The 115,343-nt window shown below is 44.7% G+C and carries 110 protein-coding genes, 4 tRNA genes and 1 other annotated feature (1 of these 115 running past the window's edge); of the genes, 77 read left to right on the top strand and 37 right to left on the bottom strand.

What is annotated here, in order from left to right; genetic code table 11:
• From dapD to A8708_RS31905, 3 genes are all read right to left on the bottom strand, one after another.
• A protein-coding gene (gene dapD, locus A8708_RS31915) for a 2,3,4,5-tetrahydropyridine-2,6-dicarboxylate N-acetyltransferase (RefSeq protein WP_068670668.1) crosses the window boundary here: on the bottom strand, positions 1–686 show its 5' portion. The gene continues 25 nt to the left of window position 1, outside the view; the window shows 686 of its 711 coding nt (coding positions 1–686); it begins with the start codon at positions 684–686; the stop codon falls past the left edge of the window.
• A gap of 71 nt (positions 687–757) precedes the next feature.
• Positions 758–2,638 (bottom strand): ABC transporter ATP-binding protein, encoded by a 1,881-nt coding sequence (locus A8708_RS31910; protein ID WP_068670666.1) that lies wholly within the window; start codon positions 2,636–2,638, stop codon positions 758–760.
• Entirely contained in the window at positions 2,635–4,359 is a 1,725-nt protein-coding gene (locus A8708_RS31905) for an ABC transporter ATP-binding protein (RefSeq protein WP_068670664.1), read from the bottom strand. The genes A8708_RS31910 and A8708_RS31905 overlap by 4 nt, the downstream gene beginning before the upstream one ends.
• 397 nt (positions 4,360–4,756) lie before the next feature.
• On the opposite strand from A8708_RS31905, the gene pyrR reads away from it, so the two are divergent.
• The 7 genes from pyrR to pyrE all read left to right on the top strand — a co-directional run bounded on the left by pyrR (position 4,757) and on the right by pyrE (position 13,679).
• Positions 4,757–5,305 carry a bifunctional pyr operon transcriptional regulator/uracil phosphoribosyltransferase PyrR gene (gene pyrR, locus A8708_RS31900; protein WP_056612614.1) on the top strand — a complete coding sequence of 183 codons (549 nt, stop codon included), beginning with the start codon at positions 4,757–4,759 and terminating at the stop codon, positions 5,303–5,305.
• Positions 5,302–6,210 (top strand): aspartate carbamoyltransferase catalytic subunit, encoded by a 909-nt coding sequence (locus A8708_RS31895; RefSeq protein WP_068670662.1) that lies wholly within the window; start codon positions 5,302–5,304, stop codon positions 6,208–6,210. The genes pyrR and A8708_RS31895 overlap by 4 nt, the downstream gene beginning before the upstream one ends.
• Positions 6,211–6,422: 212 nt before the next feature.
• Positions 6,423–7,706, top strand: coding sequence for a dihydroorotase (locus A8708_RS31890; RefSeq protein ID WP_068670660.1), 1,284 nt, complete (start codon positions 6,423–6,425; stop codon positions 7,704–7,706).
• Between the two features lie 183 nt (positions 7,707–7,889).
• Positions 7,890–9,062, top strand: coding sequence for a glutamine-hydrolyzing carbamoyl-phosphate synthase small subunit (gene carA, locus A8708_RS31885; protein ID WP_068670658.1), 1,173 nt, complete (start codon positions 7,890–7,892; stop codon positions 9,060–9,062).
• Positions 9,049–12,255 carry a carbamoyl-phosphate synthase large subunit gene (gene carB / locus A8708_RS31880; protein ID WP_068670655.1) on the top strand — a complete coding sequence of 1,069 codons (3,207 nt, stop codon included), beginning with the start codon at positions 9,049–9,051 and terminating at the stop codon, positions 12,253–12,255. Before carA ends, carB begins: the two co-directional genes overlap by 14 nt.
• A 15-nt stretch (positions 12,256–12,270) precedes the next feature.
• Positions 12,271–12,999, top strand: a complete 729-nt coding sequence (gene pyrF / locus A8708_RS31875; RefSeq protein WP_068670654.1) for an orotidine-5'-phosphate decarboxylase — start codon at positions 12,271–12,273, stop codon at positions 12,997–12,999.
• 38 nt (positions 13,000–13,037) lie between these two features.
• Positions 13,038–13,679: an orotate phosphoribosyltransferase gene (gene pyrE / locus A8708_RS31870; RefSeq protein ID WP_068670652.1), complete on the top strand. Its 642-nt coding sequence runs from the start codon at positions 13,038–13,040 to the stop codon at positions 13,677–13,679.
• 195 nt (positions 13,680–13,874) lie between these two features.
• Here pyrE and A8708_RS31865 read toward each other — a convergent pair whose 3' ends face one another.
• Positions 13,875–14,756 carry a LysR family transcriptional regulator gene (locus A8708_RS31865; RefSeq protein ID WP_068670650.1) on the bottom strand — a complete coding sequence of 294 codons (882 nt, stop codon included), beginning with the start codon at positions 14,754–14,756 and terminating at the stop codon, positions 13,875–13,877.
• A gap of 112 nt (positions 14,757–14,868) precedes the next feature.
• Here A8708_RS31865 and dapA point away from each other — a divergent pair, with 112 nt between their 5' ends.
• Both dapA and A8708_RS31855 read left to right on the top strand, forming a co-directional pair.
• Complete coding sequence (dapA, locus tag A8708_RS31860; protein WP_338044253.1) at positions 14,869–15,753, top strand: 4-hydroxy-tetrahydrodipicolinate synthase; 885 nt, start codon at positions 14,869–14,871, stop codon at positions 15,751–15,753.
• Between the two features lie 23 nt (positions 15,754–15,776).
• Positions 15,777–16,169: a RidA family protein gene (locus A8708_RS31855; RefSeq protein WP_068670648.1), complete on the top strand. Its 393-nt coding sequence runs from the start codon at positions 15,777–15,779 to the stop codon at positions 16,167–16,169.
• A gap of 518 nt (positions 16,170–16,687) precedes the next feature.
• On the opposite strand, the gene A8708_RS31850 is transcribed toward A8708_RS31855, so the two are convergent.
• The gene (locus tag A8708_RS31850; RefSeq protein WP_068670646.1) at positions 16,688–17,191 is read right to left on the bottom strand and encodes a GNAT family N-acetyltransferase; all 504 of its coding nucleotides are present in this window, start codon (positions 17,189–17,191) and stop codon (positions 16,688–16,690) included.
• Between the two features lie 37 nt (positions 17,192–17,228).
• Entirely contained in the window at positions 17,229–18,623 is a 1,395-nt protein-coding gene (locus tag A8708_RS31845) for a dipeptidase (RefSeq protein ID WP_068670644.1), read from the bottom strand.
• Positions 18,624–18,850: 227 nt separating this feature from the next.
• Here A8708_RS31845 and A8708_RS35960 point away from each other — a divergent pair, with 227 nt between their 5' ends.
• The 12 genes from A8708_RS35960 to A8708_RS31790 all read left to right on the top strand — a co-directional run bounded on the left by A8708_RS35960 (position 18,851) and on the right by A8708_RS31790 (position 27,078).
• Positions 18,851–19,015: a hypothetical protein gene (locus tag A8708_RS35960; protein ID WP_167355949.1), complete on the top strand. Its 165-nt coding sequence runs from the start codon at positions 18,851–18,853 to the stop codon at positions 19,013–19,015.
• Between the two features lie 89 nt (positions 19,016–19,104).
• Positions 19,105–19,181, top strand: a tRNA-Met gene (locus A8708_RS31840).
• A 77-nt stretch (positions 19,182–19,258) separates the two neighbouring features.
• Positions 19,259–19,335: transfer RNA gene (locus tag A8708_RS31835), tRNA-Met, on the top strand.
• A 10-nt stretch (positions 19,336–19,345) separates the two neighbouring features.
• Positions 19,346–19,419: transfer RNA gene (locus A8708_RS31830), tRNA-Ile, on the top strand.
• 99 nt (positions 19,420–19,518) lie between these two features.
• A complete protein-coding gene (locus A8708_RS31825) occupies positions 19,519–20,670 on the top strand; it encodes a GTP pyrophosphokinase (protein ID WP_068670642.1) in 1,152 nt (383 codons plus the stop codon).
• Between the two features lie 214 nt (positions 20,671–20,884).
• Positions 20,885–22,138 carry a hypothetical protein gene (locus A8708_RS31820; RefSeq protein ID WP_068670640.1) on the top strand — a complete coding sequence of 418 codons (1,254 nt, stop codon included), beginning with the start codon at positions 20,885–20,887 and terminating at the stop codon, positions 22,136–22,138.
• Between the two features lie 60 nt (positions 22,139–22,198).
• On the top strand, positions 22,199–22,924 hold the full coding sequence (locus A8708_RS31815) for an ABC transporter ATP-binding protein (RefSeq protein ID WP_068670638.1): 726 nt from the start codon (positions 22,199–22,201) through the stop codon (positions 22,922–22,924).
• On the top strand, positions 22,911–23,663 hold the full coding sequence (locus A8708_RS31810) for an ABC transporter permease (protein WP_068670636.1): 753 nt from the start codon (positions 22,911–22,913) through the stop codon (positions 23,661–23,663). Before A8708_RS31815 ends, A8708_RS31810 begins: the two co-directional genes overlap by 14 nt.
• Before the next feature lie 12 nt (positions 23,664–23,675).
• Positions 23,676–25,100: a sensor histidine kinase gene (locus tag A8708_RS31805; protein WP_068670634.1), complete on the top strand. Its 1,425-nt coding sequence runs from the start codon at positions 23,676–23,678 to the stop codon at positions 25,098–25,100.
• Between the two features lie 18 nt (positions 25,101–25,118).
• Positions 25,119–25,814 (top strand): response regulator transcription factor, encoded by a 696-nt coding sequence (locus A8708_RS31800; RefSeq protein ID WP_068670632.1) that lies wholly within the window; start codon positions 25,119–25,121, stop codon positions 25,812–25,814.
• A gap of 112 nt (positions 25,815–25,926) precedes the next feature.
• Positions 25,927–26,205 carry a DUF2277 domain-containing protein gene (locus A8708_RS31795; RefSeq protein WP_068670629.1) on the top strand — a complete coding sequence of 93 codons (279 nt, stop codon included), beginning with the start codon at positions 25,927–25,929 and terminating at the stop codon, positions 26,203–26,205.
• A 132-nt stretch (positions 26,206–26,337) separates the two neighbouring features.
• Positions 26,338–27,078: a DUF1906 domain-containing protein gene (locus A8708_RS31790; RefSeq protein WP_068670627.1), complete on the top strand. Its 741-nt coding sequence runs from the start codon at positions 26,338–26,340 to the stop codon at positions 27,076–27,078.
• A 54-nt stretch (positions 27,079–27,132) separates the two neighbouring features.
• Here the strand turns inward: A8708_RS31790 and A8708_RS31785 are convergent, their stop codons facing one another.
• Positions 27,133–28,272 carry a hypothetical protein gene (locus A8708_RS31785; protein ID WP_068670625.1) on the bottom strand — a complete coding sequence of 380 codons (1,140 nt, stop codon included), beginning with the start codon at positions 28,270–28,272 and terminating at the stop codon, positions 27,133–27,135.
• A 174-nt stretch (positions 28,273–28,446) separates the two neighbouring features.
• On the opposite strand from A8708_RS31785, the gene A8708_RS31780 reads away from it, so the two are divergent.
• Both A8708_RS31780 and A8708_RS31775 read left to right on the top strand, forming a co-directional pair.
• Positions 28,447–29,277, top strand: a complete 831-nt coding sequence (locus A8708_RS31780; RefSeq protein WP_068670623.1) for an alpha/beta hydrolase family protein — start codon at positions 28,447–28,449, stop codon at positions 29,275–29,277.
• 176 nt (positions 29,278–29,453) lie between these two features.
• Positions 29,454–31,460, top strand: a complete 2,007-nt coding sequence (locus tag A8708_RS31775) for a methyl-accepting chemotaxis protein (protein WP_068670621.1) — start codon at positions 29,454–29,456, stop codon at positions 31,458–31,460.
• 148 nt (positions 31,461–31,608) lie between these two features.
• Here A8708_RS31775 and A8708_RS31770 read toward each other — a convergent pair.
• Positions 31,609–31,680: transfer RNA gene (locus A8708_RS31770), tRNA-Val, on the bottom strand.
• 175 nt (positions 31,681–31,855) lie between these two features.
• Between A8708_RS31770 and A8708_RS31765 the strand changes: the two genes are divergently transcribed.
• The gene (locus A8708_RS31765) at positions 31,856–32,050 is read left to right on the top strand and encodes a hypothetical protein (RefSeq protein WP_028558119.1); all 195 of its coding nucleotides are present in this window, start codon (positions 31,856–31,858) and stop codon (positions 32,048–32,050) included.
• 46 nt (positions 32,051–32,096) lie between these two features.
• On the opposite strand, the gene A8708_RS31760 is transcribed toward A8708_RS31765, so the two are convergent.
• The 3 genes from A8708_RS31760 to A8708_RS35705 all read right to left on the bottom strand — a co-directional run bounded on the left by A8708_RS31760 (position 32,097) and on the right by A8708_RS35705 (position 33,108).
• On the bottom strand, positions 32,097–32,387 hold the full coding sequence (locus A8708_RS31760; protein ID WP_068670618.1) for a hypothetical protein: 291 nt from the start codon (positions 32,385–32,387) through the stop codon (positions 32,097–32,099).
• Between the two features lie 200 nt (positions 32,388–32,587).
• Positions 32,588–32,797 (bottom strand): alpha/beta-type small acid-soluble spore protein, encoded by a 210-nt coding sequence (locus tag A8708_RS31755; RefSeq protein WP_068670616.1) that lies wholly within the window; start codon positions 32,795–32,797, stop codon positions 32,588–32,590.
• A gap of 149 nt (positions 32,798–32,946) precedes the next feature.
• Positions 32,947–33,108, bottom strand: a complete 162-nt coding sequence (locus A8708_RS35705; protein ID WP_157265145.1) for a hypothetical protein — start codon at positions 33,106–33,108, stop codon at positions 32,947–32,949.
• A gap of 285 nt (positions 33,109–33,393) precedes the next feature.
• Here A8708_RS35705 and A8708_RS31750 point away from each other — a divergent pair, with 285 nt between their 5' ends.
• The 3 genes from A8708_RS31750 (at position 33,394) to A8708_RS35700 (ending at position 35,088) form a co-directional block, all read left to right on the top strand.
• Positions 33,394–33,720 (top strand): hypothetical protein, encoded by a 327-nt coding sequence (locus tag A8708_RS31750; protein WP_068670614.1) that lies wholly within the window; start codon positions 33,394–33,396, stop codon positions 33,718–33,720.
• A 173-nt stretch (positions 33,721–33,893) separates the two neighbouring features.
• Complete coding sequence (locus tag A8708_RS31745) at positions 33,894–34,445, top strand: superoxide dismutase family protein (RefSeq protein WP_068670612.1); 552 nt, start codon at positions 33,894–33,896, stop codon at positions 34,443–34,445.
• Between the two features lie 22 nt (positions 34,446–34,467).
• Positions 34,468–35,088: a hypothetical protein gene (locus A8708_RS35700; protein WP_068670610.1), complete on the top strand. Its 621-nt coding sequence runs from the start codon at positions 34,468–34,470 to the stop codon at positions 35,086–35,088.
• Positions 35,089–35,167: 79 nt separating this feature from the next.
• Here A8708_RS35700 and A8708_RS31735 read toward each other — a convergent pair whose 3' ends face one another.
• Positions 35,168–35,590, bottom strand: coding sequence for a CBS domain-containing protein (locus A8708_RS31735; RefSeq protein WP_068670608.1), 423 nt, complete (start codon positions 35,588–35,590; stop codon positions 35,168–35,170).
• 136 nt (positions 35,591–35,726) lie between these two features.
• Here A8708_RS31735 and A8708_RS31730 point away from each other — a divergent pair, with 136 nt between their 5' ends.
• Together A8708_RS31730 and A8708_RS31725 are read left to right on the top strand one after the other, a co-directional pair.
• Positions 35,727–36,185, top strand: coding sequence for a divergent PAP2 family protein (locus tag A8708_RS31730; RefSeq protein ID WP_068670606.1), 459 nt, complete (start codon positions 35,727–35,729; stop codon positions 36,183–36,185).
• Positions 36,186–36,266: 81 nt separating this feature from the next.
• On the top strand, positions 36,267–36,704 hold the full coding sequence (locus A8708_RS31725; RefSeq protein ID WP_068670604.1) for a GNAT family N-acetyltransferase: 438 nt from the start codon (positions 36,267–36,269) through the stop codon (positions 36,702–36,704).
• On the opposite strand, the gene A8708_RS31720 is transcribed toward A8708_RS31725, so the two are convergent.
• Both A8708_RS31720 and A8708_RS31715 read right to left on the bottom strand, forming a co-directional pair.
• Complete coding sequence (locus A8708_RS31720; protein WP_157265141.1) at positions 36,701–38,314, bottom strand: ATP-binding protein; 1,614 nt, start codon at positions 38,312–38,314, stop codon at positions 36,701–36,703. The genes A8708_RS31725 and A8708_RS31720 overlap by 4 nt on opposite strands.
• Positions 38,315–38,483: 169 nt before the next feature.
• A complete protein-coding gene (locus A8708_RS31715) occupies positions 38,484–39,236 on the bottom strand; it encodes an MBL fold metallo-hydrolase (protein WP_068670595.1) in 753 nt (250 codons plus the stop codon).
• A 136-nt stretch (positions 39,237–39,372) separates the two neighbouring features.
• On the opposite strand from A8708_RS31715, the gene A8708_RS31710 reads away from it, so the two are divergent.
• From A8708_RS31710 to A8708_RS31700, 3 genes are all read left to right on the top strand, one after another.
• The gene (locus A8708_RS31710; RefSeq protein WP_068670593.1) at positions 39,373–40,272 is read left to right on the top strand and encodes an alpha/beta hydrolase; all 900 of its coding nucleotides are present in this window, start codon (positions 39,373–39,375) and stop codon (positions 40,270–40,272) included.
• Positions 40,273–40,352: 80 nt separating this feature from the next.
• The gene (locus A8708_RS31705) at positions 40,353–40,970 is read left to right on the top strand and encodes a stalk domain-containing protein (protein WP_068670591.1); all 618 of its coding nucleotides are present in this window, start codon (positions 40,353–40,355) and stop codon (positions 40,968–40,970) included.
• Positions 40,971–41,060: 90 nt separating this feature from the next.
• A complete protein-coding gene (locus tag A8708_RS31700; RefSeq protein ID WP_056612546.1) occupies positions 41,061–41,375 on the top strand; it encodes a DUF1292 domain-containing protein in 315 nt (104 codons plus the stop codon).
• Positions 41,376–41,436: 61 nt separating this feature from the next.
• Here the strand turns inward: A8708_RS31700 and A8708_RS31695 are convergent, their stop codons facing one another.
• Positions 41,437–41,856, bottom strand: a complete 420-nt coding sequence (locus A8708_RS31695; RefSeq protein WP_068670590.1) for a DUF1885 family protein — start codon at positions 41,854–41,856, stop codon at positions 41,437–41,439.
• Between the two features lie 85 nt (positions 41,857–41,941).
• The gene (locus A8708_RS31690) at positions 41,942–43,411 is read right to left on the bottom strand and encodes an aminotransferase class I/II-fold pyridoxal phosphate-dependent enzyme (RefSeq protein WP_068670588.1); all 1,470 of its coding nucleotides are present in this window, start codon (positions 43,409–43,411) and stop codon (positions 41,942–41,944) included.
• Positions 43,412–43,583: 172 nt separating this feature from the next.
• On the opposite strand from A8708_RS31690, the gene A8708_RS31685 reads away from it, so the two are divergent.
• Positions 43,584–44,840, top strand: coding sequence for an MFS transporter (locus A8708_RS31685; RefSeq protein WP_068670586.1), 1,257 nt, complete (start codon positions 43,584–43,586; stop codon positions 44,838–44,840).
• A gap of 34 nt (positions 44,841–44,874) precedes the next feature.
• Positions 44,875–46,044 carry an MFS transporter gene (locus A8708_RS31680; RefSeq protein ID WP_068670584.1) on the top strand — a complete coding sequence of 390 codons (1,170 nt, stop codon included), beginning with the start codon at positions 44,875–44,877 and terminating at the stop codon, positions 46,042–46,044.
• A 113-nt stretch (positions 46,045–46,157) separates the two neighbouring features.
• Here the strand turns inward: A8708_RS31680 and A8708_RS31675 are convergent, their stop codons facing one another.
• From A8708_RS31675 to A8708_RS31655, 5 genes are all read right to left on the bottom strand, one after another.
• Positions 46,158–46,814, bottom strand: coding sequence for a TetR/AcrR family transcriptional regulator (locus tag A8708_RS31675; protein ID WP_068670582.1), 657 nt, complete (start codon positions 46,812–46,814; stop codon positions 46,158–46,160).
• 38 nt (positions 46,815–46,852) lie between these two features.
• The gene (locus A8708_RS31670; protein WP_068670580.1) at positions 46,853–47,884 is read right to left on the bottom strand and encodes an ABC transporter permease; all 1,032 of its coding nucleotides are present in this window, start codon (positions 47,882–47,884) and stop codon (positions 46,853–46,855) included.
• Entirely contained in the window at positions 47,881–48,609 is a 729-nt protein-coding gene (locus A8708_RS31665) for an ABC transporter ATP-binding protein (protein WP_068670578.1), read from the bottom strand. Before A8708_RS31665 ends, A8708_RS31670 begins: the two co-directional genes overlap by 4 nt.
• Positions 48,610–48,777: 168 nt before the next feature.
• Positions 48,778–49,464, bottom strand: a complete 687-nt coding sequence (locus tag A8708_RS31660) for a hypothetical protein (protein WP_068670576.1) — start codon at positions 49,462–49,464, stop codon at positions 48,778–48,780.
• Between the two features lie 111 nt (positions 49,465–49,575).
• Positions 49,576–50,214 carry a YktB family protein gene (locus A8708_RS31655; RefSeq protein WP_068670570.1) on the bottom strand — a complete coding sequence of 213 codons (639 nt, stop codon included), beginning with the start codon at positions 50,212–50,214 and terminating at the stop codon, positions 49,576–49,578.
• Between the two features lie 205 nt (positions 50,215–50,419).
• Between A8708_RS31655 and A8708_RS31650 the strand changes: the two genes are divergently transcribed.
• The gene (locus A8708_RS31650; RefSeq protein WP_068670568.1) at positions 50,420–51,277 is read left to right on the top strand and encodes a stalk domain-containing protein; all 858 of its coding nucleotides are present in this window, start codon (positions 50,420–50,422) and stop codon (positions 51,275–51,277) included.
• 3 nt (positions 51,278–51,280) lie between these two features.
• On the opposite strand, the gene A8708_RS31645 is transcribed toward A8708_RS31650, so the two are convergent.
• A complete protein-coding gene (locus A8708_RS31645; RefSeq protein ID WP_068670566.1) occupies positions 51,281–51,934 on the bottom strand; it encodes a response regulator transcription factor in 654 nt (217 codons plus the stop codon).
• 16 nt (positions 51,935–51,950) lie between these two features.
• A complete protein-coding gene (locus A8708_RS31640) occupies positions 51,951–53,087 on the bottom strand; it encodes a sensor histidine kinase (protein WP_068670564.1) in 1,137 nt (378 codons plus the stop codon).
• Between the two features lie 190 nt (positions 53,088–53,277).
• Between A8708_RS31640 and A8708_RS31635 the strand changes: the two genes are divergently transcribed.
• Genes A8708_RS31635 through A8708_RS31625 form a run of 3 tightly spaced genes read left to right on the top strand, consistent with a single transcriptional unit; the run spans position 53,278 to position 56,563 of the window.
• A complete protein-coding gene (locus A8708_RS31635) occupies positions 53,278–54,213 on the top strand; it encodes an ABC transporter ATP-binding protein (RefSeq protein WP_068670562.1) in 936 nt (311 codons plus the stop codon).
• A gap of 12 nt (positions 54,214–54,225) precedes the next feature.
• Positions 54,226–55,410 (top strand): ABC transporter permease, encoded by a 1,185-nt coding sequence (locus A8708_RS31630; protein ID WP_068670560.1) that lies wholly within the window; start codon positions 54,226–54,228, stop codon positions 55,408–55,410.
• Positions 55,403–56,563, top strand: coding sequence for an ABC transporter permease (locus A8708_RS31625; RefSeq protein WP_068670559.1), 1,161 nt, complete (start codon positions 55,403–55,405; stop codon positions 56,561–56,563). Before A8708_RS31630 ends, A8708_RS31625 begins: the two co-directional genes overlap by 8 nt.
• 56 nt (positions 56,564–56,619) lie before the next feature.
• Here the strand turns inward: A8708_RS31625 and A8708_RS35085 are convergent, their stop codons facing one another.
• Positions 56,620–56,736: a YjcZ family sporulation protein gene (locus A8708_RS35085; RefSeq protein ID WP_082593678.1), complete on the bottom strand. Its 117-nt coding sequence runs from the start codon at positions 56,734–56,736 to the stop codon at positions 56,620–56,622.
• Between the two features lie 189 nt (positions 56,737–56,925).
• Here A8708_RS35085 and A8708_RS31620 point away from each other — a divergent pair, with 189 nt between their 5' ends.
• The 7 genes from A8708_RS31620 (at position 56,926) to gndA (ending at position 64,244) form a co-directional block, all read left to right on the top strand.
• Positions 56,926–57,156 (top strand): DUF6953 family protein, encoded by a 231-nt coding sequence (locus A8708_RS31620; RefSeq protein WP_068671034.1) that lies wholly within the window; start codon positions 56,926–56,928, stop codon positions 57,154–57,156.
• A gap of 189 nt (positions 57,157–57,345) precedes the next feature.
• Positions 57,346–57,942, top strand: coding sequence for a hypothetical protein (locus A8708_RS31615; RefSeq protein WP_056612513.1), 597 nt, complete (start codon positions 57,346–57,348; stop codon positions 57,940–57,942).
• Between the two features lie 189 nt (positions 57,943–58,131).
• Entirely contained in the window at positions 58,132–59,136 is a 1,005-nt protein-coding gene (locus A8708_RS31610) for a LacI family DNA-binding transcriptional regulator (RefSeq protein ID WP_068670557.1), read from the top strand.
• Positions 59,137–59,154: 18 nt separating this feature from the next.
• A complete protein-coding gene (locus tag A8708_RS31605; RefSeq protein WP_068670555.1) occupies positions 59,155–60,426 on the top strand; it encodes a nickel pincer cofactor-dependent isomerase, group 22 in 1,272 nt (423 codons plus the stop codon).
• The gene (gntK, locus tag A8708_RS31600; RefSeq protein WP_068670553.1) at positions 60,423–61,985 is read left to right on the top strand and encodes a gluconokinase; all 1,563 of its coding nucleotides are present in this window, start codon (positions 60,423–60,425) and stop codon (positions 61,983–61,985) included. The genes A8708_RS31605 and gntK overlap by 4 nt, the downstream gene beginning before the upstream one ends.
• A 42-nt stretch (positions 61,986–62,027) precedes the next feature.
• Positions 62,028–62,795, top strand: a complete 768-nt coding sequence (locus tag A8708_RS31595) for an SDR family oxidoreductase (protein WP_068670551.1) — start codon at positions 62,028–62,030, stop codon at positions 62,793–62,795.
• A gap of 33 nt (positions 62,796–62,828) precedes the next feature.
• Positions 62,829–64,244 (top strand): NADP-dependent phosphogluconate dehydrogenase, encoded by a 1,416-nt coding sequence (gene gndA, locus A8708_RS31590; protein WP_068670547.1) that lies wholly within the window; start codon positions 62,829–62,831, stop codon positions 64,242–64,244.
• Here the strand turns inward: gndA and A8708_RS31585 are convergent, their stop codons facing one another.
• Positions 64,245–64,565, bottom strand: coding sequence for a hypothetical protein (locus A8708_RS31585; protein WP_239696914.1), 321 nt, complete (start codon positions 64,563–64,565; stop codon positions 64,245–64,247). It lies immediately after the preceding gene.
• Positions 64,566–64,704: 139 nt separating this feature from the next.
• Between A8708_RS31585 and A8708_RS31580 the strand changes: the two genes are divergently transcribed.
• Complete coding sequence (locus A8708_RS31580; RefSeq protein ID WP_068670546.1) at positions 64,705–65,244, top strand: shikimate kinase; 540 nt, start codon at positions 64,705–64,707, stop codon at positions 65,242–65,244.
• Positions 65,245–65,265: 21 nt separating this feature from the next.
• Here A8708_RS31580 and A8708_RS31575 read toward each other — a convergent pair whose 3' ends face one another.
• The gene (locus tag A8708_RS31575) at positions 65,266–65,556 is read right to left on the bottom strand and encodes a rhodanese-like domain-containing protein (RefSeq protein ID WP_068670544.1); all 291 of its coding nucleotides are present in this window, start codon (positions 65,554–65,556) and stop codon (positions 65,266–65,268) included.
• A 264-nt stretch (positions 65,557–65,820) separates the two neighbouring features.
• Between A8708_RS31575 and aroA the strand changes: the two genes are divergently transcribed.
• Genes aroA through A8708_RS31560 form a run of 3 tightly spaced genes read left to right on the top strand, consistent with a single transcriptional unit; the run spans position 65,821 to position 68,411 of the window.
• Positions 65,821–67,119, top strand: a complete 1,299-nt coding sequence (gene aroA / locus A8708_RS31570; RefSeq protein WP_068670542.1) for a 3-phosphoshikimate 1-carboxyvinyltransferase — start codon at positions 65,821–65,823, stop codon at positions 67,117–67,119.
• Between the two features lie 31 nt (positions 67,120–67,150).
• Entirely contained in the window at positions 67,151–67,972 is an 822-nt protein-coding gene (locus A8708_RS31565; protein ID WP_068670540.1) for a C39 family peptidase, read from the top strand.
• Positions 67,973–67,985: 13 nt separating this feature from the next.
• Positions 67,986–68,411, top strand: coding sequence for a CoA-binding protein (locus tag A8708_RS31560; RefSeq protein ID WP_068670538.1), 426 nt, complete (start codon positions 67,986–67,988; stop codon positions 68,409–68,411).
• Between the two features lie 92 nt (positions 68,412–68,503).
• On the opposite strand, the gene A8708_RS31555 is transcribed toward A8708_RS31560, so the two are convergent.
• Complete coding sequence (locus tag A8708_RS31555; RefSeq protein ID WP_068670536.1) at positions 68,504–69,070, bottom strand: NAD(P)/FAD-dependent oxidoreductase; 567 nt, start codon at positions 69,068–69,070, stop codon at positions 68,504–68,506.
• A gap of 267 nt (positions 69,071–69,337) precedes the next feature.
• Here A8708_RS31555 and A8708_RS31550 point away from each other — a divergent pair, with 267 nt between their 5' ends.
• The 6 genes from A8708_RS31550 to A8708_RS31525 all read left to right on the top strand — a co-directional run bounded on the left by A8708_RS31550 (position 69,338) and on the right by A8708_RS31525 (position 76,021).
• Positions 69,338–71,227 carry a glucose PTS transporter subunit IIA gene (locus A8708_RS31550; protein ID WP_068670534.1) on the top strand — a complete coding sequence of 630 codons (1,890 nt, stop codon included), beginning with the start codon at positions 69,338–69,340 and terminating at the stop codon, positions 71,225–71,227.
• Positions 71,224–72,963 (top strand): phosphoenolpyruvate--protein phosphotransferase, encoded by a 1,740-nt coding sequence (gene ptsP / locus A8708_RS31545; RefSeq protein ID WP_068670532.1) that lies wholly within the window; start codon positions 71,224–71,226, stop codon positions 72,961–72,963. Before A8708_RS31550 ends, ptsP begins: the two co-directional genes overlap by 4 nt.
• A gap of 1 nt (position 72,964) precedes the next feature.
• Entirely contained in the window at positions 72,965–73,507 is a 543-nt protein-coding gene (locus A8708_RS31540; RefSeq protein ID WP_068670530.1) for a type 1 glutamine amidotransferase domain-containing protein, read from the top strand.
• Between the two features lie 125 nt (positions 73,508–73,632).
• The gene (locus A8708_RS31535; protein WP_068670528.1) at positions 73,633–74,040 is read left to right on the top strand and encodes a hypothetical protein; all 408 of its coding nucleotides are present in this window, start codon (positions 73,633–73,635) and stop codon (positions 74,038–74,040) included.
• 180 nt (positions 74,041–74,220) lie between these two features.
• Positions 74,221–75,228 (top strand): catabolite control protein A, encoded by a 1,008-nt coding sequence (gene ccpA, locus A8708_RS31530; RefSeq protein ID WP_068670526.1) that lies wholly within the window; start codon positions 74,221–74,223, stop codon positions 75,226–75,228.
• 91 nt (positions 75,229–75,319) lie between these two features.
• Entirely contained in the window at positions 75,320–76,021 is a 702-nt protein-coding gene (locus A8708_RS31525; protein ID WP_068670524.1) for a 5'-methylthioadenosine/adenosylhomocysteine nucleosidase, read from the top strand.
• Positions 76,022–76,154: 133 nt separating this feature from the next.
• Here the strand turns inward: A8708_RS31525 and A8708_RS31520 are convergent, their stop codons facing one another.
• Both A8708_RS31520 and A8708_RS31515 read right to left on the bottom strand, forming a co-directional pair.
• Positions 76,155–77,342, bottom strand: a complete 1,188-nt coding sequence (locus A8708_RS31520) for an acetoin utilization protein AcuC (protein ID WP_420848643.1) — start codon at positions 77,340–77,342, stop codon at positions 76,155–76,157.
• Between the two features lie 76 nt (positions 77,343–77,418).
• Positions 77,419–78,057 (bottom strand): GNAT family N-acetyltransferase, encoded by a 639-nt coding sequence (locus A8708_RS31515; protein ID WP_068670522.1) that lies wholly within the window; start codon positions 78,055–78,057, stop codon positions 77,419–77,421.
• Between the two features lie 268 nt (positions 78,058–78,325).
• Between A8708_RS31515 and acsA the strand changes: the two genes are divergently transcribed.
• A complete protein-coding gene (acsA, locus tag A8708_RS31510; protein ID WP_068670520.1) occupies positions 78,326–80,050 on the top strand; it encodes an acetate--CoA ligase in 1,725 nt (574 codons plus the stop codon).
• Positions 80,051–80,160: 110 nt separating this feature from the next.
• Here the strand turns inward: acsA and A8708_RS31505 are convergent, their stop codons facing one another.
• Complete coding sequence (locus A8708_RS31505; protein ID WP_068670518.1) at positions 80,161–83,340, bottom strand: transglycosylase domain-containing protein; 3,180 nt, start codon at positions 83,338–83,340, stop codon at positions 80,161–80,163.
• Between the two features lie 126 nt (positions 83,341–83,466).
• Positions 83,467–83,743 (top strand) — a binding site (T-box leader).
• Between the two features lie 52 nt (positions 83,744–83,795).
• Here A8708_RS31505 and tyrS point away from each other — a divergent pair.
• A complete protein-coding gene (gene tyrS / locus A8708_RS31500; RefSeq protein ID WP_068670516.1) occupies positions 83,796–85,055 on the top strand; it encodes a tyrosine--tRNA ligase in 1,260 nt (419 codons plus the stop codon).
• Positions 85,056–85,108: 53 nt separating this feature from the next.
• Here the strand turns inward: tyrS and rpsD are convergent, their stop codons facing one another.
• Entirely contained in the window at positions 85,109–85,708 is a 600-nt protein-coding gene (rpsD, locus tag A8708_RS31495; protein WP_056612460.1) for a 30S ribosomal protein S4, read from the bottom strand.
• A 353-nt stretch (positions 85,709–86,061) separates the two neighbouring features.
• Here rpsD and A8708_RS31490 point away from each other — a divergent pair, with 353 nt between their 5' ends.
• The 4 genes from A8708_RS31490 to A8708_RS31475 all read left to right on the top strand — a co-directional run bounded on the left by A8708_RS31490 (position 86,062) and on the right by A8708_RS31475 (position 89,711).
• Positions 86,062–88,047: a sensor domain-containing diguanylate cyclase gene (locus A8708_RS31490; protein WP_068670514.1), complete on the top strand. Its 1,986-nt coding sequence runs from the start codon at positions 86,062–86,064 to the stop codon at positions 88,045–88,047.
• 204 nt (positions 88,048–88,251) lie between these two features.
• The gene (locus tag A8708_RS31485) at positions 88,252–88,935 is read left to right on the top strand and encodes a TVP38/TMEM64 family protein (protein WP_082927935.1); all 684 of its coding nucleotides are present in this window, start codon (positions 88,252–88,254) and stop codon (positions 88,933–88,935) included.
• 116 nt (positions 88,936–89,051) lie between these two features.
• Positions 89,052–89,300: an HPr family phosphocarrier protein gene (locus A8708_RS31480; protein ID WP_068670512.1), complete on the top strand. Its 249-nt coding sequence runs from the start codon at positions 89,052–89,054 to the stop codon at positions 89,298–89,300.
• A 123-nt stretch (positions 89,301–89,423) separates the two neighbouring features.
• Entirely contained in the window at positions 89,424–89,711 is a 288-nt protein-coding gene (locus A8708_RS31475) for an Fpa/YlaN family protein (RefSeq protein WP_056612445.1), read from the top strand.
• 37 nt (positions 89,712–89,748) lie between these two features.
• Here the strand turns inward: A8708_RS31475 and cax are convergent, their stop codons facing one another.
• Complete coding sequence (gene cax / locus A8708_RS31470) at positions 89,749–90,795, bottom strand: calcium/proton exchanger (protein WP_068670510.1); 1,047 nt, start codon at positions 90,793–90,795, stop codon at positions 89,749–89,751.
• Positions 90,796–90,955: 160 nt separating this feature from the next.
• On the opposite strand from cax, the gene A8708_RS31465 reads away from it, so the two are divergent.
• Complete coding sequence (locus A8708_RS31465) at positions 90,956–91,333, top strand: Asp23/Gls24 family envelope stress response protein (RefSeq protein ID WP_068670508.1); 378 nt, start codon at positions 90,956–90,958, stop codon at positions 91,331–91,333.
• Positions 91,334–91,365: 32 nt separating this feature from the next.
• On the opposite strand, the gene ftsW is transcribed toward A8708_RS31465, so the two are convergent.
• Positions 91,366–92,544 carry a putative lipid II flippase FtsW gene (gene ftsW / locus A8708_RS31460; protein WP_068670506.1) on the bottom strand — a complete coding sequence of 393 codons (1,179 nt, stop codon included), beginning with the start codon at positions 92,542–92,544 and terminating at the stop codon, positions 91,366–91,368.
• Positions 92,545–92,557: 13 nt separating this feature from the next.
• On the bottom strand, positions 92,558–92,905 hold the full coding sequence (locus A8708_RS31455; protein WP_068670504.1) for a YugN family protein: 348 nt from the start codon (positions 92,903–92,905) through the stop codon (positions 92,558–92,560).
• Between the two features lie 205 nt (positions 92,906–93,110).
• On the opposite strand from A8708_RS31455, the gene A8708_RS31450 reads away from it, so the two are divergent.
• The 5 genes from A8708_RS31450 to A8708_RS31430 all read left to right on the top strand — a co-directional run bounded on the left by A8708_RS31450 (position 93,111) and on the right by A8708_RS31430 (position 99,421).
• Entirely contained in the window at positions 93,111–94,280 is a 1,170-nt protein-coding gene (locus tag A8708_RS31450; RefSeq protein WP_068670501.1) for a M20 family metallopeptidase, read from the top strand.
• Positions 94,281–94,347: 67 nt separating this feature from the next.
• Positions 94,348–94,797, top strand: coding sequence for a CBS domain-containing protein (locus A8708_RS31445; RefSeq protein ID WP_082927934.1), 450 nt, complete (start codon positions 94,348–94,350; stop codon positions 94,795–94,797).
• A gap of 136 nt (positions 94,798–94,933) precedes the next feature.
• Positions 94,934–97,039 (top strand): PAS domain-containing sensor histidine kinase, encoded by a 2,106-nt coding sequence (locus tag A8708_RS31440; protein WP_068670497.1) that lies wholly within the window; start codon positions 94,934–94,936, stop codon positions 97,037–97,039.
• Between the two features lie 136 nt (positions 97,040–97,175).
• Positions 97,176–98,327 (top strand): Gfo/Idh/MocA family protein, encoded by a 1,152-nt coding sequence (locus A8708_RS31435; protein WP_068670495.1) that lies wholly within the window; start codon positions 97,176–97,178, stop codon positions 98,325–98,327.
• 20 nt (positions 98,328–98,347) lie between these two features.
• Complete coding sequence (locus A8708_RS31430) at positions 98,348–99,421, top strand: Gfo/Idh/MocA family protein (protein ID WP_068670493.1); 1,074 nt, start codon at positions 98,348–98,350, stop codon at positions 99,419–99,421.
• Here A8708_RS31430 and A8708_RS31425 read toward each other — a convergent pair.
• A complete protein-coding gene (locus A8708_RS31425; RefSeq protein ID WP_167355948.1) occupies positions 99,366–100,292 on the bottom strand; it encodes a LysR family transcriptional regulator in 927 nt (308 codons plus the stop codon). The two genes, A8708_RS31430 and A8708_RS31425, sit on opposite strands and share 56 nt — an antisense overlap.
• Positions 100,293–100,409: 117 nt before the next feature.
• On the opposite strand from A8708_RS31425, the gene A8708_RS31420 reads away from it, so the two are divergent.
• The 4 genes from A8708_RS31420 (at position 100,410) to A8708_RS31405 (ending at position 104,910) form a co-directional block, all read left to right on the top strand.
• The gene (locus A8708_RS31420; protein WP_068670491.1) at positions 100,410–100,598 is read left to right on the top strand and encodes a hypothetical protein; all 189 of its coding nucleotides are present in this window, start codon (positions 100,410–100,412) and stop codon (positions 100,596–100,598) included.
• 82 nt (positions 100,599–100,680) lie between these two features.
• Positions 100,681–102,348, top strand: coding sequence for a DNA repair helicase XPB (locus tag A8708_RS31415; RefSeq protein WP_068671023.1), 1,668 nt, complete (start codon positions 100,681–100,683; stop codon positions 102,346–102,348).
• Between the two features lie 21 nt (positions 102,349–102,369).
• Positions 102,370–104,409, top strand: a complete 2,040-nt coding sequence (locus tag A8708_RS31410; RefSeq protein WP_068670489.1) for a helicase-associated domain-containing protein — start codon at positions 102,370–102,372, stop codon at positions 104,407–104,409.
• Between the two features lie 51 nt (positions 104,410–104,460).
• On the top strand, positions 104,461–104,910 hold the full coding sequence (locus A8708_RS31405) for a YlbF/YmcA family competence regulator (protein WP_068670487.1): 450 nt from the start codon (positions 104,461–104,463) through the stop codon (positions 104,908–104,910).
• Between the two features lie 172 nt (positions 104,911–105,082).
• Here A8708_RS31405 and A8708_RS31400 read toward each other — a convergent pair whose 3' ends face one another.
• Positions 105,083–106,087 carry an asparaginase gene (locus A8708_RS31400; protein WP_068670485.1) on the bottom strand — a complete coding sequence of 335 codons (1,005 nt, stop codon included), beginning with the start codon at positions 106,085–106,087 and terminating at the stop codon, positions 105,083–105,085.
• A 47-nt stretch (positions 106,088–106,134) separates the two neighbouring features.
• On the opposite strand from A8708_RS31400, the gene A8708_RS31395 reads away from it, so the two are divergent.
• From A8708_RS31395 to galU, 5 genes are all read left to right on the top strand, one after another.
• A complete protein-coding gene (locus A8708_RS31395; protein WP_068670483.1) occupies positions 106,135–106,398 on the top strand; it encodes a YlbG family protein in 264 nt (87 codons plus the stop codon).
• Between the two features lie 269 nt (positions 106,399–106,667).
• Complete coding sequence (locus A8708_RS31390) at positions 106,668–107,105, top strand: hypothetical protein (protein WP_068670481.1); 438 nt, start codon at positions 106,668–106,670, stop codon at positions 107,103–107,105.
• 115 nt (positions 107,106–107,220) lie between these two features.
• Entirely contained in the window at positions 107,221–108,132 is a 912-nt protein-coding gene (locus A8708_RS31385; protein WP_068670479.1) for a selenium metabolism-associated LysR family transcriptional regulator, read from the top strand.
• Positions 108,133–108,265: 133 nt separating this feature from the next.
• Positions 108,266–109,096: a PHP domain-containing protein gene (locus A8708_RS31380; RefSeq protein ID WP_068670477.1), complete on the top strand. Its 831-nt coding sequence runs from the start codon at positions 108,266–108,268 to the stop codon at positions 109,094–109,096.
• Positions 109,097–109,174: 78 nt separating this feature from the next.
• Positions 109,175–110,056 (top strand): UTP--glucose-1-phosphate uridylyltransferase GalU, encoded by an 882-nt coding sequence (gene galU / locus A8708_RS31375; protein WP_068670475.1) that lies wholly within the window; start codon positions 109,175–109,177, stop codon positions 110,054–110,056.
• An 85-nt stretch (positions 110,057–110,141) separates the two neighbouring features.
• Here the strand turns inward: galU and A8708_RS31370 are convergent, their stop codons facing one another.
• Complete coding sequence (locus A8708_RS31370; protein ID WP_068670474.1) at positions 110,142–111,899, bottom strand: Rqc2 family fibronectin-binding protein; 1,758 nt, start codon at positions 111,897–111,899, stop codon at positions 110,142–110,144.
• Positions 111,900–112,169: 270 nt separating this feature from the next.
• Here A8708_RS31370 and A8708_RS31365 point away from each other — a divergent pair, with 270 nt between their 5' ends.
• Positions 112,170–114,983 carry a calcium-translocating P-type ATPase, SERCA-type gene (locus A8708_RS31365; protein ID WP_068670473.1) on the top strand — a complete coding sequence of 938 codons (2,814 nt, stop codon included), beginning with the start codon at positions 112,170–112,172 and terminating at the stop codon, positions 114,981–114,983.
• Positions 114,984–115,343 lie beyond the last annotated feature (360 nt).

Here is a 115,343-nt window from a genome sequence, read left to right as displayed (position 1 = left end):
ATTTCGGTTTTGGATTTCGTTTTATCGTCTACTTTTTTGATGACACGTGCAGGAGCACCTGCAACTACTGTGTACTCTTCAACATCTTGCGTAACGATAGCTCCAGCAGCTACTACGGAACCTTTACCGATGCGCACGCCTTCAAGGATAACCGCGTTAGCGCCAACAAGAACATCATCTTCGATCACACATGGTTGTGCGGAAGGTGGCTCGATAACGCCAGCGACAACGGCGCCAGCGCCGATGTGACACATTTTACCTACTTGTGCACGTCCGCCTAGAACTGCGTTCATGTCGATCATCGTACCATCACCAACGGAAGCGCCGATGTTGATAAGTGCGCCCATCATAATAATCGCGTTATCGCCGATATGTACTTTGTCGCGAATAACAGCGCCTGGCTCGATACGAGCGTTGATGTGTTTCAGATCCAACATAGGAATAGCGGAGTTGCGACGATCGTTTTCAACTACGAAATCTACGACTTTATCCTTGTTAGCTTCTAGGATCGGCTCAAGTACGCTCCACTCACCGAAAACGACACCGCTGCCGCCAGTAATGAACGCTTGGCTGCCTTCACCGAACTCAAGGCCATCAAGGTTACCTTTAACATATACTTTCACTGGAGTTTTCTTTTTGCTTTCTTTAATAAACTGGATAATTTCTAGGGTATTCATTTCAGACATGGTGACATCTCCTTCAAATTTATGATTGACTCTCCTATATTAGCAGAAAGGGAGCGTTTGAGCCAATCTGTTTACACAGCTTTTTGTGCGAATTGACTCTCATAGAGTTCTGCATAGAAGCCTTGTTGCTCGAGCAACTCGCCATGAGTGCCTTGTTCAATGACAGTTCCTTGATTCATCACCAGGATAAGATCAGCTTCTCGGATCGTAGATAATCGGTGAGCAATGACGAAACTCGTGCGATTTGCCATCAAATTGTTCATAGCACGTTGAATAGAAACTTCCGTCCGTGTATCAACACTGCTCGTTGCTTCATCAAGAATCAATATCGCAGGATCAGCAAGGACAGCACGTGCAATGGTGAGCAATTGCTTTTGACCATGGGATAGATTCGACGCTTCCTCATTCAAAATCGTATCATATCCATCCGGCAGGGTTCGTATGAAATGATCTGCATATGCCGCGCGCGCGGCTTCTACGATCTCGTCTTCCGTAGCACCATGACGTCCATAAGCGATATTGTCGCGGATTGTGCCGTTAAATAGCCAAGTATCTTGTAATACCATACCAAATAGTCCGCGAAGATGGCTGCGAGACATATGGCGTGAGTCGACACCATCAATAGAAATCTTGCCATTCTGCAATTCATAGAAGCGCATGAGCAGATTGACTATCGTTGTTTTGCCAGCACCAGTGGGTCCAACGATCGCTACGGTTTGTCCTGGCTTCACATCGATGTTCATGTTGTCGATAAGTGGTGTGTCAGTTTTATATGAGAAAGAAACATTATCGAACTGAACATGCCCCTTGACGTGAGCAACGGAGTCCGTCACTTTATTCTCCAAAACTTCTTCATCTTCATCTAGTAATTCGAAAATGCGCTCAGCTGCTGCGATCGTAGACTGAATGACATTCGCGATATTCGCCACTTGTGTGATTGGCATGCCAAATTGACCAGAATATTGAATGAAGGCGAGAACGTCTCCTATTTTGATAGCGTTATGAGTAACCATGATGCCACCGATGACACTTACGAGTACATAACCAATATTGCCGATAAATGACATCAAAGGGAAGATGAGCCCTGAAATGAACTGTGCTTTCCAGCCAGAATGATACAGCCGATCATTAATTTCGTTGAACGTATCAACGGATTTCTTTTCTCGCCCAAAAGCTTTAACGATCGTATGACCTGTATACATTTCTTCTACGTGACCATTGAGTTCGCCAAGCGTTCGTTGCTGTCCTTTAAAATATTTTTGAGAACGGGTAGCAATCATCTTGGTTCCAAAAATGCTAAGCGGCAGCGTGACAATTGTCGCTAAGGTAAGCAGTGGACTTATGGTCAGCATCATGATAATGATACCGATCAAAGTCACAACGGATGTGATCAACTGCGTTAAGCTTTGCTGCATGGTAGAGCTGATCGTGTCCACATCATTCGTAGCACGACTCATCGTATCGCCATGGCTTCTTGCATCGAAGAAGGAGAGAGGAACACGAGTAAGCTTCTCACTGATATCACGTCGCAGATTGAAGACAATGCGCTGTGTAACACCTACCATAATCCGTTGTTGAATGTACATCAGGACTGAGCTGAATATATAGAGAGCAGCTAGAATAAGAATGATTTGAAGAATTGCATCGAAATCAATTTTGGCTCCTGCAATGCCTTTCATTTTGCCAATAGCCCCTTCAGACAACTTCGTAACCGCGTTCCCCATCAGTTTCGGACTGATGATACCAAACAATGTGCTTAATATGGATGCTAGAAGTACAAAGGATATGGAAACACGAAAAGGCTGCAAATAGGTCATGAGTCTTTTCAAAGTAGCTTTAAAATTCTTCGCTTTCTGGACAGGCATCCCCATGCCAGCCATACCGCCACGGCCCATGAAACCTGGATTCATACCTGCTGCCGGTCGGCCCTGTTCTTTGGGTTTCTCACTCATGCACTTTCCTCCTCTGATAGCTGAGAAGCAACAATTTCTTGATACACTTCGCAGGTTCTCATAAGTTCGTTATGAGTACCGATGCCTGCAATTCTGCCTTCATCTAAAACGATAATTTGATTCGCATCCATGATGGTGCTGACTCGCTGTGCCACGATGATCATGGTTGCTCGTGCTGTTTCCGATTTAAGTGCAGCGCGCAGCTTCGCATCGGTTTTGAAATCAAGGGCAGAGAAGCTGTCGTCGAAAATATAAATATTGGGTTTACGTGCAAGTGCTCGTCCAATAGCTAGTCGCTGCTTCTGGCCGCCTGATAGATTTGTCCCGCCTTGGGCGAGAGTTGAATGAAAGTTATCTTTCATACCTTGAATGAAATCAGCGGCTTGTGCTGTCGAAGCGGCAGCGGCTAGATCGTCATCTGTCGCGTTATCATTGCCGAAGCGGAGGTTATCCGCAACTGTACCTGAGAATAGGACTGCTTTTTGAGGCACATAGCCGATTTGGTTTCGAAGACTCTCTAAGGAAAGTGAAGGCAATGGTTGGCTATTCAACGTAATTGTGCCAGACTCCACATCATAGAATCGAAGTAATAAATTGAGGAGGGTTGTTTTACCAGATCCAGTGCCTCCTATAATCGCTGTAACCTCTCCAGGGTTCGCTCGGAAAGATATATCATGAACAGCCGGCTGCTCAGCACCAGGGTAACTGAAAGTCACATGATTGAATTCAACGACGGTTTGATCAGCTTGAAGTGTTTGTGCATGGTCTGCACTATGTATGTTGGACTGAATAGCAAGGACCTCATTAATTCGTACTGCAGATGCCGAAGCGCGCGGGATCATCATGAATATCATAGTCATCATGAACATGCTGAACATAATTTGCATGGCATATTGGATGAAGGCCATCAAATCGCCAATTTGCATTTGATTGTTATCAATCCGAATGCCGCCATACCACAGGATGACAACGATGCCTAGATTAAACACAAGCATCATGATCGGCATCATCGTAGCCATGATCGTATTGACTTTGACTGCAACTTGCGTGAAATCTTGATTCGCTCGTTCGAATTTCGTTTTCTCATGACCCGAACGGTTAAAAGCACGGATGACGCGAATACCAGTTAAATGTTCTCGCAGAACAAGATTGATGCCGTCGATTTTAATTTGCAAAGTTTTGAATAAGGGAAGACTCGTACGCATAATCACAGCAATCACAATCACAAGTATGGGGATGACCGCATAGAGGACAATTGCGAGATTCGTATCTTTGTATGAAGCCATAATGACGCCGCCAACGAGCATGGTAGGCACACCAATGAACATTCGCATCATAACGACTAATTGTTGTACTTGTGCGATATCGTTCGTTGTTCTTGTAATGAGAGAAGACGTTCCAAGCTTATCGAATTCATGCAAAGAGAAACTCTCGACATGAGAGAAGAGCGCACGACGTAAATCTCTCCCGAATCCGGTCGCTGTCTTAGCGAGCAAATAGCTGGCTACCATTACACAGGCCATGCCGCCCATGGCAACCAGAAGCATATAGGCGCCAAACCGGATAATGTAGTTCACGTCACCTTTGACTACCCCTACATCTACGATGTCTGCTAGTAAAGTTGGCAAGTACAGCTGTGCAAGCGATTGTAAGAGCATAAGGGTAATGATTGCAATCACGGAAACCCGGTAAGGCTTTAAATACCTAAACAATTTGAACATAGTTTCCTCCTTCATTTTGTAAGCGAATCGAAATGGAATTTACTGGGCGGAAAAGCGAGTTTATATGTAAATTATAACACATGGTCTCGGATTTGCTCAAAAAAAGAAGATCGAAAAATATTGACTTATGGTGTCGAAAGTGGCATAATTCTTTTAATTACATATGTGCCTTTAAAAACAGTCCAGAGAGGCTGGCAAGGTAAAACGATAAGAAAAGTCGGGTAATACTGAGTCGAGTATTCAGTAAGCTTAGGGTGTGCGCATCCAATAGCCCCGCTCTATCTCTTTATGCACTCGTAAACTCCTTGCCAAGAATTGGGCAAGGAGTTTTTTGGTTTTACCGCCATTAAACGTATGTGAATGCTGACGAAGATAGTTTTGCCAGGAGGCGAAAACGATGAACGAGACTACCGAACACACCATTATTGATGAAATGGGAATTCGCAGAGCACTTACGCGGATTGCACACGAGATACTGGAAAAGAATAAAGGTGTAGAGAATTGTACCTTGATTGGTATTCGGACCCGAGGCATTTACTTAGCGAAGCGAGTAGCAGAACGGATTCTTGAAATTGAAGGCGTGCCGATTCCTGTAGGAGAGATTGACATCACGTCTTATCGCGATGATCGCGTGAAGGTCAGGTCGGTGGAGAACGTTCAAGAAGGCGGAAAAATGCAAATCCAAGATCGTAAAATCATCCTTTTCGATGATGTGCTGTATACCGGAAGAACGGTAAGGGCCGCGATGGATGCGCTAATTGATTTGGGCAGACCGCAAATGATTCAACTAGCTGTCCTTGTGGATAGAGGGCATCGGGAGCTTCCAATCCGACCTGATTATGTGGGCAAGAATGTTCCAACGTCCAAGAGTGAGAGCATTGAAGTGATGTTAACGGAAATTGATGATAAAGATGAAGTTATTATCCAAAGGGGGAAACAGGAGTGAGTAGCGTGAGTACATATACAACTAGACATTTCTTGGGACTGAAAGGCGTAAGTGCAGAGGAGATCACAAGCATTCTTGATCGTGCAGCCTATTGGGAACAAAGCCCTAACAAAGTCAATAACCAATTCAATGGCAAATTCGTATCGAACTTATTCTTTGAAAATAGTACAAGAACGCGTTTCTCCTTCGAACTAGCGCAAAAGCGCTTAGGTGCTGATGTGCTGAACTTCTCGTCAGCTGAATCTAGTGTGCAAAAAGGGGAGTCCATCTACGACACAGTTCGTACGCTTGAGTCCATGGGAATTGATGCTGGTGTGATTCGACTGAAGCCTAATGGCGTGTTGCAAGAGCTAGCTGAGAAAATCAAAATCCCGCTGATCAACGCGGGGGACGGTAATAATGAGCATCCAACGCAAGCGTTGCTTGATTTCTATACAATGCGCAAGCAATTCGGTGCTATCAAAGGGTTGACGGTCTCCATCATCGGAGATATTCTTCACAGCCGAGTCGCACGTTCAAATCTTTGGGGGTTAATCGCCTTGGGAGCGAAAGTTCAGTTCTGTGCACCTGCGAGCATGCAGGCACCAGAACTAGCGGAATTCGCGCCATATGTTTCTTTCGAGGAAGCATTGAAAGCCGACGTCGTTATGATGCTGCGTGTGCAGCTAGAACGTCACGACACAGGGTTGATCAAATCTGCAGAAGAGTACCGCGAGCAATATGGTATGACCGTAGAACGTGCAAGTCGCATGGCCCCTCATGCGATCATCATGCATCCAGCACCAGTGAACCGCAATGTAGAGCTAGACGATGAACTAGTGGAACATGAGAAGTCCAAAATCTTTACACAAATTGCTCATGGCGTGCCGATTCGGATGGCAGTCATCGAACGAGCCCTATCATAAAAGGAGAGACTTTGATCTCCGATCAAAGATCCCTATAAATCCCCACAAAGTGAAGCCAAGCTCTGAAGTTGATTCCGTCCGCATTGAGCGTTAGCTCAATCGGCGTCTAAACTTACCATTCAAAGCGGTCATACTACGTCGAATTGCTTCGATAAGAGTTTAGACAATACTTTGCGGGGGCCCCAAATGAATACTAGGAGGATAATATCACTATGGGAATTTGGATTCTAAACGGACTTACCGTTGATGCGAATAATGTACAGACGACAAAACATGTTTTGGTTGAAAACGATAAAATTGCACTGGTAGTTGATGCTTTGAGTGGTGACGTACCACAAACAGAAGGACATGAAGTCATCGACGCTGCCGGCAAGCTAGTATCGCCAGGATTCATTGATATGCACGTACATTTAAGAGAGCCTGGATTTGAACATAAAGAAAACATTGCAACGGGTACACGTTCTGCAGCAAGAGGCGGTTTTACAACGATCGCTTGTATGCCGAACACGCGCCCAGTCATTGATACAGTAGACACAGTCAACTACATATTGGATAAAGCGGCTACCGATGGCGTCGTTCGCGTCATTCCTTACGGGACGATTACGAAGAACGAGCTTGGACGTGAGTTAACGGATTTCGCAGCGTTGAAAGAAGCGGGCGTCATCGGATATACAGACGATGGCGTAGGCGTACAAAGCGCGCAAATGATGAAAGATGCGATGGCTCTAGCTGCATCACTTGGCATGCCGATCATCGCACATTGTGAAGATGACACGTTGGTCGTAGGCGCGCCAGTGAACGAAGGAACTTTCGCCACGAAGCATGGCCTGAAAGGGATTCCGAACGAATCCGAAGCGATTCATGTTGGGCGTGACGTATTGCTAGCGGAAGCAACTGGGGTACACTACCACGTATGTCACGTCAGTACAGAACAGTCAGTTCGACTGATCCGCCACGCGAAACAATTCGGTATCAAGGTTACAGCAGAGGTTTGCCCGCATCATCTCCTGCTCTCGGAAGAAGACATTCCAGGGATGGATGCGAACTGGAAGATGAATCCGCCGCTTCGCACACCACGTGATGTACAAGCTGTAATTGAAGCATTGGAAGATGGCACTATCGACATTATCGTGACAGACCATGCGCCGCATACCGAAGAAGAGAAAGCCAAAGGCATGTTGCTGGCACCATTCGGAATCCTTGGTTTCGAAACAGCATTCTCCTTGCTCTATACGAAGTTTGTACTTACAGGCAAATGGACACTTGGTTTCCTAGTGGACCGTATGACGAAGAAGCCTGCTGACGTATTCGGTCTTCCATATGGAACATTAGAAGTAGGCAGCGTGGCAGACATCACAATTGTTGATCTAGATACAACGAAAGCAGTTCTGAAAGAAGAGATTGTATCCCGCAGCAAGAACACACCTTTCATCGGGTGGGAGTTGCGCGGCTGGCCGGTTGTGACGATTGCTTCGGGTAAAGTAGTGTACTCCTAAGTTCAAGAAATAGCCTTATTTATAAAGCCCAAATCATGAGAAGCATCTATACGATGAATGAAAAATCGTGTATATTTATACAAGAAGATTTATGTTTATGCAAGATCGTGACGTGTAATATCGTAAGCATGACATCTGCGGTTTGAGAGAACCGCCTGACAATAGCGAAGGAGTTGAAAGAACATGCAGGCAAGATTGTTGCTGGAAGACGGCACTCTTTTTACAGGAAAATCGTTCGGTAGTGAAGGTGAATCCGTCGGCGAAGTAGTTTTTAACACAGGTATGACTGGTTATCAAGAGGTACTTTCAGACCCTTCCTACTGTGGACAAATCGTAACGATGACGTATCCACTTCAAGGAAACTACGGTGTGATTCGTGATGATTTCGAGTCCGTGCGACCATTCATCCATGGTTTCGTCGTGCGTGAGCATGAAGAAATTCCAAGTAACTGGAGAGCGCAATACACGCTTGGCAGCCTGCTGAAAGAATACGGCATTGTCGGCATCAGTGGTATCGACACACGTATGTTGACTCGCAAAATTCGTCACTATGGCGTAATGAAAAGTATCATTACAACTTCCAATAAATCGGTCGAAGAATTAATGGCTACTCTTAAAAATACACCGCTTATGACGGATCAAGTATCCCGTGTTTCCACGAAAAGCGTTTTCGGTGCACCAGGTCACAAAGAAAGAATCGTACTGGTTGACTTCGGAGCAAAAAGTGGGATTATCCGCGATCTTAGCAAGCGCGATTGCGATGTAGTGGTTGTTCCACAGGATGCAACAGCTGAACAAATTCGTCGCTTAGCACCAGATGGTGTATTGCTTTCCAATGGCCCTGGGGATCCGAAGGATGTTCCACACGCAGTTGAAATGATCAAAGGCTTGCTCGGCGATATTCCACTATTCGGAATCTGCTTGGGTCACCAATTGTTCGCACTAGCTTGCGGCGCAGACACAGATAAATTGAAATTCGGTCACCGCGGCGGTAATCACCCTGTTAAAGATTTGATTTCTGGACGTTGCTACATTACATCGCAAAACCATGGCTACACGGTAAAGGAAGATTCCGTACAAGGAACGAACCTTGAAGTGACGCACATTAACAATAACGATCGCACGATCGAAGGCTTACGCCACAAGCAATACCCAGCATTCTCGGTGCAATATCACCCAGAAGCAGCACCTGGACCATTCGACTCCAGCTACCTGTTCGATGATTTCATCTCGCTGATTCATCAGCACAAACTAGATAACCCACAGCAGCCGCGCCAAGCGCAAATGCTTGCTCAGTGGAATGCTTCCACGGCATCGACATCTGTGAAGGAGGAACTGCAATATGCCAAAAAATAATACACTCAAAAAGATTCTCGTTATCGGTTCCGGACCGATCGTTATTGGTCAAGCGGCAGAGTTTGACTATGCAGGAACACAAGCTTGCCAAGCTTTGAAAGAAGAAGGCATGGAAGTTATTCTGATCAACAGCAACCCAGCTACGATCATGACAGATACGAATATGGCGGACAAAGTATACATCGAGCCCATTACACTCGAATTCGTAACGCAAATCATTCGTCAAGAGCGTCCAGACGGTTTGCTGCCAACACTTGGCGGACAAACGGGTCTGAACATGGCGGTTGAACTTGCACGTGCAGGCGTTCTAGAGAGCGAGAACGTTAAGCTTCTAGGAACACAATTGACTGCTATTGAGAAAGCGGAAGATCGTGACCTTTTCAGAGACTTGATGAGAGAGCTCGAGCAGCCCGTACCGGATAGCGTTATCGTTACAACAGTGGCTCAAGCCGTTGATTTTGCAAATGAAATTGGCTTCCCGATCATCATTCGTCCTGCCTACACACTTGGTGGAACAGGCGGCGGTATCTGTAACACAATGGAAGAGCTCACGGAAATCGTTGCTTCCGGTATTCGTTACAGCCCAATCGGTCAGTGTCTCGTAGAGCGCAGTATCGCGGGTATGAAAGAAGTCGAGTACGAAGTTATGCGTGATGCGAACGATAACTGTATCGTTGTGTGTAACATGGAGAACTTTGATCCAGTTGGCGTACATACAGGCGATAGTATCGTCGTAGCACCAAGCCAAACATTGTCGGATCGTGAGTACCAAATGCTGCGTTCCGCATCCCTGAAAATTATTCGCGCCTTGAACATCGAAGGTGGTTGTAACGTCCAATACGCACTTGATCCACACAGCTTCCAATACTACGTCATCGAAGTTAACCCGCGTGTTAGCCGTTCATCGGCGCTTGCTTCCAAAGCAACGGGCTATCCGATTGCGAAAATGGCAGCGAAAATTGCGATTGGTTACACGCTAGACGAGCTTGTAAACCCAGTTACGGGTCAAACTTACGCTTGTTTCGAGCCTGCACTAGATTACATCGTATCCAAAATCCCACGCTGGCCGTTCGATAAATTCACTGCGGCTAACCGTAAACTAGGTACACAAATGAAAGCGACTGGGGAAGTTATGGCAATTGGCCGTACTTTTGAAGAGTCCATTCAAAAAGCGGTTCGTTCCCTTGAAATCGGCGTTCACCGCCTATTCTTGAAAGAAACGGATTTGCTTGATACAGAAACATTAGAATTGCGTCTACAAAAACCTGATGATGAGCGTCTGTTCTTACTAGCTGAGGCGTTCCGCAGAGGCTATAGCGTGGAACAATTGCAAGATTTAACGAAAATTGACTGGTGGTTCTTGAACAAAGTCGGTGCCTTGATTGCTTATGAAACTGAAATTGCACAAGATCTGACGGCTGAACTCATTTTCGATATCAAGCGCAAAGGCTTCACAGACCGCGCTGTTGCGGAGATTCGTACATTGGCAGGATGCAGTACTTTCACAAAAGAAGCAGATGTAAGAGCATTCCGTTTACAACACAACATCAAGCCTGTATACAAAATGGTAGATACGTGTGCAGCTGAATTCGAAGCTTCCACACCATACTACTACTCCACTTATGAGCAAGAAGATGAAGTGACTGAAACGACGAAACAAAAAGTTGTTGTTCTAGGATCGGGTCCAATTCGTATTGGTCAAGGGATCGAGTTCGATTACTCCACAGTTCACGCAGTGTGGGCGATTCAAGCGGCTGGTTATGAAGCGGTTATCATCAATAATAACCCAGAAACAGTATCTACAGATTTCAATACATCGGATCGCCTATACTTCGAGCCATTATTCTTCGAAGATGTCATGAACGTGATTGAGCGTGAACAGCCAATCGGTGTTATCGTACAATTCGGTGGACAAACTGCGATTAACTTGGCAGCACCGCTGCACAAAGCAGGCATTCGCATCCTAGGATCTGATCTAGAAAGTATTGATACTGCAGAAGATCGCAAGAAATTCGAAGCCTTGCTTAGCAAAATCTCGGTTGCACAACCTCCAGGCGGTACTGTAACGTCCGTTGACCAAGCTGTCGGTACAGCAGCGAAATTCGGCTATCCGGTTATCGTTCGTCCTTCGTATGTCCTTGGTGGACGCGCTATGGAAATCGTCTACTCCGATGAAGAGTTGCTGAGCTACATGGAATATGCGGTTAAAATAAACCCGGAACATCCGGTTCTTATCGACCGCTACATGCTTGGTAAAGAGGTAGAGGTTGACGCGATCTGCGATAGAGAAACGGTTCTTATCCCAGGGATTATGGAACACGTAGAACGCGCAGGGGTTCACTCTGGTGACTCGATCGCGGTTTACCCGCCACAATCGATCTCCGATGAGATCAAACAACAAATTATCGATATCACGACGAAAATCGGTCTTGAGCTGAATGTCGTTGGTCTCGTGAACATCCAGTTCGTTATTCATAACGATCAAGTATATGTGATCGAGGTTAACCCGCGTTCATCCAGAACAGTACCTTTCTTGAGCAAAGTGACGAACATCCCAATGGCGAACGTAGCAACACGCGTTATCATGGGTCAATCCCTTGCAGATATGGGTTATCAAAGTGGTCTATGGCCAGAAGATAAATACGTGTCTGTCAAAGTTCCGGTATTCTCCTTTGCGAAGCTTCGCCGTGTAGATACAACACTCGGGCCTGAAATGAAGTCCACAGGTGAAGTTATGGGCCGTGATGTTAACTTTGCAAAAGCACTCTACAAAGGACTTATCGGTGCAGGTATGAAGATTCCAGCTGCAGGTTCCGTCGTGGTAACCGTAGCGGATAAAGATAAAGAAGAAGCGATTGAAATCTTGAAAGGCTTCTATCGCCTAGGTTACAAAATCATTGCAACAGGTGGAACTGCTGAAGCCATTGCACAAGCAGGTCTTCCAGTAACAACCGTTAACAAGCTTAGTGAAGGTTCGCCAAACATTCTTGACCTCATCCGCAGCGGTGATGCTCAGTTCGTCGTGAATACATTGACTAAGGGCAAAACGCCTGAGCGTGACGGCTTCCGTATTCGTCGTGAAGCAGTTGAGAATGGTGTCGTGTGTATGACATCCTTGGATACTGTTAGAGCGCTAGTGAATATGCTTGAAGCAATTAACTTCTCCTCACGTGCAATGCCAATACATGTCTAAAGGACGGTGCCAAAGATGAGTACGTTAACTCGCAACGATGTTACCGGACGCATTATGGTCGCCTTGGACTACGCGAACGCGGAAAGTGCTGAAGGGCTGCTTAAGCAGCTCGAAGGCATTCCGTGTTATGTAAAGGTAGGAATGCAGCTGTTTTATGCTGCAGGTCCTACCTTTGTCGCGAGTCTGAAGGATCGCGGCTATAAGGTGTTCCTCGACGTGAAGATGCATGACATTCCGAACACGGTCAAGGGCGGCGCGGAGAGCGTGACGCGCCTTGGGGTGGATGTGTTCAATGTGCACGCTGCCGGAGGCAAGTACATGATGGAGGCTGCCTTGGAGGGAGTCGACAAGGGACTAGCCGTTGGGGCAACACGCCCGATCGTCATCGGCGTGACGCAGTTGACCAGCACCTCGCAGCAGGTGCTGAATGACGAGATCGGCCTTGCCGGTACAACCGAGCAGGCCGTCATTCGGTATGCCCGCTTGGCGCATGCCGCGGGGCTTAACGGGGTTGTCGCGTCACCGCTTGAGGTGACGGCGATTAAGGCGGCGTGCGGTGACGGCTTCGTCACCGTAACGCCAGGCATCCGCCCGGCGGGGGCCGACATCGGCGACCAGTCGCGTATTATGACCCCGGCTGAGGCGTTCGCGCAGGGGACGGACTATGTCGTGATCGGGCGACCGATCACGGGCGCAGCTGATCCGAGAGCTGCGATTGAAGCGATTATCGAGTCGATCGTGTAGGCACTTGCATTTAACCTTGAGAGGAACGGTGAACGTGAATGAGTAAACTTGACACAATCGCGCAGCATATTGCAGCGTCCTTATTAGAGATTGAAGCGGTGGCGCTTCGTCCACAGCAACCTTTTACATGGACATCAGGACTGAAATCTCCGATTTATTGTGATAATCGTTTGACGATGTCGCACCCAGCGATCCGTGAGGCGATTGCCGATGGTTTCGCCCAGTTGATCAAGGAAAAATTCCCTGAGACTGAAGTTGTAGCAGGAACAGCTACGGCTGGCATTCCTCATGCGGCTTGGGTAGCTCAGAAACTGGGCCTTCCGATGATCTACATCCGTGACAAAGCAAAAGGTCATGGCAAAGAGAACTTGATTGAAGGTTCCGTGAAACCAGGACAAAAAGTTATCGTGATTGAAGACTTGATTTCCACAGGAGGCAGCTCGCTGAAAGCAGCGGTTGCGGTCAAAGATGCTGGAGCTGAAGCGCTTGGCGTTCTTGCGATTTTCTCCTATCAGTTGGATAAAGCGACGGATGCGTTCGCGGCGGCTGAAATGCCTCTTCATACGCTTTCTAACTACTCAACTTTGCTTGAGGTAGCTTTGGAAAAAGGGAAGATCCAGTCCGAAGATATGGAACTCTTGCGTTCGTGGAGAGTTAATCCATCTGCTTACGGTGTATAATAGATTGCTGCAGTGATGAGAATTTGACGAACGGTGTCCGATTCCTCTATACTAAAGTGGTCTTGCAACAGACGACAAGTTTTTGCGAAACCGTGCAGGCTACCGTTCAATCGGCGCCTCATTGGGGTGCAAATCTTGTAATTGGCTTATTCTTAGAAGAAGCTCTACCTTTATGCAAAGGTGAGCTTCTTTTTTTTATTCTTGGGGTTGATTTGTTACTAATTGAATGAATGTATCCAAGGGTTGGGACATCCATTTTTTGGGATGCAGCACGAGCTGTAAGTCCATTGTTAATTGGTTATGTGTAAAAGGAAGCTGTACAAGCTTGCCGATCGCCAGCTCACTCGCGACTGTAATTCGAGGTAATAAGGCAATGCCTAAGCCGCTCATCACACATTGTTTGATGGCTTCAACGTTGCCTAGCTCGAATCCAATTTGTAAGGCGACGGCGTTGTCTTTCAGCAATCTTTCAAATTTGCCTCGATAGATACATCCTTCTTCGGTGACAATAAATTCTGTATTGCCGAGGTCAGCAAGTTGAATATCCTTTTGTTCCGTTAAAGGGTGATCTAAGGGTGCAACGAAGACGAGTTGTTCCTCACGGACACTTGTACAAGCAAGAGAGGGATCTGCTGGATATTGATCTAAGAGAAGGCCGATATCATAGTCTCCGTCTTTGACCTTGGTGAGAATGGAGGATTCGCTGTCAGGAAAGAGTTGAATACTTAATCCTGGATACAGCTGTTTGAGCTTATGTAAATATGGCGGCAGATAATAGGCGGCTAAAGAGTTGATAGTCCCGATGGTCAATGTTCCACTAACTTGATTGGCGATCATTTCCTTGGATTGGTCATAGAGCTCAAGCAATTGTTGCGCGATCACTAGCAAGCTTTCACCTGGTGGAGTCAAGCGTAGCGTTCGGCCGTACCTTTCAAATAAAGGAGCACCGTATTCACGTTCCAACTTTTGAATTTGCATCGTAATGCTCGATTGGGCATAGCCTAATTCCTCGGCAGCACGTGTGAAGCTTTTCCGACGGGCAACCTCACGAAAGGTGCGGAAATACGTAAGATCCATGTGGAACCTCGCTTTGTTATCAATATTTTTGATGAGTTCTATCATTTATTATAGCTAACTGTGATGAAGAGTTCCATGCTAAAGTAAATGTACAAACAAACGAGGCAGGGAGATGGTTATTTTGCTAAAAGAACAGGACCTACAGGGGTTATTTGTACCCATCGTCACACCTTTTGACCAAGAGTTTGAGGTAGATGCTGCATCTTTTTATAATCAGGCATACAATTTGTTTCAAGATGAAATAGATGGACTAGTTGTGAATGGGACAACAGGCGAATCACCAACGATCACGAAAGACGAGCTTGGGGTGTTGTTTGCGACAGCTCAAGCTGCGCGCGACGCAGCTCATGTAGAAGTGCCTTTAATTGTTGGAGCTGGCACGAATGATACACGTTCAACGGTTGGCAAAGTGGAAGAAGCGGGCAAACTGGGAGCAGAAGCAGTTCTCGTTGTTGTACCTTATTACAATCGGCCTAGCCAGCAGGGGATTATTGAACATTTTCGCCAGGTAGCAGGAGTTGGCGTACCGGTGATTCTATATGATGTACCGCATCGGACAGGGGTAACACTTGAAGTGGATACGGTTCGAACCATCCTTGATCTCAATGGGGTTATCGGGATGAAGGACAGCACGCCTAATATTGGGTTAGTCACAGAATTAAGTAGATTGGGCTCTAAACCAGTTTTGTGTGGGGAGGACACCCTGCTGTATGCTGCCCTACAAGCAGGTGGCAAGGGGGTTATGAGCGCTTCAGCGAATGTGGAGACGGAGCGGTTTGTTTCTTTTATTCGCAGTTTTGTCAGCGGAGCCCATGAGGAAAGTCGACAAGAATTCGAGGAGTTGCTTCCATTAATCCGTCTCCTATTTCAAGAGCCTAATCCCGCTCCGATCAAATGGCTGCTCCACCAGCAAGGTGTCATTGAATCTGGGGCATTACGATTGCCATTATTGCCGGTGACATCAGGATTACAAGATAAACTAGCAGCGTATCTGTAAAAAAAGTAAGGAGCGATTGCGTAATGAATCGAACGAGAGTGTTTACGGGCTCACCCTGGGAGCCTGTGGTCGGGTACTGTCGAGCTATTCGTGTAGGTGACCGAATTGAAGTAGCTGGGACTACAGCGATGAAAGACGGAGAGGTTGTTGGCGTAGGCAATGCTTATGAACAAGCTCGATTCATCCTCCAAACGATTGAACAAGCGCTCCAAGAGCTTGGCGCACAGCGATCTGATGTGGTGCGAACCAGGATGTTCGTGACCGATATATCGTTATGGGAAGCGTTCGGCAAGGCGCATGGGGAGTTTTTCCGTGATGTGCAGCCCGTTGCTACGATGGTTGAAGTGAAGGCGCTGATTGACCCACGATTGCTGATTGAGATTGAGGTAGAAGCGATTGTGGCGATGGATGAGTAGAGCCATGTATGTAATGTGTGAGGGTATTATAGTTGAGTAGAGTAGTCATAGAGTGACGAATGTGAGTAGAGTAGACCATTGTATGGAGTAGTCGACAGGCAGTGCAGACTCGGAGTAGCGAGTGTGTTTAGAGTGGGCATAGTGTGGAGTAGGAAGTTTAAGTAGGGAGTAGTTGAAAAGTGAAGACTTTGAAGAATAGATGGATTTTCTCCATCTAATCTCGCAGATTTCAAGTGTATATAGGATATAGATGGAAAATATACAGGTATTTTCAGCTCGTTCCGTCATAATCATCGTATTCGTCAAGATTAGCTGTAGGAAATCCATTTATTTCTATTTATAAAACGAAATTGACCGATTTAACTGTACTTTTTCCATCTGAATGTGGAGAAGAACCGCGATCGAACGCGGTATAACCCAATCGACTATCACAGAAAAGCGCTACACCTCACCAACATCCCCGATTATTATTTCGGCGAGTAGGGAGGAGTAGCGCTTTTTATTCAAGAGATTGGGAACTAACCAACACGTTTGCCCAAAATAATCAAATCCCGCTCAACGCCATCTAGCTCAGCGACGCCAGGTAAGTGTGCCCAATCGGTGAATCCGAATTTGCGGAAAAGCCGCAGACTCGGCTCATTGTGACCAAAAATAAACCCTAACAGTGACTTGAGCCCCAGTTTAGGACTGGCTTCCAGTGCTTGTTCCATCAAATATCGTCCGATGCCTTGGCCTCGATAAGCTTCATCAACATATATACTGACTTCCGCCGTTGCGTTATAAGCAGGACGTCCATAGAAGGACTGAAAACTCAGCCAGCCACAAATGCCGTTCTCATTTTCAAGCACCCATAGCGGACGGAAATCAGCAGAATGTTCGTGAAACCAGCGCTCACGTGAGGCTGTTGTGATGGGTTCAGTATCGGCAGTAACCATACGTCCTGCAATTGTAGAATTGTAAATACGTACGATTTCTGCTAAATCTTCTAATCGTGCATCTCGCGCGTGCAATTGATTCCCCATTGAAGTTACTCCTTTTATTATAGCCCTATATTATGCATTAGTTAGATTCTTTAGATGTGGCAGCCAATTGAGCTAACTTTAGCCAGTAACGACTAATGGTCTCTGTCCCATTGTCCCAATTCATTAGATGAAAATGCTCGTTCGGAGCATGGAGATTCTCCCCTGGCAGCCCAAAGCCCATTAGCACTACAGGTGCATCTAATACTCGTCCTAACACTTCGACAATCGGAATCGATCCACCACTACGTGTATACACGGGCCACTCGCTGAACGTTTCTTCATAAGCTTCGGCTGCTGCTAGCATGACAGGCTCATCAATCGGGGTGATAAAAGGGTTGCCACGCAATTGACGATCTAACGTGATCGTTACGCCTGGAAGCGTTAGTGCATGAATATGGGCTTCGACTAGATCCATGATTTCCTCAGGGACCTGCGCAGCAACTAGGCGACATGCAATCTTAGCACTAGCCCGATTCGGAATGATGGGTTTAATCCCCTCACCCTGGAAGCCGCCACTAACAGAAGTGATTTCAAGCGTAGGTCGGGATGTTGTCTGTTCGTAAAAGGAGAAGCCTTGCTCCCCATATAGCTCTGTGACGTTCAAATTCGTGCGAACTTTGTTTTCATCTGGTTCTACTTGCTTGAACGATTCGCGCTCTTTATCCGATAGCTCGATCACGCGGTCATAGAATCCATGTACAGCTACACGTCCTTGCTCGTCATGGAACGAGCTAAGAAGCTTGCTAATTGCGTGAATAGGGTTCTGTACCGCACCGCCGAAAAGACCCGAATGCAGATCGCTATTCGCGCCATCGATTGTAATTTCGAATCCAGCTAAGCCGCGAAGTCCATACATAAGTGCGGGTTTACCTGGGCCGTGCATTTGCGTGTCGGAAAGTATGATGGAATCAGCTTGCAATTTGGAAGCATGTTCTTCAACGAAAGAAGGAAGATGCTTACTTGCAATCTCTTCTTCACCCTCAATGCAGAATTTCACGTTAATCGGAAGTGAACCCTGTGTTTGAAGAAAGGCTTCTACAACTTTCACATATAGCAACAGTTGGCCTTTGTCATCTGTACTACCGCGGCCGAACAGCTTATTGTCACGGATTACAGGTTCAAAAGGAGGGGTTTCCCACAGTTCCAAGGGCTCAGCAGGCTGCACATCATAATGACCATAAATCAATACCGTCGGTTTGCCTGGTGCGTGTAACCAATCTGCATACACCACAGGGTGACCTTTGGTAGGCATAATGTCAATGTTTTCGAGTCCGGCCTTTTGTAGGGATTGAGCTGTCCATTCCGCACATTTCAGCATATCCGGTTGGTGCTGGGCAACTGCACTTATGCTTGGAATCCGCAGAAATGCCATGAGTTCCTCTATGTGTTCATCCCTATGCGTATGTAGGTAGCTTTTAATTTTTTCAATCATGGGCGTGTTCTCCTCTTTTCTCACTGCCGAAATAGTCTACATCACTTAACTTCCCCAAAAAGAGAGGAAATCCTGCTATTCTTATAAACCGTCATAATTTATTTGTCATACGGTCAAATAGTTCGACTTTTATTATTTTTCGAACTGTTGTGAAGACAGAGAGTTAATAAGAGAACCTAATTATGGATAAGCTACAAGTAATGAATTGATACAATGGAGTGATGCATATGAACTGGATCTATTGGGCGAAATTATACGATTCGAAGTTTCAAGCAGGCGTTTTGGCAAAACGCATGGAAGAAGATTGGTGGATCTATGGCTATGAGTGCCCGCAGGAAGTGGAGGTTTATAAGTCGAAGAGGGGTCGCTTTGGCGTCAGATACAATACATAAACGAAATGATTATGCATAAAATTAACGCTTGACTAAGCCATCGCCGTTAGTGTATATTTATTTTTGTCGCTGTTGAGCGGCATACATGACGCGGGGTGGAGCAGCCCGGTAGCTCGTCGGGCTCATAACCCGAAGGCCGCAGGTTCAAATCCTGCCCCCGCAACCAAATTTCATTAGGGCCTATAGCTCNGCCATCGCCGTTAGTGTATATTTATTTTTGTCGCTGTTGAGCGGCATACATGACGCGGGGTGGAGCAGCCCGGTAGCTCGTCGGGCTCATAACCCGAAGGCCGCAGGTTCAAATCCTGCCCCCGCAACCAAATTTCATTAGGGCCTATAGCTCAGTTGGTTAGAGCGGTCGGCTCATAACCGATTGGTCGGGGGTTCGAGTCCCTCTGGGCCCATAGCACGGAAACCCTTGATTGATAAGGGTTTTTATTTATTTTAAAGGCATAACAAGCCCCTCGTTCACAACTTCATGTTGGTGGGAAGGAGGGGCTTGTTTGCGTTTGCGTCGTGAAATTTTATTCAGTGAACGTATAATTTGGAATCAAATTTATGAGTGCAGGAATTGTAAGGATTATGTCGAATGTTGTAATTTGGAAAAATCTAGGCTAGGGGGTAAAGTATTGAACAGCAAAGTAAATTTTAATAGTCCTGAAGTTGTTACTCTATTTGAAACAAAACCGGAAGTCATTAGACAGTTCCTCAATATGCAACAACAGTATGAACAACTGTGTAACGAGGTTGCTTATATCTTAGAAAGAAGCATAAACAATGCTGGCATTCATATAGCTGCTATTACATATAGAGCTAAAGCTTTTGATAGTTTTGTTGAAAAGATCACACGAAAACACTATAATGATCCATTTAAAGAAATAACTGATTTTGCAGGTGTGAGGGCTGTTTATTTATATAATCGGGATATTAACGCAATAGATGAGATAATTAATTCAAATTTTAATGTTATAGAAAAGATAAATAAATCTGATTTAAACGGTATCGATAAATTTGGTTATGGTGCTGTTCATTATTTAGTTACGCTTGGGAAAGATACTTCAGGAGCAAGATACGATGATTTGAAAGAATCGATATGCGAAATACAAGTTAGAACGGTTCTACAGGATGCCTGGGCTGTAATTGATCACCATTTAGTTTATAAAAAAGAATCTGATGCTCCTCCTTTCTTAAAAAGAAAACTTAATTCATTAGCAGGATTATTTGAATTAGCTGACGATTATTTTGATCAAATCAGAACAGCAAGAGAAAGTTATATCAGTAGTATAACAAATGTGGAAAATCCCGAAGAGTTACTTGATCAGCAAATAAATGTTGATACGGTTACTGCTTTTTTGAATCAAAAGTATCCAGATAAACAAGTCTCTAATGGAGATAATCACTTGTCTAAGGTTATCGGTAATATTAATAGATTTAATTATTCTAAAATAAGAGATCTTGAAGATTTACTTAGTAGGGCTGACAAAGCCATTGAAAAGTATGAAAATAATCGTGGAGAACTGAAGTTTGGTATAGCTTATATTGCGGTTGCAGCAGCTTTCGAAAACGAAGAGTATCGAGATAGTAGCGGTTGGGATGATGCACAAAGGTCAATATTTATAAAGTATGAAAATTTAGTTGTTAAGGAGGCATCTTAAAAAATTGATTGCATATTTATTTTTGAAACACCCTAAGGGTGTTTTTTTTATGTAATTATGTTAAGAGGATTGATTCTCTAATTTAGTTTCTACATACTCAAGGAAAGAGTTAATACTTTGTTAATAATCCATTTAGATGGATTCAATAAGCTTATACTAAAATAAGTAGTAAGGAAACGTTTCCCGCAAATTGTTAGAAAAAAGGAGAAGAGAAATGAAACTTAGTAAAAAATCTATTACAGTCCTTTCTTTTTCGGTTGGAGCCTGTCTATTTGTATCTACGGCTTTCGCTGATGCGCTGTTAGGATCCGGATATGACCGGTTGAAGGATTCAGTGAAAAATACGGCATCTGTGATGGAAAGTGGCCTTAGCAACTATTCGATCGAGACGATGTATACATTGAAAAATAATGATCAAATTTTACTTCAATCGTCAATTTTCCAAAAGATGGATACAACTAACCAAGTAAAAGAGAACAACGAGGTAACGAAAAACGCCAAAGGTGAAACGTCCACTAGATATACGTATGTTGATAAGAAGCAAACCATTGACAAGAACGAATCGGACAATACATATTATGTATTTGAAAATTCGACTGACATGAACCCAGACCGTAAAGGACCAGCTGATTTCAGGAATCCTTTTAAAGAAAAGGGAGCATCAGAGGTTGAGAAAATTGTTGATGCAGTAGTAGGCTCATTGAAAGATAATGTACAAGTTGAGGAAGGAACGGATGGCGGTAAAGTATATTCGGGAAGTTTGTCCGAGACACAAGTGCCAGCCCTCGTGAACGCAGTCTCCTCTTTCGGAATTAAGCAGATGTTAGATAGTGAAAGAGATTTACCAGAGATAGAGAGCGATATATTCGTGAAAAAGGTAGTAGGAACGGCGAGTGAGAGTAAAGCAGGTTATCTAGAAAATCTGATGGGTGAGGTCACGCTATCAGGTAAGGATAAAAATGGGGTTCAACATGACTTAAACCTGAATGTAATTTTTAAACTGTCTGAGATTGGCAGTACGAAGATTACAAAACCTGATCTAACAACAGCTAAGGTTGAAAAGGTTAGTCGTAATAGTGGATTCAGCCCTAAATATGTAGGAACGTATAAAAACGATATTATTATGGACAAAGACGGTAAGTTTGTGAAAATCGGTGAGAGAACTGTTTCAATTACAAGTGTAGACGGCGACAAAGTAGCTGGAACGTATGCTGAAACCGTAAAAGCTGGTTATGAGAGCGAGTATCCAAACAAGGATGCCTTTAGTTTCGAATACAACATGTCGACAACTCCTATGTTTACTTACACAGATTCGAAGGGTGAAAAGAAGCAAGGCATGATTCATCCGAACATGGCAGGTAAAATTTATGTGGATATGAATCTAGAAGTTAGTGATAAAAATGCGTACAAACAAAGCAACACCATGAAACCTTACTATGATGGCGAATTTATCCGCGTATTTGAATAGAAATGATTCTCAGGAGGCGGCGAATAGCGGCTTCCTGAGATTTTTTAGGGAGATGATGAATTGACGGTCAAGGCGATTGAAATAAAAGACTTAACCAAGTCATATACAAATGGCAGAGGCATCAGCGATCTGAACTTAGATGTCGATCAAGGCGATATTTTCGGATTTCTTGGACCTAATGGAGCAGGGAAAACAACAGCAATGAAGATGATTACAGGACTGATAAAGCCAGATCGAGGCGATGTGAAGATTTTCGGAGCGAGTGTGGCGGAAGATTATGTAGGCGCAATGAAACATGTCGGCTGTATTATTGAAACAGCAGAATCCTATCCTTATTTGACGGCGAATGAGAACTTGAGACTGTTTGCAAGATTTTATCCAGAAATCGATCAGCGTCGAATTGATGAATGTCTAGAAATCACGGGGATGCTGAAATATAAAAATGAGAAATCACAAAAATTTTCGCTCGGAATGAAACAACGATTGGGGATAGCAGCGGCGATTCTATCGAAACCTAGATTGTTAATTTTGGACGAGCCTCTAAACGGACTAGATGTGGAAGGGATGCTGGAGATGAGGAAGTTGATCAAACAGCTATCACAGGAAGGCACAACATTCTTTATATCCAGCCACTTAATTCACGATGTAGAACTAACGTGTTCGAGGATTGGCATTATTTATGGAGGCAAGCTGGTGAATGTTGACTATACCCAAAATATTCTATCTTTTTATTCATCGCTTGAGAATTACTTTGTTAGTGAGGTGGACAGGAATGGTAGGGTTTAAAGCTGCATTTATCAATGAAACAGTGAAGCTGCGTAAAAAGAAAAAAATCATGGCTGCCGCGATATTATCCATTCTTGCCGTAGTGATTGGCCAAATTGCGGTAACAACCATTAAGCATGGCCTAGGATTAAGAGTTGTTGGCAGTGTTGAATTTCCTATCGCAGTATTGACATTCATTGCCTATACCTTGTTACCGTTATTTGCTATCTTCGTAGCCATTGATATGTTTAACGGTGAGTCTTCTTCGAATACGATGAAAATAACGCTGTTGAGACCGGTTTCCAGATTTGGCGTGTTTACGGCCAAGGTGTTGAATTTAGCGTTATTTATTGCGGGTAAACTATTGTTTATCATGATTCTATCCTTGCTTGCTGGTTTTATATTCAACCCTTCATCCGCCAGTCTCATTGGAATCGTAAAGGTGTTTGTGTCGTATGGTTTAACTTTCTTCCCTGTATTTGTATTTGCGCTTATCGTCGTGCTGCTAGCCAATCTCATTCAGGGTGGTCTAGCGGTATTCTTCCTTGCCATTCTTGTATTTATTGGATTTAATTTCTTAGGTATTGTATTTTCATCCTATTCGAGTTTTTTTATCACCTCGATGTTTGACTGGTATACCCTTTGGATATCGGAATCCATCAATTTCTTCAAAATTAGCCGGCAGATTCTAATTATGACTGGTTGTGGTATCATGTTATTTACGATGGGGTATTACTTGTTCGATAGAAAGGACATATAGAAAGGACTCTACATGCACTTAACGAAACGTTTCTTCACGATGAATACGTTGGCTGTGCTGCTTTCCATTGGGTTGACGATCTTGGCGGTCATTATTTTTGTTGCCATGTATACGAAGGTTTTGGGCCGCGAAGCGGGTATCGAGCAGTTTCAACGAGCGGTTGAGGTTCGTGCAGCCATCAGTGAAATGCGAAAAGAAGCGATGGCACTAGGTTTTGAGGGACTCTTGGATACGAAGTATCAACAAGAGCTCGCTGATCGCATGAACGTTTTGAATGCCAGTGCGATCCTTATTGTGGGAAGAGAGGTTAAGTTCGCTACACGCCATTTTAATCCAATCGATATAGAGAAAAGCTTAATGCTGTCTAGTGAGTCTAATCGCAATGAGATTGAGCTTGATGGCCAAACGTATCTATTTAACCGAGCAGATTTCAAACTCCCGTCTGGTGAGATGGGTATTCTGTTGTTGCTTGCACCAATCAAGGTAAATACGAATGTATATTGGATGCTGGGCATCTTTACGATTTGTTTTTTTACTGTCGTTTTTTTGCTGATGAATGGTTGGATCTCCTATAAATTCTCTCGTAGAATTATTATACCGATCTCTCGTTTAACGGATGCTGCGATCAAAATTCGGGAAGGCGATCTAAATGGGGAAATTTCAGAAGACGGCGAAGGGGAGATACGGGAGCTTGGGAAAACCTTGGAGTTAATGCGGATCAAGTTGAAGGAATCTGTTTATTTACAGCAAAAATATGATGATAATCGAAAGTTTCTAGTTTCGAGCATTTCTCATGACTTAAAGACGCCGGTGACTTCCATCAAAGGTTATATTGAAGGCATTATAGATGGGGTTGCGAAGACGCCTGAGAAGATGGAGGAGTATCTGGAGACAGCCCGCTCCAAAGCGATTTTGGTCAATGCGATGATTGATGATCTACTTCTCTATTCCAAACTTGACTTGAATCAGCTTCCTTTCCATTTTGAGAAGACGGATTTGGCTAGTTATTTCGAGGACTGCGTTGCTGATCATAAATATGAATGTGAGAAGGCGAATGTAGACATTGCTTTGATCAATGAGTTAAAAGAGCCTGTCAAAGTATTAATAGACATCGAAAGGTTAAAGAGGGTTGTGCAAAACATTATTGACAATGCCATGACGTATGCCAGAACTGACAATGGCAAGATTGCTATTCTACTTAGGGAAACCAGGACCTCCGCGATTATTGAAATAAAAGACAATGGAAAGGGCATCCCTGAGGACAAGCTTCCCTTCATTTTTGAACGGTTTTATCAAGTAGATCCATCAAGGAAGAACGGAAGCGGACTGGGTTTAGCCATTGCCAAGCAAATTATTGAAGGGCACGACGGGAAAATATGGGCGAAAAGCACGGTAGGTGAGGGAACAGGGATTATGATATCTCTTAAAAAGTTCTAACCATGTTTGGAGGTTATGATGAAAAGAATTTTGATAGTCGAAGATGACCAAAGTATTGCCAATTTGCAAAGGGATTATCTGGAGCTAAGCGGTTACTCCGTTAAGATGGTAAACAACGGCACAGATGGTCTGAGAGCACTCAAAGAAGAAGCATTTGAGTTAGTTATCTTAGATATAATGCTGCCCGATATAGATGGATTTGAAGTGCTCAAAACCATACGTGAGCAAGATGATATTCCTGTACTACTAGTCTCAGCAAGAGCAGAAGAGATTTATAAAGTGAATGGTTTAGGTCTCGGTGCAGATGATTATATTACAAAGCCGTTCAGCTCAGGCGAACTCGTGGCTCGGGTAAGTGCCCATCTGAAAAAGTTCGAGCGGATGAAAGAGCGGTTTGGGAAGGGCACGGAAGGAAGTACGATTCAGATCAGGGGACTTGAGTTGCAGAAGGAAGCCAGACGCGTATTTGTTAACGGAAACGAAGTTATTCTGGCTCAAAAGGAATTTGACCTGCTTCTGTTTCTCGTTCAATATCCGAATCGGGTATTCGGCAAGGAAGAATTGTTCGAGCGGATCTGGGGCATGGATGCGATGAGTGACGCCTCTACGGTAACCGTTCATATTGCCAGAATTAGAGAGAAAATCGAGGAGACACCTTCTAAGCCTCAGTACATAGGTACGGTATGGGGATCTGGGTATAGATTTATTGTATAGATAGGATGTCCAGAGCCAGATGTACACGAGCTTGATAAAACCAAGGGCAACCCTTATATTGAAGACAGTGTATGTAAAAGGGAAACCATGCCCGAAGGAGTGCGAGTGAGACATGTGCCGGAATATTAAACCATTATTCAACTATGAGCCAGTCGTGACAGAAGATGAAGTTCGTGCGGCATCCCTGCAGTTCGTACGTAAAATATCAGGGTTCACTGAACCTTCCAAAGCGAATGAAGCAGCGTTCCAATTGGCTGTACAAGAGGTTGCTTTGGCAGCTCAGAAGCTGATGGATTCTTTGGTCACGCATGCAGAGCCACGGAATCGAGAAGTAGAAGCACAGCGAGCCAAGGAACGAAATGCGATCCGTTTTGGTACGAAAGAAGTTTAATGGAATGGGCTTATCTCACTGGAGATAAGCCTTTTTTCATGACTGACAGCAGGACTTTAGATGCTTGGTAGTGTCGGCTCTCGTTCTTATGGCATATCCTGTGAATACCATATGGAAAGTAGGTGATGGCAAGTGGCGAAAGGGTTTGATTGTTCAACACCGCTTACGGCACAAAAAGCGGCTGCTTTCGTCGGACAGGGTTTTACGTTTGTCGCTAGATATTTGGTGCCAAGTGGAGCAAAGGCACTAACGAAATCAGAGTCTGACGTCATTAGTGCAGCTGGTTTACAGTTAGTTTCCGTGTATGAAACAACGGCTAGTCGTGCTCTTGGCGGTAGAAGTGCGGGTTTAGCAGACGGTGCAACCGCTTTGCAGGTTGCCGCGCAAGTTGGGCAGCCTGAGGGTAGTTGCATCTATTTTGCTGTTGATTTCGACGTATCGTCTGCCCAAATGCCTACGGTTATCGCATATATCAAAGCAGCAAGTGAAGCTACGCCAGCTTACACGACGGGTGTGTATGGTTCATACGCCGTGATGGAGGCAGTTTATGCTGCAGGTGCTTGCTCACGATTCTGGCAAACTTATGCGTGGAGCGCAGGTAAGAAATCGTCATTTATTCATATCTATCAATACCTTAATGATGTCATGTTAAATGGTATTGCGATTGATTATGATGAATCGTATGGGAATGAAGGTTGGTGGAATAAACGGAAACCGGAACCACCCAGCTATCCTCTAACAGTGAAAGATGCTAATGCCATCATACCGTTCCTTTCAGCGGGATACGGAGCGACATCATCCGTACCTGCACAGAATGAGTTTCATCGACTCGCCAATGAATTACGTAAGGCGTCAGGTCAAACCTTGCAATAATAAAAGAAAGCCCAGCTGTCATGGAGAACTCCATCTTGCTGGGCTTTACTTATATTATTGGATCACTGCACTGCGTATGTACCACCGATCTTGTACGGTGGTGCGTTCAAGATGAAAGAGTACGCGGCGACTCGTCACCCCGGATGCTCTAGCCGCTGTCATGGTTACATTGACAGACGTGTCGTACTGCAGGAGCTGGGATGTATCCTGCTCCTGGAACTTGGACAGGCGGCGCATGCTTCGCACATGCATCGCCTGTTCTTGCCCTGTGGTGACCTGCAGCAGCTGCAGGTCGCCTTGGTGTGCGCCGCTGATCCAGACGTCGATCAGCGCCCAGGGCGTGAGCTTGCTGACGTAGTCGTTCAGCAAGCCTGCAGCTCGGTGCACCATGACTTGGTGCGCCGGGTCAACGGAGCGGGAGCCGTGCGTTACGCTCCCCAGGAAGTGAATACAGAAATGACCGTTGAAGTCATTTCCGGGTATACCATCACCGCCATGCGGCATGCCATGCATGGAGGCGGCAAGGGTGCGGCCGTTCAGCTTCACGAGGACCGCGCGGCGGTCCCAGCTCCACGTGCCGCCATAAATGCGCTTGAGCGTCGCGGAGTCGGTTTTGGTTAGCGGCTGCACATCCGCATGGTGGGAGCCCGCGCGACGCTGCCCTTCAAAGCTAAGTCCACTCATCACGTCTACGACAGTGAAGGAACTGAATTTCGGAAGAACAAGACTTGCTTCTTCCCAAGTCAGCATCTCGCCATAATGCTTGGCACGAAGTGCCTGGACTTGCGCTTGCAGCGCTTCCTGAGCGGATGGTGGGAGTTGCATGCGCCTCTTCGAAGTCCAATCAACGACATCTCCGCTTGAGGTGACCCCTAGGAGGATGGTTTGCCCCTTTTTGTCATACTGGAGTGTGGTGTCTGGAGGAATGGCTTCTAACGATGCATCACCTACTGTAGCCTCTTCCAGCGCGCGTTGTAATGAAGTATTGACGAAAGTTAGTTCTGTTTGATAAAGAGCTCCCGGAGATGCTTTCACTTGAAGCTGAATGCTTCCCTTCTCGGCAGCCATCGTTTTCTGTAAGGGTTCCATATGCTGCGCGTGTGAACGACTAGTCATTCCTTGACTCAAAAGTGGTGTTAGAAGGAAGGTTAGAAATAGTACACGCAGCTTGCGACGATTTAGACTTGATAACACGGAGCTTCCTCCTTATTCGTATGGCATTTGTGTCAAAGATGCGAGTTGGCTGCTTGGTTGAAATGAAACATACAGGCTCGTTGGTTAAAGTTGAATTGTCTGAGTTAGATTGTGATAAAATGACAAAAGTATACGATTGATTAATGATTTGGCAACGATAGGAAGGAGAAACAGATGGAGAACGCTCTAGGAATACCTTTTGAATTACATATGTCAGAGCAGCGAATCCTGCGAGGCGATATGTATAAAGCCAAGCAAGACCCGAGTAAGGGCACATTATTACTACTGCATGGTTATAAAGGCTTCAAAAACTGGGGAATGTTCCCCTATGTAGCGAAGGAATTAGCGGATGTTGTTGATGTCGTTGCCCTGAATTTTTCCCATAATGGGGTGGGCGAAGATTTGATGGATTTTACAGAGCTAGAGAAATTCGCAGGTGATACCTATTCTAGAGATCTAGAGGACGTACAAGTTATGATTGGGGATATACATAAGCACGTGGGCAAGGAGAAGCCAATTGTATTATTGGGTCATAGCAGAGGAGCTGGCGTAAGCTTGATCTACGCTTTGGATCATCCTACAGAAATTACTGGTGTCATCAGTTGGAATGGGATTGCACATGTGGATTTGCTTACACCTGAGAATAAAGCGGAGATGAAGGCCACGGGCCGATCCTATACCTTAAATGGACGAACGAAACAGATGATGCCGCTCGATCTGGAAATCCTAGAAGATATGGAACGCAACGAAGAGAGATTTGATATTGTTGGTAGAATTCGTGAAGCGACATTCCCAATTACACTTGTTCAAGGCACGGCAGATGGGGAACGGCTGATTCGTGGGTCTGAGCAGTTGATTGCAAATAATCCAGCTATACAATGGGTGAAGATCCCTAACGGAAACCATACTTTCGGGAGTGTACACCCGTATCAAGGAGAGACGCAGCCACTGAGAATGGCGATTGAGGAAACAAAGCGTGCAATCCGAAGCATGTTGAATGTGTAGCTGTAAAATGGCTCTCTACGCATAGATGATTATGCGCTAGGGAGCTTTTTTTTAGTACTATTTACCCAGGAAATTATAATCTTCCGTCGAATGTTAGATTTTTTTGGAGGAATATGTTGGAAGGTGGCGAAGTAGATTACTTAGAATCTTTGAAACTATAGAAAAGGGAGAACAACATGGCTATTCAATCAATTAAGTACAAAATCATCTGGCCTTTAATGGTCGTATTGTTTGCAGTGTCCGTAGGGACAGCGACACTTACGTATCAGCAGACAGCTGAAAGTCTTCATGAGAAAGGATTTACAACGTTAGAGACAGCTAGAATTGGAATTGAAAACGCTATAATTGCGAGAAAGACGACAGAAAGTGTCATGGAGAAGGAGATGGTGGCACAAGCAACCCTTCTATCCTATATGTTTGATAAAATTCCGATGACCTATAAACAAGCAGTTGAAATAGCTGAACGTTCAGGTATTGATGAGTTCTGGATTACCAACGCACAGGGTCAATTAGTGCTGACGAATGCAGGAGAAAAGATTGATTTTAATTTCGGCGGTGATCCGAAGAATCAAGCTTATGAGTTTATGGATCTCATTTCGGGCAAACAAAAAATAGTCACACAGCCGGCCCAACAACGAAGTGTTGATCCTAAAGTGTATAAATACGTCGGCGTGTCCGGTTGGACTTCTCCTCGCATTGTTCAAACTGGAAGAGATGGCGCTACACTTACGGAACTGGATAGTAAAATAGGCGCAAAGCCAGTGTTGACGCAATTAAAGTCGGAGTTGGGCGGAGATGTGCTTTTCGCGGGAGTGGTTGATCCCACTGGCAAGCTCGTTGCCTCATCCGATGAGAGCATCACGCAGTTAGACGCGAAGCTGTTAGACTCTCTTAGTGTAAGTCTATCTGGGGAGCATAAGGCGTTCGAGACGATGTCGTACAATGGAACCAAAGCCAAGTATTACTTTAGAGCGTTGTCGACGGGCCAAGTGCTTGTACTGACATTGTCGGAGCAAGTATTGACAAACTTCTTCTACACAACATGTATTGCCACAGTAGTAAGCTTATTGATTGCGGGAGCGGTGCTATTCTATATTGTTAATCGTCAGTTCAAAAGGTTGGAGAGACTGCAGTCGGCCATGGTTGCGATTGCTCAGGGAGATGGTGATTTAACACGAAGGCTTCCCGAAAACTCCATGGACGAAATTGGCAGATTATCCACAGCGACCAATCAATTTATAGAGAAAATACATGTGATTGTGAAGGACGTGAAACAATCTGCACATCTGAGCAAAGGCAACGCCGATCATATCAAAGATTCAATGAAGCAAACCAATACGATTTCCCATGAGATTAATACGACGATCCATGAATTGGCAACGGCCGCAGGAAGCCAAGCAGAGGTAGTGGAGGATGGACTGAAAGGTGTCCATGAATTAGCGGAACTGATTGACGATACGAAGGAACACGTTCAAATATTACAAAATAATAGCGCGATTATTCGCGAGAAGGAAGAACGTGGTGCTGAAGCGATGCGAGCGATGATCGAGTTAATTCGCAATAACGTTACCGTGACCAAAGAAGTAGCATCAAGCGTAGGCAAGCTAATGCAGGATATAGACGCAATTAAAGAAATGGTTACCACGATTCATGCCATCTCGAGACAAACGAATTTACTAGCGCTTAATGCATCCATTGAAGCGGCACGTGCCGGTGAAAACGGCCGCGGATTCGCTGTAGTTGCTGCTGAGGTAAGAACACTTTCCGTTCAAGCCGGCGAGGCATCAGAGCACATTCAGACATTAATTGAGAACGTTATGCATTCTGCACAGCTAACATCCGCAGCGATGGAGCAGTCGCTTCACATTGTCGGCTCTCAAGAAGAGAATGCAGGGCAGACATCGGATACCTTTGATTTCATTAACTCTTCATTGAAACAAATCCATGAATCGATAGAAAGCATCTCGGTCGATATGGAGCATGTCGATAATCGCAAAAACATTATTGTTGGCTTCATTGAACTCTCTTCAGCGAGCTCCGAGGAAACGGCAGCGAGTTCCGAGGAAGTTTTGGCCAATGTGGAGACACTGGGACAAATGTTTGAGCGTGTACATAGAGAGTCGATTGACCTGCATGATCAGATGACAGGTTTGCAAGATGTGGTTGATCGATTTAAGGTGTAGGGATATTTGAAGGAGAACCCCGGGAGGGGTTCTTTTTGCATGTTGTTCTATCTAATGAATGTACAATCTATTATTTTCAATGTAATTAACAAACAAATAGATAAAAAAATACCCGCGAAGTAATTCGCGAGTAATTTTTTAATTCATATAGGACGAGTGGGGATCGAACCCACGACCCCTACCCTGTCAAGGTAATGCTCTCCCACTGAGCTACCGTCCTTTATATTGGGACCTTTCTTAGTATACAATGGAAAAAAACTTTTTTCAACTCCTCATTCATTTAAATCAGAAAGTGAAATAATATTCCCTATTTATCCGATGTTTCCTCATATAGCTTTCATCTTAGGTGAATTTATGGTAACTTGAGAACATTAGAGTTTGTGGGAGGATTAGCTATGACGAAACAACAACATCGTTGGAATTTACGATTGAAGAGCAGTAATGTGTATTTAGGAACGGTATACTTGGGAGATCCGCTTCCTGAAGTGGAAGATGTGATCATGATCGGTGAGAAGAAATACACGATTCTTGAGCTCGGAAGCACACGTGACGCAAGTGACGTTTTTGTAGAGGAAGTAAAGAAGAAGTAACGATATAGCAGAAGGAGCGGATCCAAAGATCTGCTCCTTCTTTTTCTTATGTAATGTTGTACAAGGATGCAAGGCAATCAACGAACATTTTATTATACTCTTCACGTGACAGGTCTTTACTGCAAACGATGTCTCTTCCTAGGAATTGAAACCAAGTAATTTCTGTAAGATTTTTCTTGTACACAAACTTGTCATGCTGAATAAGGAAGGTATCATTCTCGAAAAAGGGTACTTTATCAAATTGCAAGGCGGGTTCGTTTTGCTTTTCACTTACTAAAGTGGCGAGAAGAATTAGCATGCGGAAGGGATCACGGAAGATTTCATATTGCGTAGACATGGTTTCAACACTCCTTATTCGGGTATCCGAGCAAGGTAATCATACTAAAGCCAGAGGATTAATTATAGGTGTTTGGTAAAACTGGTGAGGAAATTCAAGGGAAATCAGAGGAATTTGAAGGAAATAGAAAAAAGACTGAAACCACTCTAAGGAGGATCGAGTGATTCAGTCTTTTTTGAGCTTGCTCCTACATCAAAGGATTAGCGTTTGTAGCCGCCTAAAGATTGTTCAGCCATTTGCACTAATCTTTTTGTGATGGTGCCACCGATTGAGCCAGCATCACGGGATAACAAATTACCGTTGTAACCAGAAGGGGAGAGAGGAACACCAATTTCCTGAGCGACTTCATACTTCATTTGATCTAGTGCTGCCTTTGCTTGTTGGACGACTAACGTGTTAGATCTAGCCATTCATAATCATCTCCTTTTTTATGGTACACCAGTATTATTTGAATGTTCAGAATATTTATTCGCCGAAATCAAAAAAAAGTTTATAAAATCAATAAACCCCCAACTGTGAAGTTGAGGGGGATATATGTTCATGTATGATAACGGTTACATTATTCTTCGGATTGTTCGGCTTCTTCCTCTGCAGCAGCTGCTTCTTCAATCGCTTCAGCGATTACTTCTTCAGCCTCTTGACTCACCACTTCTTCTTCAGTGGATTCAGCAGAGATTTCTTCTTGCTCATTGGATTGTACTACTTCTTCTTCTTGGCTCATATTTGTCACCTCCTCTGATACGTATAGTAACATTGTAGCACTTCTAATAGGTTATACAAGCAGGTCAGAGCGAATCTATCAGATTTAATGTAGACTTAATGGTTTTGTCATTCTATAGCGGAATTGTCGTGCGTGATAAGTCGAATGTAGGTAGAAAACCCACTGTTTTCGCGGTTTTTGGCTTGTGTGCATGTTTTGTTTTTCTATGAATATATATGAGGCTAAGCAACAATATTTCATGTATTACTATGCTGAGTTGTGTGAAAACTCATAGGAGGAATCCGAATGAATCGGTCGGATGTTATTTTGGAGCTACAACTTGTACCGGAATTGTTGAAACAAGCGGAAGCGATCTACGTGGATGCCGTCTCTGAGTTGAATTGGGCAAAACATATGCTTCTAACGAAGGAGTATGAAGTTATTGGTGAAGGCCATGTGACAGGCAAGAATGAGCTTCAGCGGCAGGCGGAATTATGGCCATACACGAAGGATTTGCAAAAACAGGTTCTACAGATGGAAGATGCGGTTGAACATACGAAGGTGGAATTTCACTTTTACAAACGAAAGTTAGAAAACCTACAAATTATCGCAAAGCTCATGACAATTTTATAATCTCAGTAGACTTATATGGAAGAGGTTGCCTGTAATCGAAAGATTACAGGTTTTTTGCTTTGTAAAGGATGTTTTAGAAATTTATTAGGCGTCATGTGGTTATCGTGAAGGGCAGTTGTGCATCCTAAGGGTAGAATATACCAATGTGTGGTTTTACAGGAGGATTGTACAAGATGAAAATAGCTAAAATAATGATGACCACTAGCATGGGTCTTATGTTGTTGACAGGCTGCCAAACAGTTAGCAGGACCTCAGCAACAGAGGCCACCATATCGCCGGAAACGATACGTGTAGATCTCATAGGCTCGAATAACCAGACTGTAGGTTCTGCGCAATTAACTGCGGTTAGAGAAGGTGTACAGATGGATGTGCAAGTTAGTGGGCTTTCTCCTGGTGTTCATGGCTTACATATTCATGAGAGAGCTGTTTGTGAAGCACCAGCGTTTGATTCGGCAGGCGGGCATTTCAATCCGCATATGAAAGAGCATGGCTTCCTAAATCCCAAAGGGGCACATGCAGGCGATCTGCCCAATTTGATTGTGGATGGTCAAGGTAATGGGAGATTTAGCAGCGTTACAAAGGCAGTCGTCTTAGAAAAGGATAAGCCGAATTCGCTGTTCAAACCAGGCGGATCTAGCTTAGTTATCCATGAGAAAGCAGATGATTTGAAAACAGATCCATCTGGCAATTCGGGTAAGCGGATTGCTTGCGGTGCTGTGAAATAAGGGAAGGAAGGGTTTCAACAACATGATCAAAACACAGGATCTCAAGCTGCAAATGGATGAATTAACCAAGCAAAATGATATGGTACTCATTGAATTAGAGCAGGTCAAAAAAATGTTGATTTCAAGTGCGCAAGGCTCACAAGACAGCCAAGGGCAGCAACAAGCGTCGTCATCTAGCAATGGATCTGCCGCGTCAAATGAGTCGGCCAATGATACGTCCCAAAGCCAAGGTCAAGATCAAGGGCAAGGGCAAGGTCAATTGCAAGGGCATAATCAGAATCAAGGTCAAAATCAAAACCAAAACCAAAATCAAAACCAAAACCAAAACCAAAATCAAAATCAAAATCAAAATCAAAATCAAAACCAAAGCCAGAATCAAGGTCAAAATATGAAATCAGACCAAGGCAACTCAAATAACTCAAATAATCAGCAAGTTACGGATTTGGCGAATGAACTTTTGAAAATTAAAGATCTTGTCGTGAAATTGGAACAGAAAACGTCGCAGTATGTCAGTAGTCAGTCGAATGGTTCATTGACGGAAAAGGATGCGGTGAATCTCATTTTGACCTTAATGAATGGAATGGTTGACTGGGCAAGCGAGTTTGTCTCGTCTAAAGCACCTTCTAACGGTCAAGTACAATAGCAGTATCCGCTGTGAACAAAGAAAAAAGGCTGAGCGTCCTCAGCCTTTTTTCTATCCCTATAAGGTAATTATTTAATAATTAGGACTGAACAGCTCTGGCCTGTAAATTCATTTGTTTGGCGCAATACTCAATAATTTCACTACGTCTGACAATCCCGATGAATTTGTCGGAATCGTCGACGACAGGTACGAAGTTTTGTGATTTTGCCAAGTCAATCAAGTCTACCATGTCCGCATGGATATGAACGGGTTTATTTTTGACGCGTAGCGGAACCTCTTCAAGTACATGGCGATGAGCGTTATCAAAGCCGATATGCGAGTTTTTGAGATACCAAAGTAAGTCACCTTCCGTAACGGTTCCTACATAATGACCATCATCAGAAAGAATCGGGACAGCGGTATAGCGATGATACTCCATGCGTTCCAATATTTGACGAAGGGTCGCTTGTGGAGTCGCGGTAATGACTTCCGATTTAGGTAACAGAAAAAAAGCGATATTCATCAGTCACACTCCTAAAAGTTTTCGAAGAAAACTAGCTTCGTAAGTATAAGCTCATAAGAATCAATGTGTCTAGTATAACAAATTTTACGCATAGAATCTAAACCTGTGATGGATGCTAACAGTGAGGTGAACAGACATGAATCGAGCATTAACTACGGCTATGATCGGTATAGGTGCCGCTCAAGCCATCAAATTACCTTTAACGTTTATAACTAGTAAGAAATGGGATTGGTCACAATTAGTTCAAACTGGTGGCATGCCGAGTTCGCATTCTTCCGGAGTCACTGCACTTGCTACCTATATTGGCATGAAAAGAGGCTTCACAGCCATTGATTTCGCGGTGAGCTCCGTATTCGGGGCTGTCGTCATGTACGATGCGATGGGCATTCGCAGGTCTGCTGGCGAAATCGCAGTCGAAGTGAATGATTTAGACGAACAGGTTGAACGGATTGCCCAGCAGCACCCAGGGATCTATCATGCCAGAAGAAGAAAAGCGCTTAAGGAACGACTAGGGCATTTACCAAGAGAAGTTGCAGCTGGTGCCGTATTAGGCTTAGCGATTGGTGCTTGCAGTTACTTATTGGAACGAAAGTAAAGGTGTGAACACGACACAAGTGGACAACATTTCCGGAATGGGATAAGATCAAGAAACGATCTTAGAGAGGAAGAAGCCCACATGGAAACAATTCGTGTTACAACAATGGAACAACTGAAAGCTTGTTTTGCAGTGCGATTTAACGTATTTGTTGATGAACAGCAAGTACCTGCACATCTGGAAATGGATGAGAAGGATGAGTCCCCTGAAGCCTGCCAACATCTGCTCATCATGGATGGTGAAACGCCGATTGCGACTTCAAGATGGTATGAGTACCAAGAATCAACAGCCAAATTGCAACGAGTTGCTGTCTTGAAATCATACCGAGGTCAATCGCTTGGCAAACAACTCATACGAGCAATGGAACAACAGGCTCTCGAGCTTGGTTGCAAGTATGCGATACTAGATGCGCAATGTCAAGCAGAAGGTTTCTATAGTCAGTTAGGGTATACGGTAATCTCGGATGAGCCATTCCATGATGCCGGAATCCTTCATGTACGAATGAAGAAAACACTTTAACATACAGCTGAATTGTCATTCCCGGAAGTCATATTTATGACAAGTGGGAAAGTCAAAATAAATCGTGTCCCAATACCGAGCTCGCTTTCAACTTCTAATGTACCTTGATGATCCTGTACGATTTTATAACAAATCGATAGTCCCAAACCCGTACCGGTTTCTTTGGTCGTAAAGAAGGGATGGAAAATCTTTTCGAGTTGATCACTCGGTATACCGGGACCATTATCTGCAATAACCAAAGTCGCGTTCTTGGGATCGCGGCTTAATTTGATATGAATGGAACCGTTTGCTTCCATGGCTTCGCACGCATTCTTCATCATGTTTAGCAAGAGTTGTAACATTTTATCTTGATCCATTAGCATATGTACAGCATAGGTTGACTCATGAAAATGTATTTCATGACCGGAGCTGGTCGCTTCGGATTCAATGAGGGCGATAACTTTGAGAACGCATTCATTTAATGAATGGGTTTGGAAGACTGTTTGATGCGGCTTGGAGAATTGAAGGAATTCACCGGTCAAATCGCTCATCCGATCAATCTCATCCATGATGAGATCATACCAATTTTCAATATTGTAATCGCTTGCTTTTGATAATTGTAGAAAACCTTTGACTGTTGTTAAGGGATTTCGTATCTCATGAGCCATGCCAGAAGCAAGTTCACCGACAACACGGAGTTTTTCAGAGCGTTGCATTTGTTCTTCTCGTTTTAACCAAGATTCACGTTTCTTCATAAATAGATTATGCTCTGCGTGCAAAATAAGATCATCTTTCGTCAGCGAGTCTTGTGGAAATATGGCAATACCATATGTATTTTGAATGCCAGTAAGTTTAGGAAGTTCAGAATCGAGCTTCTGTTGATAAGAGGCTGTTGTTAAAAAATCTTTATGTAGTGGCATGACCACTGCGAATTCATCACCACCATATCGCGAGATAAATAGCGCTTCTTTAAATAGGATTTGAAGGAGATCAGCCATTTGCTTTAGAACGAAATTACCTGCTTGAAAACCACCTGATGTATTCATTGCTTTCAGATCGGTGCAGTCGATAAGAAATAGGACCAATGGTTGATGAAGTTTAATTTGCTGCTCGAGCCTTCGGTGACATTCTTCATAATTGTATAAACCAGTAAGGGAGTCTTTTTGCGATAATAAATGACGTTCTGTGCGGATGCGTTCCATTTTACCGCTTCGGAGATGGATGGTTCGTGTTAGCCAAGTGGTGGCAGCAAAGTCGAGGATACTCATGAACCCAAACATGGACGCTTTAGATGCGGAATGCGTTATGAAATTAACCGTGGATAAATAAATAATCATAGCGATCGCGCAAAGTACCCATGCTCTGAATTTAATCTCTTCTTTGTAGGAATATTGTGAAAGTGTGAGTAAATATAGAGGGTAACAAAGGGCAGATTGTCCAAGTGCGTGAAGAGTACCAATGAGGAGTAGTTGGAGCCAAGGCATAGCAGGGTGTGAAGAGTGGAAGCGCACCGTTAAGATAAAAAGACCAATAGCTAGAAGAAACAAAGGGACATTCAAGACTGCATGCAGATACATCGTATATAGGCCATATAAGATTACATACACATAATAAACTACATTGATAATCACCGTAATCAACTCCCGATTGCAAATTTCCGCCGTTCACATGCTCTTGTGACAAATTCTATACTTGTCATAAAATTCCTGCTGTTTTCCAAAAAAAATGAAAATGTAGGGAGAAATTATCGAAAAAAGCCCTGAGAAATTTAATTTCTCGGGGCTTCGGCGAGATGTAAGTTCAATCGGTGATTTCGATGATTTCATGTTTGTGGATAAAGGTCATGTGACCTGTTTGACCAATGAATGCTGGCATTCGATCGCCATAATGCATGAGATAGATGAGTTTCTGAATATCCTCCGGAAGTGTAAGTAGTTCAGCTAACGTTGTATGTACGTATCCAGGTCCATCTAATTGACAATCATGGAAAATGGTGTGACAATTTCTTGCACGAATAACTTCGTCGATGAGCAGATCATGATTAAATTGCAAATCTGCACTATAGAATGTCAAGTGATTAATAAAGAACGAATAATTAAGCTTTTGTGCAACATGCAAGGTTGGGATAATTTCAATGGTAAGATCTGTTGCGATTTGATAAGGTACTCTTTCTTGTAAATAAACAAGCTCGAAATAATCTTGTAGCTGGTGGAAACCTTCCTCCGGATTATAAAGTCCGCCTTTTAAACTGTTCTCCCAAAGCACTTCAGCTAAAGCCTCGGTAACATAAAGCTTCACACGTTTACGGTTACATTGATAGAATAAACGAAAGGCTAGCTCTTCAAGGCCGCCCACATGGTCAGCGTGAATGTGTGAAATGAGGATTCCATCAATTTGATCGAGCTCGATCTCAATCTCGCTAAGGGATTTGGGCACTGTTGGCCCGCAATCAATTAGAATTGTGGCATCAGTCGTTCGAACTAATGCGCTTGTATTGTAGTACAATTTGGAAAAGGCACTGCCGGTTCCCAACATTTGAATTTGCAAACTCATTCAGCGTCCTCCATGTTTCGACAAAATCCATCTTTTTCTAATGTAACATGGGAGGTTACCGACTTTCAACCTCTAATATGAGAGAAATAAAGAAACAGTAAAGGTAAAGTAAACAAATAGAGGTGTTGATTTCATTATGATTGGATTACTTGTCAGTATCATTCTTGTGCTCATCGTGCTTGGCATTGTGGGACTTTCTACCTACGTGGGGTGGCAGTTAACACATCCACAACGAAAGATCGTAGATGATGCCCCGGAGAATTACAACTTGCACCGAAAGGATGTTACATTTCCAAGTCGTACAGATGGCGTACTCTTGGATGGTTGGTACTTGGAGTCGCCTAATGCACCTTCCTTAGCCAAAACTACGACCGTCATCATGTCACATGGGTATGCAGGTACACGACTTGAAAAAGGGCTCCCAGCCTTGTTATTGGCTCAAGCACTTGTCAATGCGGGATATCATGTCCTCATGTTTGATTTTCGTAACTCTGGACGATCAGAAGGAGATACAACAACAATTGGATTCTTGGAAAAAGAAGACATCCTTGGCGCTATCGATTGGGTTCAGAGCTATACAAACTTGTCATCTGAAATCATCTTACTCGGATTCTCCATGGGAGGCACTTCGTCCTTATTGGCTGCTGCAGAGTCAGAAGCTGTGTCAGGCGTAATTACGGACAGTGCTTTCAGCCAATTGCTTCCTTATCTCAAAGAGAACTTGCCGGTGTGGTCAAAGCTACCACGCTACCCGTTTACGCCATTGATTCTATTTATTTTGCCAAAATTAATAGGTGTGAATCCACATGCTGTGGATGCCTTAGCTGCCGTTGACAAGATTGTACCTAGGCCAGTTCTGTTCATTCATAGTAAGGATGATTTGGCTATTCCATATACCAATAGTACCCAGATGTTCGAGCGTCACCCAGCTGTTTTTGAGCTATGGATTACAGAAGGAGCAGGGCATGTCGGCTCTTTTCAACTTCAATCAGAAGCGTATATAAAACGTGTGCTGAATTTTATTGCAAAATGTTAAATTCATCGCAACTCTTCCTACTCATCGGCGTATAAAGATGCAGACATATAGACGACTAACGAGGTTGGAGGTTAAAAAAGATGAAAGTGCAGCGCATTTTTACGTTGATGGTTGTGTTCTTTGTTTTAAGTACGGCTGCGGCGGTAGCCTCATCGATATGGGGGGATTATAAAGGGTATAGCATTGCTAGATTAGTGGTAAACAATCAAACGAAGGAATTCGCAGATTCCGATGTGCCGCCGCTTATTGTGGATGGTAAGACGGTACTTCCGTTACGTGCAATGAGTGACGCTTTACAGTCCTTGCTCAGATGGGATGATGCGAGTAAAACAGCTTATTTGTTCAAGCCCAATGTACACATGTTCTTTACAACGGAAGTTCGGAAAGATTCTGCAATCGTTCCTTTCGGCGTTGTTGAGCGCGGCAAGCAAGCAGACTTTATCGTGTTTGCACAAGTAGACAACTTGAAAACGGGTATCAACTCTGTCCGTGTATCGATTGTTTCTCCGAGCGGCAAAAGTGTAATCACACCTGTTGAGAAATCGATCTCCGATTCCAAAGAATCGTTCTGGTTGAAGGTTCCTGTCTATGGCGTAGCATTCGATGAAGCGGGTACGTACGTTGTTAAATTTGCTATGCAGCAAAGCGGAAGCAGTGATTATTCCGTCGTTTCAGAAAAACAAATTCAATCGGAATAAGGCATGCAGGGATTATCTGGTTTGACCTCTTAATATGAAAATGTTAGGATATTTAAGTAACTTATTACTTAATGAAATGAGGTTCTGCCTGTGAGCGATGAGAAGCATGATCATGTGCACGGCCCGGACTGTGACCACGATCACGACGAGCAAGGGGAAGACGTTTTTATCGTTACGGACGAGAACGGTGTAGAACATGAAATGGTCATGGTATATACCTTCCAATCTCAGGAGCAAGCGTATGCTGTTTTACTAGATCGTAATGATCCAGAAGCAGATGGTGTGATTTTCCGTGTTGAAGAAGAGGACGAAGATGCGTTCCTTGTTAACATTGAAGATGAGGAAGAGTGGGAACGTGTAGTAACGATTTACAATGAAATCGTGGCTCAAGAAGGCGAAGAATAAGAGCTATACATAAGAACCCCCTAGCAGAGTGATCTGTTAGGGGGTTTCTGTTTGTGTTCATTCATTTTCTAGGATTGAAATACATGACTCTACCGTTAAATAGATGAAGTTCAGCTTTCAGAAGTTTGCCCAAATATTTGCAGAATTCATTGCCCTTGCTCTTGTCGCCATGTGTGGCATTGTCAGGTAATACGAATTGCACGAAGTGTCGCTCTTGCTCCTGGTTTTGATCAGAACCGACCCCAACAACGATGGTATGATATAATGCGTTGGTGCCTTTCAGATAAAACCATTTGCCCTCGCCCTCGGGCTTCGTCTCAATCGTATAAGGGAATCCGGCTTCGTCATACTCCCAACCAAGTTGCTTGGCTGTTTGGCTAAGTTGATCGCGATAATGCAGCAGCTTGTCCTTAATCTCATCGAGGGTAAGTGCAGCAACAGCGGATCCTGTTACGAATTTAATATAAGCGCTTTGAGCCATTCCTTGATCACCTCATTCGCAAAACATCACCCATATCATAGCATCATGTAAACGGTTTTACAATATATCCCTCAGGGTAGTACGCTTAGAAAATGGCTTGCGTCTCTACGATTACTTTGACCTGTTGGACACTGCGATCTTCAGGCCCTTTGACAGGCAATCCGACTTCTACGTGCTCGATAATATAATCGATTAGCTCTTGGGTAATAACTTCACCTGGAAGCAAAATCGGAATACCTGGCGGGTAAACGTAGATGAATTCAGCAATGATACGATCCGCCGAGTCTTTGAATGGCAGAACTTCCGTTTCTCCGTAGAATGCATCACGTGGCGTCAACGTCAGTTGTGGAATTGCAGGAACCTTGATCACAACTTCTTTGACTTCTACAACATCATCGTTGATGTGAGACAATTCACGCAGGGCTGTAAGTAGAATCTCTACATTCTCTGGTGTATCACCTGGTGTGAAGAGACAGAGGATATTGTACATGTCACTCATCTCGACTTCGATATTGTAGTGTTCACGTAGCCAGTTCTCTACTTCAAAGCCCGTGACACCTAGCTTACGGACGTGTACGCAGATTTTGGTAGGATCATAGGCGTAAGTGGCCTCATCCCCAAGAATCTCTTCTCCGAAGCAATAGAGGTTCGGAATCTCGTTGATTTGTTTGCGTGCATAATGAGCAAGCTCGATGGTGCGTTCCGCCATTTCACGTCCATTCAGAGCGAGGTGTCGGCGGGATGTATCTAAGGAACCTAGTAAAATATATGAAGTCGACGTCGTCGTCAGCATTGAAATGATCGTCTGAATACGTTTCGGATTCACACGATTTCCTTTGACATTGAGGACAGAGCTTTGTGTCATGGAACCACCAAGCTTATGTACACTCGTAGCTGCCATATCAGCTCCAGCTTCCATGGCAGACATCGGCAGCTTCTCATGGAAATGAATAAGTACGCCGTGCGCTTCATCAACAAGAACAGGCATATTGTAGCTGTGAACGAGATCTACGATTTCCTTGAGGTTCGTACATACACCATAATAAGTAGGATTTATGACAAGCACGGCTTTCGCATCCGGATGCTTTTCAAGTGCACGGCGAACTGAACGAGTCGGAATGCCGTGATCAATCCCCAGATTTTTATCGCGAGCAGGTTGGATGAATACAGGTTTAGCTCCTACGAAAATTATAGCGGCTAATACGGATTTATGGACATTCCGCGGCACGATAATTTTATCGCCTTCGGAACAGACGGTCATAATCATAGTCATAATCGCTCCGCTCGTACCTTGCACGGAGAAGAACGTATGATCCGCGCCAAACGCGTGTGCTGCCAGCTTCTGAGCTTCTTCAATAACGCCCATTGGCTGATGAAGATCATCTAGCGGTGCTATATTGATGAGGTCGATGGAAAGGGCATTATCGCCTATGAAAGCGCGAAACTCCGGGTCCATGCCGACTCCTTTTTTATGGCCAGGAATGTGAAACTGAATTGGATTTCTTTCCGCATGCGCAAGCAATGCAGAGAACAGGGGTGTACGGGTATGATCCACCTGATTATCGCTTCCCTTCTATCGTGGATTGTTTGTCCAAAAGTTGCAACAAACAAAATGAGTATATCAAACTAGGGCAATGATGCAAGTTAATTTTTTCAAAATAGTTTGCACAAAATGAGGTCAAACTAACACAAAGATGTATAAACTGCTCGAAAAAAGGAGAAAACCGATGATTTGGATGCAAAAATGGCGGGAGAATCGCTTATTCTCACCATTTGTGATGGAATTGTTAATTATAATGTTTGTCGTAGAATTTGTAAAAGGAGCCCTGCTCATAACCGTTTTGCCGGTTTACATGACGACTTCGCTCGGAGCATCAGCTTTTGTTATCGGTTGGTCATTAGCTGCTCAGTATATTGGCGATAATGTATTACGTACTCCTGTGGGATGGATTATTGATCGTCTTGGCTATCGTGTAACCATGTTAACAGGGGTGTTGTTGACCTTCCTCTCCGTTATTATCATGGCGATCTCAACCGAATACGTGTGGATGATTGTTGGTTGTTCGCTGCTCGGATTTGGGACGGCTCCATTATGGCCTTGTGTGATCACGGGAACGACTGAAGTAGCAGGGGATGAGGGCAAAGCGACGATTATGAGCGTTGTATATATGGCCTGGTTGTCCGGAGTAGGGCTTGGACCTGTGGTGATTAACTTCTTCGTTGGCGAAAATAACTATGCGTTTGCATTTAAGCTGCTTATTGGATGCATGACGTTAGTCGTGTTAGTCGCGCTCATGCTTCCTCGCAAACAGAAAGTAAATGTGAAGCCAGAAGAGCACAAGGTTGTTCACAAGTCGCAGGAAGTACATAAGACATCTAGGATGCAGCGTGTGTTTGCCTATTTAAGCGAGGTTAGGAGATCGATGTCGATAAGTCCATTGATGTTTCCGGCTATGTTTGCTCAGACATTTGCGCTAGGGATTTTAACGCCCATTCTCACGCTCTATGCCAAAGAAATATTGAGGCTATCTTCTTTTCAATACAGCCTTTTTTTGGTCGCTGGTGGAGCGGTTACGGTAATTTTTCTAGTTCCAATGGGCAAAATGGTAGACCGCTTAGGGATTCGCCCGTTTCTGCTTATCGGGTTTTCACTTAGTGCAGCAGCCTTACTGCTCTTCACCTACGTGAAATCCATGAGTATCCTGTACATTTTAGTGGCGCTGCTTGGTGTGGGTTATGCGTTTATTATTCCCTCGTGGAATGCGTTGATTGCTTCTGCCATTCCGCCGGAGAAGAGAGGAGCAGTTTGGGGGTTCTTCCTCACGATTGAAGGATGTGGAATGATTGTTGGTCCTATCGTGTCAGGTAAGCTTTGGGATGTGTATGGGTATCATGCACCGTTTCTGACGAGTGGATTTGTACTGATTGGGTTGCTTGTTCTTCAAATGTTCATTTCCATCCCCAAAAAAGGTATGGTACGATAAGGAAAAAAGAATTGATTTGGAGGCTTAATGCATCATGAATAAACAGATTGGAATCATCATGTTGTTGCTGATGACGATCTTTATTGGTTTCGGAATTATCATTCCCGTGTTGCCGGAAGTCGTGACTGGCGCAGGAGCGAAGTTTCATAATGCCGTCCTCTTGTCGGTGTACTCTGCAGCTTCCTTCTTGATGTCTCCCATCTGGGGAGGCTTATCAGATCGTATTGGTCGTAGACCGATTATTCTAGTCGGACTTCTTGGCTTTAGTGTGAGCTTTTTGATCTTCGGTTTTGCTAATGATCAACTTTGGATCATGTATGTATCCCGTATTTTAGGCGGTTTATTCTCAGGGGCGGCGACAGCGTGTGCTGTAGCTTATGTGGCGGATATTACCACAGCCGAGAATCGGACTAAGGGCATGGGCATGGTTGGCATGTCAATCGGGCTAGGTTTCATCTTTGGACCAGCACTTGGCGGGATCGTTAGCAAATGGGGAACTTACACGCCGTTCTTCGTAGCTGCTGCACTTTCATTCGCTTCGTTCCTCTTCGCGGCTGCGATTCTTAAAGAGTCTTTAACGTCGGACAAGCGCAGATCATCCAAAGAAAAAGCACCTTCGCGCTGGACTGCTTTCGATGGGGCTTCGAAGTATTTGTACGTACTGTCCTTCTTCGTATCGTTCACGTTGGCAGGACTTGAAGCAACGCTTCAGTATTATCAAATGGACAAAATCGGCGCCACGCCGTTTGATATCGGCATGATGTTTCTCGCGAGCGGCATCGTCGGTGCCCTGATCCAGGGCGGTGTTGTACGCCGCCTAGTGAAACAAGGTGCCGAACAGTTCGTGATCGGCATCGGGTTACTGCTCTCAGCAGCCGGCTTCTTCTTGCTGCTGTACTCCAGCAGCGTCGTAACCGCTGCGATATATTTATCGGTCTTCGGCGCAGGTAACGCGCTGATCAGACCGTGTGTGACGTCGCTGATTACGCAGCGCACGAAGGTTGGCCAAGGCGTCGCGACAGGCCTCAGCTCCTCCATGGACAGCCTGGGCCGCATTGCGGGCCCGCTCCTTGGCGGAGCGGTGTTCGCGATCGCTCACTCGCTGCCGTTCATCATCGGCGGCGTGCTTTGCCTAGCTGCGATCTTGCTGCTGCAGCGCTTTATTATGGTTGATCGTCAAGCCAGCGCGCAACGCGCAGTTTAACGTAGAAAAGCTGCCCATCCCTTTCTCCAGTAGGAGAGGGATGGGCAGCTTTTTGGTTTGCGCTGACAATCGCTCCCGCAAGTCGATAAAATCGACTTACGGCGTCCCGCCCTTTAGCGCGGGGAGAGGCCGTACAAAATGAACTTAATCGTATAGTCGATTTCTTTCTCTTCATCCCACTCCGAATCAGGTACTAGAAGAAAGCGAGTAATGAGAAACCCCATTATTGTGGAGACGATCAACCGCATCGCAGTGGGTTCAGGCAGCTCAATGAGCTGACCTTGCTTCTGAAAGTGGCGAATTGCTTTATAAGCTTTTTCTAGAACCAATACGGCTACCGTTTCTTTAAATTGTTCACGAAGCTCGTTATGGAACGGGATTTCGTGCATGAAGATTTTGATGATTGGAAAATGCTTGCGAGCAAATTCTAAGCGATTCACGGTAATGGCGCGTAGGAATTGCTCCACAGTGGGATAGTCAGCTTCCAAAACTTTCGTGAAATCTTTAACCGCGAATGGCGCAATGAGCTTGGTCATCATCGGGGTTACGATCGAGAGAAGCAGCTCTTTTTTTGTTTTGTAATGGCGAAAAATTGTGCCTTCTGCAACGCCAGCTTTCTGAGCGATCTCGCTTGTAGAGGAGCCTGCAAAACCTTTCTCAGAGAAAATCTCCACAGCCGCTTGAACAATCTTAATCTGTTTATCGGTCATTTTCTCTTCTTCGTCGTTCAGACGCAGTAGTTCAGTTAACCATGGCTCGATATCGGACATTGCATTCACCTCGTTATTTCTTCATAAACATCCATTCATTATATCTTACGATGCTTCTTTAATGCCACAATATTCAAGATCATGAAGACGAGCGTAAAAGAGGCAAGAACAAGCACATCTAGCCAGATGCGATCCCATCCTGCACCGCGAATCATAATATTCCGCAGAGCGTCAGCGCCGTAATAGAGCGGCATCGCATGACCAATCCAACGTAGGTAAACAGACATCGTGTCTAAACTGAACAAGCCGGAGAAGAAAACTTGTGGCACAATGATGAGCGGAATAAACTGAATCATTTGAAATTCGTTGTTCGCAAATGCAGAAATCAGTGTGCCTAAGGAGAGCGCAGAGAGAGCCAATAGTAGCGTGATCAAGAGTACATACCAGAACGAACCTACCAGCATTAGGCCGAGGACGCTCGTTGCAAACCAAGCAATTAGTGTAGCTTGCAAGGTAGTGAAGATCCCAAACCCGAGGATGTACCCGACAACAATCTCCCATCGACGTAATGGTGTAGCGAGCAGTCGTTCCAAGGTACCCCCTGTTCGCTCTCTCAAGAAGGATACGCCGGATAAAAGGAAAACGAAAAAGAAGACGAAAAATCCAATTAATACGGGTCCGAAATTATCAAAAGCGGCCATATCAGCCCCACCGTGTAGGTACGTGATCGTCGGTGCGAGTGCTGCTGAAGTGCCGCTCGGGGCTGCGCTCTGCAACGCCTTTTGCAACAGAAAGAGTACAGCTCTGTTCTTGCTAGGATCGCTCCCTTCCAGGGTTAACTGTGGCGTTGTGCCATTCATGACGAGAACAGCATCCAAGTGAACATTGCTCAGTTCTGTCTGCGCTTCTTCCGCTGTGTATACGGTAACTTCCGCGTTCAAATCCTGCAGTTTCTGTATAAGAGGGGCAGGGACATTCACGGCGCCAAGCTTAGGCACGTAGGTGTTGCCATTGAATACTAATGACATCATGAATAAGATGAGCATTGGTGCTACAAGCATCATCATGAGCGTTCTTTTATCATGGAAGAATTGGCGAAGAATGCGGATGACAATAGCTTGAATTCTCATGCGTGAGCACCTCCATAAACTAAGAATGCTTCTTCAATCGTGGAGGCAGAGGTAGCCTGTTTCAATTCCTCAGGTGTGCCTATAGCGGTGAGACTGCCGTCTCGAATCATGCCAAGTTGATGACATTTGTCGGCTTCATCCATGACATGTGTGGTTAGCAAAATCGTCGTTCCGTTCAGACTCAGATTCGTAAGCTCCTGCCAAATCGATTTACGCAGAACAGGGTCAATCCCTACAGTAGGTTCATCAAGTATGAGGATACTTGGTTCATGAAGCAGGGAAATAGCAAGGGATAGGCGTCGTTTCATGCCTCCTGAGTAGTTGCTGACTTGCTTCTTGATATGATCGCTCAAATTTACGAGCTCCATGACAGCCTGAATGCGCTGCTTGCATTTGGCTCCCTTGAGGCCGTATAAGGCTGCGAAGAATGCAAGGTTTTCCAGCGCTGTCAACTCCGTATATAAGGCATCTGATTGCGCCATGTAGCCGATTTGGGAGAGCATGGCTAGCTGTGGCATCTTCTGGCCAAGAACTGTCACCTGACCGGATGTGGGGGCATCAATGCCTGCGATCATGCGGACAAGTGTCGTTTTACCCGAACCTGAAGGGCCGAGCAGTCCAAAAATTTGCGCACGCGGAACGGCGAGTGTGATGTTCTTCAGAACCGTTTTCTCACCAAATTGTTTACTGACTCCTTGCACTTGTATAGATGTGGGGGACGTCATGTTCTGCACCTCTTTCAGTAAAATAAGAGTGAGTAATCACTCATTTTCGAATATAAACTCATCATACGATAAATTTATGCCATTGAAAAGTGAGTAATCACTCATTTATTGAAATAAACCGCATAGCAAAGAGGCATTCCACAGAATGCCTCCATTTGACACAAATAGTTACTTCTTCGCCTTTGGTTCCATTTTGTGATCAACCCACTTCTCAATGGAAGGTGTTAATTGATCTTTAATTGATACCACTAGCTTCTCTTTGGAGATACCCTTTGCTTGGGCGATTTCGGTCAATGACTTCCCTGCATGCAACTGCGTACGAAGTTCTTCTTTACTCATGCCAAGCGATTTTGCTAGCTTGTCGGTGTCCGGCTTTAAGCCGAATTTATGCTTGCCATGACCCGGATGGTGAGCCAGCAAGTTTTTCTCATTGAGAATGAACTTTAGATGCTCGCCAAGCTTTTGCTTCATATGATCGCCTTGATCGGCAGTCAGCTTGCCATCTTTCACAGCGGTTTCAATCTTCGTCGTCCGTAATTGCTGCAGCTTTGCAGTTAGATCAGCTTCGGAGATGCCTTTTTCAGCGGCGACCTCTACAATGCTTTTCCCGCTCTTCAGGGATTTGAAGAGAACTTCTTTATCGACACCGATAATCGTAGCGGATTCTTCAATAATCGGCCATTTACGTTTATGGTGTCCGCTTTGTCCTGCTTCATCGGCCTGTTGCCATGTAACTGTTGGCTGATCTTCAGCATCAGGCGTTTGCGCAACTGCGACAGCGGCTAGGCTCCCTCCTAAGATACAGGTGAGGGCGATAGAGCTGATGAGCAGTTTCCGTATGTTTGTTGTTTCCAAGGGTTTCGAGGCCTCCTTTCCTGTGTATTGGGAATTACAGGATTTAGTCTGCGCAGGAAAGCCTAGTTTTAGTTGAAAATAACCTTAATTTATCATAAATTTTTGATGAAATTAGAGCGATGGTGTATCGACTGCGAGTTTGTACAACGGAAGCAGCTTCTCGAAAGTTTGTGCGATTAATTGCTCCAATTGAGCGGGATTTGCTAACACAGGGTCATCGAAACGGAGGTTTCTACCGATGAGCAGTTCTGCTTTTTTGACATCGCGGAAGCGAGATAGAGCTTCGTTCCAGCCTGTAGTGTCAAGCTGAGACACGGGAATTGTATCTTTTTTCATATGATCAAAGGAAATTTGGAAGTCGGTTGGGATTTCGGCTTGAATCTGCTTCAAGTGGCTCAAATAGGTGGTTGCGATGTTGCTTTTGTTCGGCAGTTCATAAATGAGGGCAAGCCAGATGAAAACACGATCATCGAATAGACCAACCTGGAAATGAGGCACTTGCTTGTAGCCGCGTTTGTTTGGACAGATAGCCATCCAAGTATCGACGGGCGGGTTGATTTTACGACGTAAATGTTGAGCGATATGTAGAAACATTTCGGTTCCAGACTTCACAGATAATTCGGTTGTTAACACATCGCCAAGCGCTTTAAATTTCGGCTGAATTCGCTCGCGAATGGCGGCCATACGTCCATCTAATCCTTCTATCGTGAAGGTATCGAAATCATGTTGTGTAAATCCAGTAAAACTCATGGTATAAGGTCCTCATTTCAATCCTATTTTTCAACTATTCTAAAGTAATTTTCAATATCTCGCAATGAAACGCATTTTCTTCGACGATACCGTATAGGCTTAAAGTTCGATTTTGTCGAAACAAGGAGGTAAATTAAGGTAGCTGTCGAATGAGTTGTCGAATGAGTTAAAGTAACAAGCGAGGAAAGGTACAGGAGGAATTGAAATGAAGAAGATGCCGAAATGGTCCAAAGTTACAATCGTCGGAACGCTGATGGGTACTTGCTTTGGTGCAGGTGTTTATGCACAAGATGTACTTCAACGTGTTGATGCGTATCTCAGAAGTGATTATAAGGTTGTCGTAAATGGTCAAGCTGTTCAACTAGCGAATCCGCCTTTAATTTATAATAATTCAAGTTATTTGCCTGTTAAGGAGTTGGCTGGTCATCTAGGCGCAGTCGTGAATTGGGAGGAAAGTACCAAAACGATCTATGTCGTTCCACGCGTAAATTCCAATCAACCGACAGAAGGGAACGAAGCGAATTATACAGAGATTATCCTGCAGTATCCCTTTGCACAATATATGGATTACCAGGGAGCAACCTACTCTGTCTTAATGAATAACACAGATCAAACGTATTATCGGCTAAGTGATATCGAACGAATGGGAATTCGGACGGATGGTTTACGCAAGGCCAAAGAAAAATTTACGGGCCAAATATATGTAAGTGAAGCCGAACTAAAAAATGTATGGGGGAACGTGCCCCCACAAATATCCTATTCAAGGTTTGAGAACCTAGTTGTGTCAGGTGAGACGGATCCACTGAAATTAAAGGCGCTGAAAAGCTATGTTGAATCATACCGTTATTTCGTCGTAGATAAAGTTAGTTACTCTTGGAATCCGGTCATTATTGATAAGTTATCTGAAGAAAACACCTATGTCTACTTGTTGAATAATAATGGCCATTTCTTCAAAACGACGATTAAGTTAACGCCTTTTACGAACTATAGCAATGAAATTTCGGATTATTTAGTCGCAAGTACATCGGTTGAAGACATAGAGGCAGGTAAAGTCGTCAAATAAGCTTTAATTTTGGGTCCTTTTTAGGTAGAAAATAGCTATTTGCGTGCGGTCACGGAGATTCAATTTACTCAAAATTTCAGTTACATAGTTCTTCACCGTACCTTCGCTCAGGAATAGCTCCTGGGCGATTTCTTTATTTGAAAGGCCATCTGAGATTAGTGTAATAATCGTCTGCTCACTCGCAGTCAAACCATAACCATCTAGTGATGTGCTTGACGCATCTGACTTGGACGGGCTTGCTTGAATGAAACTCGTTAATTTCTTGGCGATATCGGGATGAATAAGCAAATTTCCTTGCTTCACCGTCTTAATGCCTTGAATGATATGATCGGGGGAAATATTTTTTAACAAATAGCCGCTGGCACCATTGCGTAACGCTTGAATGATATAAGCATCATCATCGAAGGTAGTCAGAATGAGGATCGCGATATGCGGGTACGCTTCCTTGATGAGTTTAGTGCCCTGCACACCATCACAGATAGGCATTCGGATATCCATTAGAACGACATCTGCTTCTGTCCCATTTTGGATCGTTGTGAGAGCTTCATTTCCATTCGTGCAAGTGCCAACAACCGTGATTTCAGGATCGAGCCCAATTATTAATTGTAAGCTTTCGCGAATAAATGGATCGTCGTCAGCTATGAGTACGTGAATCATTAACAGAACCCCCCCTTTACTTCGTTTCAGTGTTCCGAAAAGCTGGCAATACCGTCGTTACGGTGAACTTCTCTTCATTCGAAATAAACAGCTGCCCGCCAATCACTTTCAGTCGTTCTTCCATGCCAGATAATCCTACCCCTTTGACCGTAGGATTAAATTGCGTTGTGCCATTATTGGAGACTCCCATAGTCACTTGATTGGCATCGTACTGCAACGTGATCCCAACGTAAGTTGCAGCGCCATGACGAATCGCATTAGAGATCGCTTCTTGCGCATTTCGGTAAAGAATGAATTCAAGGCTAGGATACAACTCATAGGGCATTCCCTGAATATCAAGCGTAATGTCAATGGCATTCTCTCGCGTTAGTCCGGCAATTAATGTACCCAAGGAATAACTTTGCAGCGAGTGCTCATTCGGCTTCAACCGGCGGACAGTAGAACGAAGAAGTTCCATGCTTTCTCCGAGTTGATCGCGAACAGAACGAAGCATTTCGGTACCTTTGCTTGGTTGAGAGGGAAGGATGGTAAGTGCGGCTTCCATCATCATCTTGAGTCGGATTAACTTATGGCCTAAATCGTCGTGCAGATCATGTGAAATGCGATTGCGTTCTTCCGTTTGGGCAATATTTTCGACTTTGCGGGCATAATCCATCAATTGCAGGCGATCCTCATCTAATGCATAGTGCTGCTTTCGGAGATGATCATAGAGCAGCTCGACTTCATCTTTATTTTTTTTCATATGCTGAAGATGGAAAGAAAGGATAGCTAAAGTGGTAAACATGACATTGGCGATGGTGATATACAGGGCTGGTTGATGGTGTAAGGCGAAATTAAGGGCGATAAGTTGGAACAGAAGTGCACCCCATTGCTGTTGCCGATTCAGCCGCGGTACATAAGTCAGTAAGGTAGAGAAGAATGAAATAAACCAAACGCCCTCGTAGTGGTAGCTCATCCAGCCTGTACTGCCTATTTCAAGAAAGAGCATCCAACTCGTGTTCGGAAAACGTGTTCGCCTGATTTCGATCAGTCCAATGAACAGGAGTACGAAGAGGGCATAGGTGTCATTGGAAAGATAGGTTTCCAAATACATGGAAGCGATCGCAGGTACGAGTATGAGAAGATAGCGTGTGAGTATAAGTTGGTTTTTCAAATGGAATCCGCATCCTTTACCTTAGTAAAGAAAGTATATCATACGCCTTTTCGTTGGATAACCATTTTCTTAACAAAAAGAACGTGACTTTCGTCACCTTGCCACATGACTTCTTCTACCTGTCGGTTTGCCCGCAATAACGTACAATTACAGTAATCAAATCAGTGCAGGGAAGAAAGGGAGAGAATAGATGAGCTTTGTTCAATTGAAGCAAGTAGTTAAGAAATATGATGATCGTATTTCAGTTGACCATCTGAATTTGACGATTCGGGAGGGTGAAGTTTTTGGCTTGTTAGGACCTAATGGAGCAGGTAAGAGTACCACGATTAACATGCTGAGCGGTCTGCTGAAAATTGATCAAGGCGATATCCAGGTAGGTGGCAAATCGGTTATTAAATTCCCAATGGAAATTAAACGAAATTTGGGGCTTGTTCCTCAAGATTTAGCGATATACGAGAACTTAACAGCTCGGGAGAACGTTACTTTCTTCGCTAAACTTTACGGGCTGAGAGGAAAGTTACTTAAGGAGCGAGTAGAGGAATCTTTAGCATTCGTGGGTCTCCTAGACCGTGCGAGTGATAAACCTAGTTCATTTTCTGGCGGCATGAAGCGAAGGCTTAATATTGCTTGTGCGATTATGCATCATCCGAAGCTCATTATTATGGATGAACCCACAGTTGGGATCGATCCTCAATCACGTAATCATATTCTGGAATCCGTCAGAGAATTAAATCGCATGGGCTCAACGATTATTTATACCTCCCATTATATGGAAGAGGTTTCGGCGATTTCAACAAGAGTTGGCATCATGGATCATGGTCGACTCATCGCTTGTGGTACACAAGAAGAACTGCGTGATCAAGTCTCGCAAGATAATAAAATTGTGCTTCAAACTACAAACCTGACGGATCAAGCCGTGAACGAGTTGAGAGAACATCCGTTGACTAAACAGCTAAATGTAAATGAACAATCGCTCGAGCTGATCGTAAAAGCGTCACAAAGTTATTTGCAAGACATTCTTTTTATCCTGTCTAAACATCAGGTTAAGATTCAATCGCTCACCCAGGTGGAGCCTGATCTAGAGGCCTTGTTCCTGTCCTTGACCGGAAGAACCTTGCGAGATTAGGGGGAAATTCACATGCCAATATGGACCATTGCTAAGTATGAAATCATCAGAAAGCTGCGGACTCGCCACGTGCTGTTGATTCAATTTTTAATGCCATTGCTGCTTATTTTTATTCTAGGGTCAGCACTTTCAGGTGTATTTAAGGTCGAAGATAAAGTTCTACATGCCGTGAAGGTTGATGTTGTCCAATCAGATACTGGCGGCCTGCGTGAAGGTTTTCAGCGTTTCCTGGAATCGGCAGAGACGCAACGGCACGTACTTATACATGCAGTTGCCTCGCGTGAAGAAGCTATAAAACGGTTGAACGACAGAGAGTCTGAATTTGCAGTCATAATCCCGAGTGAATTCAGTCAGCTGGTGCAGGAAGGGAAGGCAGCCCAGTGGGAGATGATTCAAGGTTATGATTCTTTGCAAAATCTAACAGCGCAAATGGTGTTTCGCACATACTTCGACAAAGTGAATCAGATTCAGGCCATGCAAATGACGGCACGTACAACTGCTTTGGAGCCTATAAAACAAGTCGGAGACCTAACTGCACCAACTGCATCTGGAACACCTTCATTGGTGCATGTAGGCCATTTAACAACTGCAAATAAAACCTACACCGCCATGCAATACTATTCGGCATCGATTCTCGTCATGTTTTTATTATATTCGGGAATGATTACTGCTTTCAGTCTACAGAGTGAAAAGGAGAATCACACATTATCACGCTTAAATAGCATGCCTGTTCATGATTATCAAGTGTTACTGGGCAAAATTAGCGGGAATATGTTCCTAGCCATCGGTCAAGTCATCGTTATCATTGGAGCCACAAACCTTATCTATGGTGTCGATTGGGGTTCTCAGCTATTCACATTGTTTCTCATATGTTTATGTATCATTATAGCTTCTATGAGCTTGGCTACCGTGATCATGCTTCTGTCCAAGTCTGATAAAACAATCGCTACAACATTCCAGATGGTTATTCTCGTCATGACGTTCTTAAGTGGGGGCTTTACACAACTTCCAGACGGGTTTCTGAAGCAACTCGGTTTATTCACACTAAACTATTGGGGGATGCAAAGCATGTTTCAACTCATGCTCGGGAGCGAAGCTGCGATAGTAGGTCATCACCTATGGATTACTGGTTGTATGGCAATCGGCTTTGCGCTGCTTGCATTTCTTGTGTACCGGAAAGGGGGATATCATGAGTAATAGCATTGTGATCGCGCTCAATATGCTTCGTCGGTCTCTCTTTCAAAGAAAAGGATTGCTTCTCTACTTGATTATTCCAACTGCCGCAGTTTCACTAATTATTGCAGTTCTTGGTAAACAAAGCGAGAATCGAGCAGATATCGCCTATCTTAATTTAGATCAAGGTACTTTAGGCACGCAGATCGTACAAGAATTGGGTGCATTCCCTGACTACCGGCTGGTATCGGCTGCTTCTGAAGCTGAGTTGAAAAGCGATGTTATTAAACAGAAGGTCACCGGCGCCTTCATCATTCCAGCTGATTTAAGCCAAAAGTTATTCGCTGGAGGAACTCCGCCGCAGCTTGAGATGTATCAACTGAATGCGAATGAATCAACGGTTACGCTTCAAATAAGCCTAGATGGGATCTTAGCTAGGTATCAAGACACGATCTCCACATATAGTGAGCAGGGACTGACAGGGACTGCTTTGCAAGAGCTCGCTTTGCAAACTCTAGCTTTCATGCAAAAGCATCAAATAAGTCCTAACATAACGGATTTGCATATGTATACCAATCCCAACATGCATATAGTCATTGGTTTTATGCTGATCTTTATGATGAGTTTAATCAATAGTACGGTGTCCCTCGTTATGGAAGATCGAAGATTTCGTACCATGGCAAGAACGTACACAGCGCCAGTACGGGCTATTGAAATTGTAGCAGGGAATTTCTTGGGCAGCTTTGCTGTAGGCACACTTCAAGTGCTTGTTATTCTCTTCATTACGAGATACGTAGCTGGTTATGAGTATGGCCTCCCATTCCTACCTCAGTTTATTATCTTAGAATTCTTCTTGCTAGCGAGCATGGGAATAGCTAGTACTGTAGCTAGCATGGTTAAAAATGCAACCAATATGAACGTGATTAACTCACTCGTTGTCACACCAACCTGCATGCTTGGTGGATGCTTCTGGCCGATTAGTCTCATGCCGGATTGGATGCAAAAGCTCGCAAACTTTGTTCCGCAAAAGTGGGCACTCGATGCTATTGAACGAATGTCAGCAGGTCAACCGTTATCTCACATGTGGATGCATATGGGGGTATTGGCATTATTCGGGCTTATCCTGATGAGTATTGGCTCAGCTATCCTCAAGCCGATGGAGTCCGAAGCAGGTTAATGAACTCAAAGGGCAGCTCCTGACGTGCAGGGCTGCCCTTTGATATCTGTGAAGTATTAGATTACAAAAGCGCTAGAGATAATAACCAACAAGATGAAAAGTACCAAAATTGCTGCTGCTGACGAACCACCGCCACAGCCAACGCCACCTACACCTGCTACGCCATAACCCATTTCATTCACCCTCTCTGTTATAAGACCTGTTCATTGACTTTCGACATAGCATATGGAGTAATGGGGGAGATGGCATGGGCTAAGCGCGACTTTTGCGATGATTGTGCTCGTGTCCTTAGTCAAGTGCGGATTTTGCATGGAAGTATGGTATACTGGTCGAATGGACAAGGAAGGGAGAATGGTTGGCGAATGACTGCGAATGACGTTGCAGAGTGGATGTTGAATGAGTTGAAATCGGCAGGGATTTTGTATCAAAAGGAGGCCGTCGACTATATTCTTAAGAATTTTGGGGAATCCTTTATTTATGTGAATGACAATGGAAATCAAGCCATTTCCAAAGAGGTTAAGAAAATCTTCAAGAAATTGCATGGCGGCAGGGCAGCATGGGAACGCGATGGATTTTTCTGGGGCTGGCATTAATCATTAGTTAGCGTGACATGGGCTGTAGCTGATGGCAAACAGGCATCGGCTTTTTTGTGCGCTTTCTTTTAAAAAAATATCCATAATCCAAGTTGCTAAAACATAGAATTCATAATAAGATAACTGTAAGAACACAAGTTGTCTGAATATTTAAATAAATGGTTTGCGCCAATTATGGAGGGGATTGCCGTGAGTAAGAGTCATGAAGTGGAATATTGCAACCTAGAGTTACGATTTGATCGCCGGCTAATCCGGAACTTCATTAAAGCACTCATCCAAGAAGGCTACTCGCTATACTGGAATGAAAGTGAACTTCAGTTTATCATTTCTATTCGTACTGGACGCAAGTTAATTAAACTGAAATTCGAACGGATCGGCGAGAAGTATAAGATTGTTGGCAATTATTCATTCAAAGATGAGAAGCTTGCTGAAATGATGGAGAAGCTGATTGGCGATACGCGAGGTCATGCCGTAGTTAAAAGATTTAAGGATCGGCAAATTCTCATTGAGAATATTATGTTCGGGGAAATCATCCGCATGGTGGAGATTAGCGGAATTGAACATAAGGTGCTGTATCAGAAGGAGCCTGCTGTGACCGTAGAAGAAGTCATGCAAGCACTAAGATCGAAGAGGACAGATGAACGCATCCCTATTTTGCGCATGGAGCTTGATTATGAATTAGCTACGTTGCAAGATGCACTGTCTTCAGGGGACACCAAAGCCGCCATGGAAAGTAAAGTGAAATTGATCGAGTTGAGACAAGAAATGCTTCTATTGGAGATGTGAGAATGAATAGTGTGCTGGGATGAAAGAGAGCCTGTATGAACGTATACGGGACTCTCTTTTGTGTGTTTATAAGAGGAATTATAAATATCATAGGTGATACACTCCCTGAAAGGGGAGTTTTTTTGTCTAGCGAAAAGACTATTGTTAACGTGTGCATGGATGTGATATGCTTCTACTTGAGGTGAATGTATGAGCGCAACTATTAAGGATATTGCGAAGCTCGCGGGGGTTTCTCACACGACAGTTTCCAGAGCGTTGAATAACAGTCCGCTCATCCAGGAAGAGACCAAGGAGCGCATTCGCATCATCGCTGAACAGCTGGATTACACGCCGAATTATAATGCGAAAAGTTTAGTGTTGGATCGTTCGTATAACTTAGGGCTATTCTTTACCACACTAAGCAATGGAACTTCTGCTGGTTTCTTCTACGAGGCCATTCGAGGGGTTAACTCCGTAATTCGAGATCGGTACCAATTGATTGTCAAGGGTATTGATGATTACACGAGCTTTCATTCCATCACCAAGAAGAGCTTTGACGGCATAATTATTGTTAGCCAAAGTGATGATGATGGGCCGATTATTGAGCATATTGCCAACAAAGGAATTCCGCTCGTCGTACTGAATCGGCCTGTGGACACCCCTGGTGTTCTGAATGTCCTCTCGGATGAGGAGCAAGGTGCTTTTCATGCAGGAGCTTTCCTTGTCAACCAAGGGCATAAGAAAATTGCTCTAATCGAGGGACGTAAGGGATTTAAATCGGCACAGAATCGCAAGGATGGCTTTGAACGTGCAATGGAGCATTATGGGATTACCGTTCCAGATTCGTTCCGTATGCCAGGACTTTACGATTTGGAAAGCGGTCATAAGGCGATGGGGCAATTTCTAAGCCTCGAAGAGAGACCGACTGCGGTTTTTTGCTGCAATGATGAGATGGCATTGGGAGCTATTAAAGCCGTATTTGAAGCAGGTTTGCAAGTTCCGAAAGACATATCTGTCGTCGGTTTTGACGATACGGTTTTCGCAGCATACGTGACCCCAGCCTTAACGACTGTACGCAGGCCGATAGAACAAATTAGCGAAGAAGGCGCATTGCGTCTTCTAGGTAATATAGAGAACAAATTGAATGAAACAGAGCAAGTGCTCTTGCGAACAGAGTTAATTGTTCGGGAATCCGTGCAACCATTACATGCATAAGGAAAGTGGGAGAAATCGATGAGTGTTTTACGAGAGCTGTTAAATGATATTCCGATTCCACAAATGGTCAAAATTCGCCAGAAGTTCGATCGTACGATCTTGGACAATCCTCTGCAAGAGCTTGCTGATAAGTTGGAAAGCAGCGGGGTTATGCCCAGCATCCTTCCTGGACAGCAGGTTGCTGTTGCCGTAGGAAGTAGAGGGATTGCGAATATCGCGGGCTTCACGAAGACAACCTTGGATGCGATCAAGGCGAGAGGGGCACATCCGTTTATCGTTCCTTGTATGGGAAGCCATGGCGGGGCGACGGCAGAGGGTCAGACTGAGGTGCTTCAGCACTTCGGTATTACCGAAGAAACGATGGGTGCACCTATTCGTTCTTCTATGGAAGTTGTTCAAATTGATCAGCTGCCAAACGGTTTGCCTGTTTATGTGGATCGCATTGCATCAGAAGCAGACGCCATTGTCGTCATTAATCGTGTTAAACCGCATACAGCATTCCGCGGACGCATTGAGAGCGGCATCATGAAGATGATCGCGATTGGTCTTGGTAAACAAAAAGGCGCGGAAGCTTGCCATCAGCTCGGATTTAAATACATGGCTGAGAATGTCCCCGCTATGGCGAATTTGATGATTGAGAAGCTGCCCATCGTTTTCGGAGTAGCGCTTGTTGAGAATGCTTACGACGAGACTTGTCAGGTTGAAGTACTTCCTGCGGCTGAGATTGAGGCACGTGAGGAGCTTCTGCTTGTAGAAGCGAAATCTCGTTTACCCAAAATTTTATTCGATGAAATCGATGTTCTTGTAATTGACTACATCGGTAAAAACATTAGCGGCGATGGCATGGATCCCAACGTGACGGGGCGCTATCCTACCCCGTATGCACATGGCGGACCCGAAGTGTCGAAGATGGTTGTTCTTGATTTGACACATGAAACCAAAGGCAATGCTAATGGTGTGGGTACGGCTGATTTTACGACACAACGTTTGGTAGATAAAACAAATCTAGAATTCACCTATGCCAACGGATTAACATCGACCGTGTGCGCACCAACGAAAATCGCGACGACGTTAGAAAATGATTTCTATGCAATCAAAGCAGCCGTGAAAACGTGTAATATCTTGGATTATACGACCTGTAAGCTTGTTCGTATCCAAGATACACTCCACTTAGGTGAGATTGAAATTTCAGTGAACCTCCTTGATGCTGCTCGTCAGCATCCGGATATCGAAATTTTATCAGAGCCTTATGATTTATTATTTAATGCAGAGGGGAATCTTCGCACATGACGGAAAGTCAGAAGCCCTATATCATTGCGGCTGATATCGGTACCACGAGCACCAAAACACTGGTCATCAATCGGGATGGCCAGGTACTTGCCTCCCATTCCATCGAATATCCATTATTCACACCTGCCGCAGATCGTGCTGAACAGGATCCGGATCAAATCTTTGATGCGGTGGTTCATGGAATTGGCGCCGTTGTTCGTAAGCAAGACATCTCGCCTGAACAAGTGCTTTGCGTATCTTTCAGCTCGGCGATGCATAGTCTAATCGCGGTAGATGAGGCTAATAAGCCATTAACCCAATGTATTACATGGGCAGACAATCGTGCCGCGAAATATGCGGAGGATTTGAAGCAGAATGGACTTGGTCAACAGATTTATGCGAGAACGGGCACACCGATTCACCCGATGTCACCACTTTTGAAATTGAAGTGGTTCGGCGAACATGAACCGGCGCTTGTTCAAAAGACTCATAAATTTATAGGGATTAAAGAGTATGTGTTTGCCAAGCTGTTTGGTCAGTATGTAATTGACCATTCGCTAGCCAGTGCCACTGGCTTATTCAATCTCGAGCAATTGGATTGGGATGAGGGGGCACTTGACTATGCAGGCGTAACGCCGAAACAGCTCTCTACGCTTGTGCCTACCACACATCGTGTACAAGGTATGAGCGCGGCGTATGCTGCTTTGATGGGCTTGTCCGCGGAAACGCCGTTTATTGTTGGCGCTTCTGATGGTGTACTTGCCAACCTTGGCGTAGGTGCCTTCGAGCCTGGTGTTGTCGCGGTTACGATCGGCACGAGCGGTGCAGTTCGCAGTGTCGTCAACAAGCCGCAAACGGATCCAGAAGGTAAGTTATTCTGTTACGCGTTAACGGAGAACTTCTGGGTCGTTGGCGGGCCGATTAACAATGGAGGGATCGTCTTCCGTTGGGTGAGAGATCAGATCGCGACAGCAGAAGCCGAGGAAGCTCGCCGCATGGGCATGGATCCCTACGATCACTTGACCGCACTTGCTGCTGAAGTGGGTGCAGGTTCTGATGGTTTGCTCTTCTTGCCTTTGCTGTCGGGCGAACGCGCTCCTTATTGGAATGCGAATGCACGTGGCGTTTATTTCGGTCTATCGCTTAGTCATCAGAAGAAGCATATGATTCGTGCTGCATTGGAAGGCGTTATGTTCTCCATTCAAGCCGTTGCCACATCATTGGAACGAATGATGGGACCTGCAACTGTTATTCGGGCATCAGGCGGCTTCGCTCGTTCGGAGTTCTGGCGTCAGATGATGACCGATATGCTTGGTACAGCCGTAACCGTTCCAGACTCTATAGAGGGCTCAGGAATTGGTGCAGCTTTGCTTGGTTTGCTCGCGATGGGAGAGATCGACGACTTATCACATGCCCACAAATGGATCGGGGTAGGAAAGGCTCACGAGGTGAATGAAAACGATTATCGCGTATATCAACAATTGACATCTATTTATACGAGCGTATATCATCAGTTAAAAGATCAATTCGACGCGATTACCGCTTTTCAAAGTCAGCACCTACGGAGTCCTCAATCATAAAGTATGAGAGACAAAACACTAGTATTCGAGAGGATGACGACAATGAACTTATTCGATCTTTCTGGGAAAACAGCAGTAATTATTGGCGGTAATAGCACACTTGGTGGCTCCATGGCTTTAGCCCTGGCTGGACATGGTGCAAAAGTAGCTATCGTTGGGCGCAATCAAGAGAAAAGCGAGCAGGTTCGTGAGGGTATTGCGGCGATTGGCGGCGAAGCTAAGACTTTCCAAGCAGATGCAACGAAACGTGAAGATTTGGAGGGAGTCCTTCAAGATGTAATCGCTTGGTCTGGCAGTGCGGATATCCTCATGAATTGTCCAGGTAAAAATAGTGCGACACCTTTCTTTGACATTTCCATGGAAGAATGGGATTCTATTATGGAGGTAAATTTGAAAAGCGTCGTGCTAGCTTGCCAAGTATTCGGGAAATACATGGTTGAACGAGGAGAAGGCGGAAGCATTATTAATATTTCATCCGTTTCTTCGGATCCACCACTTTCTCGTGTTTTCACTTACTCCGCTTCCAAAGCAGCTGTGAATAATATCACACAAAACTTAGCTCGTGAGTTCGCTCCGAGCCGCGTGCGTGTCAATGCGATTATTCCAGGCTTTTTCCCAGCAGAGCAGAATCGTAAGATTTTGTCACCTGAGCGGATCGAATCCATTATGCGTCATACGCCAATGAATCGATTTGGTGAGGCTGCAGAGCTTCAAGGTGCTGCGGTGTACCTGGCTTCAGAGAAAGCATCGAGCTTTGTAACAGGAACAGTTTTGAGAGTAGACGGCGGTTTTGGCGCGATGACGATTTAAACTATTTATATATCGGAAGGGTGTATGAGAGACATGTCTAAGCAACAAATAGGTGTTGTAGGTTTAGCGGTAATGGGGAAAAACTTAGCATTAAACATTGAAAGCAGAGGCTTTACGGTATCCGTATTCAACCGTTCTGCTGAGAAAACGAAGGAGCTTCTAAGTGAAGCACCAGGTAAGCAACTTGTAGGTACATACACGATTGAAGAGTTTGTTCAGTCCCTTGAAGTTCCGCGCAAAATTTTGATCATGGTCAAAGCAGGCGGACCTACGGATGACACAATTAACCAATTGCTTCCGCATTTGGATAAGGGCGATATTTTGATCGACGGCGGGAATGCATTTTTCCCAGATACACAACGCCGCAACAAAGAGCTTGAAGCTCACGGTATTCGTTTCGTTGGAACAGGTGTTTCCGGCGGTGAAGAAGGCGCGCTTAAAGGACCTTCAATCATGCCAGGTGGCCAAGAAGACGCTTATAAATTGGTTGAGCCAATCCTTACTGCAATCTCTGCCAAAGTTGGCGAAGACGCTTGCTGTACGTATATCGGGCCAGACGGCGCGGGCCACTATGTCAAAATGGTGCACAACGGCATTGAGTATGGAGATATGCAATTGATTTGTGAAGCCTACCAGTTGCTGAAAGATGTGCTTAACGTTAGTACAGAAGAGCTTCATGAGATCTTCACAGAGTGGAACAATGGGGAGCTAGATAGCTACTTAATTGAAATCACACGTGACATCTTCACGAAATATGATGCTGAGACAGGCAAACCAATGGTTGATGTGATTCTGGATTCCGCTGGACAAAAGGGAACAGGAAAATGGACCAGTCAAAGTGCTCTGGACCTTGGTGTGCCGCTTTCTATTATCACAGAATCCGTATTCTCCCGTTTCATCTCTGCGATGAAGGAAGAACGCGTAGCAGCAAGCAAAGTACTCAAAGGACCTGATGCTCCAGCATTCACAGGGGATCGCAAAGCGTTTATCGAGGCTGTTCGTCAAGCTCTTTACGCAAGCAAAATTTGTTCGTATGCACAAGGTTTCGCTCAAATGAGAGCAGCTTCCGAAGAATATAACTGGGATTTGAAATACGGCAGCATCGCGATGATTTTCCGCGGCGGTTGCATTATCCGTGCTCGTTTCCTTCAAAATATCAAGGATGCGTATGATCGCAATCCGGAATTGAAAAACCTATTGCTTGATTCTTACTTCACAGACGTTGTTCATAACTACCAAGGTTCATGGAGACAAGTAGTTGCAGAAGCGGTTGCTCGCGGTATCGCAGTTCCTTCTTTCGCATCCGCACTTGCTTACTATGACAGCTACCGTACAGAAAGATTGCCAGCTAACTTGTTACAAGCACAACGTGATTACTTCGGGGCTCATACGTTCCAACGTGTAGACAAAGAAGGATCCTTCCATTTCAACTGGATGGGTAACGAGTAATTATTGCTTATCTTGTAAGCCGTAAGCCGCTTCTCGCAGCCACATCTTCAGACGATCAGCTTCTTGATCGAAGCCATTGCGTTTGTGGATGAGCATGAGCGAAATCTCGGCAAAATAACGGAAATTTCTTAATAATCGTGGTTGAGTTAGACCTTGCAACATCGGGTCTTCTTCAGCCACTTTTTTCTTAATAAATTCTAGAATCCAGACGACATCCTCTTTGCATAGCGTATAGCTCGGGTGCAATATTTGCTCCAATTTGCGTTGTGTGCGGTTCGTAAAGGCAGTAGTTTGGTTGGGCTGCAGCACAGTTGGGTTCAAAGCTCCATCTCTCCTTACCTTGGTGGTCTCTCTTCCAATCTTAACTGTTTGTGCTAGAATTTATTCACACTACTATATGATTTTTTGTTGGATTGTATTCATGCTGTAAGGGCTATGGTATGATGTTGGGAAAGTTTGTATGACTAGCGTATGGGAAAAGGGGATTTGTGTGACAGTCAGAAATATTGTACTTGTTGGATTCATGGGAACAGGGAAATCAACTGTAGGCAAGAAACTTGCAGAGCGTTTAGGATGGAGTTTTTGCGATTCTGATGTTGTGTTAGAAGAAGTGCAACAGACGAGTATATCGGAAATATTCCGCAATCATGGCGAAGCACATTTTCGCGCCCTGGAAACCGAGACGTTGGCACGTATATTAGACAGTGAGGGACAAGTTGTTGCGACGGGTGGTGGTGCAGTACTTGCAGATTCTAATCGAAAATGCATGTTACAGCATGGCTTTGTTGTCGCATTGAATGCGGATGCAGAAACGATTATCCAAAGAGTAAGCAGCGATACGAATCGACCTTTGCTGCAGGGGGATTTGGAAGAACGTGTTCATTCGTTAATGGAGCAAAGAAAGCATGCGTATGATTTCGCTCATACGTCCATTGATACGACAAATTTGAATGAGGATGAAATCGCGGATCGCATCATTCAGCAAGCGGCGCGCCACTAAGGAGAAGATAAGCTTTTCAGCTTAATCTTCCCACTCGAGCATGCCGCCAGTCATATTCTTAAGTCCTTTATAACCATTGGCTTCTAGATAGCCTAGTGCGCGTCCACTTCGATTTCCACTACGGCATACCAAAATAACTTCGTCGACTTGTGGGATCTCGCTAAGCCGCTCGGGTAATTGGCCTAATGGGATATGTAGTGCGCCTTGAATCATTCCTTCCGCTACTTCCTCATCTTCGCGAACGTCGATAAGTGTTAGCTGCTCTCCTTGTGCGAGTCTTGCTTTGATCTCGGATGGTAGAATCGTGTCCATGATATGCCTCCATGTTTGTATTTTCAGAAGAAAGCTTCTTATCTTAATATGATAGAAATATAACACGGTGATGTCAAACGAAGTGTTTCATTGACCTAACCTCTCCATGACGTTTCTGCTAGGAGAGATGGTTCCCAAGTTACAATTCGTATGGTACACTGTCAATAAATCTTAGGATCTATCTTCCGCTAATGTTTGGCTTCTTGGCATTCATTGTGCTGGATATATACATATAAACTACTCGAGAAGGAGTTAATAAACGACATGAAAGCCATCGTAAAGCCAACTTCCCATCTTCAAGGGGAAATTAATGCGTTATCCTCCAAAAACTACACAACTCGCTACTTGCTAATCGGTGCACTAGCTAATGGGACAAGTACAATCTATTACCCTGCTCATAGTGAAGATAGCGACGCAATGAGACGATGTGTGCGTGATCTTGGCGCTATTATTGAAGAAGATGATGAGAAAATCGTCATCACAGGCTTCGGTAAGAACCCTAAGCATGTGTCCGAGTTGAACGTTGGGAATGCGGGTGCTGTACTTCGCTTTTTGATGTCTACGGCTGCTTTCTGTCCAGAAGTAACATTCGTTAATACATATCCAGAATCATTGGGGAAACGTCCTCACGATGATTTAATCGATACTTTGCAACAAATGGGTGTAGAAGTACAACATAATAACGGTCGTTTGCCGATAACAATTAAAGGGGGACAACCTCGCGGTGGTAAAATTACCGTTTCTGGTAATGTGAGTTCGCAGTTCTTGAGTTCTTTGTTGTTCATGACGCCACTATTGGAAGAAGACAGTGAAATTGAAGTTCTGCATGATTTGAAGTCCAAAATTATTGTAGGACAAACGCTTGAAGTATTAGCTCAGGCTGGCATCGTCGTTCACGCAAGTGAGGATTTGATGCACTACCGTATCCCAGGTGGACAATCCTATGAAGCCAAGGAATATGTGATCCAAGGCGATTATCCGGGTTCAGCAGCCATTCTAGCTGCCGCTGCGGTTACGAATTCCGATGTTCGCGTGCTTCGACTAGAAGAGAACAGCAAGCAAGGCGAGAAGGCTTGTGTGGATGTTCTGAAGGCAATGGGTGTTGACTTAACGCATGACAATGGTGTTGTACATGTACGTGGGAATCAGCGCTTAGTTGCGGGAGAATTCGACGGTGATCATTTCACAGATGCGGTTCTTGCTATGGTTGCTGCGGCTGTGTTTGCAGAAGGTACTTCACGATTCTACAATGTTGAGAACCTGCGGTATAAAGAGTGTGATCGTATCACAGATTATTTGAATGAGCTTCGCAAGGCTGGAGCCCATGTAGAAGAGCGTCAGAGTGAAATTATTGTTCATGGTAAACCACAAGGGGTGGAAGGTGGCGTCGAAATTAATGCGCATTTCGATCATCGTGTTATCATGGCTTTAACTGTAGTTGGTTTGCGCTCTGAGAAGGGTTTAACGATTCGGGATGCCCACCATGTGGCGAAATCGTATCCACAATACTTCGACCACTTGCGTTCGATTGGTGCACAGGTTGAGCTAGTGAGCGAGTCCTAGAATCTCAATTACATTGAATGGGTGAGTCAGCATGAGGATTATTTGGCAAGGCTTGAAAGTGACGTTTGGATTGTTTCTCGTAGCGGGTCTTACATTTGCGAGCAGCGTGTTTGCTGTATTGCTTTATGCGAAGGCTACAGGGAAAGAACCAGCTTTATTCGCTTCTGGTCCAGTAGTCTTAGCAGTTGATAAGCCCACCCCTGCGGCGAAGGAAACCGTGAAGCCGACACCGTCGCCTTCGGCTGCACAGGTCCAATCAGCCATGTTGGATGTCCCCAGCATACAGCAATTACCTGAACTGCCCGCGGGCTGTGAGATCACGAGTCTCACGATGCTGTTGCAGTACTATGGCGTTAACAAATCGAAGATGGATTTGGTCTCTGAAATGCCTACAGATATGACGCCAGCAACACTGGATGGGAACGGTAACATCACTTACTGGGGCAATCCGAACTCAGGCTTCGTTGGAGACGTAACTCGTAAGAAGCGAGGTTTTGGTATTTATGCTGCAGGATTGTTTCCACTGTTGAAAAACAATATTCCTCAAGCGATTAATGTTACAGGTGAATCATTTGAATTATACGAGGGGCAAGTGGCCCATGGGATACCAGTTATCGTCTGGACGACGATTGATTATAATCTTCCGTACAAATGGGTAACCTGGGATACGCCAATCGGTCCAATAAAGACAACATATTCCGAGCATGCTGTTGTCCTTGTTGGATTTGACGAAACGAATGTTTACTTAAATGACCCTTTGAGTGGAAAGAAGCAAGTAAAAGTGAACAAAGCGCAGTTTATTGAAACTTGGACAGCAATGGGGAAACAAGGTCTAACCTACTTGAATAAATAGGAGAGCGATTCACATGACATTTGAGAATCCGTCTAGGGAACATATCAAAGAACTGCTTGCCAATGCAGGGAATATCGCAGTAGTAGGCTTATCCGATAAACCGGATCGCACATCTTATATGGTTTCAGCCGCGATGCAAAATCGAGGATACCGAATTATTCCCGTTAATCCCAATGCCGAGCAGATTCTAGGTGAGAAATGCTATCCATCATTATCAGACATACCTGAGCCTGTGGATATCGTCAATGTATTTCGTCGTGCAGATCAAGTTGTTCCAATAGCTGAAGAGTCAGTTAAAATTGGGGCGAAAGTGTTCTGGCTGCAATTGGATATCGTGAATGAAGAAGCAGGACGTATTGCAAGCAGCGCTGGTTTAGAAGTCATTATGGATCGCTGCATTAAAGTGGAAGATGCAATTCTGAACCCACGTAACAATTAATGCATGTGTGAAGCAATGAGTGCTAATCAAATAAAACCGCTAGTCGATCACCTGTGAAGGGTGCCGATTAGCGGTTTTCGCATACATAGGAACTAAGCTTTTAACACATCGTGATCTACATAACGCGTGCCATTAAGTTCACTAATAATATTGATAGCGACCTTGGCTCCATCACCAGCGGTGATAATCGTGTGCATGCTAACGCCAGCTGTCGTACCTGCTGCCCATACACCTTTGAGACTAGTCTTGCCTTGCGCGTCGCAATCAACGATGGATTTGATACGCGGTTCTGTTCCTTCTTTTGTTGCGATACCGGCTGCTTCAGCAAGCTCAACGGATAGACCAGTTGCCAGAATAACGTGCTTCCCTGTATATGTACCATTTTCTGTCGTAACATCAAAGCTATCTTCGCTTTTTACTAGCTGTGTTGCTTTGCCTTGCACGAATTCAGTTCCAAATTTAGCAGCTTGTTTTTTACCGATTTCTACTAGGTCGGGACCGCCAATTGCTTCTACACCGTAGTGATTCTCGATCCATGCACGCTTCGTAACACTTTGTTCATTATCGATAACGAGTGTTTTCTTGCCTGCTTTTGAAGTGAATAGTGCAGCGCTTGCGCCGGTAGGACCCCCACCGATAATAATTACATCATAAGACATAAGGGTGTTTCCTCCTCGAATTTTGAATTTGGGTACAGGTAAAGTATGACAGCTTTTAGGTGACTTAGTCAACTTTTACGTTTACTATGTAGACTAACTCTTTATAAATAAGCGATCTGCTTATTTTTTTTGACAAAAGGACGAACAAGCTTTACGATTTGATAAAGAGAATCTTAGGATAATGGGGAAGAATCTCTACGTAATTGCTAAGGTAGATGCTTACGAAGTCGGTTTTCTGACGAAAAGTTTAAGGAGGTTAGCATTCGTTTGAACTGGATGGGGAACTTACAACAGCTTGGCCGCTCCTTAATGCTGCCTACCATTGCGCTTCCTATTGCTGCTGTGCTGCTTTGTCTAGGGGATCTACCTTGGGATGTCATTCATGCTTCAAGCTTTGGGGACATGCTGTCTTTGGCTGGAAATACAATCTTTGATTATATTCCAATCATATTCGCTGTTGGTGTGGCATTGGGACTGACAGAAAGTGCTGGAATAGCTGGTTTATCGGCCATGCTTGGATATTTCATGTTTACCCGCCTCATCGAGCATGGGTTGGGTACGCAATTTCAATTGGGCGTTTCTGGCGGTATCTTGATTGGCCTCCTGGCTGCAATCATCTATCATCGCTGCAAGGAGATTAAGCTTCCGGAGTACATACAATTTTTCGGTGGACCCCGGATGGTACCGCTCGTCATGGGCCTTGCAACGCTCATTGCCTCTTATATTATGATCGGGATTGGTCCCTTTCTAGAGACACTCATGGGCAAAATTTCAAGCGGCTTACTAGGATTAGGCGGCTTCGGTGCATTCGTTTATGGAATTGCACATCGCTTGCTCGTACCTTCAGGCTTACATCATATTTTGAATAACTTTTTCTGGTTTCAAGTGGGGGCTTACGAAACACCATCTGGACAATATGCGTATGGGGATTTGCCGAGATTTTTTGCTGGCGATCCATCGGCAGGCATGTATATGGCTGGTTTGTACCCCATCATGATGTTTGCCTTGCCAGCGATTGCTTTTGCGATTATCGGAGAAGCGAGGGAAGACTTGAAGCCGAAGATCAAAGCTACATTCTTAACGGCTGCATTAGCTTCTTTTTTAACTGGCGTGACAGAGCCGATTGAATTTGCTTTTCTTTTTGTAGCACCTTATTTGTTTTTCATCCATGCCATCCTGTCGGGTGTAGCTATGTGGATCGCCTATGAGTTAAATATCCACCATGGTTTCTCTTATTCGGCTGGAGCGATTGACTATATCATTAATCTGCACTTATCACACAATGGCTTGTTATTGATTCCGATAGGGCTGGTCTACGGTTTACTCTATTATTTCCTATTCCGATGGGCAATTCAGAAGTTCCGAATTCCTACGCCGGGTAGGGAAGAAGGTTCATCGCTTGAAGAGTGGGCTGGAGATATTCCGTATCGTTCGCCATTAATTTTGCAGGCACTGGGTGGGAAAGACAATATTAAGAAGATTGAAGCCTGTATTACTCGATTGCGACTTACACTTGTCAATGATCGTCTGATGGACATCACGGCATTACGACACTTAGGAGCAGCAGGCGTCATCCGTCTTGGAGGAGGCAACGTTCAAGTCGTGTTTGGAACATTTTCAGAGCTTATACGTGAAGAAATCATGAAGGTATTGCGCAAAGATATTCATGTCGTTTTATTTACTTCTCCTATGCAGGGACGCATGATCCCGATTGAAGAAGTGCCAGATCGCATTTTTGCCTCCCGACTCGTCGGGAATGGTGTTGCTTTTATTCCGGAAAAAGGTGAATTGGTTTCCCCAGTAGCAGGTACGATTATGCATATTTACCCAACGATGCATGCGCTAGGGATTCTAACAGACGAAGGGCTTGAAGTTCTGCTGCATATCGGAATTGACACGTCCAGTTTACCAGGAAAGTGCTTTAATGCAGTGGTAAAGGAAGGCGATCGCGTGGAAGCAGGTCAACTGCTAGTGAAATTCAACTATAATAAAGTTAAGAAATTCGCGTCTTCCTTAGCGACACCGATGATAATTACGAACCCAGATATCGTGAAATCATGGAGTTTCGCTCCGTTTAAGCCAGTTAAGAAAGGCCAAGGCTCTGTTATGTCCGTAGTCCTTAAGCCAACTAAATCCGAGGGGGGGACGAACGGATGATTAGAGGTGTAGGTGCTTCTTCGGGAATTGCAATGGGTCAAGCGTTTGTTATTCCTACTTGGGAATGGGATTTTCCAGAGAAAATGATTGATGTGACGGATTTAGCGTATGAATTCGAGCGATTGTATGATGGCATTCGTCATTCCAAGGATGAACTGGAGCTAATCAAACAAGAGATCAAAGAAGTTGTTGGGCAAGAACAGGCCTATATTTTTGATGCACATTTGGCCATATTGGAAGATCCTATTTTCATGAATGAGATTCAAGGTATTATAGAGCTGCAATATAAAGCCGCAGAAGTCGCGGTGAAAGAAGTCATTGATAAATTTGTAGGCATGTTTAATTTAATTGATGATGAATACATGAAAGAACGTGCCTTGGATATCAAAGATGTTGGGAACCGTCTCTTGAAACATTTATTAGGGGATACAAGCGCGGCGGTGCCGCCGATTGACCATCCCTATATTCTAGTTGCGAAAGAGTTGACCCCATCACAGCTGGCTCACTTGGATCCAACGAACGTGCTAGGACTTTTAACCATTCTAGGAGGCACGCACTCGCATGTGTCGATCATGGCCAGAGCGATGTCTGTTCCTTATGTACTTGGATTGGAAGGCAAGCTGCTGCGTCCTATTCAAAACGGTGATTTCTTAATTATTGATGGTCAAGAAGGTACCTTGTATATTAACCCGGACAAGATCACGATAGAACGCTATCAAGCACGTAAGAAGAACTGGCTGGAGTTCAAAGAAAGCTTGCAAGGAATTGCCGATGTGGCTCCATTAACGTTAGATAGAAGCTTGGTTAATTTGCATGCGAATATTAATTCTGTCATGGAAATTGACCAAGTTTTGCGAAATGGTGCATCAGGTGTAGGACTGTTTCGAACGGAATACTTGTATATGGATCGGGATTCATTGCCTAGTGAAGAGGAGCAGTTCGAGGTCTATCGCCACGCGGCGATACAGCTCAAAGGACGTCCAATTGTGATCCGTACTTTGGATATTGGCGGCGATAAGAAGTTGGATTACATGCCGCTTGCCAAAGAAGATAATCCATTCCTCGGTTACCGAGCTATTCGTATTTCACTGGATAGAACGGATCTCTTTATGACACAGTTGAGAGCGATTCTAAGGGCTAGTCATTATGGAAATGTGAAAATCATGTACCCAATGGTAACCTCGGTAGATGAAGTGCGGCAGGCGAAAGCGCACTTGGAAAGAGCGAAACTTGAGCTAAGTAGTCTTGGTGTGCCTTTTAATGCAAACATTGAGGTCGGACTTACAATTGAAGTACCAGCTGCTGCGATTATTGCTGATGTTCTTGCCAGCGAAGTGAATTTCATGAGTATCGGTACGAATGATCTAGTTCAATATGTGTTGGCTGTTGATCGAATGAACGAGAATATCGCGCACTTATATAATCCTTATCACCCGGCCGTTATTCGATTGCTCAAACTCGTGATCGATGCAGGCAAGCGCGTTGGCATTCCTGTAGGTGTGTGCGGGGAAATGGCTGGAGATATTCGGGCTCTGCCGATTTGGCTGGGATTGGGCATTGAGGAGCTTAGTATCTCGGTTCAGACACTGTTGCAAGTTAAGCACAGACTGCTTAGCAGTGATGCCGCGACGTGCAAGGCATTAGTAGATCGCATTTTGATGTGCAGAACAAGTGACGAAATCTTGGAGCTTCTAGCTCAAACTGAACAAACGGAATCCATTGTAGGAGGTAGTTAGTATGGAATTAGCTGGCTTAAAGGTGCTTGCCTTTGTTGATGAAGAATTTGAAGATTTGGAAATGTGGTATCCTGTCTATCGATTACGCGAAGCAGGTGCGATTGTAGACATCGTTGGACCTAAAGCGAAAACAGTCTATCATGGCAAATATGGTGTACCCATCACGACGGATTACGCGTTTGATGAAGTGAAATCTTCGGATTACGTAGGTCTTTATGTACCTGGTGGATGGGCTCCTGACAAACTTCGTCGTTATGCGGACGTGCTTAGACTCACACAGGAGTTTCATGCTGATGTGAAGCCTATTGCACAAATTTGTCATGCTGGCTGGGTTTTAATTTCTGCCAAAATTGTTCAAGGCTACACGATGACCTCCACGCCAGGCATTCGTGATGATATCGAAAACGCTGGTGCCATTTGGCTGGATGAAGAAGTGGTCGTGGATCGCAATCTTATTTCAGGGCGTAGACCACCAGATCTTCCGGCATTTTCCAAGCGATTTGTGGATGAATTGATCTCTTATAGCAAACAACAGGTAAAGTAACACTTCGCTTCCAAAGGTGGCAAAAACTACTATGTATAGATCAGAAGGAAATCTGATGACATCGTAGAATAACTTAGTACAAGCAACTATTGTACATGCCGCCAGGAAGTAGAAGGAGTGTTAGAATGCAAAAGTATTGTAAGTGCGGACGCACGATGAACCTTCGTCTGCGCACGGTTATTTATCAAAGTAAAGTAGATATTGAGAATGTACCTATTTATTCCTGTGAGGCCTGTGGACGAAGTGAGGTCGTACCTCATGTAAAGCCTGAACTTACCGGTCTGATCGGTAAACTAGGCAGCAAGCCAGAGAAGCAGCAATTATTCTTCCATGAAGTTTCGGAAGTTGCCTTCCTGCTATTAAAAGTAACAGAAAAAGAGCGTATGAATGATTCTATGGAGCAAATTGTTGAGGAACGAATCAATGAGCTGTTGGACATCTTATTGCTAGCGCAATCGCTGGGAGATGAGCCATGGGCGGAGGAAGTCCGTAAACGATTATCCCAAATCACACAAAGCGCAATTTCAACCTAAAAATGGGCTGCCAATCTCGATTAGAGGTTGGCTTTTATTCTATTTGTGACCCTTTTGAAAATAAAATGAAAATTATTTTCAAAGCATTTTCATTTTGCATTGCAAGATGGATTAATTTGTCGTATCATAACGATAATATACTAGGTTCGCAGAATACTTGTGAAAATGGAGAGAGCAACCGTGACCGTAACCATTTATGATGTAGCGAGAGAAGCAGGCGTTTCCATGGCAACCGTATCTCGGGTCGTTAATAATAACCCGAACGTAAAGCCGCAAACACGTAAGAAAGTTTTTGAAGCCATTGAACGATTGGGTTACCGTCCAAATGCAGTAGCAAGAGGATTAGCAAGTAAAAAGACGACAACGGTTGGCGTTGTTATTCCCGATATATCCAATTCTATTTTTGCTGAAGTAGCGCGTGGAATTGAGGATATTGCGAATATGTACCATTACAATATTATTTTGTGTAATGCGGACAAGAAGAAAGAGAAAGAAATTCGTGTAATCAACACATTGCTTGAGAAACAAGTAGACGGGTTGCTCTTCATGGGTGGTGTTGTAACGGAAGAACACATTCAGGCTTTCCGTACATCATCCGTTCCTGTTGTCCTATGTGGGACGAAGGATGAGAACCAAGCGATGGCATCTGTTGATATTGATCATGAAGCCGCTGCATTCGATGCAGTGAACGTACTTATTGCAGCAGGGCATCGCGATATTGCTATGATTTCTGGAACCCTGCAGGATCCTGCCAATGGATTTGCTAGATATCAAGGATACAAACGTGCGCTTGAAACGGCTGGTATTCCAGTACGAGATGAGTATGTACGGATTGGTAACTACCGTTATGAGTCAAGTGTAGATGCAGTTAACTACTTCTTGGAACTTTCTCCTAGACCGTCCGCCATTTTCTCGGCAACGGATGAAATGGCAATTGGTGCCATTCATACGATTCAAGACAATGGGCTTCGTGTTCCTGAAGATATTGCCGTCATCTCTGTGGATAACATTCGCATGGCTTCTATGGTGAGACCGACATTAACGACTGTGGCCCAACCGATGTATGATATCGGAGCCGTGTCGATGCGTCTTCTAACGAAGTTGATGAATAAAGAATCAACAGAAAACATGCAAGTTATTTTGCCGCATGAAATCATTAACCGTCAGTCGGTCAAAGCTCAAGCTTAAATGAAAAATAAACCTCTAATCGTTTCCTTCACTCGTGGAAGAGATGCGATAGAGGTTTTCTCATGTAGGAAGAAGAGAGAGGGATACTACGATGTCTTGGAATAAAATCGCATTAATTGGCGCTATGAATGAAGAAATTGAGCTGCTCGTGTCTCACATGACAGATATCAATGAAACGGTAAAAGCAGGTATCACATTCCGAGAGGGTACATATTTCGGTAAAGATGTAGTTGTATGTCGTACGGGCGTGGGTAAAGTGAACGCTGCAGTTACTACGCAAATTCTGATTGATCAGTTCGGTGTAGAAGCTGTGATCTTCACGGGTGTAGCAGGGGCATTAGATCCTGAGTTGCAAATTGGTGATTTAGTTATCTCAACGGAATGTGTACAGCATGATATGGACGTAACGGCACTTGGATTTCCGCGCGGCGTAATTCCTTATGCCGACAATTCTGTATATACGGCTAATCCCAAGCTGGTAGCATTAGCTGTAGCTTCTGGAGAGAAATTGTTTGCAGGGAAAGTGAAGCAGGGGAGAGTACTATCCGGTGACCAATTCATTGCAAGTCGTGAAGTGGTTGCAAGTCTGTATCATGAGTTGAACGGTGTCTGCGTGGAGATGGAAGGATCTTCTGTTGCACAAGTATGTGCGATGAACGGTGTACCTTACGTAGTCTTGCGCTCCATGTCCGATAAAGCAGATGGGTCTGCGCATGTGAATTTCGCGGAATTCACAGTCATTGCTTCGGAGAATTCCTATAAAATGGTTGAAGACATGGTGAAGTCACTGTAACGATTAGCCGTCGAATACTGGTAAAGTGAATAATAAATCCAAGCTTAACGATTCATGAATAAAGCTCAGAGCATCGCCGATTTGGCATGACCTGAGCTTTTTGTTCAACTATCAAATAAGCACAATCGCAGCGCTATTTCAAATACATCATCGCCAGTTCCTTGGTCTGGCGATTCTTCTCTGTGATCACCTGGCGCCTCGGAATCGGCGCCCAAGCTTCGACCGGGTCGAGCCACGTCTCCACAAGTGGGACGGGGCTCTTGCCCTGCCAGGCGTCCAGCCACGCCTGGGGCAGCCTCAGCTGGGGCTCCGCCTCCAGCTGGCTCAGGGTCGCCTGCTCGCTCATCACGAGCCAGAGCAGGCTCCAAGCCCGCGGTACGACACGCCAGATGTCGTACCCGCCGCCCCCGAGCGCGACCCACCGACCTTCGCACCACTGGTGCGCAAGTCGATGGATGAGCTCGGGCATGGCTTTGTACACGCGCATGGAGCAATGCACATGCGCGAGCGGGTCGAACGCATGGGCGTCGCACCCATGCTGCGAGATAATGATGTCCGGCTGGAAGCGGGCGATCAGCTCGGTTAACACCTCGCTGAAACACTCCAGCCACGAATCATCCTCGGTGTAGGGCTCCACCGGGATGTTCACATTCGTTCCGAACGCGTCGCCTTCTCCGCGTTCGTTCACAGCCCCAGTGCCGGGGAATAAATATTTCCCCGTCTCATGAATGGACAACGTGCCGACCTGCGGGTCGGCGTAGAAACTCCACTGCACGCCATCGCCGTGGTGCACGTCCGTGTCGATGTAGAGCACCTTAGCGCCATACTTCTCTTTGGCGTAGGCGATTGCCGCAGATGCGTCATTGTAGACACAGAAACCCGCACCCTTGCTCTGCAGGGCGTGGTGAAGGCCGCCGCCTAAATGCAAGGCATGAGGCGCTTGTCCGGACATCACGAGGTCAACGGCATGGATAGAGCCGCCTACGACCTTGGCAGTGATGTCATGCATCTCTGGGAAGTAAGGCGTATCGTCTGTGTCGAGTCCAAAGCGGGTAGCTTCACGGACCCAATGCTCGTCAGGATCAGTTGCGCTTAGTGCTTTCACTGCCTCGATGTATGGAGCTGAATGCACCCGCAAAAGTTCTGCATCAGTCGCTGATCGAGATGTAACGATCTTACTGTCTGGGAGTGCCCCAGTTTTGCGAAGTAGATCAACTGTCATTACAAGTCGATCCTGATTGAAGGGATGTGTCTCATTAAATTTATAATGAATTTCTTGATCGTCATAGATAAATACAGGCTGCTTATACGTCATGTTCATTTCCAAATTCCCCCGAATTGGCTAACAATATCGTTTGAAAATCTGCTACTAACTGCATCTCATGCATCTTATAGAGCTAATACATAAAGCGCTGCTGAAAACGCACGCGATCAAACTGCTCGACTGATGAGAGGGGGACTTGTTTCCCAATCCTCACCATCAGACAGTTGGCGGGATGTGAGCAAATCTCTGGATCATCAGTTGCAAACCAGATCATGTCGACGCTCTTCATGAGCTTCTCCATCATTTGGCGGTATTCCCAAACGGTTAATTTGCTCGTTTCCAAATCCCAATGCCAATAATATTCCGTTGTGAAGCAAATGACATTTTCCATTTGATCTTTTTCAAATGCCAGCTGTATCATCTTTTTGCCTAAACCCATCGATCTGTAATCATCAGCAACCTCGATGGCGCCGAGTTCGATTAAATCCTTCATATTTCCTTGTGACCATCGTTCGATTTCATCAGCATAATGGAAAGTGACGTAACCAACAATCGTGGATCCATCCCTTGCAAGAATGATTCTTCCTTCAGGTAATCCAGCAATTTCGATGAGCGCTTCGAGTTGCTCTTGGGGTCTGCGGAAGGCATCGAGTCTCGCATGCATCGTGAGTTGCTGCAAGTTGTCTGGTGAAACGGGGCCCTCAATTATAATTTCTGGGAGATCGGGAGCCCTGCGCAAGCTTTGTGAGTGATAGATTTTGATATGCTGCATAACCTTGGCTCTCCTTCTAAAGAACAACATGATGGGCATTTCCTTTGCGAAAAATATAAGAATGGATAGGTTTCTTCTAAATCAGTCGGTTATTTTTAGTTTCATAGTAATTTTATACCAAACTTTAGCCCGAAACCATAGCGAAACTTAAACGTAGGCGAAATATTCTGAGTGTGTTATAATAGAACATGTCAAAAATCGATCACATTTTGCTCGAATTCATCAGTAAAGTGAAAGCGGTTTATCTCGTGAGGAGGGTTTTACGTTTATGGATCAATTCAATAATGAACTCATTAAATCAGTATCCCTTAATCCTAACATGGCAAATTACGAAGAAACACATGCGTCATTTGATTGGAAAGACATCGAGAAAAACTTTTCTTGGTACGAAACAGGCAAAGTGAATATGGCTTATGAAGCCATTGACCGCCATGGAGAAGGCGCGAAGAAGGACAAAATCGCTCTATACTACAGTGACAGCACGCGTGATGAAGCGATTACATTTGGACAAATGAAAGAAAGATCCAATCAATTCGGTAATGTGCTTAGAAATTTAGGCATTGGCAAAGGTGAGAGAGTTTTCATTTTCATGCCGCGGACGCCTGAATTGTATTATTCTTTACTTGGATCGCTCAAAGTAGGCGCGGTTGTCGGACCGCTTTTTGAAGCGTTCATGGAAACGGCAGTTCGAGATCGTTTGGCAGATAGTGAAGCGGTTGCAATTATCACAACGCCTAGCCAATTATCACGAGTGCCGTACAGCGAACTTCCGCACTTGAAGCATGTGATTCTTGTTGGGGAGAACATCGAGCTTGGTGAAGGACAAGTTGATTATCATAAAGAAATGGCGAACGCATCTACAGAACTTGAGATTGAATGGTTGGACCGTGAAGATGGATTGATTATTCATTATACATCCGGGTCAACAGGGAAACCGAAAGGTGTATTCCACGTTCAAAATGCGATGTTGCAGCATTATTATACGGGACAAATTGTCCTTGACTTAAAAGAAGATGACATCTACTGGTGTACGGCCGATCCAGGTTGGGTAACGGGGACTTCCTACGGGATCTTCGCTCCATGGTTGAATGGTGCGACGAATGTGATTCGCGGAGGACGGTTTAGTCCACAGGATTGGTATAATACCCTTGAGAAATATAAAGTTACGGTTTGGTACAGTGCTCCTACCGCATTCCGTATGTTAATGGGAGCAGGGGATGATGTATCTGCAAGCTATGATTTGTCAGCTCTTCGTCATGTACTGAGTGTTGGTGAGCCATTGAATCCAGAAGTTGTCAGATGGGGAATGAAGGTCTACAATCAACGTATTCACGATACATGGTGGATGACAGAAACAGGCGGTCAGTTGATCTGTAATTATCCTTCCATGACGATTAAACCAGGTTCCATGGGACGTCCAATTCCGGGTGTCGATGCTGCTATTATTGATGATGCAGGTAACGTTCTACCTCCGAATCGGATGGGTAACCTTGCGATCAAAACGCCTTGGCCATCCATGATGCGTAAAATTTGGAACAATCCATCTAAGTATGAAGAGTACTTCCGTTTGACAGGTTGGTATGTTTCCGGAGATTCTGCTTATCAAGATGAAGATGGTTATTTCTGGTTCCAAGGTCGCGTGGATGATGTGATTAACACAGCAGGAGAGCGCGTTGGTCCATTTGAAGTAGAAAGTAAGCTTGTTGAGCATCCAGCTGTTGCTGAAGCTGGGGTTATTGGTAAACCAGACCCTATGCGGGGAGAAATCATCAAAGCGTTTATCGCGTTACGTGAGGGCTTTGTAGCTTCAGATGAACTGAAAGCTGAAATTTCCAAGTTCGTCAAAGAAGGTCTTTCTGCGCATGCGGCACCACGCGAGATTGAATTCAAGGACAAGCTGCCCAAAACGCGCAGTGGCAAGATCATGCGCCGCGTGCTTAAAGCATGGGAGCTTAACCTTCCGACTGGTGATTTATCGACAATTGAAGATTAATATAGGTTCATCCCAAGCTTTCCTCGTACCCTCAGTGGTGCAGAGAAAGCTTTTTTGTTACGTAAATAAAAGAAGAACCTGACAACCGCCAGGTTCCTCTTCTAGTACTTTTATTTATTATAAGCGATGGTAGCAGAGAATTTAGACTCTCCAGCATCATTGATGGCTGTTACTTTATAAAAGCCATTAAATGCGGCCGCATAGTAATGGAATTCAGTTCCATTTTCTACGGTGCCTAGCTTCGTATATGTGCCTTTCTCTTTATCACTAAAGTAGACGACATACTGTTTGACTTTGTCTTTGGCATCATTCGCTTTCCATGTTAGGACAAGTGAAGCTTCTTCAGCCTTTGCTTTGATTCCAGTAGGGGCAGATGGAGCATCTTTGGAAACTGGTTTGCCTGTTGGAGCACCAGTACTAGTACTGGCTCCAGCCCCAGTTCCAGTACCAGTACTTGTGCCGCTATTCGTTGTTCCTGGCGATGGACTGGTAAGATCTTTCAAGGGATTGCCATTGCTATCGACACCAGGGAGTATTAACGCATCTAGGGAGCTTCCATCCGTATAGGAGGACCTACTTGGTGTGGATTCTTTGCCAGTTACATCAACAGCTGTGACATAGTAGCCTGTAATTGCAGCGGTTTGTAATTGATCAACAAACTTTGCTTCGGCGCCTGCCATCACGACTTTTCCTCCCATGAGCTGGAACTTGCCTTGATTATCCGAACGGTAAATGCGATAACCTACGATATCTGCATCCGTGTTCGGTTGGAAAGTAATTGTCGCCGTATCACCTGATTTGACTGTTACGACGTTCAGTGGTGCTGGAGGTGCTTTCCCATCATCAACCCTTGGGTCGACTTCGGAAGGAGCATCTACGTCATAATCAGTTGGTTTATAGAAATCGATAGGTTTTCTGCTTTTCTCTGGAAGCTTTTGCATTGCATCTTGGATTTCTTTGAGCAATTGCGTGATTGATTTTTGACGTTTAATCACTACTTTTTCAGTTACGAAATCAGCAGGTGTTGTCTCTTGAGCTACATAATTGAGCCCATTTAACGAGCTGATTTTCATTTTTACCATGACATTATCGGTTGCTGTAGGTAAAAACTTTTTGTTGAAAATATCGGTCACCAGATGTTCCGAGCTTGTCGTTAGTTCGCTTGGAAGCATGCCGGATAAGCTGGAGACGGTGGATGAAACAATACCTTCTGGCTTAGCGAATGTTTTGTTCGGGAACAGATTTGGTTTTTGCTCAATGGTTTTATTCAAGATGAGCGCCCAGATATCTTTGGCATGATTGGTTTGCCCTGTTTTGGAAGACAGTTTATTAATTGGTTGATCATAACCGATCCACACACCAACTGTAACATCAGGGGTAAAGCCCATGAACCAAGCATCTGCATCGTCCTGTGTCGAACCTGTTTTTCCAGAGATCTCAATTTTGCCATAGGATTTGAATTTTTTCATAAGATCAGTAGCGGTCCCTTGGCTAGCATTGCTAATGACGGTTTTCATCATATCCGTAATGAGGTAAGCCGTTTGCGGTGAGTACACCGTAGTGGGTTTCTGTTCATGCGCATAGATGATTTTGCCATTGGAATCTTTAATTTCACGAATTAAGTACGGTGCATTGAACACGCCTTTATTCGGAATAGATGCATAAGCACCTGCTAATTCTTTCACCGACGTTCCGCGACTCAAACCACCTATAACACCAGTTTGGGCGACATTGTCTTCTTTGGTAAGAGACGTAATCCCTAGTTTCTTAGCGAAATCCCATGCTTGCGTAATGCCCACTTTATTGAGGAATATATCGATAGCTGGGATATTATAGGATTGATTTAATGCTCTTCGCGCCGTCATGAGTCCATGGAACTTATGATCCCAGTTCTCTGGCAGATGGAAGCCTTTAACGCCATCTTTGAGAATGATTGGGATATCATCTACGATGGTCGCTGGCTGCAAGACCCCTTTTTCGAGTGCAGGGATGTAAGCAGCAATTGGCTTCATTGTAGATCCAGGCTGTCTGAAAGCTTGTGTAGCATGATTCAGCTGCTCATCGAAGAAGTCGCGGCCTTCAATCATACCTTGGATCGCGCCCGTTTTGGAATCAATCATGATGGCGCCAACTTGCTCAATGCCACCTTTTTTCTCATCCGTAGGTGCGAAATTCTTTTCATTGCTAGAAATCTCGTGCATGGAATCATAAATGGTTTTATCAATTGTGGTGTAAATTTGATAACCGCCGCGTAATAGTTGTGTATGTATGTTCTTGAGTGCTTCATTGTAAGCCGCTTGATTGGTTTTGGGATCAAGCTCGGGATGTTGAATCTTCAATAAAATCTCAGATGCTTCCTGCTCGGTCTCAATCATGAGATAAGGGTAAGTTGTATACGCCTTTTGGGCAGCTGCTGGCATGGAAGCTTTGAGATCGAATTTCAAGGCATCTTGATATTGATCATTGGTAATTTTGTTTTCTTCCATCATCCGCTTTAATACCAACTGCTGGCGCGTTACCGCTTTTTTGAATCCATCCTCATCGAAAGTTGGCTTACTTGTAAAAGCCGAATATTGTGAGGGGGATTGAGGTAATCCGGCTAAATACGCAGCTTGTGCTATATTCAATTTGGCTAAATCATCAATATTGAATAGACCTTTGGCAGCGGCTTTAATGCCGTATAAATTATAACCAGTTGCCCCATTGCCGTATGGGATTTTATTAAGGTAAGCAAGTAAAATTTCATCCTTCGACATAATGCGTTCCATCCGAAGTGCAAGCAGCAATTCTCTTGCTTTACGTCCGTCATCGCGATCTAATGTGAGGAAGACACGTCTAGCTAGCTGTTGCGTAATGGTACTTCCACCGGTTTGCACATCTTCATTCAGAAGCTTCTGTGTGACTGCACGGTAGAGGCCACGGAAATCAATGCCGCGATGGTTGTAGAAATCCTTGTCCTCAATGGCGAGAACCGCGTCTAACAAGTTCTGTGGGATATCTTCAAGTAGGGCAAGTCGTCGATCTTCTTCGGTCCGTAATTGTCCAATCACAGCATCGTCATTGAAGTAAGCGAATCCTGTGATGGCATTCTCTTGCATTTGTTGTCGAATCGCATCTTCGCTGCGGATAGGATCTTTCTTGACAAGAGCACTTACATATCCGAAAGCGGCGGATCCACCTAGCAGTCCAGCCAAAAACACACAAATAATGGCCCATTTTAATGAAATTCCAATTACTTTAAATGTCGTTCTAACCCAGGGACGATTCCATTTTGCAAAAAAATTGCGCATAAGTTCCAATATCCTCCTTACATGACCCCTAATAGTATACCATAATTGCACCTTTTGCGGTAATGCTGATGGAGAAAGGATCCGTTCTAGGTTTGACAACCATCAGAAGCCTGTGTTATAACAAATACACATGCGTTGATGGATCAGCAGTAGGTAGCTTGTGGATGCTTTCAGAGAGCCGGTGGATGGTGCGAACCGGTACCTGCAGGTTAGTGAATTACGGTCTTGAGCAGTAAATGGGAACCTGCAGGAATGTGCCTGCACAAGTAGTATTTACCGATTAAACCTCGTTATCGGTTCTTGAGTGAAAATAGCATGCCGTGCCTATAGCTTTTCTTATAGATGTACGTAACAGCTGTTTTAATTAGGGTGGTACCGCGAGTCAAGTCTTCTCGTCCCTTTGGGATAAGAAGGCTTTTTTGTTTTTTCATTTCATAATAAAAGGATGGTTGCACATGAGTATTCTGAAGGATTTGGAGTTTCGCGGTTTGCTGCATCAAATTACGGATAGAGAAGGTTTAGACAAGAAGCTGAGTGAAGAGCGCGTTGTCCTGTACTGCGGCTTTGATCCGACAGCGGATAGCTTGCATATCGGTAGTTTGCTTCCTATTTTAACCTTGAGAAGATTCCAACTTGCTGGACATATCCCTTTGGCTTTGGTAGGCGGTGGAACGGGGCTTATTGGAGATCCGAGTGGTAAGGCTAATGAACGTACTCTGAACGGGCCAGAGGTTGTTGAAGCGTGGTCGCAAAGCATAAAAAACCAGCTCTCTCGTTTTCTTGATTTCTCGACTGACATTGAGAATAGTGCTGAGTTAGTGAACAATTATGATTGGTTAGGCTCCTTAAATGTGATTGAATTTCTGCGCGATGTAGGTAAAAACTTTACTGTGAATTACATGTTGGCTAAGGATTCTGTTGATTCACGTATTACCAAAGGGATTTCATTTACCGAGTTCAGCTACATGATTCTTCAATCCTATGATTTTTTGAAATTAAATGAAACGAAGAACTGCTCCGTTCAAATTGGTGGAAGTGATCAATGGGGGAATATTACGGCTGGGCTTGAGCTTATTGGTAAATCAACGGATAGCCGCGCTTTCGGAGTGACGTTGCCGCTTGTTACGAAGAGCGATGGACAGAAGTTTGGGAAAACAGAAGGCGGAGCCATCTGGTTGGATGCGAACAAGACATCACCGTACCAGTTCTATCAATTCTGGTTGGGAACAGCGGATAATGATGTCATCCGATTCTTGAAATATTTCACATTCGAATCCCAAGAAGAAATTGAACGACTGGAAGCTGAAGTGGCAGCGCAACCTGGGAAGAGAGAAGCTCAAAAAGTATTGGCTCGCGAAGTTACGAAGCTTGTTCATGGGGGAGAGGCACTGGAGAGTGCGCTTAATATCACTTCTGCCTTGTTCAGTGGGGATATTCAGTCTCTATCACGTGTTGAAATCGAAGAAGCGTTCAAAGATGTACCTTCAACAACACTAGAGCAAGATGACGTCGCGTTGATTGACCTGCTCATTTCTGTAGGTGCTTCACCATCTAAGCGTCAGTCTCGACAAGACATTGAAAGTGGAGCAGTCACGGTTAATGGTGTGAAGGTGACGGATCTCGAAGCGACGACGAAACAATTGGGTCGATTAGGTGATTCCTACCTCATTATTCGCCGCGGTAAGAAAAACTATTTCCTCGTAAAGTTTGAATAAAGCTGCGCAACCAAATAACCCCCTTAGGGAAATCCCTAAGGGGGTTGCTTTTATTAACGGCTGTAGAACTCGACGATTTGTTTCTCGTCAATTTCTTGTGGAAGCTCGGAACGTTCTGGTAAACGGATGTATTTACCTTCTACGCTTGCGTCGTTAAACTCAAGGTAAGTTGGAAGGTAGTTGCGGTTAGCAAGAGCTTCTTTCACAGTGGAAAGGCCTTTGCTTCTTTCGCGAAGTGAAATCACATCACCAGTGGAAACGATGTAAGAAGCGATATCAACTTTTTTGCCGTTCACAGTTACGTGACCGTGAGCAACGAGTTGACGAGCACCTGCACGGGAGTTGGAAAGACCAAGACGGTAAACCAAGTTGTCTAGGCGGCTTTCAAGCAATACCATGAAGTTTTCACCGGCAATACCTTTAAGCTTGGAAGCTTTGTCGAACAAGTTGCGGAATTGTTTTTCGTTCAAACCGTACATGTGACGAAGTTTTTGCTTCTCGTTCAATTGTACACCGTAACCGCTCATTTTTTTGCGTTGTCCTGGGCCATGTTGACCTGGAGGGAATGGGCGCTTCAAGTCTTTACCGTTACCACTTAGGGAAATACCAACACGGCGGCTTAATTTAAATTTAGGTCCTGTATAACGTGACATTTAGGGAAAACTCCTTCTCATGACAATTAGTTTAGTAAATAGCATCTAGATGTCAGGGTGAAGACAAGTGCCCGATTTTGCTAACGAATCATCATATGTGATTCCCTGTCAAGAGTAGTCAGCCGCTGTCTTGGCAGGAGCAAAAGCAGTGAGGGTGATCACAAATGGCATTCACCGAAATCATGGTGTTACTCGACTTCTAATTTTATTAAAAACCGGGGCATGTGTCAAGTCTCTCATCTGCAGAATACGAGGAAAATATCGTGCAATAGAAGTGAAAAAATAGTATGATAAGAGAAAGTGATTTTTAAATTGGTACTTGAGGACTATTGTTAGAGAGTGAAGGAGAGCCTATGAGTGAACTTCGCAGTATACAAAAGCATAGTCGCGCAGAGCACTTTGACGTGTTTCTTCGGCAAGGTTTTATACTTTCTGGCAACTTTTCTTATGATGGTTTGCAGTCAAACCCGAACCTATATCAAGTTTTTGAAAATTGGAATCAGCAGTTCGGTCCGTACATGCTGCCCTCGCAAACTGCACTGTTATGTGTCAATGAGCACCTGTGTGTAATTGACTCTTGTTCAAATGACGCGCCTTCAATAGGCCATTATCTGCAACCTGGGATCTCTTGGAAAATTGCGGATCAAGGAGATAATCCGTTTGTTCGCTGTGAAAGTGCAGCTCAGTTACAATTGATGACTGGTGAAGACTGGCATGTGCGAGAACTGCAAACGTATTTAAGTGCTGTTACTCCTGTTTTGGATAACCACGGCAAAGTGCATTTTTATTTGGGTCTTTTTACCCAATCTCGCATAAATATGGAAAATCTAGCGCAATTGCTGTATAGTCTTGCGCTTACTTTTCAGAGCTCCATTCATAATGTGGAAGAACGTCGGAAGTACGATCGCTTAAATAACCTTCATCATTTGAAGGAAATGGAGTCTAAGAAGCATGTCATTCTATTTGAAGCATCCAAGAAACTCCTTGCTAAGATTGATGTTCATTCCGTTTTAACAGAAGTTATTGATTGTTTGGGGCGTGTATACCCGAATACTCGTGTTGATTTACTTCTTTCACAAGATAATGATTCTACGAATTTGTCTGTTAAGCCTTTGAATTTCCAACGAACAGAGTCAGATATTCGTACCCGCGCTTTTATGGAAGGTCAGGTTATTTTTGAACCAACCATAAAGGGGAGTGCTTCAAGTACAGGCAACATCGCGGCGCCATTATCAGGGAAACAAGGTGTATACGGTGTACTGTACATGGAGTTTACCGATGAACGGATTGATGCGTCGGATTTACAATTCATTTCGCTGCTGGCGGACTCAGCGGGTACAGCTTTTGAGAATGCGAAACTATATGAGCAATCGAATCTAATGATTAACGAATTGCGTCTCATTAATGAAATTACCAAACAGCTTAATCAAAGTTTACGTCTCCATGAAATTTTCAATTCGGCTTCGAGTGAATTTTTGAGTATTTTTGGTGCGGATTATAGCTGTATTCTTCAAAACTCCAAAGATAGTAATCAACTTATTGTTCAAGCTACGAATTTACCTGCCATGTTTCAAGAGACCTTTACGCTGGATCAAGGTTTCTCTGGTCTGATTTATTCGTCCAAAGAACCGATTATTATTTCTGATTATTGGAGTAATGATAAAGTCAATTCTAGCCTCATGCAGCGAACGAACTCTCGTTCACTGATTGGTTCGCCTATCCTTGTAAACGGTAACGTAGAAGGGGTAATTCTCATCGTTCATCGTTTGCCTAACTACTTCTCATATGACAACTATAAGCTCTTGCAAGTGCTCTCAAGTCATATTGGACTAGCCATGACGAACGCATCTTTGCACGCAGAAGTGAAGAGAATGGTAATTACGGATAATTTAACTGGTCTTTATGCTCGACATTATTTAGATGAACAAGTGAATTTGATGCAAAAGAAAGACTTCTGCGGATCTCTTATTGTCGTTGATATTGATAACTTCAAAAAGGTGAATGACACCTATGGTCATCAAATTGGTGATAAAATTCTCATTCATGTCAGTCAGATCATCAAGTCCAGTATTAGGGAGTTGGATATCGCGGCTAGATGGGGTGGGGAAGAACTTGCAGTCTATTTGCCTCAAGTTTCTAAAGATCAGGCGATTCGGATTGCTGAGCGCATACGTAGGCGTGTAATGGAAGAGACACAGCCTCAAGTTACTGTCTCTTGCGGTGTATCGGACTGGAATTGGGAAGAGGATAAGATTAGTGTAGAGTCGCTCTTCTATCGAGCAGATATGGCTCTATATCAGGCCAAAAATAACGGTCGTAATCAAATCCAAATTGGTTAACGTATGGTGGTGCTTGTCTTCGGACAGGCACTATTTCTTTTGTTGATTCAAGTAGGTGCAGTGGCGGGTACATTTGTATATAACCAATGAAAAGTCGTTCTCATTACAGTGAACATTGCAGGAGGATGACGATCATTTGTTTGCTCTTCCTGAACCTGTTGTAACATGTTACAATGATTTGGTCTAAGGGAGGATGGTCGAATTTTGTCGGCATTTAAACGTAAACGTACAGGACTGCTTATTTGTATTTTTATTGTGCTTATTGGTTTGGTGTATTTCTTCTTCTTTAATCCTGTAGGCATTAAGCTTGCACATAGTAATATGCGGCAATTGTCTGGACATTTAAGAGACATTGGCTGGCCTGGTAAAATAATTGGAATGAGTTTGATTTTCTTCCAAACATTCTTTCCATTTATTCCGTTCGTACTTGTAGCGGGTACTAACGTTGCGATTTTCGGAATCAAAATGGGGTTTCTCGTGAACTATGTGATGTCGTGCTTAGGAGCTGTTGCTTCCTTTTACTTTGCACGATATTATGGACATGCTTGGGTAGAAAAGAAGCTGGAGCGGTTTCCGATTGTTATACAGTTCAGTAAGCGAATGGAAAGGCATGGCTTTTTGTATGTGTTAATCGGACGTTTGATTCCGATACTGCCTTCTTCTGCCGTTAACTTTTCCGCAGGCTTAACTCGTATGAGATTTCGGCATTTCTTGTGGGGGACATTACTCGGGAAACTTCCTATTGTATTCATGGAGTCAATGATCGCGCACGATTTATTTCATTTTCAGAGGTATAAGGGAAGATTGCTCTTATTGCTGGGAATATTAGTATTGTTAGTATTCGTAGGAAATAGCGTGAAGAGGGCACTAACCCCGAAGACGAAATAAAGGGCTTACATGGAGAAAGCAGGAAATTTTGTAGTTGCTTTCCCTTCCTATTCCAAGTTATCATAGAGGAAGCAAGACGACCAACTCATTACGCGACTATAATGGAGGAATGAAATATGCCAAGTGCCAATAATGCAGCAATTGTTGAGATTTCCCAAACAGCTAATAAATTCAGATCTTCTATCGTTCTTCAATATGACAATAAGTATATCGATGTAAAAAGTATTCTTGGCTTGTTTACGACTCTGCTTAGCTCCAGCAACTATGATTTGCACGTTCATGGTCCGGATGCTGATGAAGCGAAAACGGCTATGGCTGAAGTATTTGCGAAGCATAATCTAGGCGTTAACGTCGTTCAAGACTAGTTTTGAATAGAGAGAAGGTATTCTCAGAATCTCTGAGGGTACCTTCTCTTGTATATTACGGCAATTTCGCTTAATATAGATCATATAAGGACGGATGACTTTGCGTATAGGGGGAAGTTGGGAATGTCTTCATCTGATTTATTGCTGGATATGAATCAAAAGGCGCTTAATCTTCTTCAAGAAGATGCAGATAAAATCGAAAAGCTGATCGAAGTTCAGATGGAAAACTTGACGACACGTCAATGTCCACTTTACGAAGAGGTATTAGATACGCAAATGTACGGACTTTCGAGAGAAATTGATTTTGCCATTCGAGCGGGACTCATCTCCGAATTACCTGGTAAACAAATTCTCAATAAGCTTGAACGTAATCTTGCGCAGCTGTATGAAGCGTTGAACAATAAAAAGTAACCCCGAGGGGTTACTTTTTTTGTTGGCATGTGGGCTCTTAAACTAAGTAGAATACGACTCCGAGGATGATATAGACGAACAAGAGAAGCAAGCCTTCGTACCAGTTCGTGGATCCATCTTGGGTAATGGATTTGGTAATGAAGACCGCGACGCCGATGGCTGCAATCTCATAGGTGGTGAAGACAATGTTCATTGGTGTACCACTGATGAAGAAGCTGAGAAGGATTAGCACTGGCGCGACGAATAGGGCGATCTGTAAGGAGCTTCCGACCGCAATTTCCACGGCTGCGCCCATTTTATTTTTCATGGCCATCATGACCGCGGCACTATGTTCTGCAGCATTTCCGATAATAGCAATGAGGAATGCACCGACAAATAGATCAGATAAGCCAAATTTGCTTTTAACTTCCTCAATAGTTCCTACTAACCATTCACTTGTAAAGGCCACCATGGCAGTCGCAACGATGAGGAATATAATTGAGGTGCCTTTGGACCATGCGGCCTCACCATGTTCAATGGCTTCATCCGAGAGCACACTTTTGTGAGTAACCATCGAGAAGAACAGCCAGAGCAGGTAAGCTACGATGAGAACAATCGCTACAATCATACTCATGGATGATGTTTCGTCAGTCGTTAATCCGCCGGAAAATATTGCAGGAATGAAGAGTGCAACAACACCCAGAATCATCAGTGAAGAATTATGGGACGCCAACTTCACGTTAAAGGATTGTTCTTTGAACTTTAATCCGCCTGCGAATAGGCTGAGTCCAAGTACGAGTAACAAGTTTCCGATGATGGCACCAGTTAGACTCGCTTTGACGACTTCGAACAACCCATCTTTTACTAAGAAGAACGCAATAATGAGCTCAGCCGCATTACCAAAGGTTGCATTGAGAAAACCACCCATACGGTCTCCTGCATAATGTGCAACGCTTTCTGTTGCTTTTCCTAAGAAACCAGCCACGAAAACGATGGCAATACAAGCGATTACGAATTGCAATGTTGTATTCTGGTGCGTATAGTGTGCGATGCCGGCTGCTATGAATGAGACTAACAAGCCTATGTAGAACAATTTTCCTTTCAATGGGAACCCTCCGAATCTAATATAATGGAAATTTTTACTTCTTTTAATATACCTACTTTGCGTAGCAATGTAAATTAAAATGGATACATGCAGGCAGTTCTTGCTTTAAGCTTTTGTTCTTATTACAATAGATTTATACCAAGTTTAGGGAGTGATCCGTATGTCCGAAGACAATCAAACTGGCTTAATTCGAATTTCTGATGACGTAGTATCGACAATTGCAGGGCTTGCAGCCTTGGAAACGGCAGGCATCGCGGGCATGTCAGGTGGTATCTCAGAAGGCTTAGCTAAGCGTCTAAGTGGTAAGAATGTGCAACGTGGCGTTTCTGTTGAGGTGGGACAAGTTGAAGCTGCGATCGACTTACGAGTGATCGTTAAATATGGCTCCAGAATTCAGGATGTTTGCAGAGATCTCCAAGAGAATGTTCGGGAAGCCGTTGAAAATATGACTGGGTTAACTGTGGTGGAAGTCAATGTGAAGGTAGAAGGCGTCGCATTTACCGAAGAAGAGATAGAAGATCAGCTTCGAGTTAAATAATACTCACCAAAAAAGACCCTATCGACGTTATATTATGTCGATAAGGGTCTCTTTTTATGGTTTTTTTGCGTTTTATGCGATGCTGGTAATTCTTTGAAGGATTGTTCACGAGAAATCCCGAGAATAACCCCCATACTGATGAGAGAAACCATCATAGAAGAGCCGCCTGCTGAAATGAAGGGAAGTGTTACACCTGTAAGGGGAATGGTATTGGTAACGCCGCCGATATTAATAAAGGCTTGTATGGCGAACATGACCATGATACCGACCCCGGATAACATCCCAAACATGTCAGGGCAACGAACTGCAATGAGAATCCCTCGCCAAATGAAGATCAAATACATGAGAAGGAAGAGAGAGCTGCCAATAAACCCGAGCTCCTCGCCTATTATTGCAAAGATGAAATCGTTATGTGCTTCCGGTAGATAGTGAAGTTTCTGAATACCTTGTCCGAATCCAGCGCCAGTCAGTCCGCCATGTCCGAATGCATACAGGGATTGCACAACCTGTAAACCTGAACCTTGCGGATCGGCAAATGGATCCATAAAGGAAGTTATGCGATTGAGCCTAAAGTTAGAGTCAGTGTCGCCTAATAACAAATACAAGAGAATGGCAATACCAAGAAAAATCGTAAGAATAGTTCCAAGATAAAAAATATGCTTAAGGTTAGAACCACCAACCATGATGACAACGGCAGAGCACGCTAAGAGAATCATACAGGAACCGAAGTCAGGCTGCAGGAGGATCAAACCGCACACGAAGCCTACAATCAAGATAGCAGGGAGTAATCCCTTACGAAAACTTCTGAATTTCTCTTCTTTATTGCTAATCAGCGAGGCTAAGTATAGAACAACAATTAATTTGGCAAACTCCGTTGGTTGTATCCCATATCTGCCAAGCGAGTACCAACTGCTCGCCCCATTCGCTTTACTCGTAAAGACGACGAAGATTAAGCCGAGTACAACGAAGAAGAAAGCAGGGATAACGAGCTTCTTTAACTTCGTGTAATGGATATTCATGCAAAATAACATGCCAATTGTACCGATCCCGACAGCAACGATCTGCTTTCTCGTAAAGAACCACGGGTCGTCCCAGCGATAGGCACTTGTCATTGAGCTTGCGCTGAACACCATAACTAAACCAAAACAGACCAACACAAAGGTTAATAAGAGCAGCAGAAAATCCGGCGTTCCTCTTCGAGGGGGATTCATGCTGATTCCTCGCCTAGTCTGCTAATAATTGTTGCAGTTGGTCTAATTTTTGTTTGGAAATTTTCAATACGTTCTCTGGGATTGGAGAATTGTAGTCCAAGCCATGCGGGAACGTTTCTTTGCCTATGTAAGCTTCCTCTAAAAACAATACGGCATAGGGAGATTCCAGCTTGCCTGTTTCTACTCGTGCATTTACACGCAAGAAGTAAACAGCTTTGCTTGCTTTATCTTCCATTTTAAAATCGTAAGTAGCACGGGTATATTCCCACTGCCAACGAACGAAACCAAGTTTAGTTGTTACTTCGTCCAAGTGAGCCAAATCGCTTTTTAGGCCTTTTAAGCCTGTTGCTTCAATAATCAATTTTAACGCCTCCATATTGTACGTATGCATTCTTTTCTCATGATAGTATGTTTCTAAAGGTTCTGCAAGTCGATTGCCATCAGTAAATTCTAATATTTGATGGCACTTTAAAGATGAAACCGTGATTGATATTTGATAGAATAGGTTTCAAGAGATCATTTTAGATATATAGTTGGTGATCACGCCTTAGGAGGTGGATGTACTTATGAATCATTTTCATGAAGATCTCCAAGCCATTTACGAAGAAATGGTAGGTTGGAGACGTTATTTACATCAGCATCCTGAGCTATCCTACCATGAATATCAGACCGCAGAATTTGTAGCGAAGCACCTGCTGAGCTGGGATATTGAAGTGCGTACTGGCGTAGGCGGTAATGGTGTTGTTGGTCTGCTTCGCGGGGCGGGCGAGGGCCCGACGGTTGCTCTGCGTGCAGACATGGATGCTCTACCCATTCAGGATGAGAAGAACTGTGACTATACATCTACGAAGTCAGGGATTATGCATGCCTGTGGACATGATGCACACACATCAACACTGCTCGGGATTGCCAAGGTTGCAAGCATGCATCGGACAGAACTTAGAGGGAATTTGGTCTTTCTATTCCAGCATGCTGAAGAAATTTCACCAGGCGGCGCGGACTCGATGATCCAAGACGGCGCGCTGGATGGCGTTGATGCTGTATTCGGTGTTCACTTATGGACTCCGTTCCCAGTTGGCCATGTTTACACACGATCTGGGGCTTTCATGGCCGCGCCAGATGAATTTACTATTCGTGTCCAAGGAAAAGGTGGACACGGCGGTTTGCCTCACCAAACGATTGATAGTGTGTACGTTGCCTCTCAATTGGTTGTTAACTTACAATCGATTGTGAGCCGTCAAGTTGATCCGGTCGAGCCGTGTGTGGTTAGTGTAGGCTCTTTCCATGGTGGTACTAGTTTCAATGTAATTGCTGAAACGAGTGTACTTAACGGTACGGTACGTACCTTCAATCCAGAATTAAGACAAGAAGTGCAAACACGCATGGAGAGGATCGTACAGGCTACCTGTGATATGTCACAAGCGACTTACGAACTGGAGTATAAGCTGGGCTATCCGACCGTAATTAATGATGAGAATGAAGCAACTCGTTTCTTCCGAGTAGCCGCGTCGCTGTTTGGTGAAGAGGCTGTACATGAATCCCCTCTTATTATGGCCGGAGAAGACTTTTCCTATTATTTGCAAAAGAAGCCAGGATGCTTTATGTTCGTAGGTGCTGGTAATGTTGAATCGGGCATCGTTTATCCACATCATCATCCGAAATTCGATATAGATGAAAGATCGATGCTGAACGCAGCGAATTTGCTCCTGTCTATGGCCTTGGATTATATGGCATGAATGCCCTCCGTGATTTGGTGAATGCTAATGTAGCAATTATTTGTTGCCTAACATGACACCAAGGAGGATGATGAAGTTGTCAGATAAACTAGTGAAGGATATCATGAGCAAAGACTGCGTGACGGTTACCTTACTGGATAATGTGTACGAGATTGCTTTGAAAATGAAGCAACACGATATTGGATTTGTCGGGGTTCTGGACGGTGATACCTTCATAGGAGGTGTGACGGATCGGGACCTCGTTATTCGAGGCTATGCAGAGAAGCATTCGGGGTCAACGGCTGTAGAAACCGTCATGACGAAGGGGATGACTACCGTGAATCCTACTACGACTGTGGATGAAGCTGCTAAGATTATGGCACAGCACCAGATTAGGCGCTTGCCTGTCACAGATAACGGCAAACTTGTTGGTATTGTAGCAATCGGCGATTTGGCTGTTAGAGGGAGTTACGAAGATGAGGCTGGCGAAGCCTTAAGTCAAATTTCGAAAGAACGAACACTTGTTGGAAGTCATTAATTAACGCCGTTCCAATGTAAAAAGCAACTTTTCCCACATGTGAGGGGAGGTTGCTTTTTTTGTTTCTTCTCTTTACGAGTGCATCCGAGTGAGCGATAATAGTAACGAAATAGTGAAGGGGGTCCGTATAAAAAAGATGAACACGTTTGAAGAAGACGCTTCCATGGGATTTATCATTCTAGATTCAAACTGGCATTTTATATACGTAAACGACTACGGTGCAAGAATTTTAAATAGATCACCTGAAGAGCTTATTGGTTTAATGGCGTGGGCTGAGTTTCCCACAGCTATTCGGCAGGCTTCCTATAGTCATTTTCATCAAGCTCGGCAAAGTGGCCATGAAACATCATTCAAAGAGTATGTAAAGCCATCCCATCAGTGGATACATGTTAATGCCTTTCCGGTCGGTGAGAACTTACATATTATACTTCGTAAAACAGAGATGCTTGAGAATCATTTGGACATGGAAAAGAATCTCTATCAGAATTATACCAATTATGTTCAAGATCTCATTACGTTAACATCCAAGGATGGCATTCTGCTTTTTGTTTCAGCATCAATAAAAAACCTTCTTGGGTATGAACTGGAGGATATGTACGGTTCTAGTGTATTGGCTTTTTGTCACCCAGAAGATATCGATGGACTGAAGAAAATTTTCATCCATGACAAAGAGTATGCTGAGAGTGATCAAGGCACAGTCAGCTGTCGTTTCCTTCACAAGAACGGTTGGTATGTATGGTTGGAAAATAACTTCAAGTGGCTGTCGGATGAACACGGTAAACGTACCCAGAGTTTGGGGATTTGGCGGGATATTTCCGAACGCAAGGTCGTTGAAGAACGATTCGTTCAGGCACAACGTTTAGGTCAATTCGGCAGTTTTGAACGATATTTGGATGAGGATTCAATTGCTTGGTCGGTCGAGATGTTTCGGATATACGGGCTTGAACCTGCTTTAAGAATTGATTTGTGTAAAGCCGTTGAACCTATCTTAGAAGATGACCGAGAGAAGGTATCTCTCGCGATTCAGCAGGCAATGCGGGATGGAATGTCAGATATAGAATACAAAATTATACGGCAAGATGGCGATATCCGCCATTTACGTTCTCAGATCGAGCGAGTGGTTCTACATGGGGGACGAATGGCTGTACGTGGATTGGTTCATGATATTACCATTCACAAACGAATTGAACATGAATTAATCCAAAGTAAAGCTACATTGGAAATTGCGCAAGAAATCGCAGGATTAGGCCATTATGAGTGGGATACCATTCTTAACATGGTGTACATCTCCGATGAATTGAACGCATTGTTTGGTTGTAAAAATGATGTGAAGCAGATGCCTATCGAGGACCTTCTTGAGAGTATTCACCCCGATGACCAGTCGAAATCGAAAGCGGCTATCAAAAATGCGCTTCAACATGGCTCATTAGATCTCGTCTATCGAACTGTAATAAGAGGCGAAACAAGATTCTTGCATACCCTAGCAAGAACCACGTATGACGAGTGGGGAAGAGCACTATGTTTATTCGGGACGGTTCAAGACATTACGATTCAAAAGCAGACAGAGGAGCTGCTACGGAAAACGGAGAAATTACATGTTGCTGGCCAATTGGCAGCTGGTATTGCACATGAAATTCGCAATCCGCTGACAGCGCTGAAGGGCTTTGTGAAACTCATGTGCCATGCGAACGAAGTGAGTAAGCTCCGCTATTATCACATCATGCAAGAAGAGTTTAATCGGATTGAGCTGATTCTAGGCGAGCTTCTAATTCTAGCGAAGCCACAAGCTATTGCTTACATGCCGCACGATCCATTAACAATACTTGATGAAGTCATTCAATTATTAAATACAGAAGCCATCATGAATAACGTAGAGATTATACGGATTGCCAATACGATTCTTCCGTCGGTCAATTGCGAGCGAAATCAAGTAAAGCAAGTTTTTGTCAATGTGATCAAAAATGCGATTGAAGCGATGCCAACTGGAGGCATACTGACTATAACTGCTCAAAACCAAGCTAACGGCATCAACTTGCAGTTTGTGGATCAAGGCCAAGGTATTTCAGAGGATAGACTGCCTCGGATCGGTGAACCCTTTTACACGACGAAGGAAAAAGGGACTGGGCTTGGTATGATGGTGAGTTTTACGATTATTGAAGAGCACCACGGTATGATCCATTATCAAAGTAAGCTTGGCGTGGGAACGACGGTAACTATTCAATTACCTGCAACTGCACAGTAAACTTGCTCTCAATCGTGTGTAACTGTCAAAGTTCGCAATAAGGTAGTCAATCTGCGACAAGATGCTCTCCCTTAAATATGCTAAAGTGAAAACGTGCTCAATAATTGTGAATCTGACAAGAAAAAGGTGACGTACAGTGGAGAAAGTAAGGATTGGTATCGTTGGTCTAGGTAACATGGGAACTGGACATGCCAAATATTTAGTGAAAAATGAAGTCAAGGGCGGCGTTCTTACCGCTATTTGTGAACCGCGAGCAGATCGTCTAGAGTGGGCTAAGGAAAATCTTGGTGAAGGTGTCAAGTTATTTGACAATCTGGATGATTTTCTGGCTTCTGGCTTAATTGATGGGGTTTTGATTGCAACGCCTCACTATGATCACCCTGAAACAGCTGTACGCGCTTTCCAAGCAGGCTTGCATGTTATTTGTGAAAAGCCAGCTGGCGTGTATACCAAACAAGTGCGTCAAATGAATGAAGCGGCAGAAGCTTCCGGTAAAGTATTCAGCATGATGTACAATCAACGTACAAATCCTCTTTATAAAAAATTGAAGGATCTGGTTTCTTCTGGTGAACTAGGTGAGATTCGCAGAACGAACTGGATTATTACCAATTGGTATAGATCACAAAGCTATTACGATTCGGGCGGCTGGCGTGCAACTTGGGCAGGAGAAGGCGGCGGTGTACTTATTAACCAAGATCCGCATCAACTGGACCTATGGCAGTGGACGATTGACATGATGCCGAAGCGCGTTCGTGCGTTCTGTTACTTCGGGAAGCACCGCAATATCGAAGTTGAAGATGATGTTACGGCATTCGTCGAGTATGAAAACGGCGCAACAGGATTGTTCGTAACGACAACAGGTGAAGCACCAGGGACGAATCGTTTCGAGTTGTCTGGCGACCGCGGTAAAATTGTCGTTGAAGATGGCAAATTGACGTTCTGGCGTTTGCGCGTTTCCGAGAGAGAATTCAATGAAACGTACAAAGGTGGCTTTGGTCAACCGGAATGTTGGAAATGTGAAATCCCAGTTGAAGGTACAGAAACGGGCCATATGGGAATCACACAGAACTTCGTTGATGCGATTCTTCATGGAACACCATTGATTGCTCCAGGAGCAGAAGGCATCAAAGGCTTAATGATTTCCAATGCGATCATGCTCTCGACTTTCACAGACAACTGGGTTGATCTGCCGATTGACGAAGATCTTTTCGAACAGCATTTGCAGGAGAAAATCAAAAATTCCAAATCAAGTAAAGAAGCAGGCGCTTTTAAAACACTTGATGTCTAAGATCATGGGGGATATTCGATATGCAAAAAAATGATGGCATGAATTATGCGCCAAAAGGGAAACCGAACCTTGTTGTTCAAAAAGGGGAATTTACCTTTGCAGCAATCGCGTTGGATCATGGTCATATTTATGGCATGAGTAACGGGCTTCTAGAAGCTGGTGCGGAACTCAAATGGGTGTATGATCAAGATCCTGCGAAAGTAGCGGCATTTGTCGCGAAGTTTCCGCAGGCACAGGTTGCTGCATCTGAAGAGGAGATTCTACTTGATCCTGAAGTGAAGCTAGTTGCTTCCGCTGCGGTACCTTCAGAACGTGGTCCTCTCGGGATTCGTGTGATGGAGCATGGCAAGGATTACTTTACGGATAAAACACCATTTACTTCTCTGGACCAGCTAGCTGCAGCTAAGGCTGTAGCGGAAGCGACAGGACGTAAATATGCTGTGTACTACAGTGAGAGACTTCACGTGGAGAGTGCTGTTTTCGCGGGTCAGTTGATTGAAGAAGGCGCGATTGGTCGCGTGGTTCAAGTTATTGGCTTAGGCCCTCATCGTTTGAATGCCCCAAGTCGTCCAGAGTGGTTTTTCGAGAAGGATAAATACGGCGGTATTCTATGTGATATCGGCAGCCATCAAATTGAGCAGTTCCTCTTCTACTCGGGCTGTAAAGATGCGACGGTTGTAAGCAGTAAAGTAGCCAATTATCATGCGAAGGATTATCCGGAGTTAGAGGATTTCGGTGATGCGACACTGATTGGGGACAATGGGGCGACGAATTATTTCCGTGTAGACTGGCTGACACCTAGTGGCTTAGGGACATGGGGAGACGGGCGTACGTTAATTCTTGGCACAGAAGGCTATATCGAGATGCGGAAGTATATTGATATTGCTCGCGATCCGCAGGGTGATCAGTTGTATCTCGTCAACCAACAAGGAGAAAAGCACTACAGTCTACATGGACAAGTAGGCTTTCCTTTCTTCGGGCAGTTGATTCTGGATTGCATCCATCGTACGGAAAATGCGATGACACAAGCGCATACGTTCAAAGCGGCTGAATTGTGTTTGATTGCTCAAGAGAAAGCCGTTCGTGTGGAGTAGTTTCGCACATCAGCCCAATGAAATTTTTCATGGGTACAGATAATTGTCGTTTGGCATGATAGCATAATTGCACATTCAATCTAAAGTTCGGGTAGTTTAGCGGTAATATCGCTAACTGCCCGTTTTGTGTTTCCGTCGATACAGTCGTTCTTGGTAGTAAGCAAAGGCCAAGCCCGTGCATGGCGCATTTTTTGATCGTTTCATAGTTATTGATTTCATAGGTGAGTGTATATTGCACGTTATGCTTACGCAGCATCGTTTCAAACAATTTGCGGCAACGTCCTCCTGAAATTGACATGAGAATTTCAGCGCCATTGAGGTCCTCGGGTACAATAGCAGATTTCGCGGCTAAGGGGTGATCGGGTGCTGCCACAATGACAAATTCCTCTTCTTGAATCGTCTTGAAGATCAAATCGGGATCGCTCAGCTCCTTGTCGACGATGAACCCTAAATCGCATTCGCCTGCCTTTAGCGCACGGGATGTATCATTTTCCAATAATTCATGGATGGTAATCGTAATGTTGGGAAAGCACTTTTTGAAAGCACCGAGGAATGGCGGCAGCATATAGGAAAAGAGTGTTGTCTCGTGCGTGCCAATCATGAAGCTCCCCGTCGTTTGACCAGCCACATTGATTTTGGATTCCTCATATAATTTCAGTATTTTCGCTGCATATCGCAGTAAAATGTCCCCTGCAGGCGTTGGCCTCATCTTCTTATCAATGCGTTCAAAGATCTCAACCCCGTATTCGATCTCTAGCTTTTGAATTTGGGAGGTCACACTAGACTGTGCATAGCCCAGTTTCTCGGAAGCCTTCGTAAAGTTCTGCCACTTCGCTACTTCGAGCAGTGTTTTGTATAAGGTAAGATCCATCTGTATGCACTCCTCAACCATCACTATTTTCGATCGAAACGATCATTTATTGTAGATAACTCTGGTACTTCTTGCCATGTTAAAATCAATTCCAACCAAAGGATGGGGGGAATTACCATGTGGAACTTATACGAGATAGAGAAAAAATTCGAGGATCATGTGAAAGATATTGAAGCGCGCGCGCGTAAAGCACATTGGTACACGAAAGAGAAGAATGTTGGCGTGCGTCCTGGTGTCCTTGCAAGTTGGGTGTCCCTATTTGCCCTCGTCATTGTCGGGATTATAGCCGTGTATAAAGTCTTTTGAGATACGTTAGCATGGAGTCCATGTTTAAATCAAGTACTTTCCCTTCATACTAAAGGAAAAAGGAGGGAATACGCGATTGACTATGGATCCTTCAAAGCCTCTGATCGTTCAGAGCGATTTATCTGTCCTCCTTGAAACGAATCATCCAGAATTTGATAAGCTCCAAGGTAAGCTGGCTCGCTTTGCGGATCTCGTGAAAAGTCCGGAACATCTTCACACGTATCGGATTACTCCATTGTCTTTATGGAATGCAGCTGCAGCAGGTATGGCGTTGGAAGAGATGACATCTTGCTTGCAGCAGTATGCCAAATTCGGCGTTCCGTCATCTGTTCTTAGCACGATTCGCAAATATACGAAGCGTTATGGACTTCTCCGCATGCTGCATGTGGGCAAGGAGCTCTTCTTGGTAAGCGAGGATACTGTCGTTTTCAAAGAAATTTGCGCCTATGAATCCCTGCAAAAATATCTTAAGGATGCCCGTGGTGAACGGGCTATTGCCATATCACCAAGCTATCGTGGGATTTTGAAGCAAGAGCTAATGAAACTTGGCTATCCCGTAGAGGATCTTGCTTCCTACCGCAGCGGCGAATTTCTAGAGATTCCTTGGCGTGAGGAAGGTGGGATGGATGAGCCATTCCAACTACGTGATTATCAAAAGCAAGCTGTAGACGCTTTTCAGCAGGTTGGCCATGGGGGCAGCGGTGTTCTGGTTCTTCCATGTGGAGCGGGTAAGACGGTAGTGGGAATCGCTGCAATGGCGGATGCTAGCTGTGCAACACTGATTCTCACATCGAATGTAACATCTGTGAAGCAGTGGAAGCGGGAAATATTAAGTAAGACGGGCCTAACTAGCGAACAGGTTGGTGAGTATAATGGCTCGACAAAGGAGATCAGACCCGTCACGATCGCAACCTATCAAATTCTTACGTACCGCGGTAGCAAAGAAGCTGAATTCTCGCATTTGCGGCTATTTAGTGAAAGGGAATGGGGCCTCATCATTTATGATGAGGTTCACCTGCTGCCAGCTCCCGTTTTTCGTGCGACTGCGGAGATACAGGCCACGCGCAGGCTCGGTCTAACTGCTACGCTAATTAGAGAAGATGGGTTAGAGGGGGATGTGTTCTCCTTGGTTGGCCCCAAGAAATACGATATGGCGTGGAAGCAGCTCGAGACGATGGGGTGGCTCGCTAAGGTGACCTGCCAAGAAGTGCGCGTACCGCTATCGATTACGGACCGCGATCGTTACCACGCCTCAGAAGCTAGGCATCAGTTCCGAATTGCGGGGGAGAATACAGCGAAGCTCGAGGTTATCGATCATCTACTGAAGCTTCATCCCGATGAACCGACGTTAATTATCGGTCAATATATTGATCAACTTGAAGAAATTGCTGCGCATACGGGTGCTCCCATGATCTGTGGCAGTATCCCACATGAACGTCGAGAAGAGCTTTACGAGCGATTCAAAAAAGGGCAACTCCCACTTCTTATCGTTTCCAAAGTGGCCAATTTCGCTGTCGACCTCCCAGATGCAGCAATTGCGATTCAGGTATCGGGAAGTTATGGTTCGAGGCAGGAGGAGGCACAACGGCTGGGGCGTATTCTTCGGCCGAAGCAACACGGTGAGAATAAGGCTGTCTTCTACTCACTTGTTAGTGCAGACACGAAAGAACAGGATTTCGCCATGAAGAGGCAGCTCTTTCTTGTAGAGCAAGGCTATCAATATGAGATTTCAAGCTGGAACAAAGCATAGGATGAGGAGGTAGCATGGCTAATGAAGTACGAACAGATGGAAAGGAAGATGCCAGTTTCATTAAAGGAGTCCATTGTGAGACAACCGTGGTGCGCTGCGCTTCATTCGTCAGGGAAGACATTAGAAGAGATTCTTACGCTGCCTGTTCATTTAGCGGAACTGTATCGTGAGCTTTCGTCTGATGAGAGACGTACGTTGCGTCTGGTAATGTCAACGTTCGGTTGTCTGCCTTTTACGAGGGAGAGGCTGGAGAAGGAAGCGGTGCTCCAAATGGCTGGTGCTCAAGTCAGTTTGGGGTTATGGGGACTTCGTCGATATGGTGTTATAGTTGCTTTCCGTAAAACATGGGGCGAACAGTTGTATACGCTGCCTGAGGATGCCTTTGCTGGGTGGCAGAACTTAATCTTTCCCGTCGCAGAGCTCCTCAAGCCGTGTGCTTTAGAGGAGTTAAGTGATCTCAGTGATCGTGTGATCGAGATGGCTGAAGATGGGAGTACTCCATCGAATCCACGTGGGCTTGCCCAGCAATTGTTTCATTGCATGGTTAGCTGCTCGCGGCAGCCAGAGCTTTCCCTTACGAATAAAGGAACCTTACATAAGAAGCAGTTGCTGAAGGTGACTGAACACGTGAGTTTACCTGCAAGAATTCTTACATCCTCAGGACTAACTTACGCCTTCACTGACGTGTATGAAGAGCCTGCTGCCTTAATGCTTGAATTAGGCATGCGCATGGGCTTTCTCTATAAAAATGAAGTGGGCAACCGATTCTTAGTTCATCATCAACATTTCGAGAACTGGCTTCAATATTCCTATGAACACCAGCAAGCTCAGTTGTATCGTATTTGGCGGCAAGCTTTGATTCCCGCACCTGTGTGGCTGGAGCATGGAATTGCATCTATGGAGAGGGCGACTGTCTTACAGTGGTACAGCTTATCGGAGTTGGTGCAAACCATCCGCACTTGCTGTTCAATTGGGCCTAAATCAATGGATGAAGAGGCTCTTGGTCAGGAGTTGATGGCGGTCTGGATTAGACCTTTGACTATATTTCGGTTTATTGAATTGGCGGAAGATCATGAAGGCGGTTTCTGGTTCAGATGGCTGATTGCACCTAATCTGACTTCGGATATGTGTTCGGATGATCGATCACTTCAAGCCGTTCCCTCTCTCTATGTTCAGCCCGATTTCGATGTGCTTTTACCCCCTGATGCTTCTCTACGCTTAGAATGGGCAGTTGCCGCATTTGCTGACCTTCAGAACATCGATCTCGTACGTACCTATCATTTGACCAAAGAAAGCTTTGGGCGCGCGTTAGATCATGGTCTCAGGAGTTCAGAAGTGATTCGAATTCTGCGAGAGCATGCTTATTATGACGTTCCGGAAGGGGTGATCATCACCTTACAACAGTGGGAAGAGCAGAAGGAAAAGCTCATTTTAACGGATGTGACGCTGCTTCGCTGTCAATCAAGTGAGGTTGCGGAAGCTTTGCTCCGGAATGAGAAGTGTCGCAATGTGCTCGGAGAGCGATTGGGAGAAAACAATTTTATTGTTCCGCGGGCACAAGTGAAACATTTGACGAAATGCCTGGAAGCGATGGGTTTCCATCCCAATCCAAGATTAGCTCCCAATGCTTCGAACGAAGGAGAGCAAGAGATGCCTTCATGGAATGGGCCTGCACTAAGCCTATGCTACTCGAAAGACACGATTCAATTGTATGAAATTGATCCGTATTTGCCTAAACGGGAAGACTTGTACCCAGATATGCAGCAAATTCCTGCAAGTTGGATCAAAGAGTTGCGGGACTATCATACTTCCACACGGAAGGATATGATCCGTAAAGCGATTGAATGGAAGAGTGTGCTTCAGTTGAGAAAAGAAGGGCGTGACTGTTTCATTATCCCCCGTATGCTCCGCGAAGATCGAACAGGGTGGATTCTGGAGGGGTGGGAAGAATATGAGGAGATTGCTTGGACCAGCGACGATTGGAAAGAAATGAAGCTCATATTACCAGGAATCAACGATGGGTCAGTACGAGAAAAGGAAGAAACTCTTCGCGAACTGTGATATGATAGAAGTGTTATAAACTTTTTCGCGAGGAAGGATGAGGTTGTCATAATGTTACAAACATTGGAAACAGAAACACTGGATATGTCGGCTATCCTTATGCAGGCCTACGATATGGGTGATATGATTAATTCTTCTGCGGAAGTTGCAGATTATTTATATTGGAAGACCGAGGTTGAGAACAGCAGAGAAGTGAAAGATTTACAAATTGTCTTTGCTAGGAAGAAAGATGCCTTTGAGGAATGCGAGCGCTTTGGGCATTACCATCCGAGCTATCACGATGCCTTAGCAGCCGTGAATGACGTGCAAGAGAAACTCCTCGCTGTTGAGGCGGTTCGTAAGTATAAAGAAGCGGAAGATCGTTTGGATGACTTGCTATTCACTGTTTCAACGACGATTGCTCACGCGGTGTCCGATTCGATCAAAGTGCCAAGCAATAACCCTTTGCCAACCGGCAAAGGCTGCAGCTCCGGTGGAAGCTGCAGCGGGAATTGCGGTTAGTAAGGATTACTTCGTGATCAAAAGATCCGGTTTTCAGCACCGAGAAGATTGAAAGAAGCTAGGAAATGAGGAGCGGAGCGTAGTGTGAGCTACGTGAGCACCGGAATTTCCGGCTGAATTCAATATTCGATGTCGAATATGCTTCTTGGACAACTTCGTGATCAAAAGCGGCCTACAGGCGGAAATCGGGGCGGATGCGTCCGACCTCGGTTCCTTGCCAGTTGTGAACGGCAGGTGTATGGAAATCCTTGAGATCACTGACTTCGGTTTCTGAGAGATAGCCTAACTGCTTTAATGCCTCTGTGACTGCGGGATACAAGGCACGAATGTTGCCATCTTCTACTTTTAAGACGAAGCCAATGGCTAAATCGGGTATGGAGAGGGCGAAGATGCCTTCAGCGCCCATTTTGCCTATGACTCGGCCCTTTGTTACCTCGATTAATCGCGTATCGAAGCGATCGCTTCCCGCGAGGAATTGAGGATATTTTCGCACAGCATTGACAATTCTATGGCAAGCGTTTGCACGCTGGGCAGGCAGCCCTTCAGGGTTGCCCAATCGGGCAAAAGCGAGCGCGAGCTGGTTGATCGGCATCCCGAACACAGGGACACCGCACCCGTCGATTCCGAGCTCTATCTGCTCCTTAGGCACGTCTGACATGGCACTCACGACTTCTAGCATGGAGACTTGAACCGGATGCTCGGGGCTCATGTAGGTATCTGGCGACGCCCCAAGATAACTGCTTAGGGATAACATCCCCGAATGTTTGCCCGAACAATTGTTGTGTAAAGTCGACGGGGATTCTCCCCGTTCACGCATCGCCTGTGAGGTTGGCGCATGGTAAGGTTCATGCGCACCACATTGCAGATGCTTGGCATGATACCCTAGCTTGCCTAGGATGCCGCGGGCCGTGCTTACATGCTCGTCTTCCCCATTGTGGGAAGCGCAGCATAAGGCAATTTCGGCCTCTGTCAGGCCGAAATGATCAGCCGCGCCGGACTCAATGACCGGCAAGGCTTGAATCAGCTTCGCCGTCGAACGGGCGAAGGTAAGCAGATGCGGATCGCCTGCACGATGCAGGAGCGTTCCTTGGTTATCAACGACAGCAAGGTGGATGCGATGTATACTTTCTGTTATACGTCCGCGAGACACGCGGACAATAGTGTCTGATGGCTTCATGTTGTGAGATCACTCCATACTAGGATTATTGAAAAGAGGTTGCAATCATGATGATTGAGCGAAGCGGATTAATCATTTGGGTTAACGATATCAAAGCCGCCAGAAACTTGGAGCGGTTCGGTTCCCTTCATTACATATCCAAAAAAATGAATTATGCCGTTCTTTATATACATGCCAGCAAGTTGGAAGAGACGACGCGCAGTCTACTTAAGTTGCCTTACGTCAAAAAAGTAGAGAAGTCATATCGCAATGAAATTCCAACAGAGTATAATAGTGACGTTCCTGACAAAACTAGATTTTACACGCTTTGAGGCTGCAGTGCAAAATGAAAGCTTCGTGAGAAGCTTTTTTCTTTTTTTCTCACCATAAGGACCCTTAATTGTTCTTGTTTTGAATGACTTTGTTAGAAGTTTTCTCAATTTTCCGAAAATTAGGCATAGTTTGTTGCCTTCATAAATAATTATTAATAATTTTATATATTCTTCCATGGGAAAAAAAGTTATAATACAGTAAAATATAACTTACAGAACTTCTGGGAGTAGGTATTCGGTCCCATTTAAATAGGAAAGGGGATGTGATCATGAAAGATAAGGTTATGGGGAGATGGAGTACTTACGAACCATTCTTCGTACAGCTAGGTGATAAGAAAGTGGCGGATATCGTGATCACGAATCATGCTAAGCTAAGATGGAGCGATCGTATTTCTAGCGAAAACAATTCACTTGAGGAAATCTGTGCGTTTCTTTGGGAGAAGCTGAAAAATGATAACATGGTCCCTTATTATCGGAACGAAGAAGATGTGTATTTAATTGATGATGATTTGGTGGTAGTTGCCGAATTTTCACACTTGGAGCATGAGACGGATCTTGTAGGCAATCCTCTGCACAAAATGATTATTGTAACCTTTCTTGGCAAAATGTCAGAGACTATGGAGCTCCGCGATTTGAAATCGTACTATTCCTGGTTGAGACACTCTCGTCGTATGACGCTTATCAAGAATAGTCGCAAGCGGCGCTAAACTTGTCATTGAACAGGAGTATGTCTGGCGTTAAGGCAGATGTACTCTTTTTTGTCGTCTTGATGGACTGTACGGGTTCGATTTCATATAATGGAGCAAAGAGAGGCGGTATATCATGGCACTTAATTTTCATCAGTTACACATTTTCTATACCGTAGCGGAAAAGGGCAGTTTCTCCCATGCAGCCGGTGCGTTACATATGACACAGCCTGCCGTGACGATGCAGGTGCAGTCACTTGAGGATTATTTTGGCGTAAAGCTCTTTCATCGCAGCACGAAGAAGATCGAACTTTCCGAGGCGGGACGAGCCCTGTTACCCTTTGCCAAGAATAGCATTGAGCTTATTCGTGACACGGATGTCGCCATGTCGAAATTTACAATGATGATCGAAGGGCGGCTTCAGCTTGGCGCTAGCTTAACGATGGGAGAATACATTTTACCACGGCTTCTTGGCCCATTCAGCAAGGATTATCCCAATATTTCCGTTTCTATGAAAGTCATGAACACGGCACAAATCTTGGATGAGGTGCTTAGTCATCAACTCAATTTCGGTCTTGTTGAGGCACCGATTCATCATCCAGACGTGCATACGGAACCCATTCTTAGTGATGAGCTGAGACTCATTGTGCCTTCGGACCATCCCCTGGCAGATGTTCCGGTCGTTACCTTAGAAGAGTTGTTGAAGTATCCGTTTGTTTTACGTGAACAAGGTTCAGGTACTAGGAGGGTCATGGAGGAAGAATTCGCGCGTTGCAATATGGATTGTTCTTCCATGAAGATCGTAATGGAGTTAGGCAGCACTGGCGCCATCAAATCAGCTGTTGAAGCGGGATTAGGTATTTCGATCCTCTCCCAATCATCGGTGAAGCATGAGGTAACGCTAGGCCTTTTTAAAGTGAAGAAAATCGAGAATATTGTGTTTGAGCGCAGCTTTTATGCGATTTATTTAAATTCGACTTTGCTGCCGATTTCGGCCGTAAGCTTCATGACATTCTTGAGACAAGAAGATTTAAGTCGTTTTCTATGAGAAAACCTTTATCGAGGCTATTTTCAGAGATGAGCGACCGCGTTTAGATGTGGATTTTATCGCCAATAAGAAAGCTGTTTTTGATAGTCGAAAACTTATACTTTCTTATGTGGTGAGAAGGACGGGGGATCGAATGGCAGCAGATTTACATTCACATACAACAGCTTCGGACGGTACACAGTCGCCAAGAGCGAATGTCTTAATGGCTGTAGAAGCAGGATTAGGTGCAATTGCGATTACCGATCATGATACCATTTCAGGGGTGGCAGAGGCCCTCGCGGCAGGCTTGGAAATGGGCATTGTCGTTGTTCCTGGGGTAGAAATTTCTACAGTGGCTAACGGTCAGGACATTCATATTCTAGGGTACTACATGAACATTGCCGATGAACTATTTCTACAACGCTTGTCGTCTTTACGTGACACGAGGGATACCCGCAATGAGATGATCATTGCACGACTACAGGAGCTCGGCATTGACATTACGATGGAGGAAGTTCTTAAAGAAGTTGCCAATGTAAAGCGCAAAGGCGATACGGTTGGACGGCCGCATATTGCTGCTGTGCTTATGAATAAGGGCTATGTGAGCACGATAACGGAAGCTTTCGATCGCTATTTGGCTACGGGTGCAGCTGCCTATGCTAATCCGCCTCGTATCGAGCCGGCTACGGCGATTTCGTGGATCCATGAAGCTGGGGGCAGAGCGGTGCTCGCACACCCAGGTATTTATCACGATGATGCGCTCGTAGAGGCCATTACGTCTCAAGGATTAGATGGCATTGAAGTGTATCATGCTGATCATACGCCAGAAGATGAGGAAAGATATCGACTTCTTGCAGAGCGTAAGGGACTTCTGATCACAGCAGGTTCTGATTTTCATGGTGTTCGTGAGGGTACGGCTTTCCATGGGGCAATCGGCTCGAAACGTATCGGTATGGACGTCGTGGAACGATTACGTCAAGGGTAGGCTTTCGAAGCGAGTTTAAGGTTGTAATTACACGCTTCGGTTGCAGGGCTCACTCAATTCATTTAGGAGGATCGTTTAATGAAAAAAATTCGGAAAGCCATTATACCCGCGGCGGGACTTGGTACTCGTTTTTTGCCCGCAACCAAGGCGCAGCCCAAGGAAATGCTGCCCATCGTCGATAAACCAGCGATTCAGTACATTGTAGAAGAAGCGATTGAGTCTGGCATTGAGGATATTATCATCGTAACGGGGCGTAACAAACGGGCGATCGAAGATCATTTTGATAAATCCGTCGAACTTGAGATGATGCTAGAAGAAAAAGGGAACACCCAGCTCCTGGAGATTGTGCAGTCGGTGTCTAATCTAGCGGACGTTCATTACATTCGTCAGAAGCAGCCGCTTGGCTTAGGTCATGCAATTCTCTGTGCACGCAAATTTATTGGTGATGAGCCGTTCGCGGTTTTGCTTGGGGATGATATTCTCCAATCTTCTCCACCGGGGCTTAAACAGATGATGGATATTTATGAGCAGACGGGAACTTCCGTAATTGCGGTTCAAGAAGTACCTTGGGCTGATGTTAGCAAATATGGGATCGTTTCTCCTGCATCGAGCTACGCAAACTATCAATTGATTGAGGATCTCGTAGAGAAGCCTGATCGTGATCAAGCGCCTTCGAATTTAGCAGTCATTGGCCGATACATTATTATGCCGGAAATTTTCCGCATTTTGGAGCGTCAAGAGCCTGGCCGCGGCGGTGAGATTCAATTGACGGATGCACTGCGCGTGCTGAATAAGGAACAGCAGATGGCGGCTTATCTGATGCAAGCGAATCGCTATGATGTTGGGGACAAGATGGGGTATATTGAAGCCACCATCGAACTTGCCTTACAGCGGCCGGATTTGCAAGAGCAAGTCAAGGCGTATATTCTTTCATTAACGAAGCAATGGGACAAGCAGTAGTCTATACATAAGGAGAAAACCTATCGAGATTCTCGATAGGTTTTTTGGTTCTCATTACATTGTATTATAATCCGATATTCCGAACTCACTTGATTGTTACTTTCAATTGTTTGATTTCTTCTTCTTCCGGGGTGACATAGAGCGTCTTCTGATTCACATATATGACGAAGCCGGGCTTCGAGCCGTTCGGTTTATGGACATGCTTGATTGTTGTGTAATCCACAGGAACTTGACTCGAGTTTTTGGCTTGACTAAAGTAAGCAGCTAGCTGCGCGGCTTCAAGTAGAGTGGTATCGCTGAACTCACCGCGAATGACGACATGGGAGCCAGGGATGTCTTTTGTGTGCAGCCACGTATCCATGGAAGAAGCAAGACGATTCGTCAGATATTCGTTTTGCGTATTATTTTTCCCAACATAGATTGGAACGCCCTCGCTAGACTCGTAGCAGGCTAGAGCAGGTTTATCTTTTTTCTTTTTCTTCCGCAGCTTTTTGTTGCGGTCGCGCACATAGCCTTGCTCCATAAGCTCATCGCGAATCTCTTCAATATCCGGCAAAGAGGCAACGCTCAACTGCTGCAGTAGCGTCGTGAGGTAGGTAATCTCCTGGTGCGTTTGGGCAATTTGTTCCTCGACGATCACCGTGCTGTTCTTCAATTTACTATATTTCTTAAAATATCGCTGTGCGTTCTCCGCTGGGCCAAGAAGCGGGTCCAACGTGATGGTGATCATCGCTTGATCTTCATCGTAGTAATTAATGGCTTGGACTTCTTTATCGCCTTTCTTAATCGTATGAAGCGAGGCGGTCAACAGTTCTCCGAGAATGCGGTACTTATCAGCATCCTTGGAATCTTCGATCGTATCCTGGAGTTTTTCCAGTTTTTTAACATTTTTATTGACTTCATTTTGTAAAAATTTCAACAGATCAGATACACGTTGCTTAACCGTATCTCTTTCCGCTTTATCGCCATAGAACTGCTCCAAACACAAGCTAGGCGTTGCATATGATTTCGACGTGCCCTTGATATGCGTAAGTGGTGTCATCGCGAAGAACAGCTTGCCTGTCGGGTCTTGCTCTACAATGACCGGTTCATAGCGATTCTCGCGCATAGCGGTCATGACTTCGCTGAACGCCTGCCAAAGCGATTGAGGATCGCTTTCCGTTCCACCTTGCAGGCTCCGATATACAATTTCCTTAGCGATTAGTGGACTGAGTCCGCTGAATGCAGCTACTAATTGCTGCTCAGGTTTAATCGGAGAGGTGGAGTCCTCATCGGACGAAGCTTTGCGCTCCAATGCTTGGTGGAACGCTGCGCTATCAACCTCAAGTGGATTTAGCTTATCTTGTTCAGGCGGTGTGACATAGGCACTTCCCGGCATGACGACCCGATACGAACTGATCGCTGGCGTCACATGATGGATGCCATCTAGAATTGTTCCCGTTACGGGATCGAGCAAGATGATATTGCTATGTCGTCCCATAATTTCCACAATAATATGCTTAAGAGAGATATCTCCTAATTCATCACGATGACGAATCTGCAAACGAATGACACGTTCCATGCCAATTTGTTCCACGACCTCAATGACGCCACCTTCACAATATTTGCGAAGTAGCATACAGAACATAGGCGCATCCATTGGATTTATCGTAACTTGTTCCGTCGTTTGGACGCGCGGATACGTAGGGTTGGCGGAAAGAAGCAGCTTCACATTCTGCCTTTGGGTGCGAATTTGCAGCACGACATCATTTTCGCTAGGTTGATGAATTTTATTAATGCGGCCTCCTACATACATTTGAAGCTCGTGAACAATTGCATGAAGGACGAGTCCGTCTAAAGCCATGATGTATACAACTCCATTCTTTGAGGCTAGTTGCCATTCGACATTTGCGGGTGCCTCTATATTTCGTGGCAGACAACTTTGCTTCTCTCTATGATGCCATACTTTTCACCAAAACTTAAGGGGCTCTGAACAGGAAAGATGATTTCAGGGATATTTTCCTGCTTGTCTGAATACAAATACGTATAAGCTAATGCTTCCGAAGCGAGTTTTTCTTCGAAAAACTTTAAAGTGTGAGACAAGATCAAGTGGATGTAGGAGGGAGAAGGGCGGATGAGTCAGAATAAGTGGTACCAGTTGAACTCGGAGGATGTCTTGCAGTTACAGCAGGTGAATATGCAGCAAGGATTGCCCTGGGAGGAAGCTTGGAAACGACAGGCTGAGGTTGGGCGAAACGAGCTCTCAGAGGGGCAGCGTGTATCGCCAATTACGTTGCTATTGAATCAATTTAAAGATTTCATGGTGCTGGTGCTGTTAGGGGCGACTCTAATATCCGGCTTGCTAGGTGAATATTTAGATGCGATTACCATCGTCGTCATTATTGTGATGAATGGGATTTTGGGTTTTACACAAGAGTTCCGAGCGGAGCGCTCTCTGCGTGCATTGAAAGAACTGTCTGCACCGAATGCAAATGTATGGAGAGAAGGAGCCGTTCATCAAATTCCTGCCCGCGATCTAGTGCCTGGTGACATTGTACTCTTGGAGAGTGGTGACAGAGTTCCAGCGGATGTTCGGTTTCTAGAGACGAATGGCGTCTATATCGAAGAGTCCGCCTTAACTGGTGAGTCCATTGCCGTCAGTAAAACGATTGCGCCTATTCCTCATGACGAAGTGCCGCTGGGTGATCAGCGCAATCTAGGCTTCATGGGTACGATGGTTTCTCGGGGGACTGCAAAAGCCGTTGTTGTTCGAATCGGGATGAGCACGGAAATGGGGAAAATTGCTGATCTGATTCAAAATACAGAATCCATGGAAACTCCGTTGCAGCACCGTTTGGAGCAGTTAGGTAAAATCCTAATTATCGTCGCTATTGCATTGACCGTTCTCGTTGTTGTGGCTGGTATCATGCATGGACAACCTCCTTATGCGATGTTCTTAGCAGGGGTAAGTTTAGCTGTTGCAGCGATCCCAGAGGGACTTCCAGCGATTGTAACGATTGCACTAGCGCTTGGCGTTCAGCGAATGATTAAGCGGAAAGCGATCGTCCGAAAGCTGCCTTCGGTGGAGACGTTAGGCTGCGCCTCCGTCATTTGCTCAGACAAAACGGGCACGTTGACGCAGAACAAAATGACCGTGACCCATTTGTGGGTCGGTGGTGATGTGCTCGAGGTAACGGGAGATGGTTATGCACCTGTCGGTCAAATTCTTCTGAGTGGTCAACATACAGATGCGAACAAGCATCCTTCGCTTTCAAAGTTACTCCACGTGTCAGCTCTGTGTAACAACGCAACGTTGTTTGAAGAAAAACAAGAAGCGAAGAGAAAGAAAGGCAAAGACGGTTCTGAGGGGACTGCCTCGATTTGGAATATCAAAGGGGATCCAACCGAAGGTGCTTTAGTGGTTCTAAGTGCCAAGAGCGGGATAACGCAAAGTACGCTGAATGAAAAATATAAACGGATCGCCGAGTTCCCTTTCGACTCGGAACGCAAACGGATGTCCGTTTTGGTGTCCTCCGAGAGCGGTCGTATGGCTTGTACCAAAGGTGCGCCAGATGTTTTGCTGCAACATTGCAGTTACATTTTGTGGGAGGGGAAAGTCATTCCTTTCACATCTACATTGAAACAAAAAGTCATCTCTGCCAACGAAGGCATGGCTAAATCTGCGCTGCGGGTACTAGGGATTGCCTACAAAGAGCTTAAAGCAAGTGATCGCTACGATGATCATGAGGATGTTGAGAATGGCTTGGTCTTCGTAGGGCTAACGGGTATGATCGACCCTCCGCGCAAAGAAGTACGTGAGGCGATCTCCAAATGCCGCAAGGCGGGCATCAAAACCGTTATGATCACCGGGGATCACCAAACGACAGCAGAAGCGATTGCGAAGCAGCTAGGGATGATTCCAGCCAATGGTGTCTCCATGAGCGGTCAGCAAATTGGTCAGCTATCGGATGAGGAGCTCGACGCCAAAGTCAATGATACCTACGTCTATGCGAGGGTGTCCCCTGAGCATAAACTGCGTATTGTGAAATCACTGCAACGCAATGGACACGTTGTTGCCATGACGGGTGATGGCGTCAACGACGCACCAGCGATTAAAGCAGCTGATATCGGTATTGCCATGGGGATTACGGGAACCGATGTATCCAAAGAGGCATCTTCTTTAATTCTTAGCGATGATAATTTTTCGACGATTGTTGCAGCGATTGAAGAGGGGCGCAATATCTATGAAAATATTCGAAAATTCATTCGTTATTTGCTTGCCTCTAACGTAGGCGAGATTATGACGATGTTCATCGCTATGATGGCGGGGTTGCCGCTGCCGCTTGTGCCGATTCAAATTTTATGGGTGAATTTAGTAACAGATGGACTGCCAGCAATGGCGCTTGGTGTGGATCAGGCAGAGAAAGACCTTATGCAGCATAAGCCTCGCTCTGCGAAGGAAAGCATTTTCGCAAGACGCTTAGGCTGGAAAATTATTTCCCGTGGTATCCTCATCGGTGTATGCACCTTGGGAGCTTTCTGGCTCATCCTACGCGTGAATCCAACAGATGCAGGCACCTTGTTGAAAGCGCAAAGTGTCGCGTTTGCAACCTTGGTTATGGCACAGCTCATCCACGTGTTCGATTGTCGCAGTTCACGTTCCATATTCCACCGCAATCCTATGCAAAATAAGTACCTAGTTCTCGCTGTGCTATCCTCACTCATTCTCATGCTCGGTGTTATGTACATCGAAGCGCTCCAACCGATCTTCAAAACCGTACCGCTAGGCTGGAAAGATTGGATTCTCGTATTAATTGCAGCAGGTATTCCTACCTTCTTCATGGGGCTCGGCAGCGTGCTGTCGCCTAAACGCAACAAAGGTTCCAGAGGATCGAGAGGTTCAAGCGCCTCTGTGTACAATAAATCGTCGAAACCGAGTTTCCGTTAAGGGATGCGTGAGGTGGGAAGGTGAGGAGATGAAGATGGAGATGGAGATGTGGAAGGTGAAAACTTGAAGAAATAAACAGATGAACAGATGAACAGATGAAATATAGTAACTGTTGAAGAGTTGAAGAGATGGAAGTATTGAAAGAGCTGCCGCGAGGCAGCTTTTTCCTGTTAAAGTGAAGGGGCTCGCTTTGTGTTTGTTGCGGATGCGCCGAATAGATGGATTTTGTACAGTTATTTTGTTGGAATTTTCCTTTATACTTTGAATAAATGGATTTCCTGGTTACTACTTAGGTCTTCCAATAGGAAGACTTCTTCTATTTAAAGGTATTCCGTTCCCACATGTCGAAATGAACACGCA

Origin of the sequence: Paenibacillus oryzisoli, assembly GCF_001653565.1 — a bacterium.
Lineage (GTDB): Bacteria > Bacillota > Bacilli > Paenibacillales > NBRC-103111 > Paenibacillus_E > Paenibacillus_E oryzisoli.
This window is presented reverse-complemented; position numbering and strand designations above follow the sequence as displayed.

Coding starts and splice junctions, on each gene's coding strand:
- A8708_RS31820 (WP_068670640.1), top strand. CDS start 20,885: ATGAAACTTAGTAAAAAATCTATTACAGTCCTTTCTTTTTCGGTTGGA.
- A8708_RS31775 (WP_068670621.1), top strand. CDS start 29,454: ATGGCTATTCAATCAATTAAGTACAAAATCATCTGGCCTTTAATGGTC.
- A8708_RS31535 (WP_068670528.1), top strand. CDS start 73,633: ATGCAAAAGTATTGTAAGTGCGGACGCACGATGAACCTTCGTCTGCGC.
- A8708_RS31745 (WP_068670612.1), top strand. CDS start 33,894: ATGAAAATAGCTAAAATAATGATGACCACTAGCATGGGTCTTATGTTG.
- carA (WP_068670658.1), top strand. CDS start 7,890: ATGCAGGCAAGATTGTTGCTGGAAGACGGCACTCTTTTTACAGGAAAA.
- A8708_RS31760 (WP_068670618.1), bottom strand. CDS start 32,387: ATGTCTACGCAATATGAAATCTTCCGTGATCCCTTCCGCATGCTAATT.
- A8708_RS31515 (WP_068670522.1), bottom strand. CDS start 78,057: ATGCAGCATATCAAAATCTATCACTCACAAAGCTTGCGCAGGGCTCCC.
- A8708_RS31445 (WP_082927934.1), top strand. CDS start 94,348: ATGATGAAGTTGTCAGATAAACTAGTGAAGGATATCATGAGCAAAGAC.
- A8708_RS31440 (WP_068670497.1), top strand. CDS start 94,934: ATGAACACGTTTGAAGAAGACGCTTCCATGGGATTTATCATTCTAGAT.
- A8708_RS35700 (WP_068670610.1), top strand. CDS start 34,468: ATGATCAAAACACAGGATCTCAAGCTGCAAATGGATGAATTAACCAAG.
- A8708_RS31845 (WP_068670644.1), bottom strand. CDS start 18,623: ATGATTGAAAAAATTAAAAGCTACCTACATACGCATAGGGATGAACAC.
- pyrR (WP_056612614.1), top strand. CDS start 4,757: ATGAACGAGACTACCGAACACACCATTATTGATGAAATGGGAATTCGC.
- A8708_RS31645 (WP_068670566.1), bottom strand. CDS start 51,934: ATGATTCACGTACTCATAGCTGACGACGATCCATTTATTCGCGAAAGC.
- A8708_RS31390 (WP_068670481.1), top strand. CDS start 106,668: ATGAAAGATAAGGTTATGGGGAGATGGAGTACTTACGAACCATTCTTC.
- A8708_RS31560 (WP_068670538.1), top strand. CDS start 67,986: ATGACATTTGAGAATCCGTCTAGGGAACATATCAAAGAACTGCTTGCC.
- gntK (WP_068670553.1), top strand. CDS start 60,423: ATGACGGAAAGTCAGAAGCCCTATATCATTGCGGCTGATATCGGTACC.
- A8708_RS31755 (WP_068670616.1), bottom strand. CDS start 32,797: ATGGCTAGATCTAACACGTTAGTCGTCCAACAAGCAAAGGCAGCACTA.
- A8708_RS31595 (WP_068670551.1), top strand. CDS start 62,028: ATGAACTTATTCGATCTTTCTGGGAAAACAGCAGTAATTATTGGCGGT.
- A8708_RS31565 (WP_068670540.1), top strand. CDS start 67,151: ATGAGGATTATTTGGCAAGGCTTGAAAGTGACGTTTGGATTGTTTCTC.
- A8708_RS31480 (WP_068670512.1), top strand. CDS start 89,052: ATGCCAAGTGCCAATAATGCAGCAATTGTTGAGATTTCCCAAACAGCT.
- A8708_RS31765 (WP_028558119.1), top strand. CDS start 31,856: ATGACGAAACAACAACATCGTTGGAATTTACGATTGAAGAGCAGTAAT.
- A8708_RS31695 (WP_068670590.1), bottom strand. CDS start 41,856: ATGGCTCAAAGCGCTTATATTAAATTCGTAACAGGATCCGCTGTTGCT.
- A8708_RS31855 (WP_068670648.1), top strand. CDS start 15,777: ATGAATCGAACGAGAGTGTTTACGGGCTCACCCTGGGAGCCTGTGGTC.
- aroA (WP_068670542.1), top strand. CDS start 65,821: ATGAAAGCCATCGTAAAGCCAACTTCCCATCTTCAAGGGGAAATTAAT.
- A8708_RS31890 (WP_068670660.1), top strand. CDS start 6,423: ATGGGAATTTGGATTCTAAACGGACTTACCGTTGATGCGAATAATGTA.
- A8708_RS31410 (WP_068670489.1), top strand. CDS start 102,370: ATGAAGTACGAACAGATGGAAAGGAAGATGCCAGTTTCATTAAAGGAG.
- A8708_RS31905 (WP_068670664.1), bottom strand. CDS start 4,359: ATGTTCAAATTGTTTAGGTATTTAAAGCCTTACCGGGTTTCCGTGATT.
- A8708_RS31680 (WP_068670584.1), top strand. CDS start 44,875: ATGAATAAACAGATTGGAATCATCATGTTGTTGCTGATGACGATCTTT.
- A8708_RS31685 (WP_068670586.1), top strand. CDS start 43,584: ATGATTTGGATGCAAAAATGGCGGGAGAATCGCTTATTCTCACCATTT.
- A8708_RS31780 (WP_068670623.1), top strand. CDS start 28,447: ATGGAGAACGCTCTAGGAATACCTTTTGAATTACATATGTCAGAGCAG.
- A8708_RS31365 (WP_068670473.1), top strand. CDS start 112,170: ATGAGTCAGAATAAGTGGTACCAGTTGAACTCGGAGGATGTCTTGCAG.
- A8708_RS31675 (WP_068670582.1), bottom strand. CDS start 46,814: ATGTCCGATATCGAGCCATGGTTAACTGAACTACTGCGTCTGAACGAC.
- A8708_RS31715 (WP_068670595.1), bottom strand. CDS start 39,236: ATGAGTTTGCAAATTCAAATGTTGGGAACCGGCAGTGCCTTTTCCAAA.
- galU (WP_068670475.1), top strand. CDS start 109,175: ATGAAAAAAATTCGGAAAGCCATTATACCCGCGGCGGGACTTGGTACT.
- A8708_RS31575 (WP_068670544.1), bottom strand. CDS start 65,556: ATGGACACGATTCTACCATCCGAGATCAAAGCAAGACTCGCACAAGGA.
- A8708_RS31710 (WP_068670593.1), top strand. CDS start 39,373: ATGATTGGATTACTTGTCAGTATCATTCTTGTGCTCATCGTGCTTGGC.
- dapA (WP_338044253.1), top strand. CDS start 14,869: ATGGTTATTTTGCTAAAAGAACAGGACCTACAGGGGTTATTTGTACCC.
- ftsW (WP_068670506.1), bottom strand. CDS start 92,544: ATGAATCCCCCTCGAAGAGGAACGCCGGATTTTCTGCTGCTCTTATTA.
- A8708_RS31540 (WP_068670530.1), top strand. CDS start 72,965: ATGGAATTAGCTGGCTTAAAGGTGCTTGCCTTTGTTGATGAAGAATTT.
- A8708_RS31430 (WP_068670493.1), top strand. CDS start 98,348: ATGCAAAAAAATGATGGCATGAATTATGCGCCAAAAGGGAAACCGAAC.
- tyrS (WP_068670516.1), top strand. CDS start 83,796: ATGAGTATTCTGAAGGATTTGGAGTTTCGCGGTTTGCTGCATCAAATT.
- A8708_RS31630 (WP_068670560.1), top strand. CDS start 54,226: ATGCCAATATGGACCATTGCTAAGTATGAAATCATCAGAAAGCTGCGG.
- carB (WP_068670655.1), top strand. CDS start 9,049: ATGCCAAAAAATAATACACTCAAAAAGATTCTCGTTATCGGTTCCGGA.
- A8708_RS31725 (WP_068670604.1), top strand. CDS start 36,267: ATGGAAACAATTCGTGTTACAACAATGGAACAACTGAAAGCTTGTTTT.
- A8708_RS31800 (WP_068670632.1), top strand. CDS start 25,119: ATGAAAAGAATTTTGATAGTCGAAGATGACCAAAGTATTGCCAATTTG.
- A8708_RS31850 (WP_068670646.1), bottom strand. CDS start 17,191: ATGGGGAATCAATTGCACGCGCGAGATGCACGATTAGAAGATTTAGCA.
- A8708_RS31810 (WP_068670636.1), top strand. CDS start 22,911: ATGGTAGGGTTTAAAGCTGCATTTATCAATGAAACAGTGAAGCTGCGT.
- A8708_RS31635 (WP_068670562.1), top strand. CDS start 53,278: ATGAGCTTTGTTCAATTGAAGCAAGTAGTTAAGAAATATGATGATCGT.
- A8708_RS31380 (WP_068670477.1), top strand. CDS start 108,266: ATGGCAGCAGATTTACATTCACATACAACAGCTTCGGACGGTACACAG.
- A8708_RS35085 (WP_082593678.1), bottom strand. CDS start 56,736: ATGGGTTATGGCGTAGCAGGTGTAGGTGGCGTTGGCTGTGGCGGTGGT.
- A8708_RS31555 (WP_068670536.1), bottom strand. CDS start 69,070: ATGTCTTATGATGTAATTATTATCGGTGGGGGTCCTACCGGCGCAAGC.
- A8708_RS31415 (WP_068671023.1), top strand. CDS start 100,681: ATGGATCCTTCAAAGCCTCTGATCGTTCAGAGCGATTTATCTGTCCTC.
- A8708_RS31655 (WP_068670570.1), bottom strand. CDS start 50,214: ATGAGTTTTACTGGATTTACACAACATGATTTCGATACCTTCACGATA.
- A8708_RS31400 (WP_068670485.1), bottom strand. CDS start 106,087: ATGAAGCCATCAGACACTATTGTCCGCGTGTCTCGCGGACGTATAACA.
- A8708_RS31865 (WP_068670650.1), bottom strand. CDS start 14,756: ATGGATCTTACGTATTTCCGCACCTTTCGTGAGGTTGCCCGTCGGAAA.
- A8708_RS31525 (WP_068670524.1), top strand. CDS start 75,320: ATGTCTTGGAATAAAATCGCATTAATTGGCGCTATGAATGAAGAAATT.
- A8708_RS31465 (WP_068670508.1), top strand. CDS start 90,956: ATGTCCGAAGACAATCAAACTGGCTTAATTCGAATTTCTGATGACGTA.
- A8708_RS31620 (WP_068671034.1), top strand. CDS start 56,926: ATGACTGCGAATGACGTTGCAGAGTGGATGTTGAATGAGTTGAAATCG.
- A8708_RS31705 (WP_068670591.1), top strand. CDS start 40,353: ATGAAAGTGCAGCGCATTTTTACGTTGATGGTTGTGTTCTTTGTTTTA.
- A8708_RS31490 (WP_068670514.1), top strand. CDS start 86,062: ATGAGTGAACTTCGCAGTATACAAAAGCATAGTCGCGCAGAGCACTTT.
- A8708_RS31650 (WP_068670568.1), top strand. CDS start 50,420: ATGAAGAAGATGCCGAAATGGTCCAAAGTTACAATCGTCGGAACGCTG.
- pyrF (WP_068670654.1), top strand. CDS start 12,271: ATGAGTACGTTAACTCGCAACGATGTTACCGGACGCATTATGGTCGCC.
- A8708_RS31475 (WP_056612445.1), top strand. CDS start 89,424: ATGTCTTCATCTGATTTATTGCTGGATATGAATCAAAAGGCGCTTAAT.
- A8708_RS31625 (WP_068670559.1), top strand. CDS start 55,403: ATGAGTAATAGCATTGTGATCGCGCTCAATATGCTTCGTCGGTCTCTC.
- A8708_RS31750 (WP_068670614.1), top strand. CDS start 33,394: ATGAATCGGTCGGATGTTATTTTGGAGCTACAACTTGTACCGGAATTG.
- pyrE (WP_068670652.1), top strand. CDS start 13,038: ATGAGTAAACTTGACACAATCGCGCAGCATATTGCAGCGTCCTTATTA.
- A8708_RS31420 (WP_068670491.1), top strand. CDS start 100,410: ATGTGGAACTTATACGAGATAGAGAAAAAATTCGAGGATCATGTGAAA.
- ptsP (WP_068670532.1), top strand. CDS start 71,224: ATGATTAGAGGTGTAGGTGCTTCTTCGGGAATTGCAATGGGTCAAGCG.
- A8708_RS31395 (WP_068670483.1), top strand. CDS start 106,135: ATGATGATTGAGCGAAGCGGATTAATCATTTGGGTTAACGATATCAAA.
- A8708_RS35960 (WP_167355949.1), top strand. CDS start 18,851: ATGAACTGGATCTATTGGGCGAAATTATACGATTCGAAGTTTCAAGCA.
- gndA (WP_068670547.1), top strand. CDS start 62,829: ATGTCTAAGCAACAAATAGGTGTTGTAGGTTTAGCGGTAATGGGGAAA.
- rpsD (WP_056612460.1), bottom strand. CDS start 85,708: ATGTCACGTTATACAGGACCTAAATTTAAATTAAGCCGCCGTGTTGGT.
- A8708_RS31730 (WP_068670606.1), top strand. CDS start 35,727: ATGAATCGAGCATTAACTACGGCTATGATCGGTATAGGTGCCGCTCAA.
- A8708_RS31580 (WP_068670546.1), top strand. CDS start 64,705: ATGACTAGCGTATGGGAAAAGGGGATTTGTGTGACAGTCAGAAATATT.
- A8708_RS35705 (WP_157265145.1), bottom strand. CDS start 33,108: ATGAGCCAAGAAGAAGAAGTAGTACAATCCAATGAGCAAGAAGAAATC.
- A8708_RS31425 (WP_167355948.1), bottom strand. CDS start 100,292: ATGGATCTTACCTTATACAAAACACTGCTCGAAGTAGCGAAGTGGCAG.
- A8708_RS31805 (WP_068670634.1), top strand. CDS start 23,676: ATGCACTTAACGAAACGTTTCTTCACGATGAATACGTTGGCTGTGCTG.
- A8708_RS31610 (WP_068670557.1), top strand. CDS start 58,132: ATGAGCGCAACTATTAAGGATATTGCGAAGCTCGCGGGGGTTTCTCAC.
- A8708_RS31795 (WP_068670629.1), top strand. CDS start 25,927: ATGTGCCGGAATATTAAACCATTATTCAACTATGAGCCAGTCGTGACA.
- A8708_RS31735 (WP_068670608.1), bottom strand. CDS start 35,590: ATGAATATCGCTTTTTTTCTGTTACCTAAATCGGAAGTCATTACCGCG.
- A8708_RS31670 (WP_068670580.1), bottom strand. CDS start 47,884: ATGAGAATTCAAGCTATTGTCATCCGCATTCTTCGCCAATTCTTCCAT.
- A8708_RS31520 (WP_420848643.1), bottom strand. CDS start 77,342: ATGAACATGACGTATAAGCAGCCTGTATTTATCTATGACGATCAAGAA.
- A8708_RS31405 (WP_068670487.1), top strand. CDS start 104,461: ATGTTACAAACATTGGAAACAGAAACACTGGATATGTCGGCTATCCTT.
- acsA (WP_068670520.1), top strand. CDS start 78,326: ATGGATCAATTCAATAATGAACTCATTAAATCAGTATCCCTTAATCCT.
- A8708_RS31370 (WP_068670474.1), bottom strand. CDS start 111,899: ATGGCTTTAGACGGACTCGTCCTTCATGCAATTGTTCACGAGCTTCAA.
- A8708_RS31385 (WP_068670479.1), top strand. CDS start 107,221: ATGGCACTTAATTTTCATCAGTTACACATTTTCTATACCGTAGCGGAA.
- A8708_RS31910 (WP_068670666.1), bottom strand. CDS start 2,638: ATGAGTGAGAAACCCAAAGAACAGGGCCGACCGGCAGCAGGTATGAAT.
- A8708_RS31605 (WP_068670555.1), top strand. CDS start 59,155: ATGAGTGTTTTACGAGAGCTGTTAAATGATATTCCGATTCCACAAATG.
- A8708_RS31665 (WP_068670578.1), bottom strand. CDS start 48,609: ATGACGTCCCCCACATCTATACAAGTGCAAGGAGTCAGTAAACAATTT.
- A8708_RS31505 (WP_068670518.1), bottom strand. CDS start 83,340: ATGCGCAATTTTTTTGCAAAATGGAATCGTCCCTGGGTTAGAACGACA.
- A8708_RS31450 (WP_068670501.1), top strand. CDS start 93,111: ATGAATCATTTTCATGAAGATCTCCAAGCCATTTACGAAGAAATGGTA.